Annotated in this window: 103 protein-coding genes, 2 tRNA genes, 1 other RNA gene and 1 pseudogene (1 of these 107 running past the window's edge); 70 read left to right on the top strand and 37 right to left on the bottom strand. The window is 70.7% G+C overall.

The genetic code is table 11. From position 1 onward, the window contains the following. The 14 genes from ACFQU3_RS14250 to ACFQU3_RS14185 form a co-directional block, all read left to right on the top strand. Positions 1-261: the 3' end of an SIS domain-containing protein gene (locus tag ACFQU3_RS14250; protein WP_385910842.1), read on the top strand. It extends 747 nt beyond the left edge of the window; the window shows 261 of its 1,008 coding nt (coding positions 748-1,008); the start codon falls outside the window, past its left edge; the stop codon is at positions 259-261. Between the two features lies 1 nt (position 262). Continuing rightward, on the top strand, positions 263-1,288 hold the full coding sequence (locus ACFQU3_RS14245; RefSeq protein WP_385910840.1) for an SIS domain-containing protein: 1,026 nt from the start codon (positions 263-265) through the stop codon (positions 1,286-1,288). Between the two features lie 11 nt (positions 1,289-1,299). Beyond that, positions 1,300-2,172, top strand: coding sequence for a PfkB family carbohydrate kinase (locus ACFQU3_RS14240; RefSeq protein WP_385910838.1), 873 nt, complete (start codon positions 1,300-1,302; stop codon positions 2,170-2,172). Further along, entirely contained in the window at positions 2,169-3,521 is a 1,353-nt protein-coding gene (locus ACFQU3_RS14235) for an ABC transporter substrate-binding protein (RefSeq protein ID WP_385910836.1), read from the top strand. The genes ACFQU3_RS14240 and ACFQU3_RS14235 overlap by 4 nt, the downstream gene beginning before the upstream one ends. Positions 3,522-3,642: 121 nt before the next feature. Further along, complete coding sequence (locus ACFQU3_RS14230; RefSeq protein ID WP_385910834.1) at positions 3,643-4,530, top strand: carbohydrate ABC transporter permease; 888 nt, start codon at positions 3,643-3,645, stop codon at positions 4,528-4,530. Next, positions 4,530-5,444, top strand: a complete 915-nt coding sequence (locus ACFQU3_RS14225; protein ID WP_385910832.1) for a carbohydrate ABC transporter permease — start codon at positions 4,530-4,532, stop codon at positions 5,442-5,444. The genes ACFQU3_RS14230 and ACFQU3_RS14225 overlap by 1 nt, the downstream gene beginning before the upstream one ends. A gap of 165 nt (positions 5,445-5,609) precedes the next feature. Then, positions 5,610-6,620 (top strand): LacI family DNA-binding transcriptional regulator, encoded by a 1,011-nt coding sequence (locus ACFQU3_RS14220; RefSeq protein ID WP_385910830.1) that lies wholly within the window; start codon positions 5,610-5,612, stop codon positions 6,618-6,620. Positions 6,621-6,767: 147 nt separating this feature from the next. Beyond that, positions 6,768-9,332 carry a GH32 C-terminal domain-containing protein gene (locus ACFQU3_RS14215; protein WP_385910828.1) on the top strand — a complete coding sequence of 855 codons (2,565 nt, stop codon included), beginning with the start codon at positions 6,768-6,770 and terminating at the stop codon, positions 9,330-9,332. Between the two features lie 227 nt (positions 9,333-9,559). Then, positions 9,560-12,370 carry an ATP-binding protein gene (locus ACFQU3_RS14210; protein WP_385910826.1) on the top strand — a complete coding sequence of 937 codons (2,811 nt, stop codon included), beginning with the start codon at positions 9,560-9,562 and terminating at the stop codon, positions 12,368-12,370. An 8-nt stretch (positions 12,371-12,378) separates the two neighbouring features. Further along, positions 12,379-12,744: a response regulator gene (locus tag ACFQU3_RS14205; RefSeq protein ID WP_385910824.1), complete on the top strand. Its 366-nt coding sequence runs from the start codon at positions 12,379-12,381 to the stop codon at positions 12,742-12,744. After that, positions 12,741-13,139, top strand: coding sequence for an Hpt domain-containing protein (locus ACFQU3_RS14200; RefSeq protein ID WP_385910822.1), 399 nt, complete (start codon positions 12,741-12,743; stop codon positions 13,137-13,139). The genes ACFQU3_RS14205 and ACFQU3_RS14200 overlap by 4 nt, the downstream gene beginning before the upstream one ends. 283 nt (positions 13,140-13,422) lie before the next feature. Continuing rightward, the gene (locus ACFQU3_RS14195) at positions 13,423-14,304 is read left to right on the top strand and encodes a C39 family peptidase (RefSeq protein ID WP_385910820.1); all 882 of its coding nucleotides are present in this window, start codon (positions 13,423-13,425) and stop codon (positions 14,302-14,304) included. A 58-nt stretch (positions 14,305-14,362) separates the two neighbouring features. Continuing rightward, complete coding sequence (locus ACFQU3_RS14190; RefSeq protein ID WP_385910818.1) at positions 14,363-15,205, top strand: C39 family peptidase; 843 nt, start codon at positions 14,363-14,365, stop codon at positions 15,203-15,205. A 175-nt stretch (positions 15,206-15,380) separates the two neighbouring features. Next, positions 15,381-16,421 carry a DUF5937 family protein gene (locus ACFQU3_RS14185; RefSeq protein WP_385910816.1) on the top strand — a complete coding sequence of 347 codons (1,041 nt, stop codon included), beginning with the start codon at positions 15,381-15,383 and terminating at the stop codon, positions 16,419-16,421. Here ACFQU3_RS14185 and ACFQU3_RS14180 read toward each other — a convergent pair. Then, a complete protein-coding gene (locus ACFQU3_RS14180; protein WP_385910814.1) occupies positions 16,364-16,798 on the bottom strand; it encodes a VOC family protein in 435 nt (144 codons plus the stop codon). The two genes, ACFQU3_RS14185 and ACFQU3_RS14180, sit on opposite strands and share 58 nt — an antisense overlap. Positions 16,799-16,910: 112 nt before the next feature. On the opposite strand from ACFQU3_RS14180, the gene ACFQU3_RS14175 reads away from it, so the two are divergent. Next, a complete protein-coding gene (locus tag ACFQU3_RS14175) occupies positions 16,911-17,858 on the top strand; it encodes a helix-turn-helix transcriptional regulator (RefSeq protein ID WP_385910812.1) in 948 nt (315 codons plus the stop codon). A 114-nt stretch (positions 17,859-17,972) separates the two neighbouring features. Further along, positions 17,973-18,809: a helix-turn-helix transcriptional regulator gene (locus ACFQU3_RS14170; protein ID WP_385910810.1), complete on the top strand. Its 837-nt coding sequence runs from the start codon at positions 17,973-17,975 to the stop codon at positions 18,807-18,809. 39 nt (positions 18,810-18,848) lie between these two features. Here the strand turns inward: ACFQU3_RS14170 and ACFQU3_RS14165 are convergent, their stop codons facing one another. Beyond that, positions 18,849-20,453, bottom strand: coding sequence for a helicase HerA-like domain-containing protein (locus tag ACFQU3_RS14165; RefSeq protein ID WP_385910808.1), 1,605 nt, complete (start codon positions 20,451-20,453; stop codon positions 18,849-18,851). Positions 20,454-20,480: 27 nt separating this feature from the next. On the opposite strand from ACFQU3_RS14165, the gene ACFQU3_RS14160 reads away from it, so the two are divergent. Both ACFQU3_RS14160 and ACFQU3_RS14155 read left to right on the top strand, forming a co-directional pair. Next, positions 20,481-20,777, top strand: coding sequence for a type II toxin-antitoxin system VapB family antitoxin (locus tag ACFQU3_RS14160; RefSeq protein WP_188031141.1), 297 nt, complete (start codon positions 20,481-20,483; stop codon positions 20,775-20,777). Positions 20,778-20,822: 45 nt separating this feature from the next. Continuing rightward, positions 20,823-21,359 carry a LytR C-terminal domain-containing protein gene (locus tag ACFQU3_RS14155; protein WP_385910805.1) on the top strand — a complete coding sequence of 179 codons (537 nt, stop codon included), beginning with the start codon at positions 20,823-20,825 and terminating at the stop codon, positions 21,357-21,359. 81 nt (positions 21,360-21,440) lie between these two features. Here the strand turns inward: ACFQU3_RS14155 and ACFQU3_RS14150 are convergent, their stop codons facing one another. The 3 genes from ACFQU3_RS14150 to ACFQU3_RS14140 form a co-directional block, all read right to left on the bottom strand. Then, complete coding sequence (locus ACFQU3_RS14150; RefSeq protein WP_385910803.1) at positions 21,441-22,499, bottom strand: ABC transporter substrate-binding protein; 1,059 nt, start codon at positions 22,497-22,499, stop codon at positions 21,441-21,443. Between the two features lie 110 nt (positions 22,500-22,609). Then, positions 22,610-23,512 (bottom strand): ABC transporter permease, encoded by a 903-nt coding sequence (locus ACFQU3_RS14145; RefSeq protein WP_385910801.1) that lies wholly within the window; start codon positions 23,510-23,512, stop codon positions 22,610-22,612. Then, positions 23,509-24,318, bottom strand: coding sequence for an ABC transporter ATP-binding protein (locus ACFQU3_RS14140; protein WP_385910799.1), 810 nt, complete (start codon positions 24,316-24,318; stop codon positions 23,509-23,511). The genes ACFQU3_RS14145 and ACFQU3_RS14140 overlap by 4 nt, the downstream gene beginning before the upstream one ends. Before the next feature lie 159 nt (positions 24,319-24,477). On the opposite strand from ACFQU3_RS14140, the gene ACFQU3_RS14135 reads away from it, so the two are divergent. Together ACFQU3_RS14135 and ACFQU3_RS14130 are read left to right on the top strand one after the other, a co-directional pair. Then, a complete protein-coding gene (locus tag ACFQU3_RS14135; RefSeq protein WP_385910797.1) occupies positions 24,478-26,085 on the top strand; it encodes an ATP-binding protein in 1,608 nt (535 codons plus the stop codon). Continuing rightward, positions 26,082-26,759 carry a response regulator gene (locus ACFQU3_RS14130; RefSeq protein WP_385910795.1) on the top strand — a complete coding sequence of 226 codons (678 nt, stop codon included), beginning with the start codon at positions 26,082-26,084 and terminating at the stop codon, positions 26,757-26,759. The genes ACFQU3_RS14135 and ACFQU3_RS14130 overlap by 4 nt, the downstream gene beginning before the upstream one ends. A gap of 88 nt (positions 26,760-26,847) precedes the next feature. On the opposite strand, the gene ACFQU3_RS14125 is transcribed toward ACFQU3_RS14130, so the two are convergent. Together ACFQU3_RS14125 and argF are read right to left on the bottom strand one after the other, a co-directional pair. After that, the gene (locus ACFQU3_RS14125; protein ID WP_385910793.1) at positions 26,848-27,951 is read right to left on the bottom strand and encodes a hypothetical protein; all 1,104 of its coding nucleotides are present in this window, start codon (positions 27,949-27,951) and stop codon (positions 26,848-26,850) included. Between the two features lie 60 nt (positions 27,952-28,011). After that, a complete protein-coding gene (argF, locus tag ACFQU3_RS14120) occupies positions 28,012-29,019 on the bottom strand; it encodes an ornithine carbamoyltransferase (RefSeq protein WP_385910791.1) in 1,008 nt (335 codons plus the stop codon). Between the two features lie 107 nt (positions 29,020-29,126). Here argF and ACFQU3_RS14115 point away from each other — a divergent pair. The 3 genes from ACFQU3_RS14115 to ffs all read left to right on the top strand — a co-directional run bounded on the left by ACFQU3_RS14115 (position 29,127) and on the right by ffs (position 30,805). Further along, a tRNA-Ser gene (locus ACFQU3_RS14115) sits at positions 29,127-29,211 on the top strand. A gap of 165 nt (positions 29,212-29,376) precedes the next feature. Beyond that, on the top strand, positions 29,377-30,684 hold the full coding sequence (locus ACFQU3_RS14110; RefSeq protein WP_385910789.1) for an MFS transporter: 1,308 nt from the start codon (positions 29,377-29,379) through the stop codon (positions 30,682-30,684). A 24-nt stretch (positions 30,685-30,708) separates the two neighbouring features. Beyond that, positions 30,709-30,805: signal recognition particle sRNA small type (ffs, locus tag ACFQU3_RS14105), an RNA gene on the top strand. Between the two features lie 29 nt (positions 30,806-30,834). On the opposite strand, the gene ACFQU3_RS14100 is transcribed toward ffs, so the two are convergent. Then, positions 30,835-31,908, bottom strand: coding sequence for a LacI family DNA-binding transcriptional regulator (locus tag ACFQU3_RS14100; protein ID WP_385910787.1), 1,074 nt, complete (start codon positions 31,906-31,908; stop codon positions 30,835-30,837). A 77-nt stretch (positions 31,909-31,985) separates the two neighbouring features. On the opposite strand from ACFQU3_RS14100, the gene ACFQU3_RS14095 reads away from it, so the two are divergent. Next, a complete protein-coding gene (locus ACFQU3_RS14095; RefSeq protein ID WP_385910785.1) occupies positions 31,986-33,203 on the top strand; it encodes an MFS transporter in 1,218 nt (405 codons plus the stop codon). A gap of 20 nt (positions 33,204-33,223) precedes the next feature. Here the strand turns inward: ACFQU3_RS14095 and eis are convergent, their stop codons facing one another. From eis to egtB, 6 genes are all read right to left on the bottom strand, one after another. Beyond that, entirely contained in the window at positions 33,224-34,486 is a 1,263-nt protein-coding gene (gene eis / locus ACFQU3_RS14090; RefSeq protein WP_385910783.1) for an enhanced intracellular survival protein Eis, read from the bottom strand. A 49-nt stretch (positions 34,487-34,535) separates the two neighbouring features. Beyond that, on the bottom strand, positions 34,536-35,978 hold the full coding sequence (locus ACFQU3_RS14085; RefSeq protein WP_385910781.1) for a hypothetical protein: 1,443 nt from the start codon (positions 35,976-35,978) through the stop codon (positions 34,536-34,538). 8 nt (positions 35,979-35,986) lie between these two features. Further along, complete coding sequence (locus ACFQU3_RS14080; protein WP_385910779.1) at positions 35,987-36,643, bottom strand: ATP-binding cassette domain-containing protein; 657 nt, start codon at positions 36,641-36,643, stop codon at positions 35,987-35,989. Positions 36,644-37,030: 387 nt separating this feature from the next. Beyond that, complete coding sequence (locus ACFQU3_RS14075; protein ID WP_385910777.1) at positions 37,031-37,492, bottom strand: DUF3817 domain-containing protein; 462 nt, start codon at positions 37,490-37,492, stop codon at positions 37,031-37,033. Between the two features lie 124 nt (positions 37,493-37,616). Next, the gene (egtD, locus tag ACFQU3_RS14070) at positions 37,617-38,597 is read right to left on the bottom strand and encodes an L-histidine N(alpha)-methyltransferase (RefSeq protein ID WP_385910775.1); all 981 of its coding nucleotides are present in this window, start codon (positions 38,595-38,597) and stop codon (positions 37,617-37,619) included. After that, on the bottom strand, positions 38,597-39,883 hold the full coding sequence (egtB, locus tag ACFQU3_RS14065) for an ergothioneine biosynthesis protein EgtB (RefSeq protein WP_385910773.1): 1,287 nt from the start codon (positions 39,881-39,883) through the stop codon (positions 38,597-38,599). Before egtB ends, egtD begins: the two co-directional genes overlap by 1 nt. A gap of 173 nt (positions 39,884-40,056) precedes the next feature. Here egtB and ACFQU3_RS14060 point away from each other — a divergent pair, with 173 nt between their 5' ends. After that, positions 40,057-42,756, top strand: coding sequence for a DNA polymerase III subunit gamma and tau (locus ACFQU3_RS14060; RefSeq protein WP_385910771.1), 2,700 nt, complete (start codon positions 40,057-40,059; stop codon positions 42,754-42,756). A 160-nt stretch (positions 42,757-42,916) separates the two neighbouring features. Here ACFQU3_RS14060 and ACFQU3_RS14055 read toward each other — a convergent pair whose 3' ends face one another. Next, the gene (locus tag ACFQU3_RS14055) at positions 42,917-43,807 is read right to left on the bottom strand and encodes a LysR family transcriptional regulator (protein ID WP_385910769.1); all 891 of its coding nucleotides are present in this window, start codon (positions 43,805-43,807) and stop codon (positions 42,917-42,919) included. Between the two features lie 73 nt (positions 43,808-43,880). Between ACFQU3_RS14055 and ACFQU3_RS14050 the strand changes: the two genes are divergently transcribed. The 5 genes from ACFQU3_RS14050 to ACFQU3_RS14030 all read left to right on the top strand — a co-directional run bounded on the left by ACFQU3_RS14050 (position 43,881) and on the right by ACFQU3_RS14030 (position 51,537). Beyond that, positions 43,881-45,155 (top strand): hypothetical protein, encoded by a 1,275-nt coding sequence (locus ACFQU3_RS14050; RefSeq protein ID WP_385910767.1) that lies wholly within the window; start codon positions 43,881-43,883, stop codon positions 45,153-45,155. 84 nt (positions 45,156-45,239) lie between these two features. After that, positions 45,240-45,998: a class I SAM-dependent methyltransferase gene (locus tag ACFQU3_RS14045; protein ID WP_385910765.1), complete on the top strand. Its 759-nt coding sequence runs from the start codon at positions 45,240-45,242 to the stop codon at positions 45,996-45,998. A gap of 194 nt (positions 45,999-46,192) precedes the next feature. Further along, a complete protein-coding gene (locus ACFQU3_RS14040; RefSeq protein WP_385910763.1) occupies positions 46,193-49,543 on the top strand; it encodes a S8 family serine peptidase in 3,351 nt (1,116 codons plus the stop codon). 139 nt (positions 49,544-49,682) lie between these two features. Beyond that, entirely contained in the window at positions 49,683-50,357 is a 675-nt protein-coding gene (locus ACFQU3_RS14035; protein ID WP_385910761.1) for a lysophospholipid acyltransferase family protein, read from the top strand. Positions 50,358-50,412: 55 nt separating this feature from the next. Then, positions 50,413-51,537 carry a HoxN/HupN/NixA family nickel/cobalt transporter gene (locus ACFQU3_RS14030; RefSeq protein WP_385910759.1) on the top strand — a complete coding sequence of 375 codons (1,125 nt, stop codon included), beginning with the start codon at positions 50,413-50,415 and terminating at the stop codon, positions 51,535-51,537. A gap of 46 nt (positions 51,538-51,583) precedes the next feature. On the opposite strand, the gene ACFQU3_RS14025 is transcribed toward ACFQU3_RS14030, so the two are convergent. Next, the gene (locus tag ACFQU3_RS14025; RefSeq protein WP_385910757.1) at positions 51,584-52,831 is read right to left on the bottom strand and encodes an aminotransferase class I/II-fold pyridoxal phosphate-dependent enzyme; all 1,248 of its coding nucleotides are present in this window, start codon (positions 52,829-52,831) and stop codon (positions 51,584-51,586) included. Between the two features lie 88 nt (positions 52,832-52,919). Between ACFQU3_RS14025 and recR the strand changes: the two genes are divergently transcribed. The 6 genes from recR (at position 52,920) to ACFQU3_RS13995 (ending at position 58,334) form a co-directional block, all read left to right on the top strand. Then, a complete protein-coding gene (gene recR / locus ACFQU3_RS14020) occupies positions 52,920-53,519 on the top strand; it encodes a recombination mediator RecR (RefSeq protein ID WP_385910755.1) in 600 nt (199 codons plus the stop codon). Between the two features lie 148 nt (positions 53,520-53,667). After that, on the top strand, positions 53,668-54,255 hold the full coding sequence (locus tag ACFQU3_RS14015; RefSeq protein WP_385910753.1) for a DUF5063 domain-containing protein: 588 nt from the start codon (positions 53,668-53,670) through the stop codon (positions 54,253-54,255). Positions 54,256-54,385: 130 nt separating this feature from the next. Beyond that, positions 54,386-55,657, top strand: coding sequence for an aspartate kinase (locus tag ACFQU3_RS14010; protein ID WP_385910751.1), 1,272 nt, complete (start codon positions 54,386-54,388; stop codon positions 55,655-55,657). Between the two features lie 107 nt (positions 55,658-55,764). Then, positions 55,765-56,844, top strand: coding sequence for a WD40/YVTN/BNR-like repeat-containing protein (locus ACFQU3_RS14005; protein ID WP_385910749.1), 1,080 nt, complete (start codon positions 55,765-55,767; stop codon positions 56,842-56,844). Positions 56,845-57,022: 178 nt separating this feature from the next. Further along, a complete protein-coding gene (locus ACFQU3_RS14000) occupies positions 57,023-57,220 on the top strand; it encodes a hypothetical protein (RefSeq protein WP_385910747.1) in 198 nt (65 codons plus the stop codon). A gap of 79 nt (positions 57,221-57,299) precedes the next feature. Further along, positions 57,300-58,334, top strand: coding sequence for a DNA topoisomerase IB (locus ACFQU3_RS13995; protein ID WP_385910745.1), 1,035 nt, complete (start codon positions 57,300-57,302; stop codon positions 58,332-58,334). A gap of 75 nt (positions 58,335-58,409) precedes the next feature. Here ACFQU3_RS13995 and ACFQU3_RS13990 read toward each other — a convergent pair whose 3' ends face one another. Next, on the bottom strand, positions 58,410-59,816 hold the full coding sequence (locus tag ACFQU3_RS13990; protein WP_385911066.1) for an MDR family MFS transporter: 1,407 nt from the start codon (positions 59,814-59,816) through the stop codon (positions 58,410-58,412). 330 nt (positions 59,817-60,146) lie between these two features. Here ACFQU3_RS13990 and ACFQU3_RS13985 point away from each other — a divergent pair, with 330 nt between their 5' ends. Next, on the top strand, positions 60,147-61,268 hold the full coding sequence (locus ACFQU3_RS13985) for a glutamate--cysteine ligase (protein ID WP_385910743.1): 1,122 nt from the start codon (positions 60,147-60,149) through the stop codon (positions 61,266-61,268). Positions 61,269-61,287: 19 nt separating this feature from the next. On the opposite strand, the gene ACFQU3_RS13980 is transcribed toward ACFQU3_RS13985, so the two are convergent. Then, positions 61,288-62,007, bottom strand: coding sequence for a hypothetical protein (locus ACFQU3_RS13980; RefSeq protein ID WP_385910742.1), 720 nt, complete (start codon positions 62,005-62,007; stop codon positions 61,288-61,290). Positions 62,008-62,153: 146 nt separating this feature from the next. Between ACFQU3_RS13980 and ACFQU3_RS13975 the strand changes: the two genes are divergently transcribed. The 6 genes and pseudogenes from ACFQU3_RS13975 to ACFQU3_RS13950 all read left to right on the top strand — a co-directional run bounded on the left by ACFQU3_RS13975 (position 62,154) and on the right by ACFQU3_RS13950 (position 65,487). After that, positions 62,154-62,441: a DUF1905 domain-containing protein gene (locus tag ACFQU3_RS13975; RefSeq protein ID WP_385910740.1), complete on the top strand. Its 288-nt coding sequence runs from the start codon at positions 62,154-62,156 to the stop codon at positions 62,439-62,441. A gap of 63 nt (positions 62,442-62,504) precedes the next feature. Next, a complete protein-coding gene (locus ACFQU3_RS13970) occupies positions 62,505-63,590 on the top strand; it encodes a DMT family transporter (protein ID WP_385910739.1) in 1,086 nt (361 codons plus the stop codon). A gap of 135 nt (positions 63,591-63,725) precedes the next feature. After that, positions 63,726-64,466, top strand: a complete 741-nt coding sequence (locus ACFQU3_RS13965; protein ID WP_385910737.1) for an SDR family oxidoreductase — start codon at positions 63,726-63,728, stop codon at positions 64,464-64,466. 62 nt (positions 64,467-64,528) lie between these two features. Continuing rightward, a pseudogene (locus ACFQU3_RS13960) lies at positions 64,529-64,681 on the top strand (hypothetical protein); the annotation flags it as partial. A 36-nt stretch (positions 64,682-64,717) separates the two neighbouring features. Further along, complete coding sequence (locus ACFQU3_RS13955; RefSeq protein WP_385911076.1) at positions 64,718-65,128, top strand: hypothetical protein; 411 nt, start codon at positions 64,718-64,720, stop codon at positions 65,126-65,128. Further along, a complete protein-coding gene (locus tag ACFQU3_RS13950) occupies positions 65,125-65,487 on the top strand; it encodes a hypothetical protein (RefSeq protein ID WP_385910735.1) in 363 nt (120 codons plus the stop codon). The genes ACFQU3_RS13955 and ACFQU3_RS13950 overlap by 4 nt, the downstream gene beginning before the upstream one ends. Before the next feature lie 77 nt (positions 65,488-65,564). Here ACFQU3_RS13950 and ACFQU3_RS13945 read toward each other — a convergent pair whose 3' ends face one another. Beyond that, entirely contained in the window at positions 65,565-65,999 is a 435-nt protein-coding gene (locus ACFQU3_RS13945) for a hypothetical protein (RefSeq protein ID WP_385910733.1), read from the bottom strand. Positions 66,000-66,215: 216 nt separating this feature from the next. On the opposite strand from ACFQU3_RS13945, the gene ACFQU3_RS13940 reads away from it, so the two are divergent. Continuing rightward, the gene (locus tag ACFQU3_RS13940) at positions 66,216-66,956 is read left to right on the top strand and encodes an ANTAR domain-containing protein (RefSeq protein WP_385910731.1); all 741 of its coding nucleotides are present in this window, start codon (positions 66,216-66,218) and stop codon (positions 66,954-66,956) included. A 334-nt stretch (positions 66,957-67,290) separates the two neighbouring features. Here ACFQU3_RS13940 and ACFQU3_RS13935 read toward each other — a convergent pair whose 3' ends face one another. Both ACFQU3_RS13935 and ACFQU3_RS13930 read right to left on the bottom strand, forming a co-directional pair. Further along, positions 67,291-67,773 carry a hypothetical protein gene (locus ACFQU3_RS13935; protein WP_385910729.1) on the bottom strand — a complete coding sequence of 161 codons (483 nt, stop codon included), beginning with the start codon at positions 67,771-67,773 and terminating at the stop codon, positions 67,291-67,293. A gap of 858 nt (positions 67,774-68,631) precedes the next feature. Further along, the gene (locus ACFQU3_RS13930; RefSeq protein ID WP_385910727.1) at positions 68,632-69,564 is read right to left on the bottom strand and encodes a hypothetical protein; all 933 of its coding nucleotides are present in this window, start codon (positions 69,562-69,564) and stop codon (positions 68,632-68,634) included. A 1,292-nt stretch (positions 69,565-70,856) separates the two neighbouring features. Here ACFQU3_RS13930 and ACFQU3_RS13925 point away from each other — a divergent pair. From ACFQU3_RS13925 to xerC, 10 genes are all read left to right on the top strand, one after another. Beyond that, complete coding sequence (locus tag ACFQU3_RS13925; RefSeq protein ID WP_385910725.1) at positions 70,857-71,192, top strand: hypothetical protein; 336 nt, start codon at positions 70,857-70,859, stop codon at positions 71,190-71,192. A gap of 471 nt (positions 71,193-71,663) precedes the next feature. Continuing rightward, the gene (locus tag ACFQU3_RS13920) at positions 71,664-72,890 is read left to right on the top strand and encodes a helix-turn-helix domain-containing protein (RefSeq protein ID WP_385910723.1); all 1,227 of its coding nucleotides are present in this window, start codon (positions 71,664-71,666) and stop codon (positions 72,888-72,890) included. After that, on the top strand, positions 72,887-73,426 hold the full coding sequence (locus ACFQU3_RS13915) for a flavoprotein (RefSeq protein WP_385910721.1): 540 nt from the start codon (positions 72,887-72,889) through the stop codon (positions 73,424-73,426). Before ACFQU3_RS13920 ends, ACFQU3_RS13915 begins: the two co-directional genes overlap by 4 nt. Before the next feature lie 123 nt (positions 73,427-73,549). After that, positions 73,550-73,963, top strand: coding sequence for a hypothetical protein (locus ACFQU3_RS13910; RefSeq protein WP_385910719.1), 414 nt, complete (start codon positions 73,550-73,552; stop codon positions 73,961-73,963). Further along, positions 73,963-75,624 carry an FtsK/SpoIIIE domain-containing protein gene (locus ACFQU3_RS13905; RefSeq protein WP_385910718.1) on the top strand — a complete coding sequence of 554 codons (1,662 nt, stop codon included), beginning with the start codon at positions 73,963-73,965 and terminating at the stop codon, positions 75,622-75,624. Before ACFQU3_RS13910 ends, ACFQU3_RS13905 begins: the two co-directional genes overlap by 1 nt. After that, complete coding sequence (locus tag ACFQU3_RS13900; RefSeq protein ID WP_385910716.1) at positions 75,621-76,052, top strand: WhiB family transcriptional regulator; 432 nt, start codon at positions 75,621-75,623, stop codon at positions 76,050-76,052. The genes ACFQU3_RS13905 and ACFQU3_RS13900 overlap by 4 nt, the downstream gene beginning before the upstream one ends. A gap of 89 nt (positions 76,053-76,141) precedes the next feature. Continuing rightward, a complete protein-coding gene (locus ACFQU3_RS13895; protein WP_385910714.1) occupies positions 76,142-76,441 on the top strand; it encodes a WhiB family transcriptional regulator in 300 nt (99 codons plus the stop codon). Further along, positions 76,438-78,063: a replication initiator gene (locus ACFQU3_RS13890; RefSeq protein WP_385910712.1), complete on the top strand. Its 1,626-nt coding sequence runs from the start codon at positions 76,438-76,440 to the stop codon at positions 78,061-78,063. Before ACFQU3_RS13895 ends, ACFQU3_RS13890 begins: the two co-directional genes overlap by 4 nt. Further along, a complete protein-coding gene (locus ACFQU3_RS13885; protein WP_385910710.1) occupies positions 78,060-78,269 on the top strand; it encodes an excisionase family DNA-binding protein in 210 nt (69 codons plus the stop codon). Before ACFQU3_RS13890 ends, ACFQU3_RS13885 begins: the two co-directional genes overlap by 4 nt. Beyond that, complete coding sequence (gene xerC, locus ACFQU3_RS13880) at positions 78,266-79,507, top strand: tyrosine recombinase XerC (protein WP_385910708.1); 1,242 nt, start codon at positions 78,266-78,268, stop codon at positions 79,505-79,507. The genes ACFQU3_RS13885 and xerC overlap by 4 nt, the downstream gene beginning before the upstream one ends. An 85-nt stretch (positions 79,508-79,592) precedes the next feature. Here xerC and ACFQU3_RS13875 read toward each other — a convergent pair. Both ACFQU3_RS13875 and ACFQU3_RS13870 read right to left on the bottom strand, forming a co-directional pair. Then, positions 79,593-79,669: transfer RNA gene (locus tag ACFQU3_RS13875), tRNA-Pro, on the bottom strand. A 169-nt stretch (positions 79,670-79,838) separates the two neighbouring features. Next, entirely contained in the window at positions 79,839-80,777 is a 939-nt protein-coding gene (locus ACFQU3_RS13870; RefSeq protein ID WP_385910706.1) for a metallophosphoesterase, read from the bottom strand. A 79-nt stretch (positions 80,778-80,856) separates the two neighbouring features. Here ACFQU3_RS13870 and ACFQU3_RS13865 point away from each other — a divergent pair, with 79 nt between their 5' ends. Next, entirely contained in the window at positions 80,857-81,312 is a 456-nt protein-coding gene (locus ACFQU3_RS13865) for a GatB/YqeY domain-containing protein (RefSeq protein WP_385910704.1), read from the top strand. A gap of 104 nt (positions 81,313-81,416) precedes the next feature. Here the strand turns inward: ACFQU3_RS13865 and ACFQU3_RS13860 are convergent, their stop codons facing one another. Next, on the bottom strand, positions 81,417-83,825 hold the full coding sequence (locus tag ACFQU3_RS13860; protein WP_385910702.1) for a penicillin-binding protein: 2,409 nt from the start codon (positions 83,823-83,825) through the stop codon (positions 81,417-81,419). Positions 83,826-84,096: 271 nt separating this feature from the next. Here ACFQU3_RS13860 and ACFQU3_RS13855 point away from each other — a divergent pair, with 271 nt between their 5' ends. Beyond that, positions 84,097-84,402 carry a WhiB family transcriptional regulator gene (locus ACFQU3_RS13855; protein ID WP_385910700.1) on the top strand — a complete coding sequence of 102 codons (306 nt, stop codon included), beginning with the start codon at positions 84,097-84,099 and terminating at the stop codon, positions 84,400-84,402. 43 nt (positions 84,403-84,445) lie between these two features. Here ACFQU3_RS13855 and ACFQU3_RS13850 read toward each other — a convergent pair whose 3' ends face one another. From ACFQU3_RS13850 to ACFQU3_RS13840, 3 genes are all read right to left on the bottom strand, one after another. Beyond that, on the bottom strand, positions 84,446-85,621 hold the full coding sequence (locus ACFQU3_RS13850; protein ID WP_385910698.1) for an ArsA family ATPase: 1,176 nt from the start codon (positions 85,619-85,621) through the stop codon (positions 84,446-84,448). Further along, the gene (locus ACFQU3_RS13845) at positions 85,618-86,655 is read right to left on the bottom strand and encodes an ArsA-related P-loop ATPase (protein WP_385910697.1); all 1,038 of its coding nucleotides are present in this window, start codon (positions 86,653-86,655) and stop codon (positions 85,618-85,620) included. Before ACFQU3_RS13845 ends, ACFQU3_RS13850 begins: the two co-directional genes overlap by 4 nt. Before the next feature lie 357 nt (positions 86,656-87,012). Then, entirely contained in the window at positions 87,013-87,795 is a 783-nt protein-coding gene (locus ACFQU3_RS13840; RefSeq protein WP_385910695.1) for an alpha/beta hydrolase, read from the bottom strand. 73 nt (positions 87,796-87,868) lie between these two features. On the opposite strand from ACFQU3_RS13840, the gene ACFQU3_RS13835 reads away from it, so the two are divergent. Genes ACFQU3_RS13835 through ACFQU3_RS13815 form a run of 5 tightly spaced genes read left to right on the top strand, consistent with a single transcriptional unit; the run spans position 87,869 to position 90,903 of the window. Next, on the top strand, positions 87,869-88,024 hold the full coding sequence (locus ACFQU3_RS13835; protein WP_142179199.1) for a DUF4177 domain-containing protein: 156 nt from the start codon (positions 87,869-87,871) through the stop codon (positions 88,022-88,024). Positions 88,025-88,035: 11 nt separating this feature from the next. Continuing rightward, a complete protein-coding gene (locus ACFQU3_RS13830; protein WP_385910692.1) occupies positions 88,036-88,500 on the top strand; it encodes a RidA family protein in 465 nt (154 codons plus the stop codon). Positions 88,501-88,507: 7 nt separating this feature from the next. Continuing rightward, the gene (locus ACFQU3_RS13825) at positions 88,508-89,338 is read left to right on the top strand and encodes an NUDIX hydrolase (RefSeq protein WP_385910690.1); all 831 of its coding nucleotides are present in this window, start codon (positions 88,508-88,510) and stop codon (positions 89,336-89,338) included. Between the two features lie 40 nt (positions 89,339-89,378). Further along, positions 89,379-90,176, top strand: coding sequence for an MBL fold metallo-hydrolase (locus ACFQU3_RS13820; protein ID WP_385910688.1), 798 nt, complete (start codon positions 89,379-89,381; stop codon positions 90,174-90,176). Between the two features lie 52 nt (positions 90,177-90,228). After that, complete coding sequence (locus ACFQU3_RS13815; RefSeq protein WP_385910686.1) at positions 90,229-90,903, top strand: nucleoside/nucleotide kinase family protein; 675 nt, start codon at positions 90,229-90,231, stop codon at positions 90,901-90,903. A gap of 103 nt (positions 90,904-91,006) precedes the next feature. On the opposite strand, the gene ACFQU3_RS13810 is transcribed toward ACFQU3_RS13815, so the two are convergent. Next, complete coding sequence (locus ACFQU3_RS13810; protein WP_188031080.1) at positions 91,007-91,684, bottom strand: Crp/Fnr family transcriptional regulator; 678 nt, start codon at positions 91,682-91,684, stop codon at positions 91,007-91,009. Between the two features lie 172 nt (positions 91,685-91,856). On the opposite strand from ACFQU3_RS13810, the gene nth reads away from it, so the two are divergent. The 4 genes from nth to ACFQU3_RS13790 all read left to right on the top strand — a co-directional run bounded on the left by nth (position 91,857) and on the right by ACFQU3_RS13790 (position 95,573). Beyond that, positions 91,857-92,516, top strand: coding sequence for an endonuclease III (nth, locus tag ACFQU3_RS13805; protein ID WP_385911064.1), 660 nt, complete (start codon positions 91,857-91,859; stop codon positions 92,514-92,516). Beyond that, positions 92,513-93,253, top strand: a complete 741-nt coding sequence (locus tag ACFQU3_RS13800) for an NUDIX hydrolase (RefSeq protein ID WP_385910684.1) — start codon at positions 92,513-92,515, stop codon at positions 93,251-93,253. The genes nth and ACFQU3_RS13800 overlap by 4 nt, the downstream gene beginning before the upstream one ends. Continuing rightward, a complete protein-coding gene (locus ACFQU3_RS13795; RefSeq protein WP_385910682.1) occupies positions 93,250-94,452 on the top strand; it encodes a MarP family serine protease in 1,203 nt (400 codons plus the stop codon). The genes ACFQU3_RS13800 and ACFQU3_RS13795 overlap by 4 nt, the downstream gene beginning before the upstream one ends. Before the next feature lie 137 nt (positions 94,453-94,589). Beyond that, positions 94,590-95,573: a CorA family divalent cation transporter gene (locus ACFQU3_RS13790; RefSeq protein WP_385910680.1), complete on the top strand. Its 984-nt coding sequence runs from the start codon at positions 94,590-94,592 to the stop codon at positions 95,571-95,573. A gap of 87 nt (positions 95,574-95,660) precedes the next feature. Here the strand turns inward: ACFQU3_RS13790 and ACFQU3_RS13785 are convergent, their stop codons facing one another. From ACFQU3_RS13785 to ACFQU3_RS13765, 5 genes are read right to left on the bottom strand one after another with little or no spacing between them, the layout of a single operon-like run. Continuing rightward, a complete protein-coding gene (locus tag ACFQU3_RS13785; protein WP_385910678.1) occupies positions 95,661-97,151 on the bottom strand; it encodes an aldehyde dehydrogenase family protein in 1,491 nt (496 codons plus the stop codon). Then, complete coding sequence (locus ACFQU3_RS13780; RefSeq protein ID WP_385910676.1) at positions 97,148-97,582, bottom strand: cupin domain-containing protein; 435 nt, start codon at positions 97,580-97,582, stop codon at positions 97,148-97,150. Before ACFQU3_RS13780 ends, ACFQU3_RS13785 begins: the two co-directional genes overlap by 4 nt. Next, complete coding sequence (locus ACFQU3_RS13775) at positions 97,575-98,726, bottom strand: isocitrate/isopropylmalate dehydrogenase family protein (protein ID WP_385910674.1); 1,152 nt, start codon at positions 98,724-98,726, stop codon at positions 97,575-97,577. The genes ACFQU3_RS13780 and ACFQU3_RS13775 overlap by 8 nt, the downstream gene beginning before the upstream one ends. Further along, positions 98,723-99,040: a putative quinol monooxygenase gene (locus ACFQU3_RS13770; RefSeq protein WP_385910672.1), complete on the bottom strand. Its 318-nt coding sequence runs from the start codon at positions 99,038-99,040 to the stop codon at positions 98,723-98,725. Before ACFQU3_RS13770 ends, ACFQU3_RS13775 begins: the two co-directional genes overlap by 4 nt. Further along, entirely contained in the window at positions 99,037-100,170 is a 1,134-nt protein-coding gene (locus ACFQU3_RS13765) for an Ldh family oxidoreductase (protein ID WP_385910670.1), read from the bottom strand. The genes ACFQU3_RS13770 and ACFQU3_RS13765 overlap by 4 nt, the downstream gene beginning before the upstream one ends. A gap of 88 nt (positions 100,171-100,258) precedes the next feature. Between ACFQU3_RS13765 and ACFQU3_RS13760 the strand changes: the two genes are divergently transcribed. Next, positions 100,259-100,918 carry a GntR family transcriptional regulator gene (locus ACFQU3_RS13760; protein WP_385910668.1) on the top strand — a complete coding sequence of 220 codons (660 nt, stop codon included), beginning with the start codon at positions 100,259-100,261 and terminating at the stop codon, positions 100,916-100,918. Positions 100,919-101,155: 237 nt separating this feature from the next. On the opposite strand, the gene ACFQU3_RS13755 is transcribed toward ACFQU3_RS13760, so the two are convergent. Both ACFQU3_RS13755 and ACFQU3_RS13750 read right to left on the bottom strand, forming a co-directional pair. Next, positions 101,156-101,845 carry a response regulator gene (locus ACFQU3_RS13755; RefSeq protein WP_385910666.1) on the bottom strand — a complete coding sequence of 230 codons (690 nt, stop codon included), beginning with the start codon at positions 101,843-101,845 and terminating at the stop codon, positions 101,156-101,158. Then, positions 101,842-103,491, bottom strand: coding sequence for a sensor histidine kinase (locus tag ACFQU3_RS13750; RefSeq protein ID WP_385910664.1), 1,650 nt, complete (start codon positions 103,489-103,491; stop codon positions 101,842-101,844). The genes ACFQU3_RS13755 and ACFQU3_RS13750 overlap by 4 nt, the downstream gene beginning before the upstream one ends. A gap of 164 nt (positions 103,492-103,655) precedes the next feature. Between ACFQU3_RS13750 and ACFQU3_RS13745 the strand changes: the two genes are divergently transcribed. Genes ACFQU3_RS13745 through ACFQU3_RS13730 form a run of 4 tightly spaced genes read left to right on the top strand, consistent with a single transcriptional unit; the run spans position 103,656 to position 107,191 of the window. Beyond that, on the top strand, positions 103,656-104,669 hold the full coding sequence (locus ACFQU3_RS13745; protein ID WP_385910662.1) for a Bug family tripartite tricarboxylate transporter substrate binding protein: 1,014 nt from the start codon (positions 103,656-103,658) through the stop codon (positions 104,667-104,669). Beyond that, entirely contained in the window at positions 104,666-105,235 is a 570-nt protein-coding gene (locus ACFQU3_RS13740; protein ID WP_385910660.1) for a tripartite tricarboxylate transporter TctB family protein, read from the top strand. Before ACFQU3_RS13745 ends, ACFQU3_RS13740 begins: the two co-directional genes overlap by 4 nt. Then, positions 105,235-106,791 (top strand): tripartite tricarboxylate transporter permease, encoded by a 1,557-nt coding sequence (locus tag ACFQU3_RS13735; RefSeq protein WP_385910658.1) that lies wholly within the window; start codon positions 105,235-105,237, stop codon positions 106,789-106,791. Before ACFQU3_RS13740 ends, ACFQU3_RS13735 begins: the two co-directional genes overlap by 1 nt. Before the next feature lies 1 nt (position 106,792). Continuing rightward, the gene (locus tag ACFQU3_RS13730) at positions 106,793-107,191 is read left to right on the top strand and encodes a universal stress protein (protein ID WP_385910656.1); all 399 of its coding nucleotides are present in this window, start codon (positions 106,793-106,795) and stop codon (positions 107,189-107,191) included. A 237-nt stretch (positions 107,192-107,428) separates the two neighbouring features. Here ACFQU3_RS13730 and ACFQU3_RS13725 read toward each other — a convergent pair whose 3' ends face one another. After that, on the bottom strand, positions 107,429-110,989 hold the full coding sequence (locus ACFQU3_RS13725) for a S8 family serine peptidase (RefSeq protein ID WP_385910654.1): 3,561 nt from the start codon (positions 110,987-110,989) through the stop codon (positions 107,429-107,431). A gap of 215 nt (positions 110,990-111,204) precedes the next feature. Further along, positions 111,205-112,457 (bottom strand): PxKF domain-containing protein (locus ACFQU3_RS13720; RefSeq protein ID WP_385910652.1); only part of this gene is annotated, 1,253 nt, incomplete at its 5' end.

Below are 112,457 nucleotides of genomic sequence, written 5' to 3'. Positions count from 1 at the left end.
ACGGCCGTGCTGTTGTGGCTGGGTGAGGACGCCTCGCGGCCGATGGGGGAGCGCGCCAAGGCGTTCCTGGACAGGCACTGCAAGAAGGCGCAGTACGTCGACGTGCGCGACCTCGAGCTGCCCGGCATCCCGACGTCGGTGCGTGAGCACGTCTCCCCCATCGTGGTGGGTGCGCTCGCGAACCGCCTCGCGCAGCACTACGAGTCGGTGCGCGGCCACGACCTCGAGCAGCGGCGCTACATGTTCAAGGTCGACTACTGACATGGCGAACCACATGCTCAACTTCGACGCGGACCGGTACCTGCGGATCCAGTCGGGCGCCGTGGGACTGGCCGACGAGATCGACGCCCTCGTGCGGGACGCCCTGGGATCCGGCGTGACGAACGTCGTCTTCGCCGGGGCCGGCGGAGCCGGGATCCTCATGCAGCCGGCGGCTTCGCTGCTGCGCGAGCGCTCGACCTTTCCCGCCCAGGTGACGATGCCGGCGGAGCTGGTCGTGACCGGCTCCGCGACACTGGGCCGCGACAGCCTCGTGGTGATCCCGTCTCTCTCGGGCACGACAGCCGAGAGCCTGGCGGCCCTCGACCACGCCAAGTCCGCCGGTGCCCAGGTGGTGGTGCTCACCGCCAACGGCGACAGCCCGCTGGCCCGGAAGGCCGACATCAGCCTCGTCAACTTCGCGGAGGACGACACCTCCTGCGAGTCGTTCTACGTGCAGTCCCTGCTCCTGGCGCTGTCCGTCCAGGCTGCCCGAGGCGAGCTGGAGGACCATCGAGCCGTCGTGGCCGAGCTCCGGCGGCTGCCGCAGCTGCTCCTGGCTGCGAAGTCGGCCTTCGAGCCGCGGGCGCGCCAGCTCGCCGAGGCCATCGCGGCCGACACCTGGCACATCGTCACGGGGGCGGGAAACGCCTGGCCCGAGGCCTTCTACTACGGCATGTGCATCCTCGAGGAGATGCAGTGGATCCGCACCAGACCGGTGCACGCCTCGGACTTCTTCCACGGCACCCTCGAGCTCGTCGAGCCGGACGTCAGCGTGCTCCTCCTCAAGGGAGAGGACGCCACTCGCCCGCTCGCCGAGCGCGTCGAGCGGTTCGTGTCGGGACTGACCGACCGGCTTCTCGTCGTCGACAGCGCTGACGTGGCGCTTCCCGGCATCTCCCCGTCCACACGGGGGCTGGTGTCGCCGGTGGTCCTGGCAGCCCTGCTCGAGCGGGTAAGTGCCCATGTCGAGGCGCTTCGCGACCATCCGCTGACGACCCGTCGCTACTACCGCCGCGTGGCGTACTGAAGGGCAAGCCGATGAACGTCACCCTGCTCGCCGTCGGCGACAACGTCGTCGACCGCTACCCCGACCTCGGGGTGTTCTACCCCGGTGGGAACGCGGTCAACGTCGCGGTGCACGGCCGCCGATGTGGCGCCTCCACGGCATACATCGGGGCCCTCGGCAGCGACCTCGCCGGCCGCACCGTCCTCGACGCCCTCGTCGCCGAGGGAGTGGACACCTCGATGCTGAAGATGGTCGAAGGCGCCAACGCGCACGCCGAGGTCCGGGTCGTCGACGGCAACCGGGTCTTCGAGCACGGCGACCCCGGCGTCTCGAGGTTCCGGCTCACGGCCGCGGACTACTCGGCCGTGGCCGCCGCGACGATCGTGCACACCGGTGAGTGCTCGATGGTGGAGGACCAGCTCGCCGAGCTCAGCGCGGCCGCACCGCGGCTCTCGTTCGACTTCTCGGAGCGTCCGCTCGACTACATCGCCGAGCACGCACCATTCGTGGACGTGGCCATCAGGTCGCTGCCGTCCGTGGCCGACCAGGCCGATGACGCCATCGCCGAGGCCATCGACCAGGCGAGGCTCATCCAGGCCCTGGGACCCCGACTGGTCGCCGTCACCATGGGCGCCGGAGGTGCCGTGGTGCTCGACGGCGAGCGTGTCGTCCACGCGCCGGCCCCGCCGACCGCCGTGGTGGACACCCTCGGTGCCGGCGACGCCTTCATCGCCCGGCTCCTCACCGGGCTCATCCGCGACGAGCCGCTCACCACGCTCGTCGGCGCCGCGACGGCATTCGCCTCGCACACCTGCACCACCTTCGGAGCCTTCGGCTACGAGACCTCCCTCGTGCACCTCACCGCACAGCTCAACCCCATCCACAAAGGAGTGGACCTGTCATGAAGCACACCACGCGCAGCGCATCCGTCGTCGTGCTCGGTGCCGTCGCCGCGGTGGCCCTGGCCGCCTGCGGTGCGCCCGGCACCTCCAAGACCGCCTCGGGTGCAGGTCCCCAGGACCTCACGGCACCGGCGGAGAAGTCCGGGACCCTCACCATGGTCACCAAGTTCGCCGACCCCAAGTACGCTCCCTACTTCGAGAGCGTGGCCAAGGCGTACGAGCAGGCGAACCCCAAGGTCACCGTCAAGCTCGAACAGGTCGGCGACCAGCCCTACAAGGACAAGATCCGCATCCTGTCGGCCTCCAAGCAGCTGCCCGACATCTACTTCTCGTGGGCCGGCGACTTCGCCAACAAGTTCGTCAGGGCGGGTCTCGCGGCCGACGTGACCTCGGTCATCGGCCCGGACACCGAGTGGGGCCAGACCTTCTCGCCAGCCGCGCTCAAGGCCTTCGAGACGAAGGGCAAGTACTTCGGCGTGCCGATCAACCTCGACGCGAAGTACCTGGCCTACAACAAGGCCGCCTTCGCGAAAGCCGGTGTGAATGCGGCCCCCTCGTCGCTCGAGGACCTGCTCGGTGCCTGTGACAAGCTGCGCGCCGCCGGCTACACCCCGATCGCCTTCGGCAACCAGTACGGGTGGCCGGCGATCCACTACATCACCCAGCTCAATGCGTACAACGTGCCGTCGGCGACGCTCGCCAAGGACTACGACCCCTCGTCGGGCGCGTTCACGGACGAGGGATACGCCAAGGCACTCGACCAGTTCAAGAGCATCATCAGCCGGTGCTCGAGCAAGGACGCCAACGGCGTCTCGCACGAGGCGGGACAGGCGAACTTCCTCAGCGGCAAGGCCGCCATGCACTATCTCGAGTCCGTCGAGTTCCAGGGCCTCACGGCGAAGGGAGGGGCGCCGAAGTCGCTCGCCGACAGCTGGAGCTTCGTTCGTCTGCCCGCCCCCCAGGGCGCGGCCGGTGACACCGGCGCGCTGACCGGCGCGCCCGACGGCTTCATGGTGAACGCGCAGAGCAAGCAGGCGGCGCTGGCCGTCGACTTCCTCAAGTTCATGACGAACCAGCAGAACGCCGCCAAGCTGACCGCCGACATCGGCTGGCTGAGCCCGGTGAAGGGCTCGGCCACGACGGCGAACTCGTTCCCCCAGCTCGAGGAGGCGCTGGCCGACATCAGCAAGGCCAACCAGTTCGCGATCTGGCTCGACACCGTGACCAACGCCGAGGTGGCCAACGCCTACCTCTCCGGCGTCGAGGGCATCATCGACGGCTCAAAGACGACGAAGGACGTCATCACGGGCGTGCAGGACGCGGCGGCCAAGGCAAGGAAGCAGGTCGGCTGACCTGCCACCCGGTGGGACGGGCGAGAGATCGCCCGTCCCACCCACCAAGGGCCCACGGGCCCCGACCTCGACACGGCCGGTCGTCGCGACCGGCCACGGCCCACCCGAGGAGGGCACAAACATGAGCACCACGTGGATGCGCTGGCGGTCGCTGGCCTGGGTCCTGCCCGCGCTGGTCCTGCTGCTGGTCTTCGTCTACTACCCGATCGTCGACAACCTCCGGCTGAGCCTGTTCTCCTGGAACGCGTTCTCGGTGCAGCCGACCTTCGTCGGGCTCGACAACTACCGCACGGCGTTCGACGACCCGATCTTCTGGCAGGCGCTGCGCAACAACACCGTCTTCGCCGTCGTGTCGTTGGTATGCCAGGTCGGGTTCTCGCTCGTGCTGGCCGCCCTGCTCGAGGAGTTCGTGCACCAGCGGCTGAGAGGCGTCCTGCGCACGATCTACTTCATCCCGGCGGTCATCTCGATCACCGTGGCCGGGATCCTCTTCTCGTTCCTCTACAACCCCCGGATCGGGCTGCTCAACCGGCTGCTCGACGCGGTCGGTCTCGACAGCTGGCAGCACTCGTGGCTCGGCGAGCCGGCGACCGCGATGGGCAGCATCATCGCGATGAGCCAGTGGCAGTCCATCGGCTACACCGCCATCCTCTTCGTCGTCGCGATCCAGCGCGTGCCGCGCGAGTTCTACGAGGCCGCCAAGGTGGACGGTGCCGGCCCGATCCGCGGCTTCTTCTCGATCACGGTGCCCATGGTCCGGGAGATGACGACGCTCATCACGATCCTCACCATCTCGGGTGCCTTCCTGGTGTTCAACGAGGTGATGGTCATGACGGCCGGGGGACCGTCGAACTCCAGCCAGGTGCTCGGCACGTGGCTCTACCGGAACGCCTTCCTCAATGACGACATGGGCTACGCCTCCGCGATCGCCACGGTGATCTTCGTGATCACCCTGGCCGTCGGCGCCGTCCAGGTCTACGTGAGCCGCCGACGGAGGATCCAATGGTGATGTCCACCTCAGCCCCGACCCACACGCGCCGCGCCGGCGCCGTCACCACCGTCGGAGAGCTGAGCCGACGTCGAGCACCCAGAGCGGGCCGCCGGCTGGGTCGTCGCACCGCCCGGATGGCCCTGTGGGTGGGGCTCGCCGCCCTCGTCGTCGCGGTGCTCTACCCGTTGCTGTGGATGGTGCTGAGCAGCTTCAAGGACAACCAGGAGGTCTTCGGCAACCCGTGGGGCCTGCCCGGTGAGCTCCGCTGGCACAACTTCGCCCAGGCCGGCAGCGCCGGCGTCGTGCGCTACTTCGTCAACAGCATCCTGGTCACGTCGGCCTCGATCCTCACCACGGTCTTGATCAGTGCCTGGGCGGCCTACGGCTTGGTGCGGCTGCGCATCCCGTTCGGTGGCGCGGTGCTCGGCCTGCTGCTCGGTGGGCTGATGCTGGCGCCGACCGTCGCGCTGATCCCGCTCTTCGGCCTGCTCCAGCAGCTGGGCATCTACGACAGCTACTGGGCGCTGATCGTGCTGTACACGGCCTTCCGGATCCCGTTCACGACGTTCCTGATCCGGGCCTACATGATCGACATCCCGCCGTCGGTCGACGAGGCGGCCACGCTCGACGGGTGTTCCCCCACCCAGACGTTCTGGCAGATCATCCTGCCCATGAGCCGCCCGATCCTGGTCTCGGCGGCCCTGCTGCAGGCGCTCTTCGCGTGGAACGAGTTCGTCTTCGCGTTGGTCTTCATCAGCACCGGCGACCTCAAGACGTTGCCGGTGGGGTTGATGGACATGCAGAGCCGGCTCCTGACCGACTGGCCGGTCCAGTTCGCCGGGCTCACCATGGCCGCCCTGCCCATGATCGTGCTCTTCCTGATCGGGCAGCGGCAGTTCCTCAGGGGGCTGACCGATGGCATCGGGAAGTAGGCGGGAGCCCCTGGGCGTGGAGGCAGTTGCTTGCGGGTCGGGGGGCCGGGGCTGGTAAATCGTTTGACCGGAGATCTTGACGTACACCCCAATCGGGCGTCACAGTCATTCCCAACCTCGTGATCAAACGATTGGGCAAGCATGGCAAGGACGCCGAAGACCTCGATGAGAGACGTAGCCGCCGCGGCGGGCGTCTCGGTCACGACGGTGTCCCACGTGCTCAATGACGCACCCGGCAAGCGCATCACCGCGGACACGCGGGACCGGGTCCGGGCAGCGGCCGAAGAGCTGGGCTACCGGCACAACCACCTGGCGCGGGGTCTTCGACTCGGTCGCACCCAGACCCTCGCCCTCGTGAGCGACGTGATCGCGACGACGCCGTTCGCCGGCCAGATGGTCCTGGGCGCGCAGGAGGCCGCCACCAAGGCCGGCTGGGTTCTCATGCTGGTCAACACCTCCCGTGACCCGGCCCTCGAGGAGCGCGAGATCCGGTCGCTGCTGGAGCGGCAGGTCGACGGCTTCCTCTACGCGACGATGTTCCACCGGATCGTGGAGGTCCCGCAGCTCCTCGCCGACAGCCCCACCGTCCTGCTCGATGCTCGTTCCGTGAGCGGCTCCGTGTCGTCGGTCGTGCCGGACGAGGTGTCCGGCGGCCGAACAGCGGTGGAGGAGCTGCTCCGCCACGGTCACCGTCGGGTCGGCTTCCTGACGAACATCGACGACATCCCGGCAACCACCGGGCGGCTCGAGGGATACCGGCAGGCCCTGGCAGCAGCAGGTATCGCCTTCGACGAAGAGCTGGTCGTGGCGGACACGTCCGACAGCCATGGCGGTGAGCGTGCGGCGCGCCGGCTCCTGACGGTCCCAGAGCGCCCCACGGGCATCTTCTGCTTCAGCGACCGCATGGCCATGGGTGCCTACCACGTCGCTGCCGAGCTCGGACTCCGGATCCCGCACGACCTCTCGATCGTCGGCTTCGACAACCAGGCCTTTGTCGCAGACGGCCTGCGTCCGGAGCTGACGACGCTTGCTCTGCCGCACTACGAGATGGGTGTCTGGGCGGTCGAGCAGCTGCTGCAGGAAATCGACATGGCGGCACCGGTCACCCCGAGCCACCAGTCGCTGCCGTGCCCCATCGTGCGGCGCAGCTCCGTCGGCCCACCAGGCCTCAGCTAGCCGACAGCGCGCTTCGGTCGGCCCGCTGTCTCGCGAACAGAGGGGCGCGCACACGCAGTTCCCATCGTCGTGTGGCGATGCCGCACGCCCAAAGGCCCACCTCGACCGCAACGCCGAATCCATCACCAGCACAAGGAAAGTGATCGTGTGAACCCCCTCCCACAACACCGCACCAGAAGCCACCGCAGAACTGCTGCCACGGCAGCCGCCACGGCCGTACTGGCCGCGATCGCCACCGTAGCCACTGGTCCAGCGGCATCGACGGCCGAACCGACGCCGTACACCGAGCAGTACCGGCCCCAGTTCCACTACAGCCCCGCGAAGAACTGGATGAACGACCCCAACGGGCTGGTGTTCTACCAGGGCGAGTACCACCTCTTCTACCAGCACAACCCGTCGGGCAACCAGTGGGGCAACATGTCCTGGGGCCACGCCGTGAGCCCCGACCTGGTGCACTGGACAGAGCTGCCGGTCGCGATCCCCCAGGACGACCAGGAGATGATCTTCTCCGGCAGCGCGGTCATCGACACCAACAACACCAGCGGGTTCGGCAGCAAGGACAACCCGGCAATGGTGGCGGTGTACACCCGCCTGGACAAGGCCACCGGCGTCCAGTCCCAGGCACTGGCCTACAGCACCGATCGCGGCCGCACGTTCACGAAGTACGCCGACAACCCGGTCATCGACATCGGGTCACGCGACTTCCGCGACCCGAAGGTGTTCTGGTACGAGCCGGGCCACGAGTGGATCATGAGCGTCGCCCTGAGCGCCGAGCGCAAGGTGGCCTTCTACCGGTCGAGCGACCTGAAGTCGTGGGAGCACCTCAGCGACTTCGGTCCGGCCGGCGCGACCGGTGGCGTCTGGGAGTGCCCGGACCTGTTCCCGCTCGCGGTGGACGGCGACAAGAAGAAGACCAGGTGGGTCCTGCTCGTCAACATCAACCCCGGCGGCATCGCCGGCGGTTCGGCCAACCAGTACTTCACCGGCACCTTCGACGGCAAGCGCTTCGTCTCCGACGACAAGCCGTACGTCGCCCCGACCGGCCGCGACGTCGGCAGCTTCGACGACGGCACGTACGGCGGCTGGGCGCCCGACGGCACCGCCTTCGGCACGGCACCCGCGACCGGCAACCTGCCCGGCCAGGGCGGCGTCTCCGACTGGGTCGGCGCCGGACTGGCCAACAGCTTCAACGACTTCGACGCGGGCACCGGCACGCTGACCTCGCCCGAGTTCACCCTCGACGCCGGCTACCTCAACTTCAAGGTCGGCGGTGGCAAGCACCCCTATGTGCCGGGATCCACGGTCGACCCGGCACCCCCGGCCGGCGACGTCTTCGCCGACTTCGAGGGAACCACCTACGGCACCGGGTGGGAGGCCACCGGTGACTTCGCCGGCACCGGCCCGTACCCGGGCACCATCGGAGACCAGCAGCAGGTCACCGGTTACCTCGGCGAGAAGCTGGTCAACACCTTCATCGACCACGACAGCTCGCAGGGCACCATCACGTCGCCGGCGTTCACCATCGCCAAGAACCACATCAACCTGCTCGTGGGCGGCGGCAACCACCCGTGGACCACGAGCGAGCCGACGTCCGTCGACCTCGTCGTCGACGGCAAGGTCGTCAGGTCCGCCACCGGCGCCAACAGCGAGGCCCTGAACTGGACGAGCTGGGACGTCTCGGCGTACGCCGGCAAGCAGGCGACGATCCAGATCGTCGACAAGAACTCCGGTGGTTGGGGGCACATCAACGTCGACCACATCATGTTCTCCGACGAGGCCGCGGCGCCTCGAGCCGTCGACACCTCTGTGCGCCTGGTCGTCGACGGCCAGGTCGTCAGGACCGCCACGGGCTCGGACAGCGAGACGCTCGACTGGAACGGCTGGGACGTGCGCGGCCTTCAGGGCAAGAGCGCCCGGATCGTCTTGGCAGACAACAACACCGGGGGCTGGGGCCACATCCTCGCCGACCAGTTCAGCCTGTCGGACACGCCGGCGCGGTCCAGCGTCCAGCGGGCGCACTGGGTCGACTACGGGAAGGACAACTACGCCGGTGTCACGTTCAACAACGCTCCCGCCGGCCGACGCGTGATGATCGGCTGGATGAACAACTGGGAGTACGCCGGCTCCATCCCCACCGACCCGTGGCGCAGTGCGATGACCGTGCCGCGCGAGCTTGGCCTGCGCAGCAGCGGTGCGGGCGTGCACCTGGTGCAGCAGCCCGTCGCGGAGCTCCAGGGCCTGCGTCAGACCGCAACGCTCAGCGCCAAGGACCTGCCCGTGCCGACCGGCTCCAGGGCGCTCCCGGCCAGGGGCACGGCATACGAGCTGACGGCGACGTTCGCCCCCGGGACCGCCAGCGAGTTCGGTGTGAAGGTGCGCACCGGCAACGGCCAGGAGACCCGGATCGGCTACGACCGGTCAGCCGGTGAGGTGTTCGTCGACCGGACCACGTCGGGCGACGTCGGCTTCAGCACCGACTTCCCCGGGGTGCAGCGGGCTCCGATGCCCGTTGGCCCCAAGGGCGAGGTGACCCTGCGCGTGCTGGTCGACTGGTCCTCGGTCGAGGTCTTCGGCCAGGACGGCTCGGTCGCCGTCACCGACCAGATCTTCCCCGACCCCGGCAGTGACGGCATCCAGGCCTTCGCCGGTGGCGGCAGCGCGGTTCTCAGGTCGGTGAAGGTGACGCCGCTGCGCTCGTCATGGGCTGACTAGCACACCCTGTGCCATCAGCGATGGAGCGTCGGATCCCCGGTCCGGCGCTCCATCGTCGCGCCACCTCCATGGCGTGTACCAGCGAAACGTCCGGTCAGGGCGCGCGATCCGTGCGAATATCGATTCGACACAGTTTGCGGCTTTTGTGACCAGACGCGGGGTGCATCTCTCGAGTGCGACGATCTGAGTGGAGGCTCTTCAGAGCAGCGGCGATCGGTTGCGCCGTTGTGGCGCTCGCGCTGGCCGGCTTCGTGATCAGCGGCATCGGTGGCCCGACGGCGACGCGGGCGACCACCGACGGCGCGTTCGTGGTCTTCTCCGCCTTGGCGGCGTCGGCCTGTTTCCGTGCTGCCCGGCACCGAAGACCGGGTAAGCGGCTGCCCTGGTGGTTGTTGGGTGGTGCGGCGAGCTGCTACGCCCTCGGCAACACGATCTGGTTCTACTACCAGGTGCTGGTGCCCGACCAGCAGACCTATCCCGGACCCGCGGACATCTTCTTTGTGGCCGTCGTGCCGTTCGCCGTTGCCGCGATGCTCACCCTGCCCAGCCGCGACCTCTCCGCGGCGGCACGGGCCCGAGCCATCGCCGACGGCCTGATCATCGGTGCGGCGCTGCTGTTCATCAGCTGGATGGTGCTCGTCGGACCGCTGTTCGAACAGCTTGGGGAGACGAGCTGGCTGTATCTCGCCGTCTACGTGTACTACCCGCTGACCGACATCGTCATCATCTCGATCGCCGGCGGGCTGGCCATCCGCGCTGCGGGGCGTGAGCGTGTTCCGATCCTGTTGGTCGCGGTGGGTTTCGTGTCGATCGCCTGTGCCGACACGGGAATCGGCTACCTCGCGCTCCAAGGCAAGGAGGCCGCGGGGAGCGGGTTCGACCTCGGCTGGACCGTCGGCTACATGCTCCTCGGCCTCGCCGCCCTGGCCCCTCGAGGCGAGGGCGACGTCTCGGACGACCGCGTCGACCCGCGAGCGCCCGCCCGGGAGCTGCTGCCCTACCTTCCGGTGGGGGTGATGCTGGCGGTCGTCGCGAGCTCCCCATCGCTGCTCTCCGACGACGTCCTCGTCCGTCTCCTCGTAGCGGTCGTGGCCCTGCTGGCGTTCCGGCACCTGCTCACGCTGGCGGACAACATCCGGCTCACCGGCGGGCTCGAGGACCTCGTGCGCCAGCGGACCCACGCGCTGGAGCAGCTCACCCACCGCCACAGCTCCATCCTGGACGGGGCCGGTGAGGGCATCGTCGGTCTCGACGAGCGGGGACGGCTGACGTTCGCCAACCCGGCGGCCGCCGCCTTGCTCGGGCGCTCTTCCGACGAGCTCACCGGCCGCTCGTTCCATGACGTCACGCAGCCACGCAACGGCTCCGGCGAGCCCGTACCACCGCTCCTCGACCCCGTCGCCCTGGCGCTGCTGGATGGGCGGGTCCGCTCCGTGGCGGACGGGACCTACCAGCGGGCGGACGGCACGGACTTCTCCGTCGAGCTCACCGTCGCCCCCATCCGCAGCGCCGGAGAGGTCACCGGCGCGGTGTTGATGTTCCGTGACGTGACCGAGCGCCGCGAGGTCGACCGGATGAAGGACGAGTTCGTGTCGGTGGTCAGCCACGAGCTGCGCACCCCGCTCACGTCGCTGCGTGGCGCGCTGGGCCTGCTGGAGGGCGGCTTGCTGCAGGACGTAGCGCCCAGGGCCCAGCGGATGGTGCAGATCGCCGTCGAGTCCACCGATCGCCTGATCCGGCTCATCAACGACATCCTCGACGTCGAGCGCCTCGCGGCCGGCAAGCTCGCGTTGCATCGACAGGCATGGTCGGCCGCAGACCTCGTGGCCCGCGCCGTGGGGGAGATGACCGGCCTGGCCTCCCAGGCGCGGGTGCGTCTGGAGGTCGGCGACGCCCAAGGGACGGTCGACGCCGACGCCGACCGGATCGTCCAGACCCTCACCAACCTGCTGTCCAACGCCGTGAAGTTCTCCCCGGCAGAGGGCACGGTCCGGGTGAGCGCGGTCGAGCAGGGCAACGAGGTGCTCGTCACCGTCAGCGACGAGGGAGACGGCATCCCGCCCGAGCACCTGGAGGCCGTCTTCGGACGGTTCGCCCAGGTGGACGCCTCCGACACCCGTGAGAAGGAGGGCTCGGGGCTCGGCCTGGCCATCTGCCGCGGCATCGTCGAGCAGCATGGTGGTCGGATCTGGGCCGAGAGCGAGCCGGGCGCGGGGGCGACCTTCTGCTTCACCCTCCCGATGGTCGACGCCTCCGCGGCCCTCGAGACGCCACCGGAGGGCGACGAGGCTGCGCGCCCCGTGCTCGTCTGCGAGGACGACCCGGCCACCCGAGCGGTCATCACCGAGCTGCTGCGCTCGCACGGGTACCGCGTCGTGGGTGCTGGCTCCGCCGAGGAGGCGATGACGCTGGCCTTCCAGCAGACCCCTGCCGCCGTGCTCATGGACCTGACTCTTCCGGGCCAGGACGGCTGGACCGCCATCGCCGCCCTTCGTGCCGATCCGCGAACGCGTGACGTGCCCGTCGTGATCATCAGCGGCACGGAACCCGGCCCCCCGCCGGAGGGCGTGGCGGCCTGGCTGACCAAACCTCTCGACGTCGCCTGGCTGCTGGCCGAGCTCAACGTCGCGATCGCCGACGGCGGCGGGAGGCCGTGCGTCCTGATCGTCGAGGACGACCCGGCGCTCACCGGCGTGATGGTGTCGCTCTTCGCCGAGCACGGCGTGACAGCGGTGCCGGCCCACACGGCCCGGGATGCGCGGCGGCTGAGCCACGACTCGGCACCGGACCTGTTGCTGCTGGACCTGCTGCTCCCCGACGGCGACGGGTTCGACCTGGTCGACTGGCTGAGGGCGGACCCGAGGCTCTGCCGTGTCCCGCTCGTGGTCTACAGCGCCTTGGACCTCGACGAGCAGGACAAGCAGCGGCTCCGGCTCGGGCCCACCGAGTTCTACACCAAGACGAGGACGAACCCTGCGGAGGTGGAGCGACAGGTGCTGAAACTTCTCGACACCGTCGTCACCGGAGCTGCGAAGTGAGCCGCCGCGTGCTGATCGTCGACGACGACGACGCCATCCGCGAGGTCGTCCAGGCCAGCCTCGAGATGGTTGCGGGTTGGACGGTCGCGGCCGCCTCGAGCGGTGTCGAAGCGTTGGAGCTGGCCACGGCAGATCCGCCGGATGCCATCATCCTCGACGTGATGATGCCCACGATGGACGGGCCCACGACGTTCGCGAGGCTGCAGGCCGATGACCGGACGCGCCACGTGCCGGTCGTCCTGCTCACGGCCAAGGTGCAGCCGGCCGAGCGGCGGCGATGGGAGGCGCTCGGCGTTGCCGGCGTCCTCGCCAAGCCGTTCAACCCGTTCGGACTGTCCGTGCAGGTCGCCGACATCCTCGGGTGGGACGCGTGACCTCGTCCGGCCCTTCGTCCGGTCCCCGTTCCGACGACGGGGTCGCCTCCGACGGGGCGTCGAGCGCCCGGGAACGGCTGCAGGCCATCTATGACCGGGCCCGGGCGTCCTTCACCGAGAACCTCGAGACCATCGAGACCGCCGTGAGCCGGCTGACGGCAGGTGCCCTCGACGAGACGGGGCGAGACGCTGCGGAGCGCGCGGCACACCGGCTCGCCGGAGCGGCGGGAACGGTCGGTCTGCCCGACGCCACCGCACCAGCCCGACAGCTCGAGCATGCGTTCGCCGAGCACCCGGGTCCCGACCGGGCCGAGGTGCTGCAGGAGCACGCCTCCCGCCTTCGCCGCATCCTCTCCGCCGGCAGCGCTCCCTCGGTCGACGAGGACGAGCTCTAGCCGGATCGCACGAGCCTGCGCCACCGGGCCGGCCCAAGGTGCGGCCCCACCCTGTCCGTCGAGTGGGCACTTTGCACCCGGTGCAAAGTGCCCACTCGACTGGGAGGGCGGCACCCCGAGCGTGCGAATGCCGCCGCGCCGGCCCGGCCGTCACCGACGTCGCCGCGCCGGTCGGGCGGTCACGGACGCCGTGGATCAAGGGATCGGCTTCATGGTTTGAGAGTGCGTGCACTCAGGCAGTGAACTTCGGCGGACACCCCGTCCGACCGCGCCGAGGAGCCTGATGCACCACCTGCCACCAACCCCCGTGACTCGTCACGGCATCCGCGTACGTCACCGTCTCACGGCAAGGGCCACCTCGGGGGCCGTGGTCGTCGCGGCCCTCGTGGCCGCGCTCGTCACCGTCCTGCTCGGCCCAGCACCCGCGCAAGCCGCCCAGCCGACGCAGGGCCGCGACACGGCATACGGGCTGAGCGCCCCTGCGACGTCAGGTCCCTCGTCACCTGCGGCCCAGCGTTGGATGAGCCCGATCCCGAAGGCTCCCTATGCAGGACCCACCGAACGCTCGGGTGTGGTCGCCGGCACGAACACCTCGCGGGCCCCGCGCGCCAGCACCCCGGAGGGCCTGAACGCAGTCGTCACAACCGCGGGTGAGCACTACCTGCCGACGCCGTACACGGCTCAGCCCAACGGCTACACGTGCGGCCCCACCTCGGTCCACATGGCGCTCGCGCTGCACAACGCCTCCCCGGGCATCTGGGCGCTCGCGCGCGAGCTCGGGACCACGACAGAGGGCACCGGCCCGACGCCCATCGTGACGCAGGCGCTCCGGAACCACACGGGCGCGCCGTACGAGACGGCGACGATCCCCTGGAACGGAGGCGCCATCGACCCGGCGGACACGCGACGCCTCTGGGACAACGTCGTCGAGGACGTCGACGGAGGCTACGCGATCGTCGCCTACGTCTACGCCCCGGCTCACGAGTACCCCTACCACGACGTCGCGTACCCCCTCGAGCACTACTTCGTCGTCGACGGCTACGACACGAGCTACGGGACCGTGCGCATCTCCGACCCGGCCAACTTCAGCGGGCGGTCACGGTTCTGGATCACCGTCGACCAGCTCGTGTACCTCATCGCCGGGACGCCGGGCTACGCCTGGTGACCCGGGGCAGCCCCGCTGCCGGCATCCCCACCACCACGTCATCAACGAGGAGACCACCATGCGACGACGTCTGTTCACGACCATGACCGCCGCGGCGATCGCCGGGCTCACGGTGGCCGGCATCCCGTCGGCTTCCGCGACTACCCACGACCTTGCCGCGCAGCACCGCGCCACCCAGCAGCAGGCCGTACCGCAGTACGCCACCACGCCGTATGCCGGCCAACGCCCAGCCGTCCAGGCCGACGGGAGCCGCCCGACGTCCACGACGGACAAGGCAGCACCGCGGCACCGGATCACCGCGATCCCCGATGCGGAGTACCGCGCGAGGCACCGGGGCGCCAAGACGCTCTCGGGGCCGAGCAGCACCACGTCGCTGCGCGCCGGCGAGTGGGTCCTGCCGACCCGGTACACCGGCCAACCCACCTCCTACACGTGCGGGCCGACGGCGACGCACATGGCGCTCGCGCTGCGCAACGCCTCGCCCGGTGTCTGGGCGCTCGCGTCGGAGCAGGGCACGAGCCCCGACTACGGGACGTCGGCCAGCGCCGTTCTCTCCTCGCTCCGGCGGCACTCAGGAGCACCCTACGAAGCCGCGTACCTCTACGGCGAGGGCGGCAACGCCTGGGAGAACAACCTCGTCTTCAACCGGGTCGCCGAGGACGTGGACGGTGGCTTCGCCGTCGTGGCCAACGTCTGGGCGCCGGCGGGCGCGTACCCGTACGGCCACAACACCTCGTTCGTCAAGCACTTCTTCGTCGTGGACGGCTACGACACGAACTACGGCACGGTGCGGATCTCTGACCCCGGCGCGTACTACCTGGGCACCCCGGCCCAGTACTGGATCACGAAGGCAGACCTCGCGTACCTCGTCAGCGGCACCCCGGGTGGCTACATGTGGTGACGTGACGGCGAGCGGTCCGTACGTCACGGCCGCCCACGGAGCGCACGCGACCCGCCATGGTTGCTGCGCTCCGTGGGCGGACGCGTGCCCGCTCGCCGAGCGCACGGGCCCGGCTCGTGCGAGTCTGCTCGTGAGTCTGCTCGTCAGACGGTGTCGATCCTGTGAGGGGACGGGGATGCTGACCTACGAGATCGTGCCCGAAGACCTACCTCGGATGCGCTTCGGGGTATCGCCGCTGACCGAGATGTGCCTGTCACTTCGAGCGCTGCGGGCCCCGACGGCCTACCGCCATCCGCTCGCCCGCGCGCACGCCGCCCTGCCCGGCGCCGGCACCGGGCACGTCGACGTCCTGACAGCCCTCGTCACCGACGACTTCACGACGCCCGACTTCCTGACCCCGAGGCCTGAGTCGCCCCAGCCGCGGATCCACGACGAGCTCTCCGGCGTCGTCCGGCTGCCCGCTGCCTCGGTGATGCACGTGCTCGACACGATGTGGGACAGCCACCCGCCACAGGTGCTGCGCGGCCCGTCGTGGTCGGTCCGCTCGCGGCTCGTCGAGGCGCTCGAGCGGTACTGGACGCACTCCTTCGCGCGGTTCTGGGCGGAGTACCGGTCCGTCCTCGCGGCGGACATCCGCTTCCGTGCCACGCAGGTGGTCGACCACGGGCTCGTGGCGGCACTCGCGACGCTCGCTCCGCATGTCCGTCTCGAGGGCGACCGGTTGCACGCCGTGAGCCGGGCGGGGCCGTCGTACCACGCGGCCCTCGCGGGCCGGGACCTCGTGTTCGTGCCCTCCTTCTTCACGCTCGGCGCGTCGTACCCCACCGACCCGACGAGCGCTCCGATGGTCATCTACCCCGCTCGCGGGCAGGGACTCTCCCCGACCGCGTCGGCCGCGGCCGGCGCCCATGTGCTCACACTGCTCGGGGCTGCTCGGGCCCGGCTGCTCGGCCTGCTCGAGACGCCCACCACCACCGCCGAGCTGGCGGCGTCGCTGGGCAAGACGTCGTCGGCCGTGAACCAGCAGCTGCACGCACTGCATGCGTGCGGTCTCGTGGAGGCCGGCCGGTCGGGAAAGTGCGTGCTGTACCGGCGCACCGAGCTCGGTGACCTGCTCGTGGGGCAGGTGAGGGCTGCGGGCTCGCCTGCCCCCGGCGTTCAGGCCGAGCGTGCCGCGAGCGCGCCGGCGAGCGCGTCGGCGAGCACGTCGAGGTAGTGCTGGTTGACCATGACGCCGAGGAGGTTGCCGAACGGGTCGACGACGGAGGCCGTGACGTAGCCGGGCCCGCGCTCGATGACGCCCTCGTGCGAGGTGGCACCGAGCGCGACCAGGCGGTCGTGCGCAGCGGCGACGTCGTCGACGTGCCAGTACGTGACGGGGCCGTGCGCGCCCGGGGTCCGGTCACCCGCGAAGCGGGCGTCGACGATGCCGAGCTCGTGCTGGTAGTCGCCGATGCGGAACTCGACGTATGCCGTGTGGCCGCCCACCTCGCGGACGAAGTAGGGCGCGGTCCCGAGCACCTCGGTGTACCACTCGACGGCAGCGGCGACGTCGTCGGCGAAGAAGGTGACGGTGGTGAGGCCTCGCAGCATGGCTGGTGGTCCTTTCGTGGTGGGCGGTCCCGCCCTGGTTCCTGCTGACATCTCCCATGCTTCCGGGAAAAGTGATCATCTTCTGATCACTTTGTTCGGCACAATCGAGAACATGCGCGCCGACCGCCTCGTCTCCGCCCTGCTCCTGCTCCAGCTTCGCGGCAGGATGACCGCTGCCGAGCTCGCGGAGGAGCTCGAGGTCTCCGTCGTGACGGCCCGCCGCGACCTCGAGGCGCTCTCCGCGGCGGGCATCCCCGTCTACCCACAGGCCGGCCGCGGCGGGGGATGGGCCCTCGTCGGCGGGGCACGCACCGACCTCACCGGCCTGTCCGGTCCCGAGGCGCAGGCGCTCTTCACGCTCGTCGGTCCGGCGGCGGCCGTCTCACCCGAGGCGAAGGCGGCTCTGCGAAAGCTCGTCCGAGCCCTGCCCCACACCTTCCGCGACCGGGCCGAGGCGGCAGCGAGCTCGACGGTCATCGACCCGACCCGCTGGGGCGACCGGGTGCGCACGCGGCCCGTGCTGGTCGACCGGCTCCAGTCGGCCGTCGTGGCGGGGCGTCGGGTGCGGCTGACCTACGCGAGGCGGGGTGAGGCCCCGACCGAGCGGCTCGTCGACCCGTGGGGGCTCGTCGACAAGGACGAGCTCTGGTACCTCGTCGCCGGCACCGACCGCGGCCGGCGCACCTTCCGGGTCGACCGCGTGGTCGCCGCCGAGGTGACGGCCGAGCCGGCCGAGCGGCCCGCCGACTTCTCCCTCGACGCGGCGTGGCGAGAGATCGTCGGCGAGATGGAGCAGCGGCGGTCGGCGACGTGGGCCACGGTCGTCATCGAGACCCGCTTCGTACCGGTGCTGAACGACCACTTCGGCCGTCATCTCGAGGTCCTGGACGAGCGCCCCGACGGCCGCTCCCGGGTCCGCGTCGGAGCCCCGACCGCGCGGGACATCGCGCGCACGCTCGCCGGCTGGGGTGCCCTCGTCGAGGCGCTCGACCCGCCGGAGGTCCGCGGTGAGCTCGCCCGGATCGCGGCCGAGCTGGCACGGACGTATGCCGGGTCGTGACGGGCGGCTGCCTCCCGTCACGTCCCGCCGCGCCCCACGTCACGTCCGGCGGCCGTGGGACGTGCAGCACGGCATACGGCGACCGGCGGGCCGGCCACTGGCAGGATGTGCGCCATGACGACGGACGTGCCGCTCAGCGTGCGAACCCCCTCACCCCTGGGCGAGTTCCTGCGCGCCCGGCGCAAGGAGCTCGCGCCCGAGGAGGTCGGCATCAGACGTGCCAAGGGCCGCCGTCGCGTCGGCCTGAGCCGCACCGAGGTGGCCGAGCTGGCGAACATCTCCGTCGCGTACTACGACATCATCGAGCGGGGGCGTGACCTGCGTCCGAGCCAGAGTGTCATCGACGGCCTGGCGCGAGCGCTCAAGCTCAACGCCGACGGCCGCGCCCACCTGCACGCCCTCGCGACCGGGACGACGCCGCGGCGGACCACCGAGCCGGAGCTGCTGAGCGAGGAGCTCGAGGAGCTGCTCGACTCGATCGACCCCAACGCGGCCTACGTCGTCGGTGCCCGGTGGGACGTCCTGGGCGCCAACCACACGGCGTGCCAGCTCTTCACCGACTGGGAGAGCAAGCGGAGCAAGCGCGAGCGCAACCTGCTGTGGTTCTACTGCTGCGACCCAGCGGCCCGCAGCCTCTTCGTCGACTGGGAGCAGGAGGCCGCCGACCAGCTCGCGCTCTTCCGTGAGGCGTACGCCCGGCATCCGGACGACCCGTCGTTCAAGCGCCTCCTCGACGAGATCTTCAAGTCAAACCCCGACACCGTCGAGTGGTGGGAGCGACACGACAGCGACCCGACTCGTGGGCGCACCAAGCGGATTCGCCTCGACACCGGCCACGTCATCAAGCTCCGGCAGCTCGTGCTCCAGGTCCTCGACGAGCCCGACATCCGCGTCATCAGCTACTTCGCCGACGCCGACGGCGACCTCGACGACGTGGAGCTCGACGCGTAGGCACCGCGACGGGTCGGTGGCGACCGTGGGCGGCGACTGTCAGCGGCGACGTGTGCCGAAGATGCTCCGGGTGATCTCGCGCCCGATGACCGTGCCGGCCGACCGGAGCATCGACCTGAACGCCGAGCTGCCGGTGACCTGCTCGATCAGGCTCGGCTCCTCCTTGGGCGCGGGCTGCTGCTTCGGTGCGGGGGCGGCGGGTGCGGACCGGGGGGCCGGGGTGGCGCGCTGCTCGGGAGCCGGCGCGGCCTGGAGCCGCTTGGCGAGCAGCTCGTAGGCGGACTCGCGGTCGACGACGTCGGCGTACTTCGTCCTCAGCGCCGAGCCGCCGGTGACGGCATCCATCGTCGCGGGCGATGACGGGTCCATGAGGGAGTTCGGTGCCTTCATCCGCGTCCACGCGACCGGCGTCGGGACGCCCCGGTCGGACAGCACGGTGACGACGGCCTCGCCGATGCCGAGGCTCGTCAGGAGCTTCTCCATGTCGTAGGCCGTGTGCGGATAGGTCGCGATGGCCTGCTTGAGCGCCTTGGCGTCGTCGGGTGTGAAGGCCCGCAGGGCGTGCTGGACGCGGTTGCCGAGCTGTGCGAGCACACCCGACGGCACGTCCTTGGGCGACTGGGTCACGAAGAAGACGCCGATACCCTTCGAACGGATCAGGCGCACCGTCTGCTCGATCGCGTCGAGGAAGGCCTTGCTCGCGTCGTCGAAGAGCAGGTGTGCCTCGTCGAAGAAGAAGACGAGCTTCGGCTTGTCGACGTCTCCCTCCTCCGGCAGGTCGTGGAACAGGTCGGCGAGCAGCCACATGAGGAACGTCGAGAAGAGCTGCGGCCGGTCCTGCACCTGTGGCAGCTCGAGGCAGGAGATGATCCCCTTGCCGTCGGCCGCAGTGCGCAGCAGGTCGCCCGTCTCGAACTCGGGCTCGCCGAAGAACGCGCCCGCACCCTGGTCCTCGAACGTGATGAGGTTGCGCAGGATGACGCCGGCCGTGGCGCTCGAGAGGCCACCGAGCGACTTGAGGTCCGCCTTGCCCTCGTCGGACGTCAGGTGGCTGATGACGGCGCGCAGGTCCTTGAGGTCGAGCAGCGCGAGGCCGTTCTTGTCGGCGTAGTGGAAGATCAGCCCGAGGCTGCTCTCCTGGGTGTCGTTGAGGCCGAGCACCTTGCTCAGCAGGGTCGGCCCGAAGCCGGTGATCGTCGCTCGGATGGCGATGCCGCTGCCCTTGCCGCCGAGCGTGTAGAACTCCGTCGGGTATGCCGCCGCCGTCCACGGCATACCGACGTCCGTCGCGCGCTCGGTGATCTTGGCGCCGCCCTCGCCGGGCGATGCGAGGCCCGAGAGGTCACCCTTCAGGTCGGCGAGGAACACCGGGACGCCCTGCTCGGAGAGCTGCTCGGCCATGAGCTGGAGCGTCTTGGTCTTGCCGGTGCCGGTCGCACCGGCGACGAGGCCGTGGCGGTTGAGCACGCTGAGCGGGATCTGGACCGGCGCGTCGGGATGGGCCTGCCCGTCCACGACGGCCGCGCCGAGCTTGAGGACGCCGCCGTCGAAGGCGTAACCGGCGCGGATCTCGTCGATCAGGCTCGTCTCCGCCGTGCCCTGGGCCGAGGTCTCAGTCACCCGTCGAACTCTAGTCGGCGCCATGTCACGTTCGATGTCTATGCTGACCCGGTGATTTTCAAGGCCGTCGGCGACTCGCGCCCGTACCCCGACCATGGACTCGAGACGACCAAGGACTGGTCGAACGTGCCACCTCGGGTGGTGCAGCTCGGCGAGCTCATCACGACGAAGAGCACGCTCGACCTGCGGGGGCTGCTCGCCGACGACTCGACGTTCTACGGGGACCTCTTCCCGCACTGCGTCGAGTGGGAGGGCCAGCTCTACCTCGAGGACGGCCTGCACCGTGCGTTACGCGCCGCGCTGCAGCAGAGACCTGTCCTTCACGCCCGAGTCCTCGTACTCTCCTGACACGAGGACGCCCGATCGCGGGGGACGCCGGACGAAGGAGCGTGGATGTCGGAAGTCGTTGACGAGGACGACCGCACCTACCGGGTGCGTCGCCAGCGCCGATCGACGATCGTCATCGCGGTCGTCCTCCTCTCGCTCGCAGGGGCGTTCTACTACGCCTCGACGTACTTCCGCGACACGACGCCGCGACCTGGCCCGTGCACGACCGAGGTGCCGGAGCAGCCACTCCGTCCCGCCGACGTGAGCCTCAACATCTACAACTCGACGGACCGCAGGGGCCTCGCCGCGGCCGTCGCCAGGAGCGCCACCACGCGCGGCTTCAAGGTCAAGGCCATCGGCAACGACCCCAAGGGCGTGACCATCAAGCAGGTGGCGCAGATCCGTTTCGGTCCCGAGGGCGCGGCATCGGCCCGCCTGCTCAAGACGCACGTGCCGCAGGCCGTCTACCTCAACGACAAGCGCAAGGGCGACACCATCGACCTCGTCGTCGGGCAGGCCTGGAAGAGCTTCGGGAAGGTGCCGGTGGTCGCGACGCCCACCCAGACGCTCCGCCAGTGCCCGACCGTCACCATCGAGGGCTGACTCGGCACTCGGGCGCCGACGACCCACCGGGAGGGGACTCACGGCGGGTCGTCGGTGTCTCGGCGCTGCCGGTGCGATGAGTCAGCCGACGGGCGTGGCCGCCTTGACGAACTCGTTCGTGTACGTCTTGGCGAGGTCGATGCTCTTGCCCTGGACCTTCGGGTTGAACTCCCCGAGCACCGCCAGGCACGTCTTCGGGCCGTCCTCCGGCATGAGGCCGGTCGGGTTGAAGATGCCCTTCTCACTGTCGAGCGCCTTGACGTAGGCCGCCTTGCCGACGCCCTTGTAGTACGCGGCGGGCATCGTGTCGGCGATCTGCGCCGCGGTGTGGCCCTGGATCCACGTCAGCGTCGCGACGTAGGCGTTGACGAGCTTCTGCACGGTGGTCTTGTTCTGGTCGACCCAGTCGGTCTGCATGTAGAGCGACGTCGCGGGGTAGGTGCCGCCGAGCGCGGCCTTGGAGCCGGCCGGCGTGCGCATGTCGAGCAGGGTGAACGCGGTGCCATCCGAAAGAGCCTGCGAGACGGTCGGTTCCGTGGTCATGCCGCAGTCGATCGCCTTCTGCTTCATGGCGGCGATGAACGTCTGGCCTGCGCCCACGCCTCGGCGGGTCTCCTGCGACGGGTCGACGCCGTTCTTCTTGCTGAGGTACTGCGTCAGGAAGTCGGTCGACGACCCGGTGTCGGTGATGCCGAGCGAGCGGCCCTTGAAGTCGGCCGGGCTCTTGACCGTGCCCTTGAGGTCGCTGCGGCACAGCTCCACCTCGCCGGGAATCTGCAGCATCGAGATGACGGCCTCAGACGACTTGCCCTGCGCCTGGAGGGCGATGGCGTGGTCGTAGAAGCCGCCCACCCCCTGGACCTGGCCCGCGAGCATGTTCTGCGTCGCGTCGCCTCCCGCGGGCTCGTCCACGAGGTTCACGTTGACGCCGATCTTGTCGTAGTAGCCGAGCTGCTTGGCGAGCATGAACGGCAGGTAGATCTGCTTGCTCAGGCCGCCGACCATGATCGTCACGGTCGGGGCGCTCGCGTCGATGCTGCCGGCGCTCGTCGTGGCGCCGGACGCGTTGTTGGCACAGGCCGCCATGGTCGTCGCGGCGAGGAGCGCAGCGCCTGCGGCGCCGATGCGCTTGGTGTTCATGGGACTCTCCTTTGAGATGGTGCGTGGGAAGGGTGCTCGCGGTTCGGGTGACGCCGTATGCCGGTCGGCGGCGTCGGGTTGGCCCGCTGGGTGGGCCAAGGTCGGTGGTGCTACTCGACGGCGGCACCTCCGTGGGTCTGCGGGGGCCGCCAGCGCAGGAGGCGGCGCTCGAGCCGGCTGATGAAGGCCTCGGCCGTCAGGGCGATGACGGCGACGAGCACCATGCCGGCGAGCACGCCGTTCATGTCGAAGTTGTTCTGCGACGAACGGATGAGCAGCCCGAGCCCCTGGTTGGCGCCGAGGATCTCGCCGACGAGGGCGCCGATGAGGGCGAAGCCGAAGCTGATGTGCAGGCTTGCCAGGATCCAGGTGAACGCGGAGGGCAGCACCACGTCCCGCGTGACCTGCCAACGGGAGGCGCCGAGCAGGCGAGCGTTCGCGATGAGGTTGCGGTCGACCTCGCGGGCGCCCTGGAAGGCGTTGAAGAAGACGCCGAAGAAGACGAGGACGACGGCGAGGATGACCTTGGACTGGATCCCGAAGCCGAAGGCGACGGTGAAGATCGAGCCGAGGATGATGCGCGGGATCGAGTTGGCCGCCTTGAGGAAGGGCGCGAACAGCTCGGACAGGATGCGCACCCGGCCGAGGGCGATGCCACAGACCACGCCGAGGACCGATCCGATCGCGAAGCCGAGCACCGCCTCCTCGAGCGTCACGAGGATCTGGTCACCGAGCGAGCCCTGGCTGGTGCCGACGGTGACCCAGTCGTAGAGGTCGGCCCAGACGCCCCGGGGCTCGCCCCAGAAGAACGGGTCGACGATCTTCGCGTCGACGCACAGCTGCCACGAGACGAGCAGCACGACCACGATCGCGAACCGCATCCCACCCAGGGTGAGGCGGCGGCGCCTCGCGCGGGCCCCGTGCGAGGCGCCGGCGTTCGGTGCCGTGCCGGTGGCGGTGGCCGCTGTCGGGCCTGTCGCCCGCGGCTCGTGGCGGGTCGGTGTGGCGGTCATGACGCCACCTCCGCCAGGCGCGTCGTGCGGGCGTAGGCCTCGGCGACCTCGGCGCGCAGCGCCTCCCAGATCTGCTCGTACAGACGCGTGAAGTGCGCGTCGAAGCGGATCTCCTGGACGACCCGCGGTCGGGGCAGGTCGATCTCGAACTCGGCCTTGACCGTGCCGGGGCCGGCGGTGATGACGACGACCTTGTCGGCGAGCGCGATGGCCTCCTCCAGGTCGTGCGTCACGAAGACCACGGCCGGCTTCGTCTGGTCCCAGAGGTGCAGCAGCTCGGTCGACATGATGGCCCGGGTCTGCACGTCGAGCGCGCTGAACGGCTCGTCCATGAGCAGGATCCGCGGCGTGTTGATGAGCGACTGCGCGAGCGCCACGCGCTTGCGCATGCCGCCCGAGAGCTGGTGCGGGTAGCGGTCCTCGAAGCCGCTGAGGCCGACGCGACGCAGCCAGTCGCGGGCGAGCTTCGAGGCCTCCGAGCGGCCCTCTCCGCGGTAGACGGGTCCGGCCGCGACGTTGTCGAGGACCGACCGCCACGGGAACACGGCATCCTGCTGGAAGACGAAGCCGGTGCCCGTGTCGATACCGCGGACGGGATCGCCGTGGACGAGAGCCTCTCCGCGCGACGGCCGCTCCAGGCCCGAGATGAGGGTGAGCGTCGTGGACTTGCCGCAGCCGGTGGGTCCGACGACGGCGCAGAACTGACCGTCCTCGACGGTCAGCGACAGGTCCTGGATCGCGGTGTAGGTACCGCCGTCCGCCGTGGCGAACTTCTTGGTGACGTTGCGTAGCTCGATGGCCGGCATGTGCCCCGTCCTTTCTCCTCGTTGAGTTGCGACAACGTAGGGCGGGGCCGTGCCCGGCCGGAACGCTTGTGATCGTTCGGTCCGATAGCCGCGATACAGATGGTTTTGTGCAATCTGCTCAGCCATGCTGGTGGCGACCCCGACGAGCGGAGGAGACGCATGCCGCCCCTGGGCAGGACGCTGGCCGCTCGGATCCTGCTCGCTGTCCTCGGCATCGTCGTGGTCACGCTCGCCGTGGGCTTTGCCCTGTTCGCCCGCCTGACCTCCCAGGTCGCTGACACGCGAGCCATCGAGCAGGCGACGGGCATCGCCGTGACGCTGGGCCGCGTCCCCCAGGTGGCGCAGGAGGTGCAGAGCGGCGATCCGGAGCACGTGCTGCCCGCCCTCGGCGCACGGGTGCGAGCCTCGACGGGCGCCTCCTACGTCGTCATCATCGACCGCACCGGTCGGCGCTACTCGCACCCGAACCCCGCGCTCATCGGCCAGCGCATCGAGGAACCTGTCGTCGCGCTCGACGGGCAGGTGCACACGGGCATCGACGAGGGAAGCCTCGGCCGTTCCGCGAACGCCCGGGCGCCGATCGTCGACGCGTCCGGACGCGCTGTCGGCGAGGTGTCCGTCGGCATCCTGGAGTCGGAGGTCGGCGTTCGGCTCCACGCCCAGGTCCTCGACATCGCGCTCTACGCCACCATCGCGCTCGCCCTCGGCGTCGCCGCCTCGCTCTTGCTGGCACGCGCGATCAAGCGGGTGACCTTCGGTCTCGAGCCGGCCGAGATCGTCGCGCTCATGCAGGAGCGCGAGGCGATGCTCCACGGCATCCGGGAGGGCGTGCTGGCCGTTGACGCCAAGGGATGCATCAACGTGCTCAACGAGGAGGCGCGCCGGCTGCTCGGCATCACGTCCGCCGGGCTCGGCCACCGTGTCGAGCACGTCGTGCCCGAGGGCCGGCTGCGACGCATCATCACGGGCGCGGTCGAGGGCCCAGACCTCGTCGCCGTCACCGACGAGCACCTGCTCGTGCTCAACCGGATGCCCGTGACGGTGGCCGGACGCAACGCCGGCTGGGTGGTCACGATCCGGGACCGCACCGAGCTCGAGGCCCTCGTGCGCCAGCTGGACTCGATGGAGAGCCTCTCGACAGCCCTGCGCGCGCAGGAGCACGAGTTCTCGAACCGCCTGCACGTGCTCTCGGTGCTCCTCGAGCTCGGTGAGATCGAGGAGGCCACGCGCTACAGCCAGGAGCTGCAGGCCGGGACCGTCCTGGCCAGCGAGGAGATCCGGGCGCGCATCGGCTCGCCCGTCGTCGCGGCCCTGCTGCTCGCCAAGAGCACCGTCGCGGCGGAGCGCGACGTCGTCGTGCGCCTCGACCCGAGCAGCCGTCTCGAGGCGGGACGCGACGACGACCTGCCCGTCGTGACGGTCCTCGGCAACCTCGTCGACAACGCCGTCGACGCCGTGGCCGACGACCCCGCGTCGGCCGGGGAGCATCCCCGCGGCGAGGTGGTCGTGCGGGTCGGCTGCACCGACGACGCGCTGGTGCTGACGGTGACCGACACCGGCCCCGGCATCGCCGACGAGCGCCTGCGCGACGTCTTCGTCGACGGCTTCTCGACGAAGCAGCCCCGGGGCACGATGCCTCGCGGTGTCGGCCTCGCCCTCGTGCACCGGCTCGTCACACGGGCCGGTGGGACGATCGAGGCGAGCTCACCCGACGGTGCCCGGTTCGAGGTCCGGCTGCCGCTGCGGGTCCCCGAAGGAGTGTCATGATCCGTGTCCTCGTCGTCGACGACGACTACCACGTCGCACAGGCACACGCCCTGAGCGTCGCCCGGGTGCCCGGCTTCGAGGTCGTGGGCGAGGCCCACACCGGCGCCGAGGCCCGCGAGCTCGTGACCTCGACGGCGCCGGACCTGCTGCTCCTCGACATGTACCTGCCCGACTTCAGCGGTCTCGACCTCGTCCGGCAGATCGCGGCGTCGGGGGAGCGCGTGCCGGACTTCCTCCTCGTCACCGCGGCGCGCGACATCGACTCGGTGCGCACGGCGATGCAGCTCGGGGCGCTGTACTACCTCGTGAAGCCCTTCACCTACGCTGCCCTGCGCGAGCAGCTCGAGGGGTACCGCACGTGGGCCGAGCGGATCGACCGCGCACCGGAGGCCGACCAGCACGTCGTCGACACGCTCTACGGCCTGCGGGGCGCGCCACCTCGCCGGGCCGCCGCGACCCGGACGCTGCAGCCGACGATGGCCCGCGTGCTCGAGATCGTGGCGGCCGCACCCGCGCCGATCGGGGCGGCCGAGGTCGCTGAGATCCTCGGCGCGAGCCGGCCGACGGCGCAGCGCTACCTCGCCGGCCTCGTCAAGAAGCAGCTGCTAGACCTCGACCTCACGTACGGCTCGACCGGGCGTCCCGAGCACCGCTACCTGCCTCGCCGGCGCTGACGTCCTGGCGGCCGGGGCACCGGCGTATGCCGTCGCGCGGACTCCGCCCGACGGCATACGCACTGGTCCCGGTGGCGCACTGTGGGGGTCAGGAGGCGTACGGGACGCGGTCCCACGAGAGCACGTGCGCGGCGCCCGGGCGGTTCACGGTGACCTTGAGGAAGTCGGTGTTCTGCTCCTCGCCGTCCACCGTGACGCGGGTCAGGTTGTCGGCCACGCCCTCGACGTCGTAGTAGCCCAGCCAGCGCGAGCCGGTCGCCAGCGGCTGGTCGACGTTGTAGTGGTGGCTGTCGCCGTCGAAGAGGTACACCTCGCCGTCGAATCTGCTCGCCTCGTCGACGAGCACCTGGACGAGGGGGTTGAACGACGACGTGCCGGCCGGGGTCGGCGCGAACGTCGGGTCGAACATGTCGGCCTGCTGGAAGAGGACGACGGCGCGGTCGTGGCGCAGCCTCGCCTGCGCGAAGGTCTCGCGGACGAGGTCGATCGTCGCGTCCATCCGGGCGCGCTCCTCGGCCACCTGCTCACGGGTCGGGGAGGTGAGGCCGAGGCCCGTCCACGGCGCGAGGTCGTTGTTGCTGCCCACGACGTGCAGGGTGGCCATCGACAGGCCCTGACGCCGCAACGACACGTTCTCGGGGAGACCTCGGGCCGCCTGCGAGTCCACCGTGATCGGATCGGCGCCCCGCGTGCGTCCCGGCTGCGCGAAGAACGTCTCGCGCACGGCGGCGAGCCGCTCGAGCGGGTCGTAGCCACCGGCGGCGACGCGGTGGCAGTCGGTCCACTCGTTGTCGCCCGGCGTGTACAGCAGCGGCGCCACGAACCGGTCGAACTGCGTCCGGATCATCGCGCTGTACTCGTCGGTGCACGGCGACGAGCCGTTCTTGATGTCGCCGACGTGTACCGCGAGCGCGAGCCCGGGCTCGGCGTTGATCCGGTCGACCATCGACGGGAACGCCGCGATCTGTGCCGCGCCGTAAGGCACGTCACCGATGACGGCGAAGCCGAAGTGGCCGGCCTTCTGCTGTGCGGAGAGGTCGTCCGCCTGGGCAGCCGAGGCAGACACGGTGGCTCCGGCGCCCAGCGCCGGGAGCAGGACCAGCGCGGCGAGCGCGGCGCGCAGCGGTCGAGTGCGGTGTGGGGTGCGGGGGGAGGTCCGGAGGGTGCGGTTTCGACTGGGAGAGATGCGCATGGATGCCGTTCTCCCGCACCCGCGTGAACGCCGCCCCCAGCCGAGGGTGAACGTCGGGCGTCAGAGCTGGGTCATCGTGGCGACCATGACTGCCTTGATCGTGTGCATCCGGTTCTCGGCCTGGTCGAAGACGATGGACGCCTGCGACTCGAACACGTCGTCGGTGACCTCGAGCTCCTTGAGCCCGAACTGCTCGTGGACGTCGAGGCCGACCTTCGTCTCCAGGTCGTGGAAGGCGGGCAGGCAGTGCATGAACTTGACCCGCGGATTGCCCGACAGGGCAAGGAGCTCCGCGTTGACCTGGTAGGGCCACAGCAGCTCGATGCGCTCGGCCCACACGGCCTTCGGCTCGCCCATCGACACCCAGACGTCGGTGTGCACGAAGTCGACACCCTTGACGCCCTCGGCCACGTCGTCGGTCACGGTGACCCGCGCACCGGTCTCCGCGGCATACCGGCGCGCGACGGCGACGACGGCGTCCGACGGCCACAGCGCGCGCGGAGCCACGATGCGCACGTCCATGCCGAGGATGGCGCCCGAGACGAGGAGCGAGTTGCCGACGTTGAAGCGGGCGTCGCCGACGTAGGCGTACGCGATCTGCTCGTCGGGCTTGCCCGCGTGCTCTCGCATCGTCAGCGCGTCGCACAGCGACTGCGTCGGGTGCCAGTCGTCGGTGAGGCCGTTCCAGACGGGCACGCCGGCGAACGCCCCGAGCGTCTCGATGACATCGTGGCCGGCGCCTCGGTACTCGATGCCGTCGTAGAAGCGGCCGAGCACGCGCGCGGTGTCCTTGACCGACTCCTTGTGACCGATCTGCGAGCCGTTCGGGTCGAGGTAGGTCGTGCTCGCGCCCTGGTCGGCGGCCGCGACCTCGAACGCGCAGCGGGTGCGGGTCGAGGTCTTCTCGAAGACGAGCGCGATGTTCTTGCCGGTGAGGCGTCGCTCCTCGCGGCCCTCGCGCTTCGCGGCCTTGAGCTCGGCGGCGAGGTCGAGCAGCGCCCGGAACTCCTCGGGCGTCAGGTCGGTCTCCTTGAGCAGGTTGCGGCGGTGGAGTGCGGCGAGCGACATGCGACCGATGCTTTCAGGGCGGGCTGACGCGCGGCAATCGGGTCTCACCTCGCTTCACCGACAACACGATTTCTTCTCGGCGGTGCGGCTCCGGTAACCTGCCCGACGGAGGATTCGCATAGTGGCCTAGTGCGCACGATTGGAAATCGTGTTGGGATAAAACCCTCGGGGGTTCAAATCCCCCATCCTCCGCCGAACACATCGACCCCGTCGCGCCCAGCGCGACGGGGTCGATCTGTTCCCCCATCCTCCGCGGCACGCGGCACGCGCCACACGGCCAACGGCATGCGAGCAGAAGGAGTCGGTCTACGCCGAAAACCTGACGACACTGTCGGTGGGGGACGGCAGACTCTTCCGGTGAGCTCGACCACGACCCGCCCCCCGCTGTCCTCCTTCTGGCAGGACCTGCCCCGCGACGGACGGCTGCTCATCTCGACCGTCGTGTTCCAGGCGATCGGCACGGGGCTCGTCCTGCCGTTCATGGTCGTCTACCTCCACGAGGTCCGCGGCATCGCGCTCGAGACGGTCGGCCTGCTCCTCGCGTTGCAGGCGGGGGTCGGCATCGTGCTGGTGACCCCGGCCGGAGCGCTCATCGACCGCATCGGCCCGCGCCGCGTCTACGCGAGCAGCCTCGTGGCTCTGCTGCTCGCCGACGTCCTGCTCGCCTACGCGACGACGACGGCGCAGGCCGCTTTCGCGCTCGTGCTCCTCGGCTACGGCTTCGGCATCGTGTGGCCGGCCTCGAGCGCACTCATCGGCAACCTCATCCCGTCCGGCCAGCGGCAGCGCTACTTCGGCATCAACTTCACCCTGCTCAACCTCGGCATCGGCATCGGCGGCATCGTCGGTGGCCGGTTCGTCGACGTGGCGCGTCCGGGCACGTTCACCACCGTCTACCTGCTCGACGCGCTCAGCTACGTCCCGGCCCTCGTCATCCTGCTGGGTCCGCTGCGCCACGCGCGCGACCGTGTCGAGAGGCCCGCCGACGACGACGGCGCCAAGGTGTCCTACCTTGCGCTGCTGCGTGACCCGAAGCTGCGGGCGCTGCTGCTCCTCGTCTCGATCGCCGCGCTCGTCAGCTACCCCCAGCTCAATGCCGGCATGCCCGCCTACGCACGTGCCGAGGGCCAGATCTCGACGGAGGGCCTCGGCTACGCCTTCGCCGCCAACACCATCGTCATCGTCGTGCTCCAGCTGTTCGTGATCCAGCGCATCGAGGGCCGGCGCCGCACCCGGGTCACGGTCGTCATGGCGCTGACGTGGATGGTCGCGTGGTCGCTGCTCGGCGCCACGTCGCTCGTGCCGGGCACGCTCGTCGCGACGCTGTTCCTCTGTGCGTGTGCCGGCGTCTTCGGCCTGGGCGAGACGATGCTCCAGCCCACGAGTGCGGCCATGGTCAACGACCTCGCGCCGGACCACCTGCGCGGCCGCTACAACGCGCTCAGTGCGCTCATGTTCTCGGTCGCGTTCGTCGTCGGACCCGTCGTCGCGAGCGTGCTCATCGGCCGCGGCCTGGGCCTCGTCTACATCGGCTTCCTCGTCGGCGCGTGCGCTCTGCTCGCCGTCATCGCGCTCGTCGTCGAGCGTCGGCTGCCGCCGCACGTCAACGGCATCCGGCTGGTCGAGTCGGTCCCGCAACCGGCGGACGGGCGGATTTCCGGCTGACGTCGGCGGCGGCATACACTGACCGTCGGCACCCCGCGTGGTGGTACCTCTCCGAACTCCCCCAGGGCAGGAATGCAGCAAGGGTAGGAGAGCTCTTCCAGGTACGCGGGGTGTCCCTTTTCCCCGGCGTCCCGGATCGCAGTGTGCCGGTCAGCGCGGTCGAGCGGTCGTCGTGCCCTCGCGCAGCGTGACGCGTGCGGTGACGTTGCGGGGGCGGGTGCCGTCCAGCCGGCGACGCACGAGCCGGCCGACGATCCGGCCGCGCTCGCGGCCCTGCTGGTCCATCGTGGTGAGGCGGTGCGGCAGCCACGGCAGGTCGACACCGTCGAAGCCGGTGACGCTGAGGTCGTCGGGGATGCGGAGGCCGAGCTCCTCGGCGGCGATGACGACCCCGGCCGCGATGACGTCGGACTGGGCGACGATCGCCGTCGGCCGCTCCGGTCCCGGGACGTCGAGCAGGGCCCGGCCCGCGATGATGCCGCCCTCGACGGACGAGCCGTCGCCGGTCTGGATGACGGGCGCGTCGGCGCCGAAGACGTCGCGGAAGCCGAGCACGCGGCCGACCGAGGGGATGTGCACGTTGGCGTCGGTCACGAGGTCGTCGCGGACCGGCCCGGGCTCGCCCATCGACCCGAGCGGCATGGCTACCTGCGCGACCTTCCGGTGGCCGAGGTCGCGCAGGTAGCGCGAGATCTCGGCGATGGAGCCCCGTTCGTCGATGCGGACCTGGGTCACGCGCCGGTCGCTCGGGACGCCGGTGCTGAACATCGGGATCCCGCGAGCGGCGAGGTGGTCGACCGCCGGGTGGTCGCCGGGGCCGCACAGCGAGAAGACGACGGCGTCGAGCGCGAGCCCCGCGAGCTGCGGCACGACGGACTCCACGTCGTCGGTGGGCTGGCCGAGCAGGAGCATCCCCGTCGGCACGCGTTCGAGCTCCTCGGCGAGTCCGTCGAGGACGGCGACCGCGAAGGGGTCACGGAACGCCATGCGGAGCCGGCCCTCCACGAGGACCCCGACAGCACCTGCCCGGCCCTGACGCAGCGACGAGGCGAGCGGGTTCGGGCCGGTGAACCCGAGCTCGGCCGCGGCGGCTCGCACGCGCTCACCGGTCGCCTCGGCGACGGGCCCCTTGCCGCTGAAGACGAGCGAGGCGGTCGAGAGTGACACCCCCGCGCGCTCGGCGACATCGCGGAGCGTGGCTCGGGCTTGACCTCGGGCAACCATGGGAGGCATGCTATCGAAACGATTCGAGTCGAATCGATTCGAAGCAGAGCACGGCCGATTCCTGAGAGGCTTCACACATGCCCGCCGCCGCCAGCGCCCCGCCGGCCGCCGTCGTCAGCACGGCTCGCACCGCCGTCTTCACGGCCTTCGCGATCAACGGTGCTGCCTTCGCGGCGTTCGCGTCGCGCGTGCCCGACCTCAAGCACGAGCTGGCACTCACCGCGGGTGAGCTCGGCGTCACGCTGCTCGCGGCCTCCGTCGGCTCGGTGCTCGGCCTGCCGATCTCCGGCTGGATCGTCCACCACCTCGGCGCCGCACGGACCCTCCTCGGCGCGGCCCTCGTGCAGAGCGTCGGCCTCGTCGCCGTCGGGGTCGGCGTGACCGGCCTGCACAACCGTCCGGTCGTGATGGCCGGGCTCTTCCTCGTCGGCATGGGAGTCGGGGTCTTCGACGTCGGGATGAACCTCGAGGGCGCCTCCGTCGAACGCTTCCTCGGGCGAGCGATCATGCCGCGCTTCCACGCCGCCTTCAGCGGAGGCACCGTCATCAGCGCCCTCATCGGCGCCGGGCTGTCCGCGATGCACGTGTCGATCGCGGTCCACCTCGTCGGTGTCGTCGTGATGCTGCTCGCCGTCACGCCGTGGTTCTTCAAGGCCTTCCTGCCGCGCGCGGTCGAGCTCGACGAGGACGGCAGCGAGGTCAAGCAGAAGGCGGGCATCGCGTCCGCCTGGCGTGAGCCGCGCACCCTGCTCATCGGCGTCGTCGTGCTCGCGGCGGCGTTCACGGAGGGCACCGCCAACGACTGGGTCGCCGTTGCGCTCTCCGACGGCTACGGCCTCGAGCGCTGGGTCGGCGTCGTCGGGTTCGCCGTCTTCCTCACCGCGATGACCGCCGGCCGGCTGCTCGGCACGCGCCTGCTCGACGAGCGCGGCCGCATCCCGGTCCTCCGCATCCTCTTCGTCTCGGCCGTCGTCGGCTGCCTCCTCGTCGTCTTCGGCGGCCCGGTGCTCGCCTTCGTCGGGGCGGCCGTCTGGGGCGTCGGCGCCAGCCTCGGCTTCCCCGTCGGTATGAGCGCCGCCGCCGACGACCCGGCGCGGGCCCCCGCCCGCATGAGCGTCGTCTCGACGATCGGCTACACCGCCTTCCTCGCCGGTCCGCCGCTGCTCGGCTTCCTCGGCGACCACGTCGGCGTGCTGCGCTCGCTGCTCGTCGTCGGAGCGATGGCCGTCATCGCGCTGCTCGCGCTTCCGTCGGTGCGCGAGCCCCAGCGCGTGGCCACCCGCACGTCCGCCTGAAACCACCGCGAGCCGAAGGCTCAGAAGTACTCGTTGATGTAGGGGGTCGACGCGAACACGGCGTCGAGGGCGGCGTCACCGTCGGCGTCACGGCCGGGGTCGCCACCGGTCGCGAGCCCTGCCTGGCGCAGCCGCGAGACGGACCAGCCGCACCAGAGGGCCGACAGCCCGCGTGCGTCGACGCGCAGCGGCTCGCCCCGGCCGGTCGAGGTGGGTGGGCCACCGACCTCGGTGCCGCGACCGTCTCGGGGTGTGGGGGCGTCGTCGATCCGGGTCGCGGTGCCGCGGCCTCCGGCGAGGGTGAGGGTCCAGCGCCCCGAGTTGGCGGGCATGTCGGAGTCGTCGACGACGAGCGACGCCTCGACCGACGTGTGGGGGGCGAAGCCGCGGCCGGCCACGGCCCCAACGAGGTCGACGACCCGGGCCATCCAGGGGACCTGCTGCACGTCCGTCGCGGCGAGCCCGCCGAGGGCAAGGGTCACCGGATCGCGCGGGTCGAGGTAGGTGTGCACGGTCGGGGCCGCCGACGACCCGGAACCGACGAGCCCCCACAGGGTCGCAGCCGACTCGGGCGTCGTCGCGACGAGGTGCTCGACCGTGACCGCGCCGTCGGACAGGCCGTAGACGACGAACCCGTCGCCGAGGACGTACGCGTTGAGCTCGTCGCGCTCGAGCATCCCGCGGAACGCCGCCACCGAGGGCACCATCGGTCCGCTCGCCGTGTGACGGGCGTGGGCCGCGCGCGCGAGGTCGTGCAGTCGCTGCGCATCATCGGGCCGGGCGGTACGCAGGCGCTCTGCGCCGTCGGCTCCTCCCCGCCCCGCACCGGCGGCGCCGAGGTCGCGGAGGAGGTGGGCGGCATACGTGGTCCTTGGCTGGGTGCCGCCGATCTCGTAGCCCGAGCGGCGGTAGAGGGTCGCCGTCGTCGGGAAGAGGCACGACACCACGTCGCCGAGCTCGCCCATGCGCGCCACGAGTGCGCGCGTCAGGGTCGTCGCGACGCCGGCGCCACGGGCGCTCGGCTCGACGTAGACCCCGGCGACACCGCCCATGGGCAGATGACGTCCGCCCCAGGCCTGCTCGTACGGCCGGATGCGACCGGCCCCCAGGACGACCCCGCCGTCGTCGACGACCGCGAGCATCCGGCCACCGAGCGTCTCTGCCGAGACCCGCCTCCACCAGTCCTCGCCGCCGACGCCGAGCGGGCCGAAGGACCGGTTGCGGATCGCGAGGATGGAGGGGAGGTCCGACTCGACGACGTCACGCGTGCGCAGCTCGCTCATGGCCCACGAACCTAACGAGTGGGTGCACCTGCTCGCGAGCGGGTTGCGGTCAGGCGCGATGCAGGTGCGTGAGCCGCTGCACCCGGGCGAACCCCCAGACGAGGACAGCCGCGACGACCCAGCACACGGCCGCGATCCAGCCCGCCCGGACGCCGGCCTTGGTGAGGAAGGGCACGAGCGAGCCCAGCACGACGACGATGATGCTGGGCCGGAGGTACCACGCGATCATGGCCTGCGGGCCGTAGCGCACGTCCGGCGCCCCGCGGAACGCCGCAAGCAGGTGACCGCCGCACAGCAGCGCCAGCACGACGGTGACGGCGACGACCGAGTCCGCGGTCACCGGGCTCCAGAGCGACGCGAGGGCGAGCCCGCCGCCGAGCGCGCCACCCGTGAGCAGGGTCGGGACGACGAGGTGGGCAGCGGCCTCAGGCAGCGCGTCCACCCCGATGAGCGACGGGGTGCCGATGTTGTCGGCCTGCAGGCGCAGCCCCTCCGCGAGCGCGCCGTAGCCGAGGTAGAGGGGCAGCAGCGCGAGCGTGACCGCGAACCCCGGCGCCGCCGCCTGCGTGACGCCCCAGAGGAGCACGGCCGTCCCGAGCGCGACGAGCCCGAGCCCATCGGCGAGCAGCGCCGGCTGGCGCCGCATCCCGAGGACGTCACGTCGCACGATGACAGGGATGGGGCGGCCCGGACGCAGGCGTACCGAGCGGGCGTGCCGCACCGGTGGTGCGAGGGCGAGCCGTGCGGTGCGCAGGTTGCCCGTCATGGCAGAGCCGGCGAGCGTCGACGTGTTGGCCGAGTGCGCCCGCATCGACTCCACGTGCAGCTCGCGCAGCGCGTCGTCGATGCGCCACAGCAGTCCGGGGCCGCGATCGGGCCCCGGCCAGGTGCGCGCCTGTCCCCACAGCCACAGTCGCGTCGTGACGAGGCCGGCGAGGAGGCCCGCCACCGTGACGACGGGGATCGCCACGACGCCCGTCACCTCGGAGTAGGCGAGGCCCCCGCCGAGCACGAGACCCAGGAGGCCGCCGACGAGCAGCCCACCCGCGACCGCGAACCGCCACCACCGGCGCAGGGCCAGGGCGCGATCGACCGGCGCCGACAGCACGAGGTCGATCCACGGCAGCGGCGGCACGACCGGGCCGCGAGTTCGCCCAGCCCAGAAGGCTGCTCCCATGAGGGCCCCGACCGCCGCCACGACGATGGCGAGCGCAGCCGGCGAGGTCACCTGGTCGCGCAGCCACACGCGGTCGGACGTGCGGAACACCGCCTGGACGAACGGGAACCCGTAGACGAGTGAGAAGAGGAGGAGCAGGTATGCCGCGTAGCGACCCTGCGCGCGCGCCTTGGCGGACGCCTCGCCGCCGATGACCCAGTCCGCCTGCCCGAGCCAGGCGTCGTCGTCGACCTCGAGGACAGGCCCGTCGGGAGGCCCGTCGGCAGGCCCGTCGCCGGACCCGTCGGAGCGCGTGCCGGTCGCCTCGTCAGCCATGGCGTCGCTCAGCGGGCCGGGATGACGTCGACGACACGCGTGGCGAGAGCCTCGGTGAGGTCCGGGTCGTGGCAGGCCATGACGACGGTCGCGCCGGCCTCGGTGCGCTCGCGGATGAGGCCGGCCACGACTTGACGCTTGGTCGTGTCGAGGCGTTGCTCGGGCTCGTCGAGCAGCAGCACCGTCGACGGCCGCGCGAACGTGAGGGCGAGCCGGAACAGCTGCTCCTGACCGGACGACAGCTCGTGCGGGAAGCGGTCGTCGAGGTGGTCCATCCCCAGTGAGGCGAGCAGAGCCGTGCCGCGCTCGTCCGAGGTGCTCGGGTCGCCGCCCCACGTCGAGTCGATGAGGACGAGGTGGTCGATGAGCGTGAGGTCGCGGTAGGTGGTCGGCGCACCGAGCAGGCCTGCGACGGCGGCGCGTACGGCCCGGTCGCGCTCGTCCGCCTCACGTCCGCCGATGGTCGCCGTGCCCGTCGAGGGCGGCAGGAGCCCGCCGATGATGCGCAGCAGCGTCGTCTTGCCGGAGCCGTTCGGGCCTCGCAGCACGACGCACTCGCCGGGGTCGGCCTGCACGTCGGTGGGCAGGAGCAGCGTGGTCGTGTCGATGGACTTGCCGACGGCGTCGGCCCGGACCTCGCCCGTCAGCACCGCGACCGATCCCATCAGCTCTCTCCCGTCGTCACGCCGTCCAGGACACCCTCCCACGGGTGCAAACTGCCCACTCGACCACGCCCCCCGCTGAGTCGAGTGGGCACTTTGCACCGAGTCCCGACCGCCCCCCCGCTGAGTCGAGTGGGCACTTTGCACCGACCCCGACCGCCCCCCGCTGAGTCGAGTGGGCACTTTGCACCGAGTCCCGACCGCCCCCCGCTGAGTCGAGTGGGCACTTTGCACCGAGTCCCGACCGCCCCCCCGCTGAGTCGAGTGGGCACTTTGCACCGACCCCACCGCCCCCCGCTGAGTCGAGTGGGCACTTTGCACCGACTCCCGACCGCCACCCTCAGAGTCGAGTGGGCACTTTGCACCGAGTCCCGACTCGGAGAGACATGCTCAGCCCGGGTTGCTGGCGGGTGGACCGACGAGGAGGGCGACGCCGGTCAGGGCGAGTACCGCGACGACCCCGATGCCGACCGCCACGGCGGGGCGGGCCAGAAGGGCGGCGACAACGCGTTCGGCAGGGTTGGCGGGCATGTCACCATCGCGCCCAAGGCGCCAGCCGGCGTCGAGGCGGCCGCGGCGCTCGAGCCGGCGCTCCCACCAGACCGTGAGGAACGGCGGCACGGCACTGAGCAGACCGAGCAGTCCCTCACGCACCGTCCACCGCTGGATGACCCAGAGCAGGACGGTCACGAGGCAGAAGGCGATGAACACGACGCCGTGCAGCAGACCGAAGGCCTTGACGCCGAGCTCGGTGGTGCGTGTGACGTACTTGAGGACCATCCCGAGCAGCAGCAGCGCCCACGTGACCACCTCCGCTAGGGCGATGCGGCGGTAAAGGGTGCGAGGCGTCATCCGGTCATCTCCTACGTCGTGTCGTAATCGCTGCCCAGTGTGCCAAACGCCGAAAGTCGATGTATCTGCGCGCCACCGGTGACGCGCAGATACATCGAACCGGGGGCGGGACGCCACGTGTCGGTCAGCCCGCGAGACGGGCCAGGGTGACGGCGAAGTCACCGCCCTCGTCCGTCCACGTGCGCTCGACCGAGAAGCCGGCGGCGGCGAGCTCGTCGCGGATGCGCTCCGGTCGGAACTTCGTCGAGATCTCGACCCGGATCTCCTCACCGTGCGCCAGGTCGAACTCGATCCCGGCCCCCGGGACGCGCACCCGCTGCGGCATGTCGGCGCGCAGCCGCAGGTCCATCCGCTCCATCCGCGGATCCCAGAACGGGACGTAGGAGAACGCCTCGACGTCGAAGTCGGCGTCGAGCTCGCGGTTGAGCACGTGGAGGCAGTTGGTGACGAAGGCGGCCGTGACACCGCGACTGTCGTCGTAGGCCGCGATGAGCCGGTCGCTGCTCTTGACGAGGTCGGTGCCGAGGAGGAACCAGTCGCCCGGCTCGAGGCTGTCGGCGAGGGCACCGAGGAACGCCGCCCGCTCCTCCAGGTAGAAGTTGCCGATGGTGCCGCCGAGGAAGGCGACGAGACGCCGGTCGCCGCGCGGCAGGTGCCCGAGGTGGAGAGTGAAGTCGCCGACAAGGGCCTCGACCGTGATCGACGGGTAGCGCGCCGAGAGCTCGGCCGCGGCCTGCCGGAGCGTCGCATCGGACACGTCGACAGGGACGAACCGCCGCAGGCGTCCGGTCGCCGTGAAGGCGTCGAGCAGCGTGCGGGTCTTGTCGCTCGTGCCGCTGCCGAGCTCGACGACCGTCGTCGCGTCACACGCCGCGACGATGTCGTCGGCGTGGTCACGCAGGATGGCCCGCTCGCACTCCGTCGGGTAGTACTCCGGCAGCCGGGTGATCGCATCGAAGAGCTCGGAGCCGACGTCGTCGTAGAGCCACTTCGGCGGCAGGGTGCGGGGCTGGGAGCCCAGCCCGCGGCGTACGTCCTCGACGAGTGCGCCCGAGGCCCAGTCGGGGTCGAGCGCGACGGTGACGACCGGCTCGCGTGCCGCCATCAGCGGGCCCCTCCGTCGGCGAGGCGCACACCCGACAGGGCCCAGCGCGATCCCGGCGGGAAGAAGTTGCGGTACGTCGCCCTCGCGTGACCGGGCGGGGTCAGTGCGCAGCCACCACGGAGCACCATCTGGCCCGACATGAACTTGCCGTTGTACTCACCGATGGCGCCGGCCGGCGGGTGGTAGCCGGGATATGCGAGGTACGCCGACGACGTCCACTCCCAGCAGTCTCCGTAGACCTGGCGCAGGTGCCCGGTGCTCGGCCCGGCCGCGCGGGGGTGGAAGGTCTGCAGGTCGGAGAGGTTGCCGCCGGATGCCGTCGCGTCAGCCTGGCCGTCGGCGACGACCGCGTGCTCCCACTCGGCCTCGGTCGGCAGCCGCTTGCCGGCCCAGGTGGCGTAGGCGTCGGCCTCGTAGTGGCTGACGTGGCTCACCGGGAGTCCCGGGTCGACCGGACGCGTGCCGCTCAGCGTGTGCTCGAACCAGACGCCGTCGACCTCGGTCCAGTAGAACGGAGCGCGCCAGCCCTCGGCTCGCACTCGCCCCCAGCCGTCGGAGAGCCAGAGCTCGTGCCGGTCGTAGCCGCGGTCGGCCATGAACTCGAGCCACTCGCCGTTGGTCACGAGCCGGTCGGCGAGACGGTAGGGCTCGAGCCACTGCTGGTGCAGGGGCAGCTCGTTGTCGAAGCTGAAGCCGTCGCCCCGGTGACCGACCTCGACGAGCCCGCCCTCGACGTCGACCCAGCCCAACGCGTCGGGCTCGGACGACGCGAGGGGCGTGCCGGCATACGCCGGGTTGAGCGGGTTGACCGACAGGACGTGCTTGATGTCCATGAGGAGCAGCTCCTGGTGCTGCTGCTCGTGGTGGAAGCCGAGCTCGATGGTCGAGGTCAGCTTCTCCAGCGCGCCGCCGTCGAGGGTCGTCACGAGGTCGCGCATGCGCGCGTCGACGTCGTCGCGGTAGAGGCCGACGTCGTGGGCGCCCGGGCGCGTGATGTGGCCGCGCTCGGCGCGTGCGTAGCGGGGCCCGACGCCCTCGTAGTAGCTGTTGAAGAGGAACCAGTACTGGTCCTGGTACGGCCGGAACGACGGCTCGTTGTCGGCCAGCACGAACGTCTCGAAGAACCACGTCACGTGCGCTCGGTGCCACTTCGTGGGAGAGACGTCCGGCATGGACTGGACCGTCTGGTCCTCGGGTGACAACGGCGCGGCGAGCGACTCGGTGTGGGCTCGGACCTCGTCGTAGCGGGCCACCAAGGTGTCGGCGTCCCAGCTGGGGTCGGGCATCGTGACCTCCTCCTCACGGCCGCTGACAGCGCGGGATGCGCCCGGACCGGCGTGCCTAAGACAGTAGGTGGGGCCCCTGACAGCCGCCCGCCGGAAGCGATGGATGTGGGCGATCCGTAAGGAGCTGTTCACCGCGGAGTCGGGCGTCGGTCCGGACGGTTAGTGTTTCCGGCATGGCCACCGCCCTGTACCGCCGCTACCGGCCCGAGAGCTTCGCCGACGTCATCGGCCAGGAGCACGTGACGGAGCCGCTCATGCAGGCGCTGCGCACGGGGCGCGTCAACCACGCCTACCTCTTCAGCGGCCCCCGCGGCTGCGGCAAGACGACGAGCGCCCGCATCCTCGCGCGCTGCCTGAACTGCGAGCAGGGCCCGACGCCGATCCCGTGCGGCACGTGCGACTCGTGCGTGGCGCTCGCACGCGGCGGCTCCGGCTCGGTCGACGTCATCGAGATCGACGCGGCCAGCCACGGTGGTGTCGACGACGCCCGCGACCTGCGCGAGCGGGCCAGCTACGGCCCGGCGCAGAGCCGCTTCAAGATCTACATCATCGACGAGGCGCACATGGTGACGCCGCAGGGCTTCAACGCGCTCCTCAAGATCGTCGAGGAGCCGCCGGAGCACGTGAAGTTCGTCTTCGCGACGACCGAGCCCGAGAAGGTCATCGGCACGATCCGCTCACGCACGCACCACTATCCGTTCCGACTCGTGCCGCCGGCCAAGCTGAGCGCCTACATGGAGCGGCTGCTCGAGGCCGAGTCGGTGGCGGTGCAGCCTGGGGTGCTCAGCTTCGTCACGCGCGCGGGTGGGGGGTCGGTGCGTGACTCGCTCTCCGTCCTCGACCAGCTCATCGCCGGCTCGGGCCCCGAGGGCCTGACCTACGACGGGGCGGTCTCGCTGCTCGGCTTCACCGACGGCGAGCTGCTCGACAGCACCGTCGACGCGCTGGCGGCGGGCGACGGCGCGGCGACGTTCCGGCAGATCGACAAGGTCATCGAGTCGGGCCACGACCCGCGTCGCTTCATCGAGGACCTCCTCGAGCGGCTGCGTGACCTCATCATCGTGGCGGCCATCCCCGAGGGCGTCTCCCAAGTGCTGCGCGGCGTCCCCGAGGACCAGCTCGAGCGCATGCGCGTGCAGCAGGCGGCGTTCGGTCCCGGCGCCCTGTCGCGCGCCGCCGACATCGTCAACACCGGCCTCACCGAGATGACGGGCGCCACCGCGCCGCGACTGCAGCTGGAGCTGATCTGCGCCCGCATCCTCCTCCCGGCGGCGTCGGGGGAGCAGGGGTATGCCGCTCGCCTCGACCGCTTGGAGCGTCGCCTCGACGTGGGCGGCGTCCCGAGCGCCTCGGGCGGCGGTGCACCGCTCAGCTCGTCCCCGCGGGCGCCCTCGGCTCAGGTGTCACCGCCGACAGGTCCGCCGGCCTCCGGCGTCGCGGCGCCACCGCGAACGGTCTCCGACTACACGCCCCCGGCGAGTGGGGCGGCGTCCGGTGCGTCGCACTCGGCCGGCGGCATGGGCGGCGGTGGCCGATCGGGCCTCCAGCAGGCCGTCGGCCGCCAGACGGGCCCGGGCGACGAGGGCAGGGTCGACGCGGTGCGTGCCGAGGTCGGGGCTCCGCCGGTCATGGCGCCCGACGAGTCAGTAGGTGGGCCGTCGGTGGCTGAGGCCTCGCACAGGGCCGACCACCACCTCTCGGGCGCCTCGACCGACGAGCGTGCCGGGGGTGCAGGGGCTGGCGCCGGCTCGGCCGAGGCGGGTGCGAGCCACGTGGGTCGCGCACCGGAGACCGCCAGCTCCGCTCCGGCTGCTGCGCCGGCGGGCGGCATGGACACCGATGCGATCCGCCGCGCATGGCCCAACGTCCTCGGCCGCATCTTCACGATGCGCCGCATCACGTGGACCTTCGTCTCGCAGAACGCCCAGGTCACGGCGTTCGACGGCAAGACGCTGACCCTCGGCATCGCGACCGCGGGTCTCACGCAGACCTTCCGGGCCGGCAACCACGCCGACATCGTGCGCCAGGCCCTCATCGACGAGCTCGGCGTCGACGCGGTCGTCGACGGCGTCCACGTCGACGCCGTGTCGCAGCAGGCGCCCGTCGCGCCGCCGCCGGGCGCCGTACCGCAGGGTCCGCCGGACGGTCCGGGCGACGTCGGTGGCGGGGGTGGCCCGGGCGGTTCGGGGGGAGCACCCGGTGGCGGCACCGCTGAAGCCCGATCGGAGGCTTCGGGGTCCTTCGCAGCCGGTGGGCCCGACCGCCCCTCGTGGGGTGATGCCGGCGCAGGTCATGGGTCCGCCCGCGCGACGGGCGGTGGCGCTGACGACTCCTCGTCGGCCGGCGGGTCCGGTGCCGGGCACGGGTCCCGTGGAGTGTCCCAAGCCGCAGCGGCTCCGTCGTTGCGCGGCGTTTCGGCCCTCGCCGACGCGGGGCTGAGCCCGGTGTCCGGTCGGTCGCTCGAGGACAATGCCGGGTGGGGCTCGGCCACTGGCCCGGCCCCCGACTGGGCCACCGGCCCGGACTCCGGCACCGGGTCCGCCTCCGCGGCCGCGCCGCCGGCGAGTGATCCCCAGGGCGCATCAGGGGCCGGCTCCCCGCTGGGCAGCGGTTCGGGCAGGGGGGACGACAGCGCCCCGCCACCCACGGCCTCGGCGCTGCGCGGCGCCAGTGCCGTCCGTCAGTCCTTCGCCGAGGCGCGGTCGCGGTCCTCCGCGTCCCGGACCGGCGACGAAGACCAGCCACCCCCGCCGGTCACCGACGACTCGGCCGTGAGCCACGACGACGAGGACATCGAGCAGTCCGGCGACGTCGGTCGTGCCGTCATCGAGAAGGTCCTCGGAGGGCGGGTCGTGCAGGAGCTCGACGACTGAGCCGCGCACACCGCTGATCCTGCTGGGGTCGTGAAGCCGGGCGCACACGGGTCGGCGGGTCGAGGAGCTCGAGCATGCCGCGCGGGTGAAAGTGCCCACTCGACTCTTGGGGCGGGGGCGGGTGAAAGTGCCCACTCGACTCGTGGGAGGGGGGCGGGGGTCAGGTGGGGGTGGAGCGGCGGCGGAGGCCGAGGGCCCGGGCCAGCGCCGGCAGGGCCGCGGCCAGGACCGGGTCGAGCTCGCCGCGGGCGATGACGGAGAGTCGCACGGGAAGGTCGACGCGTGAGGTCACGACGCGGTCGCCGGGTCGACCCGACATCCGCGCGGCGCTCGACGGGACGATGGCGATCCCCTCCCTGCGTCGCGAGATCTCGAGCGCGACCGGCGCCGTCGCCGCGTGGCGAGCCGTTCCCCCGAGGGCTGCGATGCGCTCGGCGATGACGGGTCCGGAGTTGTCGTACGGCGCGTACGTGACGACCCGGTCGAGGAACGGGCGCGGTCCCCGTCGCGGTGGGTCGACGCCCGCCGCGACGAAGGCGACGAGCTCGTCGGTGCCGAGTCGGTGCGCGACGACGTGCGGAGGCAGCTGCACCTGTTCGGCGATGCCGATGAGGGCCGCATCCATCGACCCCTCGGCGACGAGCTCGATCATCTCGTTGCCGTGGTACACCACGGTCGAGAGCCGCACGTCGTCACCGACGAGCTCGTCGAGGGCCGGGAACACGTAGCCGGAGATGCCGGCGAACGTGCCAACTCGAAGCGTTCGCGCCGAAGCCGACGCCCGGACGGCCGCATAGACGCCACCGAGGTGGTCGAGGATGTGCTCGGCCTGACGAACCATCTCGAGACCAGCCGGCGTCGCGGTCGTGCCCAAGGGGCTGCGGGTGAACAGCACTGTGCCGCAGCGTCTCTCGAGCCGGGCCAGTCGCTGCGAGGCGGCCGGCTGGCTCACGAGTAGCTCTCGCGCCGCCGAGCCGAGTGACTGCGTGCGGTGGAGGGTGAGCACGAGCTTGAGGTCCTCGACGTCGGGCACCTGGTGCAATGCATCCATAAGACGATCTTATGAGCACCGCCGAGGTTGCGCCGTCTACCGCCCGAACGGGAGTAGCCCGAGGCTGGATGTCGTGACACCGAGCCGCGCGATACGCATCGTCCTGACCTCGAACGCCATCGAGCACCTCGCGTTCCGTTTCACCCAGCTGGCCCTCCCGCTCGTCGTCCTGAGCCAGTTCGACTCGGCTGCAGCGGCCGGCCTCGTCGGAGGGCTCGCCGGCCTGCCGGTCATCACGTCGCCGTGGTGGGCCAGGCGGCTGAGGCAACGCCTTTCGGACGGTCGTGGACTGGCGCTCGTCTCGCTGTGGCAGGCCGCCGCGGTCCTCGTCGTCCCGACCGCGATGCTCGTCGGCGCTCTCCACCTCGTCGTCCTCGCCGTCGCCGGCCTTGCCGTCGGGGTCTCCGATGCCCTGGCGTCGCCGGGCCGCACCGCCCTGCTCGGTGACCTCGGCGACCGCATCGGCGAGGGCATGGCCACCCGTGTCATCACCTGGGACGACGCGCTGCGTCGAGCGGCGATGGTCGTCGGGCCGGGCCTGGCCGGCGTCGGGGTGCACCTCGGCTTGACGCACGTCCTGCTGTGGGTCGAGGGGGCGTCGCTCGTCGTGTCGGCCCTGGTCGTGCGCCGCGTCGTCCTGTCGCCGACGGCAGCGACGGCATCAGCCACAGCATCCGTGGTCCACAGCGGGAGCACGTCGGCGTCCGACCCGCTGAAGCCCGCGGCCCAGCACGCGCCGGGCATCCTCGCCTCGGTGCGGCCTCACCCGGACATCCTCCGCGGTTGGGTCATGCGGGGAACGAGCTGCCTGCTGTGGTTTACCTTCGCGCTCGGCCTCGCCGTGCAGGGCGAACGGACCGGGCAGGCGGGGACGCTCTACGCGACGGCCCTCACGGCATACGGCCTCGGGTCGCTGGCGATGACTCTCGTCGTGGGCGCGCGCCCACCCGCGTCACGGCCGCTGCGGGTGGCCACGCTCTCGTGGGTCGGCCAAGGTCTCACGTTCAGCGCGATGGCGCTGTGGACCACGCCCGTGCCCGTCGCGATCTGGTCGGCGGCCGCCGGCGGCGTCACGGTCATCGGGATCCGAGCCATGACCCAGCTGCTGGTCGTGCAGACGAGGGGCCCGGCCCGTCGGGCCGCGCTCGCCGGTCAGTCGATCCTCGTCGACGTCATGGTCTCGTTGGGCATGCTCACGGGCGGTCTCGTCATCGACCACGTCGGCGTCCGGGCCGCGCTCGGCGGGGCGGGCCTGCTCATCGCGGCCGTCGCACTCGTCGCCGGACTCTCCACGGGTGAACGAGCTCAGGTGCGGCGCCTCCCTGCTGCGGCTACGGTCCGCGGATGAGCCCGCAGATCGCCGTGTGCCGCAGGGGCGCGGAACATCTGCATTCCGGGGCGGTCGGCCGGCTGACGGCGGTAGCGTCGGCAGGTGACCTTCGAGGTTGCGGCAGATGCGTACAACCGTTTCATGGGGCGCTACTCGGGACCGCTCGCTACACGGTTCGCCGACTGGGCCGGGGTCACCCCACCCGGTCGGGCGCTCGACGTGGGCTGCGGCACGGGCGCGCTGACCCGCGAGCTCGTCGAGCGCCTCGGGGTCGACGGTGTGTCTGCTGTCGACCCGTCGCAGCCGTTCCTGGCCGCTCTGCGGCAGTCGTTCCCGACGCTCGACGTACAGGCCGGAGTAGCGGAGCAGCTGCCCTACCCAGACGACCTGTTCGACCACGCCCTGGCCCAGCTCGTCGTCCACTTCATGGCCGACCCCGTGGGTGGCTTTCGCGAGATGGGACGCGTCACCCGACCCGGTGGCACGGTGGCAGCGTGCGTCTGGGACCTCGGTGGCGGAGGCGGACCCCTGACGGCCTTCTGGCAGGCTGCACGGGACCTCGACCCTGACGTGAACGACGAGTCCGGGCTGCCCGGCGTCCACGAGGGTGAGCTGTCGCGCCTCTGCGACGAGGCCGGGCTCAGCCAGATCGAGGACGGCGTCCTCACGGTCACCGTGCGGCACGCGACCTTCGACGAGTGGTGGGAGCCGTACACGCTCGGGGTCGGCCCTGCGGGCGCACACGTGCAGAACCTCGACGAGGCCGGCCGAGTCGCCCTGCGAGACCGGTGCCGCGAGCTCCTGCCCGAGCCGCCGTTCTACATCTTGGCCTCGGCATGGGCCGTGCGGGCCCGAGCCTGACCTACGCGCCCAGAGTTACGCCTCGTCTGAATGTGCCTGTATGACAAGGCCGTTCGCAATATGTCATGACTTGTCGCCCTACTTTCGTCGTGGAGGCCTCGGCATTCGCGAAAGCCGGGACAGGCCTTGGACTGACTCCTAGCGTGTGGTGGTTCGGATTTTTCGGGGTCCCCGCTTGTTGTCGAGGAGTCGCCATGTCTCGTCCGTACCGTGCATTCGCCGCCGTCGCCTCCGGCGCGGCCGTCGTCCTCGCCACGCTGACTGCCGGTGGTCCCGCCGCAGCCGGCGACGGGAAGCCCGACCCGTCGCGCTTCACCGCCCATGCGCTCGCTCCGAGCGCCAAGGTCTCGACGGTGTCGTCCGACCTCGACAAGGTGGTCGCGGCCAGCCCGCGCACCCGGTCGGGCCTCGTGTCCGTGCTGGTGAAGCTCGATGACCAGCCTGTGGTCAGCTACGACGGACACCTCAAGGGCTTCCCGCCCACGAGCGCCAGAGCCACAGGCCGGCCCTTCGACCCCACGTCGAGGGCAAGCCGCGCGTACCTCGCCCACGTCAAGCAGAAGCAGGCCGCCTTCGAGAAGGCGGCCAAGGCGAAGGCACCGAGCGCCAAGGTCGTCGGAAGGTACGACCTCGTCTTCGGCGGCGTCTCGATGCTCGTACGACCCGAGGAGATGGCCGGCCTCGTCGGCACCGCTGGCGTCGCGGCCGTGCTGCCCGACCGTGTCGAGCAGCCGCAGACCGATGTGTCCCCCGGCTTCATCGGCGCACCCGTGCTGTGGCAGAGCCTGGGCGGGCAGTCGAAGGCGGGCGAGGGCGTCATCGTCGGCGTCCTCGACACCGGCGTCTGGCCCGAGCACCCCTCCTTCTCCGACCCCGATCCGGCAGGCAAGGCGTACGCCGCCCCGAAGGCGACGCTGTCGGGCACCCGAGCCTGCGAGTTCAGCGGCGGGGCCAGCCCGGGTCCCGCCTTCGCGTGCAACAACAAGCTCATCGGCGCCGACCGCTTCATGGCGACCTACGACGCCGTCGTCGGTCTCCTGCCGACCGAGTTCACGACGGCGCGCGACGACAACGGCCACGGCTCGCACACTGCAAGCACCTCGGCGGGCAACCGCACCGTCGCGGCCAGCATCCTCGGTCTCGTGCGCGGCATCGTGAGCGGCATCGCCCCGCGTTCGCACGTCATGGCGTACAAGGTGTGCGGCGACCAGGGCTGCTTCCAGAGCGACTCCGTCGCAGCGGTCCAGAAGGCGATCACCGACAACGTCGACGTCATCAACTTCTCGATCAGCGGCGGCTCGAACCCGTACGCCGATGCCGTCGAGCTCGCCTTCCTCGACGCGTACAACGCGGGCGTCTTCGTGTCCGCATCGGCAGGCAACTCCGGCCCCGGGCCCGACACCGTCGACCACCGCGGCCCGTGGGTGACCACGGTGGGTGCGAGCACGACGAACCGGCACTTCCAGTCGACCGTGCAGCTCACGTCGACGGACGGCGCGACCCTGAGCCTCGTCGGCTCGTCGGTCACGCCGGGCATCGGTACGGCGACACCCGTCGTGCTGGCCACCGCCGTCGGGTCGGACGCCCTCTGCACCACGCCGATCACCGCCGGTGCGGCCACCGGCAAGATCGTCGTCTGCCAGCGCGGGCCCGGCCGCGTGCTCAAGAGCAAGGTCGTCGCCGATGGTGGCGGCGCGGGCATGCTGCTCTACAACGCGGCGCGCCTCAACGAGTTCACCGACAACCACTGGGTGCCGACCGTGCACCTCGAGAACACCGCCGGCAGCGCCCTGCTCGCGTTCCTCGAGGCACACCCGGGCGTCACCGCACAGTGGGCCAACCCGACGTCGCGCACGGTCCAGGGTGACGAGATGACGGCGTTCAGCTCACGCGGTGGGGCCGGTCAGAGCCTTGGAGTCAGCAAGCCCGACGTGACCGCGCCCGGCCTGCAGATCCTCGCGGCCGCAACACCAGCGCCCGCCACGGACGTAGGCGGACCCCCCGGACAGACCTTCCAGAGCATTGCCGGGACCTCGATGTCGAGCCCGCACGTGACCGGCAGCGGAGCGTTGCTGGCCGCCCTGCACCCTGACTGGACGCCCGGCCAGATCAAGTCGGCCCTCATGACGTCCTCGACGACCGACGTGCGAAACAACGACGGCGTCTCCCCGACGACTCCCTTCGACCGCGGCTCGGGCCGGATCCGCCTCAACAAGGCGGGTGACCCGGGCGCAACCTTCGACGAGAGCGGTGCCGACTACGTCGCCCTCGAAGACAGTCTGTGGAACGCGAACTATCCGAGCCTCTACGTCCCCTCACTGGCCGGACGGCTCACGGTCCAGCGCACGCTCCACAACGAGACGAACAGGTCGGCCAAGTGGAAGCTCAGCGTCTCGGCGCCCAGTGACCTCAAGGTCACCGTCCCGTCCTCGCTGACACTGCCTGCGAACGGCAACGGTGCGTTCACGATCGCTCTCGACGGAGTCGGCCTCGCCGACGGCGCCGTGCGCCACGCGCAGGTCACCCTGTCCGACGCGCCCGGTCACCGCATCGTCTTCCCGATCACGGTCGTCCGCGGCCAGGCGTCGATCACGCTGGACAAGACCTGTACCCCGCAGACCCTCGCCGTCGGCGCGAACACCTCGTGCACGATCACGGCGACGAACCCGGCGTTCGTCGACGCGACGGTCAGCATCGTCGACCAGGTGCCCTCGCGGCTCGACGTCGTCGACGCCTCGGTGACGGGAGGGACGCTCGCCGGCAACACCGTGACGTTCAACGGCACCGTGCCGGCCACCGACCCGCCCACCGTGACCGTCGCTCCGGGATCGTCCCCGGGCGGTGGGTACCTGCCGTTGTCGGCCTTCGGGATCGCGCCGACCGATGGCGTGGGTGACGACACCATCACGAACTTCGACGGACCCGGCTTCACCTTCGGAGGACAGACGTACACGCGGCTCGGTGTGTCGAGCAACGGTTACGTCGTCGTCGGCGGCGGGGCGGGGGAGGACAACTCCATCAACAACCAGAGCTTCCCGAACCCGAACCGGCCGAACAACGTCCTCGCGCCGTTCTGGACCGACCTCAACCCCGCCGCTGCCGGAGCGCTGCGCGTCAGCACCCTGACCGACGGCCAAGACACGTGGATCGTCGTCGACTGGGAGGGTGTCCGGGAGTTCAGCCAGCCGCGCCTCGCGTCGTTCCAGACCTGGATCGGCATCAACGGCGATGCCCACCCCGGCACCGACGTCTCGTACGCCTTCGGGACGATCCAGGGCAACGGTGACGGCGGGTTCCTCACCGTCGGCGCGGAGAACAGCTCCGGGTCGAGGGGGCAGAACACCTACTACAACGGCACCGGTACCCCGCCCGCCAACGGCACCCAGCTCGTCGTCGGAAGCGTGCCGGGGACCGCCGGCTCGCACACGGTCAGCTTCGACGCCAAGGGCGTCAGCGCAGGGCCGTGGACGAACTGCGCCGCGATGACGAGCCCCGCGTTCGACGGCACGAGCGTGCGGTGCGCGAGCGGGACGGTGACCCCGTGACGGAGCGGCCGGCTCCACCCGGCCCGGATGGGCGGCACACCAAGGCGTGAGTGCCGGGTGAGCGCCGAGTGAGCGACGGCCGGGGTGGTGGCGTGACACGCCATCCCGGCCGTGCGTCGAGCACCCTAGGCTGTGGCCCATGTTCTACAGCCTCGGGCGCAACGTCCTGTACCCGCTGTCGCACGCGCTGTACCGCCCCACGATCGAGGGCAAGGAGAACATCCCCCGCGAGGGCGGCGTCATCGTGGCGAGCAACCACCTGTCGTTCATCGACTCCTTCGCGATCCCGCTCGCGTCGCCGCGCCAGGTGCGGTTCCTGGCCAAGGAGGAGTACTGGACCGGCAAGGGCGTCGGCGGTCTGCTGCGCAAGGGGTTCTTCACCGCGGTCGGGATGGTGCCCGTGGACCGGCACTCGCCCACGGCGGCGCAGGAGAGCCTCGACACGGCGCTCGAGGTGCTCAAGGCCGGCGATGCCTTCGGCATCTACCCGGAGGGCACGCGCTCACGCGACGGCCGGCTCTACCGGGGCCGCACGGGCGTCGCGTGGCTGGCGCTCACCGCCCAGGTCCCGATCGTCCCGGTCGGGCTCATCGGCACCGAGGACATCCAGCCGGTCGGGGCGAGCTTTCCCAGGCTCGCCAAGGTGACCGTGCGCTTCGGCAAGCCGATCGGCGTCGAGGAGTATGCGGGTGTACCTGCGGGGAAGGCTCGCCGGCAGCTGACCGACCGGGTCATGGAGGCGATCGCTGAGCTGTCCGGCCAGGAACGCGTCGACGCGTACAACGAGGTGCCGGGCGGTGAGCCGTCCGCCTGAGCGGAACTGCGGGGTTTCCGTGCAGATGCGACCCAGTCGCATCTAGTCTTCAGGTGTGACCGCACCGTCGACGACCGCCGCGACCCGCACGCCTCGCCCGCCGCTGCTCACGCGCCTCGGCCGCGAGGAGCGCCGCAGCCTCGTCGCGATGGCCGGCTTCATCGCGCTGCTCCACGTCGTCGGCTGGGGACTGCTCGTCCTCGTCGTCGTGCCGGAGGAGTACCGCGTCGCCGGCCAGCTCTTCGGCGTCGGGCTCGGCGTCACGGCCTACACGCTGGGGATGCGACACGCCTTCGACGCCGACCACATCGCGGCCATCGACAACACGACGCGCAAGCTCATGACCGAGGGCCGGCGCCCACTGAGCGTCGGCTTCTGGTTCAGCCTCGGCCACTCGTCCGTCGTCTTCATCATGGTCATGCTCCTGGCGTTCGGCATCCGCGCCCTCGCCGGTGCCCTCGAGGACGACGGCTCGACCCTCCAGCAGGTGACCGCTGTCTGGGGCACGACGGTCTCGGGTGTCTTCCTCCTGCTCATCGGCCTGGTCAACCTCACGGCGCTCGTCGGCATCCTCAAGGTCTTCCGCCGGATGCGTGCCGGCCACTACGACGAGGCGGAGCTCGAGCGGCAGCTCGACAAGCGTGGTCTGCTCAACCGCGTCCTCGGCCGGGTCACGCGCGCGGTCACGGAGCCGTGGCACATGTACCCCGTCGGGCTGCTCTTCGGGCTGGGCTTCGACACCGTGACCGAGGTGGGGCTGCTCGTCATCGCCGGTGGCGCCGCCGCCGCCGACCTGCCCTGGTATGCCGTGCTGACCCTTCCGGTGCTCTTCGCCGCGGGCATGTCGCTCCTCGACAGCATCGACGGCACGTTCATGAACGTCGCCTACGGCTGGGCCTTCAGCCGGCCGGTGCGCAAGATCTACTACAACATCGCCATCACGTCGCTGTCGGTCGCGGTCGCGCTCGTCATCGGCGTCATCGAGCTCGGGGGGCTTCTTGCGGAGAGGCTCGGCGTCACGGCCGGGTTGCTTGCGTGGGTCGGTGGCATCGAGCTCGCGGACGTCGGCTTCTGGATCGTCGGGCTCTTCGTCGTGACGTGGCTCGTCGCGCTGGCGATCTGGCGGTTCGGCCGCATCGAGCAGCGCTGGGAGGGCGCGCTCGCCGACGGCGGCGCCTGACTCGAGACTCTCCGTGTTGGGCTCGGGCGGGGGCGGGCCGCACCGGTCAGCTTCGGACGGCCTGACCCGCGGTCGCGTGCACGTAGGCCTCGCGGAGCCGCGGGATCGCGGCCTCGATCGTCTCGGCGGTCGCCGTGAGGCAGATCCGGAACCACCCCGGGGTCTCGAACAGCGTGCCCGGCATGACGAGGACGCCGCGCCGGGCCAGGTCGTCGACGAAGGACACGTCGTCGGGGACCGGTGACTCGGGCCAGAGGTAGAAGGTGCCTTCGGGGACGTTGACCCGGTAGCCGATCTCACGCAGCGCGTCGACGAGCCGGTCCCGCTTGCGCTGGAGGGCGGGCACGTCGATCGACAGCTCCTCGAGGCGCGGCACCGCATACTGCATGACGGCGTTCGGGAAGAGCCAGCCGCCGGCGATCTGAAGGGTGCCCACCGCCTCCATGAGCTCGTCCGCCTCGGCCAGCCCGGGCGGGATGGCCAGGTAGCCGACGCGCTGGCCGGGCGCGAGCAGCGTCTTGCCGTAGCTGTAGCAGAGCATGGTCCACGGGTAGAACTCCGCGGGGCTGTGGAAGTCGACGCCCTCGAAGACGATGCGGTTGTAGGGCTCGTCGGAGATCAGCCAGATGCGCCGGCCGTGGCGGGCCGAGGCCTGCTCGAGCAGGCTGCTGAGCGCGGTCAGCGTCGCGGGCGGGTAGACGCGGCCGCTGGGGTTGTTCGGGGTGTTGACGACGACGATCCGCGTCCGCGGCGTGATGGCGGCGGCGATGGCCTCGAGGTCGAGGTCGAAGCTCGGCTGGCGCGCCGGCACCTTGACCGGGACAAGACCCGCCTCGAGCGCGATCCCCTCGTAGAGGAACCACGGCGGCAGCGTGTAGACGACCTCGTCGCCCGGGTCCGCCACGGCCTTCATGCCGACGGTGATGGCGCCGAAGCCGCCGGTCGTCATCCGGACGTCGTCCGCCGTCCAGTCGAGGGGGACGACCCGGCGCAGTGCCGTCGCGGCGGCCTGCTGCGCGGTCAGCTCGCTCTGCTTGTAGGCGAACCACAGCTCGTCCTGCGGCACGGCGGCCTCGCGGAGGGCGTCGACGTACGCCGGCATCTGCAGCTCGTGCGGGTCGCCGAAGGTCAGGTCGCAGACGCCCGGTTCGTGCCGCCGCTCCTGGTAGCCCGACGTGTTGAGGAAGTCGAAGAGCATCCGGAAGGGCGCCGCGGCCCGGATCCGCTCGCTGCGCCGGGAAACGGCCCGGTCACGCACGTGGTCCCGCACGTGGTCCTGCACGTGGTCCTGCACGGTGCCACCTCGATCCGACGACGTCTCTCGCCACGCTAGACCGGTGCGGCGGTCCGCAGGTGGGCTTTGCGAGGCATAGGGTTGCGGTGTGTACGAAGGCGCGGTGCAGGACCTCATCGACGAGCTCGGACGACTGCCCGGCGTGGGTCCCAAGAGCGCGCAGCGCATCGCCTTCCACCTGCTCCAGGCCGACGCCGACGAGGTCGCGCGCCTCGTCACCGCGCTCACCGAGGTCAAGGCGAAGGTCCGTTTCTGCGAGGACTGCGGCAACGTCGCGCAGGCCGAGAAGTGCCGCATCTGCGCCGACCCGCGCCGCGACCACACCGCGATCTGTGTCGTCGAGGAGCCCAAGGACGTCGTCGCGGTCGAGCGCACGCGCGAGTTCCGCGGCACCTACCACGTGCTCGGTGGCGCGATCAGCCCCATCGACGGCATCGGTCCCGACGACCTGCGCGTCCGTGAGCTGATGACGCGTCTCGCCTCGGGTGAGGTGGAGGAGGTCATCATCGCGACCGACCCGAACCTCGAGGGCGAGGCGACCGCGACCTACCTCTCGCGACTGCTGCGCGACGTCGGTGTCACCGTGACCCGGCTCGCGTCGGGCCTTCCCGTCGGTGGCGACCTCGAGTACGCCGACGAGGTGACCCTGGGCCGTGCCTTCGAGGGCCGGCGCCGCGTCGACGCCTGAGCCGCCCGTCTAGGGCAGCTCGAGGGCAGCCACCCAGGGAAGACGCGGGGGCTGGGTCGACGCGGCTCACAGCCAGACGGCAGACTGGGCGCACCGCAACGAAGCCGGCCCCACCGCATACGCAGGGGCCAGACCAGGGAGTGACGCGATGTCCAGCCCAGCCACCGACGCCAGCGACGCGAACGCCGTCGACGACCTCGGCGGCCTCGCCGTCCTCACGGCCGCGGAGGCGAGCGCCTTCCTCACCTCGGTCACCGAGGTCGCCTCGGGCAGCTCACCCGAGACGGCCCTGCCGGTGCTGACGCTCGCGCTCTCGCAGGTGCTCGTCGCCGGCGCGCGGCTCGGGGCCATCCAGGATGTCGTGCCCGAGGACCGCTTCGAGCCTGACGCCGCCGACGACGACGCCGACCCGCTGCGCACCGGCCTCGCCAACGTCTTCGCCGGCATCGACGACTACGTCTACGTCGTCGACCCCATCACGTCGTCCGAGCGTGCCGACGGCTCGATCACCAACGACCTCGTCGACATCGCGGTCGCCCTGAGCCACGGCCTCAAGCACTACGCAGCGGGCCGCACGACCGAGGCGCTGTGGTGGTGGCAGTTCAGCTACCTGTCCGAGTGGGGCGACCGGGCCCTGATGGCGCTGCGCGCCCTCCTGTCGATCCTGTCCCACCTGCGTCTCGACGTGGACGAGGAGACGGCCGGCGAGGCGGAGTTCGACGCGCTGCACCCGTAGCCTGCGCAAGAACGTACGGTCTCGGGGACGAATCCGCGCACATCTCACCATCGCGACGCCCGGATGGACGCTGCGTGCGCGAGCCTAGACTCGATGGCACCGCAGACCACCGAGCAGATCCGGAGCCAGTGTGAGCATCGTCGTCCAGAAGTACGGCGGTTCGTCCGTGTCCGACGCCGAGGCCATCAAGCGCGTCGCCCGCCGCATCGTCGAGACGCAGCGCGCCGGTCACTCCGTCTGCGTCGTGGTCTCGGCGATGGGAGACACGACCGACGAGCTGATGGACCTCGCCGAGCAGGTGACCCCGGCCCCGCCCGCCCGTGAGCTCGACATGCTCCTCACGTCCGGCGAGCGCATCTCGATGGCCCTCGTCGCCATGGCCATCGCTCATCTCGGCGCCGAGGCGCGGTCCTTCACCGGCAGCCAGGCCGGCGTCATCACCGACGACGCCCACGGCGCGGCCCGCATCATCGACGTGACGCCCGGCCGCATCCAGAGCGCGCTCGACGCTGGCCACATCGCGATCGTCGCCGGCTTCCAGGGCGTCAGCCAGACGACGAAGGACATCACGACGCTCGGCCGCGGCGGCTCCGACACGACCGCCGTCGCGCTCGCGGCCGCCCTCGAGGCCGACGTCTGCGAGATCTACACCGACGTCGACGGCGTCTTCACCGCCGACCCCCGCATCCTGCCCAGCGCCCGCAAGCTCGACGTCCTGTCGATGGAGGAGATGCTCGACCTCGCCGCCAACGGCAGCAAGATCCTGCACCTGCGCTGCGTCGAGTACGCCCGCCGCTACGGCATCCCGATCCACGTGCGCTCGTCCTGGTCGCAGAAGGCCGGCACGTGGATCAAGGACAACCCCTACGAAGGAGAAGGCGCTGTGGAAGCTCCGATCATCGCCGGCATCGCCCACGACCGCAGCGAAGCCAAGATCACCATCGTCGGGGTGCCCGACCGGGTCGGCGTCGCGGCCAAGATCTTCGGCGCGATCGCCGAGTCCGGCATCAACATCGACATGATCGTGCAGAACGTGTCGGCCGCCGAGACGGCGAAGACCGACATCTCCTTCACGCTCCCGCAGGCCGACGGCGCCCGCGGCATGCAGGTGCTCCAGTCGATCAAGCACGACGTCGCCTACGAGGACCTGCGCCTCGACGACAAGATCGGCAAGATCGCCCTCGTCGGCGCCGGCATGAAGAGCCACCCGGGCGTCTCCGCGAAGTTCTTCGGCGCTCTCGCCGAGGCCGGCATCAACATCGAGATGATCTCGACCTCCGAGATCCGCGTCTCAGCGGTGACACGCGCCGAGCAGCTCGACGAGGCCGTTCGTGCCGTGCACACGGCGTTCGGGCTCGACTCGGCCGACGAGGCGATCGTCTACGGCGGCACCGGCCGCTGACCGACCCCACCGTTCTTCCGCAGCCCCTGCCGCCGACGGCGGCAGGGGCTGCGTCGGTAGCGGGCCCGCCGCGCGCGGTCGGGCCGCCGGGTCTAGGTTCGGCGGGTATGACCACTGTGACCCGAATCGTCCTCGTCGCTGCGACGGCAGCGGCGCTCATGACCACCTCGTCCGCGGCCGGAGCCCGGGAGGTCTCGTCGCACGACACGGCGGCATACAGCTGGAAGGCCACTCCCACCGGCACGACGGAGCGCTTCCGCGGGCTCGCGCCGGTCTCCCAGGACGTCGCGTGGGTCAGCGGCACCAACGGGACCGTGCTGCGCACGACCGACGGCGGCGCGACGTGGACCGACGTGCGTCCGCACGGTCTCGACACCGAGGCGCTGCAGTTCCGCGACATCGAGGCCTTCGACGCGCAGCGCGCCGTCATCCTGTCGATCGGCGAGGGTGATGACTCGCGCATCCTCGTGACCGACGACGGTGGCGCGACGTGGGCCGAGTCGTTCCGCAACATGGAGCCGACCGCCTTCTACGACTGCATCGCGTTCAGCTCGCCCCAGCGCGGGCTCGCGATGAGCGACCCGGTCGACGGGCGGTTCCGACTGGCCGAGACCTCGGACGGCGGCCACTCCTGGTCGCTCGTCGACCCGTCCGGTATGCCCGACGCGCTGCCGGGCGAGTTCGGCTTCGCCGCGTCCGGCACGTGCCTGTCGACCGGGGTCGGCGGCCGCACCTACCTCGCGAGCGGCGGAGTCGACCCGGGTCGTCTCTTCACGTCGACCGACCACGGCCGTACGTGGACCGTCGCCGACAGCCCCGTCGCAGGCGGCCCGTCGGCCGGCATCTTCTCGGTGAGCTTCCGTGACGCCCGTCGCGGTGTCATGGTCGGTGGCGACTTCGCCACGCCCACCGGCTCGGTCGACAACGCCGCGTGGACCGACGACGGCGGCGTGACGTGGTCGAGGTCGACGACGAACCCGTCGGGCTACCGTTCCGGCTCGGCGTGGGTGTCCGGCACGGCGCGCACGGTGCTGGCCGTCGGGCCGTCGGGCTCGGACGTCTCGGCCGACGGTGGGCGCTCATGGTCGACGTTCGACGGCGGGAGCTTCGACTCCGTCGAGTGCACGGACGACGGGGCCTGTTGGGCCTCCGGCGAGCAGGGACGCGTCGCCCTACTCACCCGGTGAGCCCGACCGGGCCGGGTGCAAAGTGCCCACTCGACGGATGGTCATGTCGGGTGGCACGTCGGCCCCCAGGGCGTCGGGCGCACAGGTTCGGCCCCGAGAGGCGTGGGTATGGGTGAAGGCACAGAAACAACCAGCTCGGGGCGATAGGTAGAGCGACGTGACCCCTCACGAATCACACTTGCAGAGCGACGGATCGGTCTTCCCACCCGTCACGCCGGACCCTCCGCCGCCTCCCGGCGAGCCGGAGATCGAGGTGCCGGACATCGTTCCGGTCGCGGCTCCGGAGGGGCCGGACAAGGCCGTCGACACGCGTGAGTCGTCCGATGCGACCTCCGAGACGGCCGGCAGCCGGCCGGAGAGCCCCGAGACCGACTGATGGGGGCGTCCGGCCCGCCTGACGGGAGCCCCCCGGCGATCGGGGTTGGCCCGACGCGGACAGCGGGTATCACCCCGGCGTGAGACTGCGTCGGAGCAACCTGGACCAACCCGGCATCCGGCGCGTCCGGCGCGGCAGTGGCTTCGGCTACGTCGACGCCGACGGTCGGGCCGTCGACCCCGAGACCCGCGAACGGGTCAAGGCCCTCGTCATCCCACCGGCCTGGCAGGACGTGTGGATCTGCCCGTACCCCAACGGCCACATCCAGGCCGTCGGCACCGACGACGCCGGCCGGCGGCAGTACCTCTACCACGCGGCCTGGCACGAGGAGCGGGCCCGTGAGAAGCACGACCGGGTCCTGGTCCTCGCGCGCAAGCTGCCCGCCGTGCGCAAGCAGATCTCGGCGGACCTGCGTACCAACGGCCTGACACGGCGACGCGTCACCGCCGCGGGGCTGCGGATGCTCGACGCCGGGCTCTTCCGCAGCGGCGGCGAGGAGTACGAGGCCGAGCACGGGTCGCACGGCGTGGCGACGCTGCTGCGGTCGCACGTGTCGGTGAGCGGCGAGGACGTCACGTTCGAGTTCCCGGCCAAGTCGGGCGTGACTCGTGAAGCCGTCATGACCGACCAGCCGCTCGCGCGGATCATCTTGTCCCTCAAGCGAAGCGGCTATCCGGGCGAGCGTCTGCTCGCGTACCGCGACACGAGCGGCTGGCACGAGCTGCGTTCCGGCGACCTCAACGTCGCCTTCAAGGAGCTCGTGGGGGAGGAGTACACCGTCAAGGACCTGCGCACATGGGCCGCGACCGTGATCGCCGCTGTCGCGCTGGCACAGACGGGACGGGTGGCGAGCGAGCACGAGCTCAAGCGCGCCGAGAAGGACGCGATGACCGTCGTCGCCGAGCATCTCGGCAACACCCCAGCCGTGGCGCGCCGGTCGTACGTCGACCCGCGCGTCCTCGACGAGTACTCCGTCGGCCGCACCATCGCCCGTGGGCTGTCACGGTTGACGAAGGCCGACCGTGCCCGGCTCGAGCGCGGCGAGCTCGTGCGGGTGCGCGACCGGGACACGCTCGAGCGTGCGGTCCTGCGCCTGGTCAACAGCAGCGACTAGCCACAAGCCACCGGCCGTATGCCGCCGGGTCGCCTTGCGGGACAAGGCCCCCGCCGCGGGCGGCGGGGTCGTCGGTCAGGTGCCGGAGGACTCGGGCTCGACCTCGGGCTGCGTCCCGGGCGTGGGGGAGCCCGGCCCGACGTCCTCGGCGCGCGTGTGCGGCATGAGCAGCCCGGCGACGAGGCTGACGGCTGCCGCCACGAGCGTCGCGAGGAAGACCGCCGCCGACCCGTCGCGGATAGCGGCGCTCGACGCGTCGCCGCCGCGGGAGGCGATGACGGCGTTCGCGATCGCACCGAAGATCGCGACCCCGACGGCGCTGCCCACCGACCGCATGAACATGTTCGAGCCGGTGACGACCGCGCGCTCGTTCCACGCCACAGACGCCTGGGCCGCGATGAGCGTCGGCGTCGCGACGAGGCCCAGCCCGAGGCCGACGACGAAGCACGACAGGGCGGTCGACCACACGTTCGGGCTGCTCGACGTGAGCCACAGTGCCAGGGACCCGATGCCCGCCACGACGAGACCGATGAGCGCGGTCGGGCGGAAGCCGATGCGCAGGTAGAGACGCCCGGACTGCGACGCGGACACCGGCCAGCCGAGGGTCAGGGCCGCGACCGCGAGGCCCGCGACGAGCGGCGTCGCACCGGTCGTCCGCTCGAGGAAGGTCGGCACGTAGGACGTGAGCCCGACGAGCACCGCACCGATCCCGATCGAGATGAGCGACGTCGCGACGATGAGGCGCCGCGAGAAGATCTCGAGGGGCAGCACCGGCTCGGTGGCCCGCCGCTCGGTGGCGACGAACGCGGCGAGCAGCACGGCGCCGACCGCGAACGAGCCGATGCTCTGCCACGACGTCCACGCCCACGCCTGGCCGCCCTCGAGGACGGCGAGGATCAGCAGGGTCAGCGCGATCGTCAGCACGGCCGCCCCCGCGTAGTCGATGCGGTGCCGACGACGCTCGACCGACTCGTCGTAGCTGCGCCACAGCATCGCCGCCGCGAGCAGACAGAGCGGGATGTTGACGAAGAAGATCCAGCGCCACGAGAGGAACTGCGCGAAGGCACCACCGAGGGACGGGCCGACCACGGACGACGCGGCCCACACCGAGGCGATGTAGCCCTGCGTCTTGGCCCGCTCGGCAACCGTGTAGATGTCGCCGGCGATCGTGATCGTCAACGGCAGCACCGCGCCCGCCCCGAGGCCCTGCACGGCGCGCAGGACGATGAGCGAGGTCATGTCCCAGGCGATGCCGCAGAGGATGGAGCCGAGCAGGAAGAGGCCGATCCCCACGAGCACGACCGGCTTTCGCCCGAGCGTGTCCGCCAGCTTGGAGTAGACGGGCACCGACACCGCCTGCGCTAGCAGGTAGACGGAGAAGAGCCACGGGAACTGGGTCAGCCCGCCGAGGTCGTCGACGATCGAGGGGACGGCCGTCGCGAGGATCGTCGCGTCGATCGCGATGAGCGAGGTCGACAGCATCAGGGCGATGAGGATGGGCCCGCGGTCAGAGCGGAACCCGACGGTGGACGACGTTGACGAGGTGGACGTGGACGAGGTGGACACGGTCCTCCAGAGGCTCAGGGCGACATCTGGTGACAACGTCGACGTCCGGCATTCATTCCCTGCGGCGTCCGGCATGCGGGCCGGGCCACTGGCTCGCCCGGCTGACGCGCGCCACCGCGAGGTGGGTACGTGAAAGGTCGAGACCCTCGAGTGCCGCAGGCGGGCGTCGCGGCCGCCATGCTGTGTGTACGGGCGCCGCTCGGCCCGGCGGCATACTGCCTTCGTGGCGTCACGGAAGGAACGGTGATGGTGCGGACCCTCGGCGTCGAGGAGGAGATGCTCCTCGTCGACATCCGCAACGGGCGTCCACGCTCCGTGTCGGGCCGGTTGCTCGTGCGCGCCGCGCACCACCCCCCGGAGGTCGCCGGCGTCGGGGTGCACGGCGCCGTCGAGGGCGAGTTCCAGCAGCAGCAGATCGAGACGCACACCGCACCCGCGGCCGACCTCAGCACGTTGCGCTGCGAGCTTCGGCACTGGCGTGGGGAGGCCGTCGCGGCTGCTCGTGCGGCGGGCTCGAACGTGGCTGCGCTCGGCACCTCGCCGTTGCCGGTCAACCCCATCGTGGCGAAGTCGACGAGGTACGCGTGGATCGAGGACCGCTACCAGCTGACCTCCCGCGAGCACCTCGTCTGCGGGTGCCACGTGCACGTGTCGGTCGAGAGCGACGAGGAGGGCGTCGGTGTCATCGACCGGATCCGCGTGTGGATGCCGGTGCTGCTCGCCCTCAGCGCGAACTCGCCCTTCTGGCGGGGCCAGGACTCGGGCTACGCGAGCTATCGGTCGCAGGTGCTCTCCCGTTGGCCGTCCTGGGGGCCGACGGACTACTTCGGCTCGGCCGAGGCCTACCACCGGCGCGTGCGGGAGATGGTGCTGACCTCCGTGATCCTCGACGAGGGCATGGTCTACTTCGACGCCCGGTTGGCTGCGCACTACCCGACGGTCGAGCTTCGGGCCGCCGACGTGTGTTTCACGGTCGAGGAGGCCATCGTCATGGCGGCGCTCTCACGTGCCCTCGTCGAGACAGCCGCCGCGGAGTGGGCCAGCGGGGTCGCGGCACCCCAGGTGTCGACCCTTCTGCTCCGGATGGCGACGTGGCAGGCGGGGCGCGAGGGCATCGAGGGCAACCTCGTCGACTGGCGCAGCGGGCGGCCCCGCCCCTGCTGGTCGGTCGTCGACTCCCTCGTCGAGCATGTCGGCCCCGCGCTCGCGGACGCCGGCGACCTCGAGGTCGTGCAGGACGGGCTCGCGCGGCTGCGCGAGGAGGGGAACGGGGCGATGCGGCAGCGAGCCATGCTCGAGAAGACCGGCCAGCTCGTCGACGTCGTCGCCGAGGCCGTCCGCGAGACCGCGGACCGGCCCGACAGGTGATGCGGCGTATCGGCGGCCGTCAGTCCGGACGCGGGAACCGGACGTCGAGGTTGGGCGCCGCGAAGACCCGGCGACCGATCTCCATGTGTCCCAGGGCATGGGCCAGGCCGACCACGACCCCCGTGACGACGACGGCCGTCGTGCTCGCCCCGACGGCGCTCGCGATGAGAGCACCCAGCGTCCCTGCGACGATGGTGTTGACGACCATGAGGAAGAACGACGTGCTCCCGACGATGTGCAGCACGAGGTTGCGGCGCTGGCCGAGCGCATACGTGTGCATGAGGCCGCGCTCGTCGTCGTGGACCGAGGCCGTGAGGTACGGCGCGAGCTCGGGGGCCAGCTCGACGTAGGCGTGACGCAGCCGGTTCATCGCGCGCACGAGGTCCGCGTCCTCGCGGCTGGCCAGGTTGACCCGGATCGCCGTCAGCGTGCCCATGACGAGCGCGGCCGAGGCGAGGCCGATCGCCATGGTCCGGAACGCGGTGCCGAAGCCCGTCACCTGCGCCGTCAGGGCCAGCACCAGCAGGAACGCCGACACGACCGTCAGGTGGATGTTGATGCGGCTCATGACCTCGGACCACGTCATCGAGCGCGTGCCGAGCAGGCTCCAGTGCTCCGTCGACAGGAACACCGGCAGGCCGGGCGCCGTCGCGTCGCGCAGCCCCGGTGGTCCGTCGGGCGTCGCCGCTGCGACGGTGGACGTCGAGGTCGGCGGCGTCCGGCTGGGATCGGCGGCCATGGTCCCTCCCCTTCTCTGGTGCTCGGTGCTCTGGCCCTCCCAGTGTCGTCCGGCACGGGCAGCCGCGGGCGCGGTCCGCGGATTCGGCAGTGACGTCGCGGCGGCATACGGCTTCGAGAGCCGCCCGGCGCTCCTATCCTGACCGGATGGAGTTCGAGTTCGACGGCGAGGTGATCTGGTGGAAGGGCCCGTCGCCCTTCCACTTCGTGCCGGTGCCCGACGAGGAGTCGGCACACATCGAGGCCGCGAAGTCGCTCGTGACGTACGGGTGGGGCGTCATCCCCGTGTCCGCGTCGATCGGAGACACCGACTTCACGACATCGCTCTTTCCCAAGGACGGTCGCTTCCTCGTGCCGGTCAAGGATGCGGTGCGGCGGGCCGAGGGCCTCGAGCTGGGTGACGTCGTCACCGTCCGCCTCGCCGTCGACTTCTGAGTCGACGTCCGAGTATTCGTGGAGCCCGGACGCGTCGTCGTAGGTGGGGGCTAGCGTGTGCGCGTGCCCGAAACCGTGATCCCCGGCCCAGCCGACGCCGGGCCGCCCGCGGCGCCCGCCGTGGCGCAGGCGCCTGCGCCCGCCGCCCGCGCGTCCGACGAGGTCCTCGGTGCGGAGGCGCGGACGGGCCCCGGCATCGAGCGGCAGCGCCTGCCGTGGCAGGCGAAGTTCGCCGCGCTCGCGCTCATCTGGGGGTCGAGCTTCCTGCTCATGAAGCTCGGGCTGCGCTGGTTCTCACCCATCCAGATCGCGACGGCTCGCATCGTGCTCGGGGCGCTCACCGTGGTCGTCCTGCTGCACCTCGTGGGTGGTCGGCTGCCTCGGTCGTGGCACGTGTGGCGCCACCTCCTCGTCGTCGCGGTCTTCCTCACGTCGCTGCCCTTCGTCCTCTTCCCGCTCGGGGAGGAGCGTGTCAGCTCAGCGCTCGCCGGCATCGGCAACGCGACGACCCCGATCGCCACGGTGGTCGCGACGATGGCACTGCTCCCCGCAGACCGGTTGCCGGTGCGCAAGCTCGCCGCCATCGGCGTCGGCTTCCTCGGCGTCGTCGTCATCGCCCAGCCCTGGCAGGCCGACGGACAGCCCGACGTGCTCGGCTTCGGCCTGACCCTCGTCGCGGGCGCGTCCTACGGCATCGGGTGGACGTGGGTGCGCAAGTACCTCGCGAAGGCCGACCTCGGTGGGCTGCAGCTGCCCGCGGCCCTTCTCGTCGTCGCCTCGGGGCAGATGCTCGTCGTGCTGCTCGTGTGGTGGAGCCTTCATCGCTCCAGCCACCCGCTGCCCTGGTCGCCCGCTGTCGAGGCGACCGGCGACTGGGCAGCGCCGGTGCTCTCGCTCCTCGCGCTCGGCGTCCTCGGCACGGGCCTGGCCTACCTGCTCCAGTTCGACGTCGTGCGGGCCGTGGGTCAGCAGGTCGGCTCGCTCGTCACCTACCTCATCCCCGTCGTGTCCGTCGTGCTCGGCTACGTCCTGCTGCACGAGCGGTTGGGCATGTGGCAGGGCGTCGGTGCGGTGCTCGTGCTCGCGGCGGCGGTCTTCGTCACCCGCCCCGACCGGTCTCCTGATGCGGGCGTCGGACGGACCCGGTGAGTCGGCTTCCGTGCAGTGCCCAGCTGTCCGGTGCCCGCCCGGCCAGGTCCCGCCCGGCAGTCACAAACCGAGGGGCTGTCCTGTCTTGACTGGCAGGGGTGCCGCTGGGGCGCCCGTCTGCAGGAGAGGACTCTCATGAAGATCGTGGTCATCGGCGGCACCGGGCTGATCGGGTCGAAGCTCGTCAGGCGCTTCGAGGCGCACGGGCACGAGGCAGTCGCCGCATCGCCCAACACCGGCGTGAACACGCTGACCGGAGAAGGGCTGGCCGATGCCGTGACGGGCGCGGCCGTGGTCGTCGACGTGTCGAACTCCCCGTCGTTCGAGCCCGCCGCCGTGCTGGAGTTCTTCGAGACCTCCACGGGCAACCTGCTGGCCGCAGAGGAGGCGGCGGGCGTCGGCCACCACGTGGCCCTGTCGATCGTCGGCACCGAACGGTTCGCCGAGAACGGCTACTTCCGTGCCAAGATCGCCCAGGAGCGGCTCATCGAGAAGTCCGGGATCCCGTACTCGCTCGTGCACGCCACGCAGTTCTACGAGTTCGTCCCGGCCATCGCCGACGCGTCGGCCGACGGGTCGACGGTGCGCATGGCCGCCGCTGACTTCCAGCCGATCGCGGGAGACGACGTGGCCGATGCGGTCGCTCGAACCGCCGTCGGTGAGCCGCTCAACGGCCGCGTCGAGATCGCCGGGCCCGACCGGTACCGGATGGACGAGTTCTTCCGCCAGGCCCTCGCCGCCCGGAAGGACCCCCGGACCGTGGTGACGGACCCACATGCGCGGTACTTCGGCTCGGAGCTGGGCGTCGACAGCTTGGTTCCGCTCGCTGCTGCGACGCTCGGACGGATCCACTTCACCGACTGGCACCAGTTATGAGCCGTGCGGAGCGGCGCAGGCTGTGACGGCGACGGGTGGCGGATCCGTGGACGACCTCGAGGATGCGACCGAGGCGTTCGCGCAGCTGCGGCCGCGGTTGTTCGGGATCGCCTACCGGATGTTGGGGAGCGTGGCCGAGGCGGAGGACCGCCAACGAACGCGCCGCCTACGTCCTGCGTGAGGCATTCGACTACCCGTACACGCAGATCGCGGACATCCTCCAGCTCACGGAGCCGGCAGTCCGCCAGCTCGTGAGCCGGGCCCGCCGTCGGGTGACCGGTGAGCGCAAGGTACCCGTCGGCACGGTCGAGCAGCGTCGCCTGCTTGACGCCTTCGTCAGCGCGGCGAGGTCGGGTGACCTCGCCGCGCTCGAGGAGCTGTTCGCCGCGGACGTGACGAGCTGCTCCGACGGCGGAGGGGTCGTCCGCGCGTCGCGCTTCGCGGTGCACGGTGCGACCCGAGTGGCGAGGTACGTCCGGGCCTTCAAGGATCGGTTCTGGGTGGGCATCGAGGTGGAGGCCGGCGCCGTCAACGGGCAGCCGGCGGCCTTGCTGCGTCGCCAAGGCGCGCTGGAGGTGGTGGTGGTGATCAACGCGTCCGACGACGGCATCGAGCGGATCCACTGGCTGATGAACCCGCACAAGCTGGCCGCGCTGTCGTGACCGTGGACGAGCTCGCCCGAGCGGTCGCGGCGTGTGACGCGGCGGCGGTGGCTCGGCTGCTTGCTTCCGACGTGGTGCTGGTCAGCGACGGCGGCGGTCGGGTCGTCACGCCGCTGCGCCCGGTCCGTGGGGTGACGGTCGCCGCCAGGTTGGTGACGGCGCTCGGCACCTCGGGCGCCGTGCCGACCGTCGAGCAGGTCAATGGTCGGCCGGGTGTCGTGCTCCGCCGCGACGGGCGGGCCGAAGCCGTCATCGCGGTTGCCCTCGCTGACGCGCAGGTCATCCGGATCTGGCTCGTGCTCAACCCGGACAAGCTCACGCGCTGGCACGTCGTCACCCCGGGGCAGTCCTCCGGCTGAAGGTGGCGCACCGTGACGTCCGGCGGTTTCTGCACGCCGGCCGTCCACCAGGCCGGCGTGCGGCGAGACTTCACAGGTCAGTGCGCATGCGGGGCGGGCTGATGGTCGGCGAGGATCTCGAGGCGAAGTCCCGCGAGGCCGAGGGCTACGAGCAGCGCCGACGGCAGGAGGAGGGGAGAGCGCCACGGCTCGAAGGCGCCGTAGCCCTGCACGGCGACAACCAAGCCCGCGACCATGGCAACCCCGACGACGAGTTCGACGATGCCGAGGCTCAGCGACAGACCGTGGCGGTCCTCAGGTGCACGTCGCAGAACCATGATCGCCGTGTACGTGAAGACCGCTGCGGCCAGCGCGACCAACAGTCCCAGCGGGAGCAGCACACCGCCCAGCTCGGCGCGCCGGTCTGAACCAGCGACGATCAGCACGCCGGCGACGACGAGTGCCGCCGCACCGACGAGCAGGTGGCCGAGGCTGATGATGCTTCGTGCGGCGCCACCGGGCCGCGTTTCCATGGGGCATGGAAGCACACGACGCAGGTGGCCCGCCTGAGCACCGGTACCTGCCGAGGGGACATCGGTCTCCTGGACCGTCGGGATCCCATGCTCTTCGTCGGGGGTTGGGCAGCCAGGGGCAAGCATGCGCGCCTCGTCGCCGCCCCTTCGCGCGTCGTGAGCGCATACTTGAGACATCCCGCTTGACTCGTGAACAACCGAACAGATCGGTCGGCCATGGCAGAAGCCGTACAGGCCCAACAGGTCGTTGATCAGCTCGGTGTCGTTGCGGATGCGTTCACCGAGATCGGTGACCGGGTGAACGAAGCGACCGTCGGGTCGACGTACCAGGCGATCGTCGATGTGGCTCTACACCGTGTCCCTGGGGCAGCCGCTTCCAGCATCACGCGAGTGAACCACGCCACGTTCCAGACGGTGGCCGCGAGCAGCGAGATCGCGCTACAGGCCGACCAGATCCAGTACGAGCTGGGCACCGGGCCGTGCATCGACGCGATCGTGGACCGGACGACCTACCGTCCGCGAGACCTCACGACCGACCGGCGCTGGCCGGAGTACGGCCGTCGAGTCGCCGCTCTGGGCGTGCGCAGCATGTTGTCGTACCGGATGGACATCGGTCCCGGCCTCCTCGGGGGACTCAACGTCTACTCCGACCGGGTCGACGCCTTCGATGACGCCGCGGCCGCCATCGGGCTGCTCCTTGCCACGCACGGCGCGATCGCCGCCTCAGCCGTCGCCCACCGGACCCACGCAGAGCAGCTCGAGCACGCCCTTGCCTCGAACCGGAAGATCGGCATGGCGATAGGCATCCTCATGGCGACGCACAAGGTCACGGACAAGCAGGCGTTCGACCTGCTCCGCATCGCGAGCCAGAACACCAACCGCAAGCTCCGCCACGTTGCCGCCGACGTGATCGAGGTAGGCACCCTCGACGTGGTGTCCCCGCTTCGAGACACCTAGACCGCGGGCCAGTCTGCGGAATCGCCCGAGTTAGCGCGGGTCTCCCCATCCCGGGGGGCCGCGCTTCTTCGCGCCGGAGGCACGCTCGAAGCCAGTAGAAAGTCCTCACCCCACAACGGTGAACCCAGGTGTCCTGTCTCGGGTGATGATGACAGTCGTCTGTCAGCCGACTGACGTGACCGAGCCGTGTCGTTGGTTCGCGCGTCCAAGGCCGTATGCCGCAGACCCGGGGGAGGGACCGTGCGACATACGGCTGCTGGGGTGTGTTGCGGTCACGGCCCGGGACGCCAGCCCGACGAACAGCCGCTCGCCGGACGGACGCCGACCGTGGTGCTCAGACGTCGAAGAAAGTCCGCGAGATGCCGCTCACAGAGACCGAGGTCCCGTTCGTGGTGTCGGTCAGGACGATGTTGGAGTAGGAGACCGACGCGAGGACGAGCCGCTGCCCGCCCGGGCACGAGAAGTCGCCGGCCGAGATCGGGCCGGCCGAAAGGCTGGCCTGGACGCGACCGTTCTTCGCCTCGAAGCTGCCCGTGGCGCTGACGTCGCCGTTGACGGTCTCCTTGTTCGCGGCCTGCGGGTGGTTGCCGCCGCCGTTGATGCACGCATACACGGCAGTGGAGTCGGCCGTGAGGGTGTAGTCGATGTCTCCTTCACCGAGTCCACGCTCGTCGAAGGCAACGACAAGGGCGCCCGAGTTGGCCACGGACGCGCTGACCGAGTGGAACTTGGCTGCGACGGCGGACGCCGGGCTGGCCATGACTAGTGCCGCGACGAAGGCGATGATCGCGACGAGGACGGACTTCGTTATCTTCATGGTGGTGCTTCTTTCCCTGGTGGAGGTGCCCGAGTCCGACTCGGGCCTGACGCGATCGCGGTCAGGGTTGGCCGTGTCGCGCGTGAGAGGGCCGGAAGGCGTGTGTTGGAGGACCCGCATCACTACGGTGCGGAGGGACCCACCGACCGGTGGTCCGGTGCGTGCCGCCTCGACCCCCGAGTACTTCACGAGGCAGCCCGGCTCTGGCTCATCGGACCTGCTGATGGCTACCCAACTGACGACGCTAGAGCCGCTCGGCCCCCGCCGCTGAGGAACGCAGGAAGTCGTCCGTTATACGCCACAACTGGCTGCTGGAGTCCTGAAACGCCTTGTAAGATAAGCCAATTCCCAAAATATGAGGATGTGTGGGCTCAATCCCGCCTCTGCAGGATCCGCGCACAGGACTTCGTGGCGAGCGCGGCACCTCCCCGCGGGTCGCCACCGGTCGGTCCGAGCGGGAGGACACCAGAACGCGAAGGTCGCGCCGGACCTTGGCACTGCTATCCCGGCGGGCGAGGCGCTTCGCCGTCGACGGGCGATGGACAACGACAGCCACTCAGTCAGTCAATCAGCGACGGCAAAGGCCCCCTGCCTGTGACTGGCAGGGGGCCTTTGACCTGCGAAAACGCTGGTCGGGGTGACAGGATTTGAACCTGCGACCTCTTCGTCCCGAACTCCACGACCAGCCCGCGCCTGCTGTCGGCGCGTGCTCGCTGGGCCCGTCGAAGACCGATTCGTCCTGCCAATGCTCGCCGTCGTTGCTGTACTTCTTGGCTGTACAACACCTGATCCGTAAGGCCGTTCTCTGTGTCCAGAAGCGTCGTTGTCGGCTCATCCAAGCATGACCGCCTGAGGTGGCTATGAGTCGAGCTTCAGGTTGTTCCGCCTGCTGAGGAAGTACTCACGTCGCTTGATCTGGACCAAGCCGTCTATGGCGGAGTGTCCAGATAGATCAGATCTGGGTCCGTCCGATAGCCGCCACAGTCCGTCTTGTTGCGGGACGGGTGTCAACGGCGTGCCTCCTATCAGGACATCCCATCTATCCATCACGGCCTCGTCGTCGTCCTCCACATAGGTGACGCTCGCCGCCGTCTCGGGACCTGGATCTCCCGCGCGACGGCCCTCAGCGATCATGACCCACTCAGCAACGGTTCGCGTGGCCAACGCGAAGAAGTCCTCACTCGCATTGGGTGACACTTCCGCGGCGGCCGGCGGAGCCTTCTGCTCGTTCCAACCGGCCGGCACGATCCCCTCCAAGAGGAGCGTGACGGGCCAGCTCGCGTGATTCGTGATGGACAGGTGCAGGCGCGCCTGAATCCGGGAGGAACCATCCCGAGGCAGGTGGTACTCGTGGCCGGGCGGCAGCGGTTGGGCTTCTCCAAAGTCGGACGGTTCATAGGGCGGCCAAAGGATGTCTTGCGCTCGCGTCACGGTGATGTGGGGAGCACGAGCGTCAAGCCGAGCCTTCACGGCCTCCCCCATCATGCGCTTGCTCACGATTGTGGCCGCTGCGGTTTCCTCTACAGCTCGCCGCGTGAAGTAGGTCTGGGCTGCTACGACAATGGCTGCGGCGCAGCTGCCGATGGCCGAGAGTGCCGTGGCAACGGCCATGAAGAGCTCGACGTCGCTGCGGGCCGCCCAGGCGAGCACGATGATGTAGGAGACCAGGAAGACCCCAGCTGCGATCACTAGACTTCGTCGCCCGTTGCTCATGGCGGCAGGGTAGATGCTGTGGCAGTGGCGACCGGTCATCTGGCGCGATTCCCGCGCCTGGATGTCGCGCGTCGTCATCCAAGTTCAACGTCCTTTGCCCCCCGGGCTGGTGGAAAGGCGGTCAGGGAGAGCCATCGACCCGATAGCGGAGCACAAGAGCCTGACGGAGTGGCCGGGTCAACGGTGGCCGGAGGCCATCACGTAGTGACGCGTGGCGCCGTTGACGCGGTCCGGAGTCGGGCGGATGCTCAAGCGTCGGGTCGGCGGCTCGGAGGTCAGTCGGCTGAGGGAGTGATGGGCAGTGTGCCCCCCGAGTGTCCGGCTGGCGTGGCCGGGGAGCGGCGGGGGTGCGCGAAGGCGCGCCAGCGCCGGAGCGCGGGGGTCCCTGCCGTGACCCGGCCATGTGCCAGCCGGCTGGCGCGGCGGAGCCGCGCCCTTGATCTCATAGAGCCCCATCCGGCAATGCAGCACGTGCCTGTGCCGTCCTGCGCCTAGGCTCGTGACGAGGAGGAGCTCTTCGCCGGGTCGCGCTCGATCAGTTCTCACGAATTGCCAGACCTGCCGACGTAGTCGCGGACGATGTGATTGGGTCGCGCGCAGAGACACTCCCCTTCCGTCTGAGCGAGCCCCAAACCAGGCTCCCGGCATGCCCCCCTACTTTGCTGGGAGCAGCGACGCTGCGCCTGGGGGGCGGGGCAGCGCTCGCCCGCCGGGCACGCGTGACCCTTCAGAGGTCGCCGTCGTTGTCTGGGTGAAGACGTTCACGGAACTCTCCTGCTCCGCTGAGCATTGCTCGCCCTGTTCGCGGGCTCGCCACCGTCCGGTTCCGTCCCCACCGGATCGGGCGGTGGCGCTGCCGGCGCACCCTCCGCGCCGGCAGCACCAATTCCCGCACCCGAACGGGAAACCCCGAACCGACCCCCCGATTCCCCCCGGTTAAGGCAACTCCCACGATGGCACGCGCTCACACGGTTTGGTATGGAATCGGTAAAATTTCTGGATCGAGCACAAGTGGGGTCTCGGGCGCTGGCTGACACCCGAGACCCCGGGATGCCGGTACCGCGGGGGAACGAACCGACATCATGCTGATGGTCGCATCGAGCGTCCGTCGTGTCCGGGTTTCGGCCTTTCGATTGTGCGTGTCCTCGTGGTGTGCGATTCTGCGCAGGCGTGTCCGCCGGATCCCCCTGATCTTGCGGGCACGCCCGCGTGACGGCCTCCCCCGACCGCTCCGCGAGGCGCCGGCCCGCCCCACCCCCCACCGGGGCGGGCCGGCGCCAGATCCGGCGCCCGCGACGACGTAGTCCACGAACGGGACCAAATGCTCGGTTCAGTCCCAAACGGACAGATCCGATGGGACAGTTCCACTCATGAAGTACCTGCTCTACTTCGTCGTCCTGGCCACGCCATCATGGGCCTCGTTCGACGACAAGGCCACCGTCTCAGTGGCAGCCGCCGTCACGGGCATCTACCTTGCGCTCGGCCTCTTCTTCGGACGCTCGGCGCCGGTCGCGGTCACCGGCCTCGCGTGGGCAGCCCTCTTTGCCGGTCTCGTCGGCCTCGTCGTCAGCACCGTTGTCGGGTTCACTCGAGGCGAGTGGGTCGGGATGGCGTACTCGACCGTGTCGATCCTGGCTGGCGTGCTCGTCCTCACCGCGCTGCGCCTGTTCCTCAACCCCGGCCGGAGCTTGATCGAACCCCGGTGACGCATCGGCCCCCGCTCTACTCCCATTCGAGGGGAGGAGCGGGGGTCAACACTTCCCCACGGGGGTTGTTGCCACTTCCCTCCGGGGGCTCCACGCACTCTCCCCGTACCCGACTCCTGGGCGACTAGACAGCCCCCGGTCCCTCCGGTCCAACCCCCACCGCGCGGGCCGCACGCCGTTTCCGGCCATGGTCTTCCCTTCCTGCGAACGCGTTAGAAGCGACGAGGACGGGGGAATGTGCAGAGTGGGTCACTCGCAGCGCAGCAGCGACCCCACCGCACCCCACACCTCGATTGCGCTCACAACCAATCGTGCGGGAGCGGCGAAAACCGAATAGCACTCCGTCGGCGGAGCAGCACCTCAGGACTGCCACGCCGACGCGAGGCCCGACCTTTCCTTTCCAGGGGTTCAGGTCGGGCCTCGTGCTACAGGCTCCCGGCCTTAGTCGTGGCTCTGCCATATCGTGGGGGCATGCGAGGAGCCGGTGACACGTTGACGGTAGGAGAGCGGATTGCCTTCTACCGTCGTCGGCGTGGGCTCACGCAGGCTGTGCTCGCCGGTTTGGTTGGCCGCTCTGAAGATTGGCTGAGCAAGATCGAACGCGGTGAGCGACCGCTGCGCCGCTTGGACGTCCTCGCGGACCTGGCCAAGTCGCTCCGAGTCACCGTCGGTGATCTTCTGGGCCAGCCGGTCCTGCTGGAGGACGAGGCGCAGCGGGATGATGACGTCCCCGCAGTCCGTGATGCGCTGATGGCTCCACGCCGACTGTCCCGGGTGCTGTACGCGGCCGAGCCGGCCACATCTGTGGATGCCGCCGGCACCGCCAAGATGGCTGAACATTGCTGGACCGACTTTCAGACTGGCCGGATCGGGCGAGTAGTCAGTGCCTTGCCGTCGATGATCACCGCCGCACAGGCGCTGGAGGACTCGGCGACGAGTTCGGCCCGGGACGGCTGGGCCGTGTCGGCCAGGGTGCACCACCTGGCCGCGTCGACGATGTCCAAGATCGGTGAGGCTGACCTCGCATGGATCGCTGCGGAGCGGGCAATGCACGCCGCTGATCAGTCCGACGATCCGCTCGTGCTGGCGTCCGCGGCGCGGTCGGGCACGCATGCGCTCCTATCGGTCGGGAGGTACGACGACGCGATGCAGCTCGGTCAGACTGCTGCTGCCTGGCTGGCGGGGCAGGTTAAGGCCGGGGACGAGGACGCGTTGAGCCTGCTTGGCATGCTCTTCCTCCGGTCGGCCACGGCTGCAGCTCGCCACCAGGACCGTGCTGAGACGCGGGACCTTCTCGTCCAGGCGGGCGCGGCCGCGGATCGGCTTGGGAGAGATGACAACCGCTGGCAGACGGGGTTCGGGCCCACTAACGTGCGGTTGCACAAGCTCTCGACCGCGCTCGACCTTGGCGACGTCTCTGAGGTGGTCGAGCGCGGCCAGTCGATTTCAGTTGAGGAGCTGCCGGTCGAGCGGGCTACTGCCTATCAGATCGACCGAGCCCGGGCGCTGAGTTACGTTGCTCGCGACGAGGAGGCGATGACCACGCTGCTCGACGCGGAGAAGCGGGCCCCGCAGCTCGTACGGCACAGCGCGGCGGTGCGGGAGACGGTGCGCACCATGTACCGCAGGACCCCGGCAACGTCGCAGCGGGCCGAGCCTATGCGGTCACTGGCGACTCGTTGCCGGGCTGTCGAGTGAGCAGCATTGCGCTGGTCGCGGGTGCCGCCGGCGGCGTTGAAGCGATCGGCCCCGAACTGGTCAAGCCACTCGTCGAGCGCGGCCACGTCGTTGGCGTAACGCTGACGCCGAGCGCGGCCACATGGCTGGAAGCGTCCGGACTCATCGAGGAACTCGAGAGGCTAACGGGTCTCCCGGTGAGGTCGGCTCCGCGGCTCCCCTCGGAGGCGAGCCCGCACCCCAAGCCGGACGTCTACGTCGGGGCCCCGCTGTCGGCCAGCAGCGTCGCCAAACTCGCCCTCGGCATCGCCGACAACCAGGCGCTCACGTCACTCTGTGAGAACGTCGCGACCACCCCGATGGTGGTCTTCCCCCGCGTCAACGCCGCGCACTCGCGCCAGCCGGCGTGGTCAGCCCACATCGCTGCGTTGCGTTCTGTAGGAGTGCGCCTGGTGTATGGCGAGGACGTGTGGCCGCTCGCCGAACCGCGCGTCGCCGCACCGAATCGAGCCCTGCCCTGGGCGGCGATCATCGAGGCGACTGAGGCCGCCCTGTAGTCGCGCAAGCGCCGCCTTGAAGCAACCCGGACAGTTTGTCCGGGTTGTTCTCTATGCGCGCCCTTCTGATGGTTCTAGACCCCCGACACGCGGGTTCACTGAAACCGGAAGAAGGAAGATCAGATGTCGTTCTACGCGGTGGACAGCAAGCGCCAGAAGATGGTCACGACGAGCATCGTCAACGAGGTCAAGGAGTGGGAGGAGCGGGACGGTCGGCGTCGCCCGAGCGAGACGCAGGCTCGGGATGAGGCGACCGGGATGCCGCTGTGGCAGATCGAGGTCGTCTACCGGCAGACGTCGTTCGGTCGCGAGTCGATGGTCACGGGCGTGGTCGAGGTCGGCTGCCCGCACCGTCCGGTGGTGGCGGAGTTCGCGCCGGTCGAGTTTGTCGATCTGACGGTCGAGGCTCGGGTAAATAGGGCGGGGGCGTTGACGGAGATGTGGCGTGCGGACCGGCTGCTCGATGAGGGCAAGCCCGCGGCTGCGCCGTCGGGTCAGTCGGCTGGCGGGTCGGCTGCGTCGAAGGGGGCGGCCTGATGAACCGGGTGCCCGCTCACGTGTGGGCGGTGGTCTGGGGTGTCGTTCGGTGGACCTGGCGGCACCTGCGCTGGACCGTCCTCGTCGCCGCCGTGGCGTTCGGGATCCGGCTGCTTCCGGATGGTCAGCCTGCCGCGATCCGCCTGCTGGTCCTCGGCTGGTGGGTCCCGGCGGTGGTCGCGTCGGTGTGGGCACACCTGTCGCCTGGCACCTATGAGCGGCTCGTGGCTGGTCCGGCGGCTCGGGCGTCGTGGCTGTGGTGGGCGCGCCGCCGCTGGCCGCACCTGGCGCGGGAGTGTGGCCTGTCGGTCCACCGGGACCAGCGGCCCTCCGTGGTGGACCAGGTCGTCGCGGAGGTCGCCAAGAAGCCGGCACCGCCGGCGCGGAAGGTGTGGGTGCACCCGCGGCTCTGCTCGGCCACCGCGAAGGGCGTGACGCTCACGGTCACGGTCCAGGCCCGGACGGGGCAGACGGTCGACGACCTCGAGCACGCCGCCCCGGCCCTCGCCGCCGCCGCATCCGCCCGCTCCTTCCGGTTCCGGGCCCTGTCGCCCTCGACGGGAGAGTACGTGCTCGTCATGGCCGACCGGCTCGGCGCCACCCGCGACGCCACCGCCCCCACCGCGAGCAGTGGCCACGTGCAGGCCGACGTGTGGGTCGACGCGGTCCCAGTGGGTCGACGCCAGGACGGCACCCCGTGGCTGCTGCCGGTCACCGGGCGGCACACCCTCGTCGTCGGCTGCTCCGGCTCCGGCAAGGGGTCGATCTTCTGGGGCGTCTGCGGCGGCCTCGCCCCTGCCGTCACCGCCGGGCTGGTCCGGCTCTGGGGCGTTGACCTCAAACGCGGCGTCGAGGTCGGCATGGGCCGTGGCCTGTTCTCCGAGGTCGCCACCACGCCGGGGCAGGCGGTCGAGGTTCTGACCCGGCTGCTGACGGTGGTGGACGAGCGCGGCCGCCGGATGGCCGGCACCTCCCGCCTGCACCAGCCCACCACCGCGGACCCGCTGCACGTGCTCGCCATCGACGAGCTCGCCGTCCTAACCGCGTATTCGGACCCCGAGACCCGCAAGGACGCGTCCCGGCTGCTCGCCGAGGTCCTCACCCAAGGCCGGGCCCTCGGCGTGGTCGTGCTGGCGTGTGTGCAGGACCCGCGCAAGGAAGTCATCGGCCTACGGGGCCTGTTCACCCAGACCATCGCCCTGCGGCTGCGCTCGGCCGACGAGACCCGGATGGTCCTGGGCGACGGGACCGCCGCCACCGCCCCCGCCCACCGCATCTCCCCGGCCGCGCCCGGCACAGCGTGGGTCATCGAGGAAGACGGCAGCGCCGACCGGGTCCGCGCCGACTTCTGGCCCGACACCCTCGTCCGCGACGTCGCCACCCGGCACCGCGCACGCCACATGACCGCCGCGCCGGCTGACGCAACCGAGCCGGTCGACCTCGGCCACGTCAACGCGATCCCGTACGTCCCCTCGACCGCCGAGGACTCGGGCGACTTTGTCGAACCGGACCAGCCCGGCGGTGACGGCCGGGGCCATCGTCAGCGGACACCGCGCAAACCGAGGCAGCCGCGCGCCAGGACGTCCGTGTCCGCGTCGTCGTCCTCGTCGGCGGCGACGTCGAGTGGTGGCTCGTCCGAGGTGGGCGGTGATACGGCATGAACCGCGACACTCCCAGCTCTGAGCAGCCGTGGGGTCGTCCCCGCCCGTGGGTCGACCGCACCGGAGGGCCCACCCTGCCCGAGCTGGACATGGACCGGTGGCACGACGAAGGGCTGTGCCGCACCGGGCCGGTGGACTGGTGGCTCTCCGACGAGCCCGCCGACACTGTCCCCGGTGTCGAGGTGTGCCAGGAGTGCCCGGTCCGGCGGCTCTGCCTCGCCTCCGCGCTCGTTTTCGGCGACCAGTGGACCGTCTACGGCGGCACCACCCCGCCTCAGCGCCGCGCCCTGACCCGGCGGCTGCGCCGCGGTGAGACCCTCGGCACCGTCCTCGCTGACACCCTCGGCTACACCAACACTAACGCCGACACCGGTGATGCCACCCTCCGCCGCTCGCAGGCGCGCACGGATGTCGGTGAGGTCGCATGAGCGCCCTGTCGCGATCGGCTCGGTGGGCCGCACTGGAAGCCGTGTGGTGTGAGGCCGCGCAGGCTGCAGCTCGAGGTCCGCTCTGTGGCGTGCCGTGGCAGTCGCTCGGGTCGTGCGGCGCCAGGACCGATCTGCCGTGGATCGGCGAGCCGGAGGAGGTCGGCCCGTGGGATGCCGAGTCGATGCGCTCGGTCTGCCGGGCCTGCCCCGTCCTCGCCGAGTGCGCCGCCTACGTCGATGACGCGAACGTGTGCGCGGGCTGGTGGGCTGGCACCCACCGCGATCCCGCCTACGTCGCGCCCGTTCGCCCGGGCTGGGTCAGGGCCCCTGGCGCCAGCGAGGCCGCGCCAGCGTGGCAGGGCGTCTTGCCGCTTGGTGGTGTCGCATGACACGCGAGCGGCGCCTGCCCAGCCGGAGCCATCAGGGCGTCACCACGGACATGGCTGTCGCTGCCGCCCAAGGCACGGGTGTCTGCATCCGGCCGCTGTTGCGCAAGGTCACAGACCGGGCCACCGGATCCGTATACACGGTGCCGCTGCCGTGCGGATCCACCCGGGAGACGGTCTGCCAGCCCTGCGCGGAGAAGGCCCGCCGGCTGCGGATGCACCAGTGCCGCGAGGGCTGGCACCTCACCGAGGACCCACCCCGCCCCGATCCCGCCCCAGACGAGGAGCAAGACGAGGACGAGGACGAGCAGCTCGACGACGATGCCGACCCTGAGGCCGAGGAGACCGGGTCCCGGCGGGTGCGCTCGACCCGGCACCTGCCCGGCTTCCCCGACCTGCCCACGGTCCCGGTCGAGGACCGCACCATCGGAACCGCGTTCACCGACGAGAAGACCGGCCGCACCTACCGGCCCTCGATGTTCCTCACCTTCACGCTGCCCTCGTACGGCAAGGTCATCCCCGGCACCGGCGTCCCCCGCAACCCGTCCAGCTACGACTACCGGCGCGCTGCCCTGGACGCGCTGCTCTTCCCGCGGCTGGTCGACCGGCTCTGGCAGAACCTGCGCCGCGCGGCCGGATACAAGGTGCAGTACTTCGCCGCCGTCGAACCCCAGCGCCGGCTCGCCCCGCATCTGCACGCCGCGGTCCGTGGCGCGATCCCGCGATCGACGATCAAGGCTGTCACCCGCGCGACCTACGCGGTGATCTGGTGGCCGCCCATCGACGAGGTTGTCTACGAGGGCGAACGCCTGCCCGGCTGGCATCCCGATCTCGGCGGCTACCTCGATCCTGACACCGGAGCGGCCCTGCCGACGTGGGATGAAGCCCTCGACCGGCTCGACCGCGACGGCGAGACCACGGAGCCGATGCACGTCATGCGGTTCGGCAGCCAGGTCGACATCAAAGGCCTGCTCGGCGGCACCCCGGACAGCGACCGCGCGGTCCGGTACCTGTGCAAATACCTGACCAAGTCCGTCTCCGAGACCTACGGCACACGCTCCGATGAGCCGGACCCCGCCGAGCCCGATCCGACAGCCCTCGCCTATGAGCGGCACATCGACCGGCTGCACAGCGAGGTCCGCTGGCTGCCGTGCTCCCCGGCGTGCGCGAACTGGATCCGCTACGGCATCCAGCCCAAGGACGCCGGCCCGGGACTCATCCCTGGCCAGTGCCCCTCCAAAGCGCACGACCGCGAGCACCTGGGCCTCGGCGGCCGCCGCGTCCTGGTCTCCCGGCAGTGGTCCCGCAAGACCCTCAGCCAACACCGCACCGACCGCGCCGCCGTCGTCCGCGAAGTCCTCAACGAGGCCGGCATCGACGCGCCCGAGGCGGCTGACCGGCTCGCGGCCGACGCGCTCCACGACGACGGACTGCCCCGCTTCGTCTGGGAAGACGTCCCAGTCCTCGAACGCGACTACACCACCGTTATCGCGCAATCACTCCGGCAAGCGCGGCGGTGGCGCGAACAGTACGAGCACGCCAAAACGATTACCGCACAGCGCGGCTCACCACCCGGAGGTCTTGTGGATAGTCATTCGGCAACGACAGGGAAGGGCATGACATGAGTACGACGACGAAGTTGGCTCGCAAGTGGCACACCGTGTCGGAGGTGGCACAGATGCTCGGATACGGCGAGACAAAGGTGCGGATGCTGATCATCCAGGGTGACCTCAAGTCGCTCAAGGACGGGCGTTCGCGTCGGGTGTTGCCGGAGTGGGTGGACGAGTATGTGGCGATGCGCGCGGCTCAAGCCCTGCAGGACGCCGCATGAGCGGCAAGAGGGTTCGCCAGAACGGTGAAGGCTCGATCTTCCCGTACCGCAACGGCTTCGGCGCGTACGTCTGGATCACGACCCCGGCTGGTCGACGGCAGCGAAAGTACGTGTACGGGAAGACACGTGAGGTCGTTCACGCCAAATGGGTCGCCCTCACCCAACAGGCGGCGCGAGGTCCGGTCCTGACCAAAGTGCCGACCGTCGGCCAGTACCTGCACCGTTGGCTGACCGAGACCGTGGCGCCCAACCTCGCGCCGCTCACGCACGCCACCTACGAGAGCCACGTGCGCAACTACATCGAACCCGGCCTGGGCAAGATCCGCATCGACCGTCTGCGGGTCAGCGATGTGCAGAGCTGGCTCAACGTTCTGCCCAGCCAATGCCAGTGCTGCACTCAGGGCAAGGACGCCCGTAGGGCTGAGCGCGCCCCGGCCACCGCTCGCTGCTGTGCCAAGGGTCAGTGCTGCCGCTCGTTCCCGTCCGCCCGCTCGATCAAGGATGTGCGAACCGTGCTCCGGTCGGCTCTGTCGAGCGCGATGCGCGACGAGTTGGTCGAGCGCAACGTCGCGGCCCTGGTCAAAACGCCACGGCAGCGCAGACGGAAGGTGGTGCCCTGGTCGAGTGACGAGGCACGGCGATTCCTCGAGTCGGCCCGCTCGGACGGCGATCCGCTCTATGCCGCGTACATCCTCGTTCTCGTCCTCGGGCTACGCAAGGGTGAGGTCCTCGGGCTCGCGTGGGATGCCGTCGACCTCGACGCCGGCGTCGTGATCGTCGACCACCAGCTACAACGAGTGCGGCGCGAGCTCCTCCGTCGCGAGACCAAGACCGAAGCCTCGGACGCCGACCTCCCGCTACCTCGTCTCGTCTCGACCGCGCTCCAGCTGCGGCGCGATGCCCAGGAAAAGGACCGGATGGAGGCGGGGGAGGCGTGGCGCGCCCTACCCGAGGGGCCACATCTGGTCTTCACTGGCCGGTTCGGGACGCCCGTCGACCCGCGCACGCTCAACCGCAAGTTCACCGAGCGATGCACCCTCGCGAGCGTTCGCCACCTCACCGTCCACGACGCGCGCCGCACCTGCGCGACGCTCCTCGTCGACCTTGACGTGCACCCGCGGGTCATCATGCGCATCCTGAGGCACGCCGACTTGTCGGTCACGATGGAGGTCTATGCCAAGGCGAGTTCGGCGGCCACCACGGAAGCGCTGCGACGGCTCGGGGACAGCCTGGAATGAGCCCTACTGCTGTACTTCGCTGCTGTACTGGCAGGTCAAAGGCCCTCGCCAATTCTGGCAGAGGGCCTTTGACCTGCGGAAACACTGGTCGGGGTGACAGGATTTGAACCTGCGACCTCTTCGTCCCGAACGAAGCGCGCTACCAAGCTGCGCCACACCCCGGTGCTGCATCTGCCCCTGGTCCGTGGACCGGTGGCAGCAAGGAGAGACTTTAGCGCAGCCCCCCGCGCATCTCCGAATCGGGCCCGCCGGGGTGCCGCCACCGCCGATCGAGGTATGCCGTCGCGCCGGTCCGCGACCCTTCACCCCGACCCGAGAGGCGGCCAACGGCTCAGCCCTGGGAGCGGTGGACGAGCGTCAGGAGCGTGGCCTCGGGACGGCAGGCAAGGCGTACCGGAGCGGTCGGGGCCGTGCCCAGCCCCGCCGACACCTCGAGCCACGCAGCGCCGTCCGGGGCCTGCGACGACGGCGTCGAGCCGGCGCCCGGCCACCATCGCGAGAGGCCCTTGACGCGTCCCGTGTCGAGGTCGCAGTTCGTCACGAGCGCGCCGTAGCCGGGCACGCAGACCTGCCCGCCATGCGTGTGTCCCGCGACGATGAGGTCCGCGCCATCGGCGGCGTACGCGTCGAGCACCCGCTGGTAGGGCGCATGTGTCACGCCCAGCGTGAGGTCCGCGTCGGGGGAGGCGGGCCCGCGGACGAGGTCGAGCCGGTCGTAGCCGAGGTGCGGGTCGTCGACGCCGACGACATCGACCCGCAGGCCGCGGACGGTGAGGGTGTCGCGGCGGTTCGTCAGGTCGACCCAACCGCCGGAGCGGAGGCCGCGCACGAGCTCCGACGTGGGGAGCCGCTGCGTCGTGCCGACCTCCTTGGCGTGGTGCTTCGTGAGGTAGCGGAGCGGGTTCTTCAGCTTCGGCGCGAAGTAGTCGTTGGAGCCGAGCACGAAGGCACCGGGCAACCCGAGGAGCAGCTCGTACGCGTCGAGCAGCGCCGGCACGGCGTCGTGTGCCGCGAGGTTGTCACCGGTCGTGATGACGAGATCGGGGTCCAGGGACGCGAGGCTGTGCACCCAGGCGCGCTTCGCGCGCTGTCGTGGCAGCAGGTGCAGGTCCGAGAGGTGCAGCACCCGCATCGGCTCGGCGTCTTCGGGGAGCACCGGCACGTCGAATCGCCGCAGCACGAAGGCGTTCCGCTCGACGAGCGAGGCCCAGCCGAGCACGCTGGCGCCGGCGACCCCGAGGCCCAGGACGGTCTTGGTCACGGCACGCATGGGCCCCATCCTCGCATCCCGTCCCGGAGAGCCGACCGCGCCGGAAAGGGGCGTGTCGACGACCTGAGAGACTGACCCCATGAGCACCCTCAAGCAGCAGCTGCAGGCCGACCTCACCTCCGCGATGCGCGAGCGCGACCAGGTCCGCGCCGGGTCGCTGCGGATGGCCCTCACCGCTGTCACCACCGAGGAGGTTGCGGGCAAGGAGCACCGCGAGCTCACCGACGACGACGTGCTCAAGGTCCTCACCAAGGAGGCCAAGAAGCGACGCGAGGCCGCCGAGGCGTATACCGGCGCCGGTCGCGACGAGCTCGCCGCCAAGGAGGAGGCCGAGCTGGCCGTCCTCGAGACCTACCTGCCGAAGCAGCTCGGCGACGACGAGCTCGAGGCCATCGTCCGCGAGGCCGTCACCGCCTCCGGCGCCACCGGTATGCCGCAGATGGGCCTCGCGATGAAGGCCGCCAACACGGCCGTCGCCGGACGCGCCGAGGGCGGCCGCGTGGCCGCGATCGTGCGCCGCGTGCTCGCAGGCTGAGCCACCCGCCCTGGCTGATGAACCACGGGCCCGGCCACACGGCATACGCCCGGGAACGGCCGGAGGGCCGACGCTCGCGCGTCGGCCCTCCGCCGTCTGCTGGGTCAGCCGCGCCCTGGCGGCTTGGTCGGCTTGCCGTTGGGTTTGGTGTCACCGCTCCCATTGCCACCGCCCTGGGTCGTCTGCGGCGCCGGCAGCTGGCGGCCACCACCGCCGCGTGAGGTGTAGATCGTGATGAAGCTGCCGCTGGCGGCACGGCCGTAGGGCGACGTGGCCGCCACGAGGCCGTTCGGCACGGACGAGCTCATCGTGCCGCCGACACCGGCGGAGAACCCGGCCGCCTGCAGGGTCGCCATGGCGTCGGAGACCGACATGCCCGTGACGCTCGGGACGTCGACCTCATCGCCCTTGAGCAGCTTGTCGGACGGCTCCTTGAACTTGATCTCGGGCTCGCCGTCGAGGGCTTTGTTCATGATGCCCTTCCAGATCGGCGCGGCGATCTTCGCGCCGTGCATGACGTCGACGAAACGGTCGCCGATGCGGAGGTCCTTCATGACGCGCTTGTTGCCGTCGTCCGGCGTGCCCACCCAGACGGCGGTCGCGAGCTGCGGCACATAGCCGACGAACCACGACTCGTTGTTGGCGTTGGCCGTACCGGTCTTGCCGGCCGACTCGCGCTCGCCGTCGTCGAGCTGGTTGAGGATGCCCGAGCCGTGCGTCATGTTGTACTCGAGGAACTTGTCGGTGGCGCGGACGGCGTCGGGTTCGACGACCTGCTCGCACTTCGTGGCCGGCAGCGCGATGTTCCTGCTGCCCTGCGTGATCTTCGTGACGGCGACGACCGGGCACTTCTTGCCGTCGGCCGCGAGGGTCGCGTACGCCTGGGCGACGCCCTGCGGCGAGACCTCGGTGGCGCCGAGGATGTACGCGGGGGCGTAGGGCGGGATCTCGCCGCCGTCGGCGCGGTGCAGACCGAGGCGCATGACGGTGTCACGGACCTTGCAGCCGCCGAGCTGCTCGGCGAGGGCGATGAACGCGGTGTTGGTCGACTTGGCCGTCGCCTGCATCAGCGAGATCTTGCCGCCGCCGAACGGGCTGTCGTTGTAGACCTTCCACGTGCCACCGGGACCGCAGCCCTTCTTGATGCCGCCGGGCCACTCGTCGGGCGTGTAGGTCGCCTGGGAGTTGCCGCCCGCGGCCTTGGCCGTGACGCTCGACTTGGTGTTCATGCCCGACTCCATGGCGGTCACGAGCGAGAAGGCCTTGGCCGTGGAGCCGAACTGGAAGCCGCTCGAGCCGCCGTACTTCTTGTCGAGGGCCCAGTTGACGCCGGTCTTGCCGAGCGACTGCTTGCCCACGGTGTACTCGGTGTTCTGGGCGAACGCCAGGACCTTGCCCGTGCCCGGCTCAGTGACGTATGCCGCCGCACCGACCTCGGACTTGTCGCCGATCGGGACGTTCTTGGTCACCTCGCGCTGCGCGATCTTCTGGATGCGAGGGTCGAGCGTCGTCGTGATCGTGATGCCGCCGCGGTAGAGCTTGCGCCGGCGCTCCTCGACGGTCTTGCCGAGCTGGGGCATCGTCATCGCGTAGTTGATGATGAAGTCGCACCAGTAGGGGTAGGGCGAGGCGAGGCACGTGCTCTTGGGCTGCTGGACGCGCATGTCCTGCTTGAGGGTGCGCTTCTTGGCGGCCTGCCACTGCTTGTCGGTGATCCTACCGAGGCCGTGCATGCGGTCGAGCACGACGTTGCGCCGCACGAGTGCCTTCTGCGGGAAGTTGACCGGGTCGGTCGTGCCGGGGTTCTGCGTCAGGCCGGCGAGCAGCGCGGCCTGCGAGAGGCTCAGCTTGTCGGCGTGGACGCTGAAGTAGTGCTGCGCCGCAGCCTCGACGCCGTAGGCGCGGTCGCCGTAGTACACGAGGTTGAGGTAGCCCTCGAGGATCTGGTCCTTCGTCAGCTTCTTCTCGAGCGTGATCGCGTACTTCAGCTCCTTGAGCTTGCGCATGTAGTCCTTCTTGATCGCCTCGGCGGCGGCCTCCTTGTCGCCGGCGCTCAGAGCGGAGTACTGCAGCGAGATCTTCACGTACTGCTGGGTGAGCGAAGAGGCGCCGACCGACGAGCCGTTGCGCAGGTTGGAGATGATCGCGCGCATCGTTCCCTGGATGTCGATGCCGCCGTGGTCGTAGAAGCGGTGGTCCTCGATCGCGATCTGGGCCTCACGCATGATCGGGGCGATCTTGTTGAGCGGGACGATCGTGCGGTTCTGCTCCTGCGGCGTCGCGATGACGCTGCCGTCGGAGGCGAGGATCCGCGAGGTCTGGGCCAGCGGGTCGGTCGTGAACTCGCTCGGGAGCTCGTTGAAGACGTCGACACCGCTGCGGGCGAGGGCACCGGTGGCTCCCACGGCGGGCATCACGAGGCCGGCTGCGAGCAGCCCGAGCACGAGCGCGGACGCGAGAAACGCGCCGAGCAGGCTGATGACGCCACCGATCGACGTAGTGCGTGAAGACATGCGGCAAGGGTAACCGTTGACCCTATGGTCACCGGCTCTGCGCACGCAGCCGGCCCCGCGCGCCGTGCAGCGGCTCCGATGACCATGACAACGGTGACGAAGTGACTAGTCACTGGTTCAACGAAATGGTCCATAGAGGCTATGTCGGACCGGCGCTGACGCTCGTAATGTCTCGTTTGGGCCTTAGGGGGGCCCACTTGATCTGGACCGGTGGGACGGTCCGTGGTCGGTCCGGATGTCATGGGAGGCGCCGGGCGGGGAGGGGTAGGTAATGAGTGCTGTCGCGATTGTGGACCCGTGGGTGGATGAGTGGGCCAGCATGGCTCGCTGTTCCGGCCAGGACCCGGACGCACTGTTTGTCAGGGGTAAGGCTCAACACGACGCGAAGGCCGTCTGCAAGACGTGTCCTGTTCTCGCGCAGTGTCTGGCCGAGGCCCTCGACAACAGGACGGAGTTCGGTGTCTGGGGTGGCATGACCGAGCGTGAGCGCCGGGCTCTGCTGCGCAAGCGGCCCGACATCACGTCGTGGAAGTCGGCCTTGAAGGCCGGCATGGCTTCACAGGCCAAGAACGACTGATTGGTCGCACACGCAAACGGGGCCGTGACCACCTGAGGGTGCGTCACGACCCCGCAAGCGCGCTCCCGACCTGGCGGAGTCCGTCGAGGTCGTGCACGTCGCGTCCGAGCACCGGAACCTGCACCACGGGTATGCCGGGATGTGACCTGGAGAAGCGTTCGGCGAGCTCGCGCTGTCGTTCCGCCGTGCGGACGAGCGCCGCATGCAGCCGCAGAAGTCCGGCCGCATTGGTCGCGGACTTCGGGCCGCCGCCGTCCTCGAGCGACTCGGCCGCGGCAAGAGCACGCGACGGGGTGATGCCCGTTGCCGACACACGTCCGATGCGGTTGACGACGAGCCCGGCGAGCGGCATGCCGTCGGCCTCGAGGCGCTCGACGAAGTAGGACGCCTCACGGAGGGCGTCACGTTCGGGTGCCGCGACGACGAGGAAGGCTGTGCCCTTCTCGGAGAGCAGCCGGTAGGTCTCGTCGGCGCGCTCCCGGAACCCGCCGAACATCGTGTCGAGCGCGTTGACGAACGTCTGGACGTCGGTGAGCATCTGCCCGCCGAGGATCTTCGTCATCGTCGACGTCATGAGGTGCACGCCGACCCCGAAGACCTTGAGGCCGGCGCGGCTGCCCGCCTTGGCGGGAGCGGCGAGGAGCCGGATGAAGCGTCCGTCGAGGAAGCTGCCGAGCCGGTTCGGGGCGTCGAGGAAGTCGAGCGCCGACCGCGACGGCGGGGTGTCGACGACGATCAGGTCCCATGGGGCGTCCGGGGTGCCGGCCGTGGTCTTGAGCTGCCCGAGCTTCTCCATCGCCATGTACTCCTGGGTGCCGGCGAAGGAGCTGCTGACCGCCTGGTAGAAGGGGTTCGCGAGGATCTGGTCTGCCTTGTCGGGCTCGGCGTGGGCGATGACGACCTCGTCGAAGGTCCGCTTCATGTCGAGCATCATCGCGTGGAGGCTGCCGCCCCTCGAGGTGTCGATGTCGGCGACCGGTCGGGGCGTGTTGTCCAGCTCGGTGAGGCCGAGCGACTGGGCGAGGCGGCGGGCCGGGTCGATGGTCAGCACGACGACCTTGCGGCCCGACTCGGCGGCGCGCAGCCCGAGCGCGGCGGCTGTCGTCGTTTTGCCGACGCCGCCCGAGCCGCAGCACACGACGATCTCGGTCGCGGGGTCGTCGATGAGCGCGTCGACGTCGAGCGCCGGAGCCTGGCGCGCGACCGGACCGGCGCTCACGCGTCGACCCGATCGGTCGCCTCGGGTGCGAAGAGGGGAAGGAGCAGGTCGGCGAGCTCTCGGACCGAGCCCGAGTCGACGCCGCCGGGCAGTGCCGGGAGCTGGACGATGGGCAGGCCGGTGGCCTCGAGCAGGGCGAGCTGCTCACGTTCGAGGTCGACGCGCTGGGCGTGGTCGCGGGCCTCGTCGAGCAGACCGGCCACCAGCTCGGGGGTCGCCTTGACGCCGACCTCGGCGAGCTGGGTGCGCAGCGACGGCTTGTGCAGCCTGCCGTTGCGCGCCTGGTCGAGGGCCGCGTCGTCGAGCAGCGGCTCACGCACCATGTTGACGACGATGGCACCCGGGTGAAGGCCCTTGGCGTGCAGCTCGTCAATGGACTCGAGCGTCTCCTGCACCGGCATGTCCTCGAGGAGGGTCACGAGGTGCACCACGGTCTGGCCGGACTTCAGCAGCCGGGTGATCGCCTCCGCCTGCGAGTGGATCGGTCCAACTCGGGCGAGGTCCGCGACCTCGGCGTTGACCGAGAGGAACCGGCCGATCCGGCCGGTCGGTGGCGCGTCGAGGACGAGCGCGTCGTACACCGGGGCGGCGTCACCCTTGTGCCGGCCGTCCCGGCGACGGCGGTTGGCTTCGTAGATCTTGCCGATGAGCAGGACGTCCCGGACGCCGGGGGCGATGGTCGTCGCGAAGTCGATGGCCCCGAACTTCTCGAGCAGCCGCCCGGCACGGCCCAGCTTGTAGAAGAGCTGGAGGTACTCGAGCAGCGCGGCCTTGGGCTCGACGGACAGACCGGCGACCTCACCGCCCCCGGGCAGACGGACGATGCGCGTCTCCTCGGTGCCGAGCGGCGGCACGTCGAACGTCTGGCTGATGCCCTGCCGGCCCTCGACCTCGCTGAGGAGCACGTGGGCCGGCGCCGACGCCAGCGCGAGCGCGAGCGCCGAGGCGACGGTGGTCTTGCCCGTGCCGCCCTTACCGGTGACGACGTGCAGCCGCGCTCGCGCCCACGTCGGGTCGGTGCGGCCTGTCGTCACGCTGACCACCCTATTGCGCCTCGTGCGCGTCGGTGGGTCGGCCACGGGTGTGGGGTCGGGGCGGCTACGTCACTGCTCCGCCTGGTGCAGCAGTGACGGAGCGGCTGGGTGTGGTCACCCGGCGCGCGGTGGGGTCGGGACGGCTACGTCACTGCTCCGCCTGGTGCAGCAGTGACGGAGCGGCTGGGTGTGGTCACCCGGCGCGCGGTGGGGTCCGCGGAGCTACGTCACTGCTCCGCCTGGTGCAACAGTGACGGAGCGGCTGGGTGTGGTCACCCGGCGCGCGGTGGGGTCGGGACGGCTACGTCACTGCTCCGCCTGGTGCAACAGTGACGTGGCGTCCGCCGGGGCAGGTGGTCAAGGTGACGTACGAGTGAGGGAGCGCACGGCGTCGAGGACGTGGTCGAAGGCCTTCGAGCCCGGGTCGATGACGGCGAAGTGGTCGGCGCCCTCGACGACCTCCTCCGTGACGTCGCCTCCGGCGGCCGTCGCTCTCGCGACGTAGTCGTCGGCGACACCGAGCGGCACGGTGTCGTCGTCGGCGCCGTTGACGAGCCGCACCGGCACGGTCGGCGGCAGGCTGCTCATCGGGTCGGCGGACGTCCAGGCCGGCGTGCCCGGTCCCGACCCGACGAAGTCTCGCGTCGCGTCGTCGCCGAGGTGCAGGCGGTCGGCGGCCCCGAGGTCGATGACCCCGGCGAGCGACACGACGCCGACGACACCCCGGTCCCGCGCCCAGGGCTGGCCGGCCACCCACGTGACGAGGTGCCCGCCGGCAGAGTGGCCGACGAGGACGAGCGGCTTCGGCAGGTCGCCCTGGGCCGACACCGACACGAGGAGGTCGCGCACGTCGTCGAGGGTGCCGGGGACGCCGCCACCCGGCATACCGACGCGGCGGTACTCGACGAGCACGACGTGGAAGCCTTTGTCCGCGAAGGCCTGCGCCTCGGGCAGCGCGTGCTGGCGGTCGTACGCCGCCCGCCAGAAGCCGCCGTGCACGACGACCACCGTGCCGGACGCGGCCGGAGCCCCAGCCGCGGGCGCAAGGACGTCGTAGACCTGGGCCGGGTCGGACCCGTAGGACCGTGTGCCCGCGCTCGGCACCGACTGCGGTGTGCTCTGGCCGGTGCCGCTGGTCATGGGCGTCATCGTGTCACCAGCGCCACCCCCGCACGCCGCGAGGGCCGCCGACGCACTGAGTAGGGTGATGGCCATGACCCAGTGGGAATACCTCACCGCACCGCTTCTGATCCACAACACCAAGCAGATCCTCGACAACTTCGGGGCGGACGGGTGGGAGCTCGTCCAGATCGTCAACGGTCCGGACGGCACGAGCCTCGTCGCCTACTTTAAGCGCCCCAAGTCCTGAGGAGCCTGCCGATGTCTGCTGTCGAAGACCGCCTGTCCGAGCTCGGCCTCACGGTGCCCGAGGTCGTCCCGCCCGTCGCCGCCTACGTCCCGGTCGTCCGCGAGGGCGACCTGGTCTTCACCTCCGGCCAGCTGCCGATGGTCGCCGGTGCGCTCGCTGCGTCCGGCAAGGTCGGCGCCGAGGTCGACGCCGACACCGCCAAGGCGCTCGCCGCGACGTGCGCGCTCAACGCGATCGCCGCCATCAAGTCCGAGGTCGGCGACCTCGACAGGGTCTCGCGCGTCGTCAAGGTCGTCGGGTTCGTCGCGTCGGACCCCTCGTTCACCGGACAGCCCGGAGTCATCAACGGTGCGAGCGAGCTGCTCGCAAAGGCCTTTGGGGACAAGGGGACCCACGCCCGCTCGGCCGTGGGCGTCGCCGTCCTGCCGCTCGACGCGCCGGTCGAGGTCGAGGTCATCGTCTCCGTCGCCGGGTGATCGGGTCGTGGGTCGCCAGTTCCCCCTGACCACCACGCCCGGCATCTCCGACGCGGCGACCCGCTGGCTCGCGGGCGAGCGCTGGGATGAGGCCGAGCCACGCCGGGCGAGCACCGTCATGCTCGTGCGCGATGGCGCGACCGGCCCCGAGGTCTTCATGCTGCGGCGCGTCTCCGAGATGGCGTTCGCGCCGAGCATGATGGTCTTCCCGGGCGGTGGCGTCGACGACCGCGACGGCGAGGTCGGTCTGCCGTGGGCCGGGCCGTCGCCGTTCGAGTGGGCAGAGCGGCTCGACTGCTCGCCCGCCGAGGCACAGATGTACGTCGCCGCAGCGATCCGCGAGCTCCTCGAGGAATGCGGGGTGCTGCTCGCCGGCCCATCCGCCAGCGGCCCGCTCGCCCGGGTCGACGACCCCGAGTGGATCGACATCCGGCGTGCGCTCGTCGAGCGCAGGGTCGCCCTCGCTGACGTGCTCCGCGACAAGGGCCTCGTGCTGCGCTCGGATCTCATCGTCGCGAAGGCGCACTGGGTGACACCGGTCTTCGAGCCCCGCCGCTACGACACGTGGTTCTTCGCCGCACTGATGCCGCCGTTCCAGGTCGCCGACGGCGAGACCACCGAGGCCGACCAGGCCACCTGGGTCGTCCCGTCCGAGCTGCTCAAGGCGTATGCCGCCGGCACCGCCCTGATGCTCCCGCCGACCGTCATCTGCGTGGAGGAGATCCGCGACGCGCCTTCTGCCGCAGATGTCGTCGTCCACACCAAGGTGCTGCCGCTCGTCATGCCGGAGGTTGTCGACGGCCCCACCGGCGCGGCCATGGAGATCGTCGAGCGATGACGGGCGTGGCGTCGTCGGGCGCGGTCCGGGACGGGCGGGCGTGAACGGCGCCGCGGCCGACCCGGGCTGGACCGGGGGCGTTGCGAGCGAGCGCGCCGAATGCGTGCTCTGCCCCAACCCCTCGCCGATGACGCTCGACGGGACGAACACCTGGCTGCTCGCCGAACCCGGCTCCGACGAGGTCGTCGTCGTCGACCCGGGACCACTCGACGAAGGGCACCTGCAGCACGTGCTCGACCGCGTCGCCGCGACCGGCCGACGCGTCGCGCTCACGCTCCTCACCCACGGCCACGACGACCACGCCGAGAGCGCCGACCGCTTCCACGAGCTGACCGGCGCGCCGGTGCGGGCGTTCGGACGCGGCCACGACGACCTCTGGGCCGGCGAGACGATCGTCGTCGGCGGCCTCGAGGTCCTCGCCGTCGAGACGCCGGGCCACACGAGCGACTCCTTCTCGTTCGTGCTGCCTGCGGACAACACCCTGCTGACGGGCGACACGATCCTCGGCCGCGGCACCACTGTGGTCGCCTGGCCCGACGGCAGCCTCGAGGCCTACCTCGCCTCCCTCGACCGCATCGAGGCGCTGACGCGGGCCGGCACCGTGACGAGCCTGCTCCCCGGGCACGGGCCCTTCGTCGCCGACGCCGCCGCCACCGTGACCTTCTACCTCGAGCACCGGGCAGAGCGGCTCGACCAGGTCCGGCAGGCGCTCGCCCGAGGTGCGCAGACGGCATACGACGTGGTCGAGACGGTCTACGCCGACGTGCCGCGGAGCGTGTGGCCTGCGGCCGAGCTGTCGGTGCAGGCGCAGCTGGAGTACCTCCGCACGCATCCCTGACGCGCCGCTTCGAGATGCGGGGCCACCGGTGGCGGGCAGGGACAATGTCAGGGTGCCTCTCGACGCGTACGCCCTGAACATCGAGCAGCTCGTCGCGGCGGCCGTCGACCTCGTCGGCGACCGCCGCCGGGCGGTGCTCGGCATCGCCGGCGTGCCGGGTGCCGGCAAGTCGACCCTCGCGGACGCGGTCGTGGCCGGGGCCGCGGCTGCCCACGGCGAGGACTGGGTGGCGCACGTCCCGATGGACGGCTTCCACCTCGCCGACGTGCAGCTCGACCGGCTCGGGTTGCGCGGCCGCAAGGGTGCACCGGACACGTTCGACGCCGACGGCTACGCACACCTGCTGCGCCGGCTCGTCGAGGAGCCCGACACGTGGGTCTACGCGCCCGGCTTCGAGCGGACGCTCGAGCAGCCGATCGCCGCGGCGATGGTGGTGCCTCCGAGCGCGCGCCTCGTCGTCACCGAGGGCAACTACCTCCTGCTGCCCGACCCCCGGTGGCAGGCAGCGCGCGCCCAGCTCGACGAGGTCTGGTACGTCACCGGCGACGACGACCTGCGCAGGGCTCGCCTCGTGGAGCGGCACGTCACGTTCGGCAAGGAGCCGACCGCGGCCGCGGCGTGGGTCGAGCAGACCGACGAGGTCAACGCCGCGCTCGTGGCGTCGGCCGCGTCGGCCGCCGACCGCATCGTCGTCAACGGCGCGGACGGCTGGTCGTTCAGCCACTGAGGGTCCCGGCCGGACCGGTCGGGGCGAAAAGGACTGCGGCCCAGTCGATCTCGACTAAGCCGGCATTGCGCCAGGGGTGCGTCAGGGTGCGGCTGCGGGTGGGTCAGCGCGCTCGGCGCTTGAGCCGCTCGACGTCCTGGAGCAGGACGGCGCGGGCCTCGAGCCTCAGCCAACCCCGCGTCGCGAAGTCGGCGAGTGCCTTGTTGACCGTCTCGCGGGAGGCGCCGACGAGCTGCGCGAGCTCCTCCTGGGTGAGGTCGTGGCTGACCATGATGCCGCCCTCGACGGGACGGCCGAAGCGCTCGGACAGGTCGAGCAGGGCCTTGGCGACGCGGCCGGGCACGTCGGTGAAGACGAGGTCGGCGAGGTGCGCGTTGGTGCGGCGCAGCCGCTGGGCCAGTGCCGCGAGGAGGGCCTTTGAGACCTCCGGGCGGCCGGACAGCAGGCCGGTCAGCGACTCGTTGCCGAGGCCGAGCAGCTGGGTCTCGGCGACGGCCGTGGCCGTCATGGTGCGCGGGCCGGGGTCGAAGAGGCTGAGCTCGCCGAACATCTCGCCCGGGCCGAGGATGGCGACGAGGTTCTCGCGGCCGTCGGGGCTGGTGCGCCCGAGCTTGATCTTGCCCTCCGCGATGACGTAGAGCGTGTCGCCCCGGTCGCCCTCGTGGAAGAGCACGTCGCCGCGCTCCATGTGCGATCGGCTCATCTCCGACTGCAGCGCCGAGGCCGCCTCGTCGTCGAGTGCCTTGAACAGGGGCGCGCGCCTCACCACGTCGAGATCCACGGGGTCAGTGTGCCACGTCCGGTATGCCGTCGCCCTGCCACGGGACGCAACGTCCGTCACGTCCCGGTGGGGCGACCGCCGAGGCCGGCGGCATACAGTGTCGTGCGTGTCCCCTCGAGCCCTCGTGACCGACGACGAGACGCCGATCTCGCGCACGCGCCGCGCCCGCAAGATGTACCGCGCCCTCCACGAGCGCTACCCGTACGCCCACTGCGAGCTCGACTTCACCAACCCGCTCGAGCTGCTCGTCGCGACCATCCTGTCGGCGCAGACGACCGACGTCGGGGTCAACAAGGTGACGCCGATCGTCTTCGCGAAGTACCGCACGGCCGCCGACTACGCGAACGCCGACCGCGCCGAGCTGGAGACGATCATCCAGCCGACCGGCTTCTACCGCGCCAAGACCGACGCGCTCATCAAGCTCGGGATGGCCCTCGTCGAGAACTTCGACGGCGAGGTGCCGCCGCGGCTCAAGGACCTCGTGACACTTCCCGGCGTCGGGCGCAAGACCGCGAACGTCGTGCTCGGCAACGCCTTCGACATCCCCGGCATCACGGTCGACACGCACTTCGGGCGGCTCGTGCGCCGCTTCGGCTGGACCGAGGAGGAGGACCCGGTCAAGGTCGAGCACGAGATCGGCCGGCTCTTCATGCGCAAGGACTGGACGATGCTCAGCCACGTCGTCATCTTCCACGGGCGGCGCACCTGCCACGCGAAGAAGCCGGCCTGTGGTGCGTGTCCGGTCGCGCGCTGGTGCCCCAGCTACGGCGTCGGCGAGACCGACCCCGCGAAGGCGGCGAAGCTCCTGAAGTACGAGCTGGCCCCGAAGTGACGAAGGTGGTCAGCGGCATCGCGTATGCCGGCACATCGGGTGCCATCGAGCCGTCCCCGTCGCTCGGGGCGGCCCCCGCGCCGCGCCCGGCGTGGGTCGGCGAGCTCGCGGAACGGCTCGGGCGGGTCGAGCCCGAGTGGTTCTCGCGCTTCCTGCCACCCGAGGAGGGCGGTCGCGAGTCCGCGGTCCTCATCCTCTTCGGTCCACCGCCCGCTGGTGCGGAGGACGGTGGCGAGCACGTCGTGCTCATCGAGCGCTCGCACACGATGCGCACGCAGCCCGCGCAGATCGCCTTCCCCGGCGGCGCGCGCGACCCCGAGGACGTCGACCTCGTCGCGACGGCCCTGCGCGAGGCGCACGAGGAGACCGGGCTCGACCCCGCCGGAGTCGAGGTCATCGCCCAGCTGCCGTCGCTCTTCCTGCCGCCGTCGCAGTTCGTCGTCGCGCCCGTGCTCGGCTGGTGGGCGCACCCGTCGCCGCTCGTGGTCCGCGACCCGGCCGAGGTGCACGACGTGCTCTCGGTCCCCGTGTCACACCTCGTCGCGCCGACGACGCGCTTCTCCGTGACGCACCCGTCCGGCTACGTCGGGCCGGGCTTCGACCTCGACCACCTGCTCCTGTGGGGCTTCACCGCCGGGCTCATCAGCAGCGTGCTCGAGCTCGGTGGCCTGTCCCAGCCGTGGGACGCCGACGTGATGCGGCCGCTTCCCGACCGCTACCTCGGGGGCAGGCGATGAGCGGCAGCGTCCTGCTCGACATCGCCCTGGTCCTGCTGCTCCTGACCTACGGGTTCTCGGGCTACCGCCAGGGCCTCATCCAGAGCGTCTTCTCGCTCGTCGGGTTCTTCGCGTTCGCGATGTTCGCCGTGTGGCAGCTGCCCCAGATGCTCGCGCGCTGGCCCGCCGTCACCGACAACGACCGCACCCGCATCCTCGTGCTCATCGTCGGGGTCGTCGGCTTCGGCTGGCTCGGACAGTTCCTCGGCAGCCTCCTCGGCGCGCAGATCCGCCGGCGCGTCGGTCAGACGCCGCTCAGGCAAGCCGACTCGGTGCTCGGCGCGGTCGTCGTGGCGCTCGCGGCGAGCCTGATCATCTGGTTCATCGGGGGAGCCCTCCGCACGGCCGGCAACCCGGCGCTCTCGCGGGCGATGGCCGAGTCGAAGATCATGCAGATCGTCAACACCGTCGTCCCGGAGGAGACGGGGCAGGTCTTCGCGAGCTTCCGCGGGTTCCTGTCGAGCCAGGGGTTCCCGCAGGTCTTCGGCGGGCTGGCTCCCGAGCCGATCACGCCGGTGCAGGACCCCGACCCGGCCGTCGCGCGGTCGCAGGCGATCCGGGCGGCCGGCCGCTCGGTCGTCAAGGTGACGACGCAGTCGGAGTCGTGCCAGCGCGGGCAGGAGGGCACCGGCTGGGTGCTGACGCCCGGGCGGATCATCACGAACGCCCACGTCGTCGCCGGCGCCGACGAGGTGCGCGTCGAGGGCAGCGACCAGACCCTGCGCGCCCGCGTGGTCATCTTCGACCCCCGGCGCGACCTCGCCGTGCTCGACGTCCCGGGCCTGCTCGCACCGGCCCTGCAGCTCGGCGGCGACGTCACGCGCGGTGACTCGGCGGCCGTTCCGGGCTTCCCGCTCGACGGGCCCTACCGGGTGGTGTCGGCCCGGGTGCGCGCCGAGCTCGACGCGCGCGGACTCGACATCTACGGCCGTGAGCGTGTCGTCCGCGAGATCTACTCGCTCGCCACGGTCGTGCAGCCCGGCAACTCCGGTGGGCCGTTGCTCGACACCGACGGCCGCGTCGTCGGCGTCATCTTCGCCAAGTCGCTCGAGGACGACATGACCGGCTACGCGTTGACGCTCAGCGAGGTCAAGCCCGTCCTCGACGCGGCTTCCTCGGCCGGCGCCGCGGTCGACACCGGCGCCTGCGTCGCCGGTTGACGGTGGCTGGCGCCCGCCGACGCCAGCTGATGTCTCCCGACGCCCGCTGACGCCGCTGACGCCCGCTGACGTCTCCCGACGCCCGGCCCCGGCGCGGGTTGCGGGCCTGCGCGGGCCCGTGGTGCCAGAGTGGGGCCATGCAGGTGTCGTTCGTCACCGCCGACGGGATCACCGACCACCCGGCCGACGCCCTCGACGGGTTGCTCGCGCGCACGGACGGCTACGTGTGGATCGACGTGCCCGACTACGACGCGGAGGCCGACGCCGTGCTCGCGGACCGGCTCCACGCCCACGCGCTCGTCCGGCAGCACTGCGCCGAGCGCAACTTCGTGCCGACGGTGCACGCCTACGAGCAGCACCTCTTCGTCATCCTCCACGCGCCACTCACGGGTCTGGGCGGCCACGTCCACGTGCTCGAGCTCGACGAGCTCGTCGGCGACCGATACCTCGTCACCGTCCACGGTCCGCGCAACCCGATCGTCACGCGCGAGCAGGCGACCGAGGAGACGCGTGCCGTCCGTGCGCGCATCGTGGCCGGGCGGCTGCGGCCCGCGAGCCCGCACGACCTCGCGTACGCCATCGGCTCGGCGGTCGCGCGCCGCCAGAGCGCGGCGGTGCGCGAGGTCGCGAGCCGCCTGCCCGCCATGGAGGCCCAGGTCATGGCGGCCGACTTCCACAAGCCGGAGGAGCTGCTCGAGCAGCTCTTCCTCATGCGACACGAGCTCATGACGGCGCGGACCATGGCCGCGCAGGGGCACGACATCCAGGCCCGGATCACCTCGCTCGAGGGACATGTCCCAGAGGAGGCCCGCCGTCGCGCGGCCGACCTGGCCGACCAGTTCGAGCGCGTCCGCAGCCTCGGCGACGGCGAGGTGCAGTTCCTCGTCGGAGTCATCGACCTCTACCAGACACGCGTCACGACGAAGATGACCGTGGCGATGGAGCGGCTGGCCGTCATCGCCGCCATCACGCTGCCCGTCACCGCCATCGCGTCCGTCTACGGGATGAACCTCATCGTGAACGACGAGACGCACGTGCCGCAGCTGCTCCTCGTCCTCGGCGTGATGCTCGGCATCAGCCTCACCCTGCTGCGCTGGGCCAAGCGGCAGGGCTGGTGGTGAGCGCGCAGCGCACAACCCCGTCGAGTGGGCGCTTTCCACCGCCACGGACGGGTGGAAGTGCCCACTCGACGTGGGGACGTGTGGGGGTCAGTCGGCGGAGGCGACCCAGTAGGTGCGCTGGTTCGTGAAAGCGAGCAGCCCCGCGTCGGCGAGCTCGCGGCCGTAGCCGCTGCGTTTCGTGCCGCCGAACGGCAGACGCGGGTCGGAGGCCACGACGGCGTTGACGAATGCCGCCCCGGACGTGATCCGGCGGGCGACGCCGACGGCGCGCTCGGTCGACCGGCTCCACACGCTCAGGCCGAGGCCGTATGCCGTGTGGTCGGCGAGCGCGACCGCGTGGTCCTCGTCGCGGGCGACGGCGACGGCGGCCACCGGCCCGAAGGTCTCCTCGTCGAACACGGGCATGCCCGGGCCCGTGCCGGTCAGGACCGTCGGCTCGTAGAACCAGCCGGACCCGGAGTCCTGGTCAGTGCTGTCGCTGCTGTGGGCTCGGCCACTGCGGCCGCCGGCGGCGACGATGGCGCCGAGGGCGACGGACTCGTCGACCTGGCGCTGCAGCGCGTCGCGCAGGTCGGCGCGGGCGAGCGGGCCGAGATCGGTGGCCGGGTCGGTGGGGTCGCCGGAGCGCAGGGCTCGCACGCCGTCGACGAAGAGCCGGATGAACTCGTCTGCGACGGGCTCCTCAACGACGAAGCGCTTGGCGCAGACGCAGCTCTGGCCGGAGTTGGTGAACCGGGCGCGCACGGCAGCGGCGGCCGCGGCCTCGACGTCGGCGTCGGCCAGCACGACGAACGCGTCGGATCCGCCGAGCTCGAGCACCGACGGTTTGGAGGCTCGGCCGGCCGCAGCGCCGACCATCTCGCCGGCGCGGTTGCTGCCGGTGAGGGTGACGGCGGCGATGCGGTCGTCGGCCACGAGGCCCTCGACCACGGCGGGCACGTCGGTCTCGGCGACGACGAGCGCCGTGACCAGGTGCTCGGGCAGGCCTGCGGCCGTGAAGAGCTCGGCGATGGCGAGGGCCGATCCGGTGACGTTGGGGGAGTGCTTGAGCAGCAGGCCGTTGCCGGCCGCGACGGTCGGGATCGCGGCCCGCATGACCTGCCAGACCGGGAAGTTCCACGGCATGACGGCAAGGACGAGACCCATCGGCTCGTGCGCGACCCACGCCTGCACGCCGGCCGGGTTGTCGATGTCGACGGGCCGGTCGGCGAGGATGTGGGCGCCGTGCGTCGCGTAGTGGTCCGCGGTCAGGGCCGACTTGGCGACCTCGCCGCGGGCCTCGGCGATCGGCTTGCCCATCTCGCGGGTGACGAGCACAGCGAACTCCTCGGAGCGCTCGCGCAGGACCTCGGCGAGGCGGGACACGGCGATGAGGCGCCGGGCCACGGGGGTGTGCCCCCACGCCGCGGCGGCTGCCGCGCCCTGCGCGACGGATGCCTCGATGTCGGCGGCCGTCATCACCGGGTAGGCCTGCAGCACAAGGCCGGTCGTCGGGTCGACGGTCTCGATGACCGTCGGCGTCGTGGAGATGGAGGTGGAGATCGACGTGGAGGTCGACGTGGAGGTCGGGGCGGTCATGGGGTGCTCAGGCCTCCCCGGTCGCTCTCGGACAGGTGCTCGAACGTCTCGCCCGTGGCGGTGATGGTGCGCGTGACGTCGCGGCCGCCGTAGACCCAGTAGATCCGCATCGTGCCGGCGCCGCGGTTGTAGAAGCGGTGCTGGATGCCGGCCGGCACCCACGTCGCCTCGCCAGCGACGAGGTCGAAGGTCTCGTCGCCGATCTCGGCGACGGCCTCGCCCTCGAGGATGAGCACCGACTCCTCGACGTTGTGGCTGTGCAGCGGCAGGCCGGTGCCCTCGGCGAACTGGGTCTGGCCGGTCGTGATGCGGTTCGTCTCGCAGTTCCACCTGCCGACGTAGGGGATGGTGACGACGCCGTTGCCACGGTCGAACGCCGCCACCGTGTCGGGACGGATGAGCAGGTTGGGGGCGGTCGGCTGGTCAGGCATGGCTGTCCTCTCGGGCGGTCGGCGTGCTCGCCGTCGGCGCGCTTGCCGTGGGAGCGGTGGTCGCGGGTTCGGTGGTCGCGGGTTGGCGGCATACGGCTTCGGCGACGGCGGTGGCGAGCTCGTCGGTCGTGAGGGTGCCGCCGAGGTCCGGCGTGCGGGTGGCCGGGTTGCCGACGACCTCGCCCACGGCGTCGTCGACGGCGCGCGCAGCGGCGACGAGCTCGCCACGCCTACAGCGCTGTCCGTGCCAGTCGAGCAGCATGGCGGCCGACCGGATGAGCGACACGGGGTTGGCGATGCCGCGGCCGGCGATGTCGGGGGCGGAGCCGTGCTGCGCCTGGGCGACGCAGACGTCGTCGCCGGCGTTGATGGCGCCGCCGAGCCCCAGGCTGCCGCACAGCTCGGAGGCCTCGTCGCTGAGGATGTCGCCGAACATGTTCGTCGTCACGAGCACGTCGAAGCTGCCGGGGTCGCGGATCAGCCGAGCCGCGGCCGCGTCGACGATGAGCTCGCGCAGCTCGACATCCGGGTAGTCCTCGCCGACCTTGCGGACCTCGCGCAGGAAGAGGCCGTCGGAGAGCTTGAGGACGTTGGCCTTGTGCACGGCCGTGACGTGCTTGCGGCGGGTGCGGGCGATCTCGAAGGCGGCCCGGGCCACGCGCGCCGACGCGTCGGCCGTGATCTTGCGGATGGAGAAGGCCGAGTCCTCGTCGGGCATGAACTCGCCGGTGCCGGCGTACATGCTCCGGTCGGAGTAGAAGCCCTCGGTGTTCTCGCGGACGATGACGAGGTCCATCGGCGTGCGCAGCACGCTGAGGTCGGCGACCGACCGACACGGGCGGATGTTGGCGTGCAGCTTGAATCGGGTGCGCAGCTCCGCGGACGGGTTGATGCCGCCGTCGGCGCGTGGCGGGTAGTCGTAGTGAGACACCGGGCCGAGCACGGTCCCGTCGACCTCGGTGACGAGGTCGAGCACGTCGCCGGGGAGCGTCGTGCCCTGCTCGGCGAGGGACGCGAGCCCGATCTCGCGCACGTCGGTCTGCAGTCCGAGGCCGAAGCGCTCGTCGACCGCCTCGAGGACGCGGAGCGTCGCGGCGGTGATCTCGGGGCCGATGCCGTCACCCGGCAGGACGAGGATCCTCATGCCGGCACCCCAGTGGGGTGGTGGACGCGTACGGCAGCCAGCGTGTTGACCTGGCTGCCGGGCACGACACAGCGGTCGGCCGCCTCCCGCCACTGCGCGAAGTGCGGAGCCGCCCGGTGGGCCGCGACGGCATCCTCGTCCTCGTAGAGCTCGTAGAAGACGAAGTGGTGCGGGTCGCCGAGATCCTGCGTCACGTCGAAGTGCAGGCAGCCGGGCTCGTCGGTGAACGTGCGCTCGGCGTTCGTGGTGATGGCGGCGGTGAAGTCGTCGAGGCGCTCGGGGATGACGTCGAGCGAGACGATGAGGGCGATCACGAGTTGACCTCCTGGTCGGTGGGGTGGTGGGGTTCGTCGGTGCTGCGTGTCGTGCGGGTCACGGTGGGTGGGAGGGGGACGCCGCTCTCGTCGGCCAGCTCGCGGAGCGCGGCCCACGTCGCGGGCGCCAGGCGTATGCCGTCGCGTTCCTTCGCGGCGCGGCTGCGGTCCTCGAGCTCGCCCGGGACGAGGATCGCGCCGGCCCACGCCGCGGGCTCGCCGGCGTGGGTCTGGTCGACGAGCTGCTCCATGCGAGAGGCGAACTCGGCCGGGTCACCGGTGGCGGCGACGTCGATGACGATGAGCAGGTGGCCGGCTCCGCTGCGTCGCTGGGGGTCGTAGGGGCCGACGACCGCGTCACCGAAGGAGCTGCCGGTCAGGACCCCCGCGAGGACGTCCATCATGAACGAGATGACGTAGCCCTTCGCGCCGGCCATCGGCTGGATCAGGCCCTCGATCGCGGCCGCGGGGTCGGTCGTCGGCGTGCCGTCGGCGGCTGATGCCCAGCTGTCGGGGATCGGCTCACCGCGCTCGGCGGCCAGGTAGACCTTGCCGCGCGCGACGGCCGTGTTGGCGAGGTCCATGACGACGACGCCATGACGCCCGGCCGGGGCCGCGATCGACCACGGATTGGTGCCGATGCTCTTGCTCCGGCCGCCCCACGGCGCCATGGCGGGGCTCGCGTTGGTGACGAGGATGGCGACGCACCCGGCCTCGGCAGCGGCGCGCGTGAAGTAGGCGGCCGTGCCGAAGTGGCCCGAGCTGCGCACCGCGACGCCGGCTATGCCGTGCCGGCGGGCACGTTCGATGCCGAGGTCGACGGCCCGCTGCGTCACGACCTGCCCGATGCCGTCGTGGCCGTCGAGGACGACGAGCGCGCCGTGGTCGGTGACGGGTTCGACGTGCGTCACCGCGGACATCGCGCCCGACCGCAGGCGGGCGGCATACCAGGGCAGTCGGAGCACGCCGTGGGAGGCGTGGCCCCACAGCTCGGCGGTGACGAGCGTGTCGGCGAGCAGGGCGGCGTCGGCGTCGGGGACGCCGCGGCGGACGAGGACCGCGGTGACGCAGTCCGTGAGCGCGGCGGGCGTCAGGACGACGGGGGCCGACTCGGCGGACGTCTCAGTCATGCCTGCTGCTCCTTCGGTGCGTCGGTTCATGGAAAACTGGGAGCATGGAAGCATACTTGTATACATGTGTGCAAAGAGAGGTCGAGACATGGAACGGATGAGGCGTGCCTCGGGTGGCCAGCTCGTCTATGCCGAGCTGCGTCGCCGCATCCTCAGCCTCGAGCTCGAACCGGGCCAGCGGCTCTACGAGCCCGAGCTCGCGGCGACCCTGCAGGTCAGCCGCACCCCGCTGCGCGAGGCCCTGCGCCTGCTCCTCGCCGAGGACCTCGTCGACCAGCTGCCGACCGGTGGCATGGTCGTGCGGCCCATCACGGCGTCGGACATCGAGGAGCTCTACGGCGTGCGTGCCGCACTCGAGGGACTCATGACGGCGGAGGCGGCGCGGCGGCTGACCGACGACGACCTGGCCGTCCTCCAGGGCCTCGTCGAGCGCAACGCTCGGATGGTCGGTGACGCCGACGACGCGATGCGTGCCGGCCACGACCTCCACCTGCGGATCGCCGAGGTGGCCGGCCACGGCTGGGCGCGCCGGCTGCACGCGCAGGTCGACGGGCACATGTCGCGCTACCGGCCGTTCACCAACGAGAGCCAGGAGCGGCGTACGGCTGCGCTGAGCGAGCACCGTGCGATCGTCGAGGCCCTCGCGGCCCGCGATGCGGACGGGGCGCGGCGGCTGGCGGAGTCGCACGTGCTCGCCGCGCGCGACGTCGCCCTCGAGGCGATCGGCACCCGGCTCGCCGCCCGCTAGCCGATCCCCTACCCGTCGAAAGGCCACTAATCGCGGGAGCCCACCCGTCGAAAGGCCACTATCCGTGCGGTCTAACCCATCGAAAGGCCAATGTCCGTCGATGGGTCCGCTGCGACGATTTGACCTCTCGACGTGCGCTGGCCAGCAGATGGTGGCCTCTCGACGTGCGCCGGCCAGCAGATAGTGGCCTCTCGACGTGCGCGGGCCAGCAAGAACTGGCCTTTCGACGGTTGGGGGTCAGCGGGGGCGGCTGCGGTAGCGCCGTTCGGGGCGACCCGCGGCGCCGTACCGCGGCGGCAGCAGCTCGGCCGCGCCGGTCTCGACGAGGTGGTCGAGGTAGCGGCGGGTGCTGCTGCGCGAGAGGCCCGTCGCGTCGGCGCACTCCATGGCCGACATGCCGTCGTCGTCGACGCCCTCCAGAGCCCGCACGACGACGTCGATCGTCTCGGGGCTGATGCTCTTGGGCAGCCGTCTCGTCTGCCCGCTCGACTGTGCGCGGAAGGCGCGGTCGACGTCGTCCTGGCGCATCTCCGTGCTCTCGTCGAGGTCGCCCAGCTCGGCGCGGTGGTCGGCGAACTCGACCAGCCGCTGCCGCAGGGTGTCGACCTCGAACGGCTTCACCAGATAGTGGAACACGCCGCCGTGCAAGGCTTTTCGCACGGACTCGAGGTCGCGGGCAGCGCTGATGACGATGACGTCAGTGCCCGAAGCGCGCTCGCGCAGGCGCCGGAGCACGTCCAATCCGCTCATGTCGGGCAGGTAGACGTCGAGTAGGACGAGGTCCGGGCGCAGGGTCCGCACTGCCTCGAGCGCCGCCCCGGCAGAGTGCACGACGCCGACGACCTGGAAGCCGGCCTGGCGCGAGACGACGCTCGAGTGCAGCTTGGCCACCATGAAGTCGTCATCGACGACGAGGACCCGGATCACGGCGCCACCGCCGTCCGGTCGAGGGGCAGCGTCGCGACGAACACGGCGCCGTTGTCGTGCCTCACCGTGACGTCGCCGCCGCGCTTGCGGCAGATGACCCGGACGAGCGCGAGGCCCACGCCGCGTCGTCCGTCGGGCCCGCCCTCCTTGGTCGACACACCCGGCCGGAAGACGCGGTCGCCGAGGTCGGTGTCGACGCCGGGACCCGTGTCGCGCACGGTGATCCGCACGTCGTGCTCGGTCTGCAACACCTCGACCGTGACGACCGGCTCGGTCCCGGAGGCGCCGTTCGCGTCCGTCTGGCCCGAGGCGTCGAGGGCGTTGTCGATGAGGTTGCCGAGCACGGTGTTGACGTCGGCCGCGAGCCGCTCGTCGAGTCGTCCGACATGCGTCGTGTCCTCGAGGACAAGGTCCACATCGCGCTCGTCGGCCTGGCTCGACTTCGCGATGAGCAGCGCGGCGACCGCGGGGTCGGCCACGTGCGAGGTGATGCTCGTCGTGAGACGGGTCTGGCTCTCGGTGATGTGACGGACGTAGCCGCGGGCCTCGTCATACTCACCGAGCTCGATGAGCCCACTGACGACGTGCATCCTGTTGCTGAACTCGTGGGCCTGGGCCCGCAGCGCGTCCGTCGTGTCACGGGTGAGGTCGAGCTCGCGCTGCAGCTCGAGCAGCTCGGTGCGGTCACGCAGGGTGACCACCCAGCCGATGTGTCGTCCGCGGCTCAGGACGGGCATGCGGTTGAGCGTCAGCACCCTTCCGCGGTAAGGGATCACGCGGTCGGTGGTGGAGTCGGGGCCCGCGAAGATGTCGGCGAGGCGACCGGTCGGATCGACCTCGGCGACGTGGCGACCCGTGGACGTCTGGGAGATGCCGAGCAGGTGCGCGGCCTCATCGTTGACCATCGTGATCCGACGGTCGAGCCCGACGGCGAGCATGCCCTCCTTGATGCCGTGCAGGATCGCCTCGCGCTGCTCGACCAGGCCGGTGATCTCCCGCGGCTCGAGGCCGAGGGTCTGGCGCTTGACGCGTCGGGAGAGCAGGAACGACCCGACGACGCCGAGGGCGGTGGCGATGCCGAGGTAGGTCAGCAGGTTGGGCATGGCGGCAGCAAGGTTCTCGGCGACCGTGGGATAGGCGCGCGTCACGACGACGACGCCATCGGTGGCGAGGGTGGCCTCGTTGATGACCGGAGCCGTCGCCATGGCGTCACCGGTCTCCTCCTCCGTACCCACCCAGGCGCGGCCCAGGTATTCCGGCTGGGCCTGCATCCGGACGATGCGGTTCGTCGGCAGGGGATCCGTCGAGGCGACGACGCGACGGTCGGCCCGGACGACCATGACCTTGGTGGAGTCGGAGAAGGACCGCCCGAACTCCGCGGTGCCCTGGGCCTGCCGGATGAAGCCCGGGGTCTCTGGCGACGGTGGGGCGACGGCTTTCTGGACGCCCGAGGAGTCGGCGAGGTTCTCCGCGATGGCGAGAGCGCGACGGCCCTCGGTGTCCTTGGAGCGCGCGTCGGACTGCGCGATCGAGACGAGGGCGACCCCGACGAGGACCACGCACATGATCGCCAGCTGCATGGCGAGCATCCGGCCGGCCAGGGTCCACCTGGGCCACCGCAGCCGGGACCGCCACGCCGCGCTCATGAGGCCATTGTGTCGAGCGGTGCGGCTGAGTCCAGCGCCGGCCTGAGCAGAATGAACAAAATGGAGTTTGCGCTCCTAACGGTGACAGGGGGTGCGTGGCCTCGGGAGGCTGGGCCCTACAACCGGGACCTGTGTTCCCGACCTGTCAGACAAAGGAGTCTCCAGTGCGCTTCAGCACCCAGCTCAAGGTCACGTCGGCCATCCTGGCCGCCGGCCTCGCCCTGTCCGCGTGTGGGGTGAGCGCCGAAGAGGGTGGCGGATCGGGCGGCACCGCGCCGGCCGCCGGACCCGTCGAGGGCCTGCGCATCCTCGTTCCGAACTCGCCGGGAAGCGGCTACGACACGACGGCCCGCCTCGCCGCCAAGGCGATGCAGGACGCCGGCCTCGCCAAGACGATCGAGGTCTTCAACTCGGCCGGTGCCGGTGGCACCGTCGGCCTCCAGCGGCTCGTCAACGAGCAGGGCAAGGACGACATCCTCATGCAGATGGGGCTCGGCGTCGTCGGTGCCGTCTACACGAACAAGTCGAAGGCCACGCTCAACGAGACCGTGCCGATCGCCAGACTCATCGAGGAGTCCGAGGCCATCGTGGTCCCGGCCGGCTCGCCCTACCAGACGCTCGACCAGCTCGTCGCCGCGTGGAAGGCCAACCCGGGCAAGGTTCCCGTCGGTGGCGCCTCGAACGCCGGTGGTCCCGACCACCTGACGCCGATGCTGCTCGCCAAGGCCGTCGGCGTCACCCCGAAGGACGTCAACTACGTCGCGTACGACGGAGGTGGCGAGCTGCTCACCGGCATCCTCGGCAAGAAGGTCGCCTTCGCCGCGACCGGCATCGGTGAGGTCGCCGAGCAGGCCAAGAGCGGCGACGTGAAGATCCTCGCCGTGACGAGCGCGAAGAAGGTCGAGGGCGTCGACGCACCGACCCTCAAGGAGCTCGGCATCGACATGGAGTTCACGAACTGGCGCGGCATCGTCGGTCCTCCCGGCCTCTCCCCCGAGAAGACGAAGCAGTACATCGACCTGCTGACGAAGATGCACGCCTCGGAGCAGTGGAAGAAGACGCTGGCCGACCAGGGCTGGACGGACGCCTTCCAGACCGGTGACGAGTTCAAGTCCTTCCTGACCGCCCAGAACGAGAAGGTCGCGGGCGTCCTGAAGGACCTCGGCCTGACGTCATGACTCCCGACGCCAGCTCGACCGGTCCGGCGGCACCAGTGGTGCCGCCGGGCCGGGACCCGAACCCGGACCGGGATGCATCCGCGAGGAAGGGCTACTCCGAGTACGGCGTGGCGGCCCTCCTTCTCGCGCTGGGCATCTGGGCCATCGTCGACGCGATGGGCCTCACCGATACGGCAACGGCACGCGGCCCCGTCGGGCCCAAGACGGTGCCCATCGCTGTGGGTGTCCTGCTCATCGTCATGGCCGTCCTGCTCGCGATCGACGTCGCCCGCGGCGGTCGTGGCGAGCAGGAGGGCGGCGAGGACGTCGACCTCTCGCACGGCAGTGACTGGCGCACCATCGGTCTGCTCGTCGCCTCGTTCGTCGCGAACGCGTTGCTCATCGACCGGGTCGGTTGGCCGATCTCTGGCGCGATCCTGTTCTTCGGGACGACGTACGCCCTCGGCAGCCGCCACTACGTGCGCAACGTGATCATCTCGATCGTCCTGTCGGTGGGCAGCTGGTACCTCTTCTACGCCGGCCTCGACATCAAGCTGCCGGCCGGCCTGCTGAAGGGAATCCTCTGATGGACGGAATCAACTCCCTCATCGAGGGTTTCGGCACCGCGCTGACCCCGATCAACCTGCTGTACGCCTTCCTCGGCGTCCTGCTCGGAACCGCGATCGGCGTCCTCCCCGGCATCGGCCCGGCAATGACCATCGCGCTGCTGCTGCCGCTGACGTTCACGCTGGAGCCGACCCAGGCGTTCATCATGTTCGCCGGCATCTACTACGGCGGCATGTACGGCGGCTCGACGACCTCGATCCTGCTCAACACGCCAGGGGAGAGCGCGTCGGTCGTGACAGCGATCGAGGGCAACCTCATGGCGAAGAAGGGCAGAGGCGCGGCCGCGCTCGCCACGGCGGCCATCGGCTCGTTCATCGCCGGGACGATCGGCACGCTCGGCCTCGCGCTGCTCGCACCGGTCATCGTCAGGCTCGCCGTGCAGATGGGTGCGCCCGACTACTTCGCCGTCATGGTGCTCGCCTTCATCGCCGTCACCACGGTGCTCGGCTCGTCGAAGGTGCGCGGGCTCGCCTCGCTCGGCATCGGTCTGCTCGTCGGCACCATCGGCATCGACCCGACGTCGGGCCAGCAGCGCCTGACGTTCGGCATCCCGGAGCTCGCCGACGGCATCGACGTCGTCGTGCTCGCCGTGGGACTCTTCGCCGTCGGCGAGGCCCTGTGGATCGCGGCGCACCTGCGTCGGGCTCCGCTCGACATCGTCCGTGTCAACGCTGCCACGATGACGCGCGAGGACTGGCGCCGGTCGTGGAAGCCGTGGCTGCGGGGCACCGCGATCGGGTTCCCCTTCGGGGCAGTCCCCGCCGGTGGTGCGGAGATCCCGACGTTCCTGTCGTACGCCACCGAGAAGAAGCTGTCCAAGCACCCGGAGGAGTTCGGCAAGGGCGCCATCGAGGGCGTGGCCGGTCCTGAGGCGACGAACAACGCCTCTGCCGCCGGCGGCCTCGTGCCGCTGCTGACTCTCGGCATCCCGACGACGGCGACGGCGGCAGTCATGCTCGGCGCGTTCCAGAGCTACGGTATACAGCCGGGTCCACGGCTCCTCCAGGACCAGGCGCCGCTCGTCTGGGGTCTCATCGCCAGCCTCTTCATCGGCAACACGATCCTGCTCGCGCTGAACCTGCCGCTGGCGAGCATCTGGGCCAAGCTCCTCCTCATCCCACGGCCCTACCTCTACGCCGGCATCCTGTTCTTCGCGAGCATCGGGGCGTACGCCGCGAACACCTCGACGTTCGACCTGTGGCTGCTGATCATCATCGGCGCGCTCGGCTTCTTCATGCGCCGCTATGGTCTGCCGGTCGTGCCCGCCATCATTGGCATCATCCTCGGCCCGGCGGCCGAGGAGCAGCTGCGGCGGGCGCTGCAGATCAGCGACGGCGAGCTGAGCGGCCTTGTCAACACGGCGTTCTCGCAGATCGTCTACGTCATCATCCTGCTCCTGCTCGTCGTGCCGCCCATCGTGAGCGCGATCCGCAACCGCCGTGGCGGTGACGGGCCGGACGCCAGGCACGACGCACCCGCGGGCACGCACGCCCACGCCAACGTGGAAGGACAGTGACATGCCCATCGTCGTCGGGTACATCCCGTCACCTGCGGGCCACTCGGCCCTGACCTCGGCCATCGAGGAGGCGCGACTGCGCGGCTCCCGGCTCGTCGTCATCAACGCCAGCCGCGGCGACGCCCTCGTCGACCGACGCCACTCGTCGGCCGAGGACTGGCAGGACGTCCAGCAGCAGCTGTCCGACTCCGGAGTCGACCACGAGGTGCTCCAGCAGGTCGAGGCCAAGGACCCCGCCGAGCAGATCCTCGACGTCGCGCGGCAGACGAACGCCGAGCTCATCGTCGTGGGGCTGAGGCGCCGGTCCCCGGTCGGCAAGCTCATCATGGGCAGCCAGGCGCAGCAGATCCTCCTCGAGGCGGACTGCCCGGTGCTGGCCGTCAAGGCGCACGCGTCCTGAGGCCAAGCCTCCTCGGCCCACTCCGTGGGTGCAAAGTGCCCACTCGACCTTCCCGTCTGGTCGAGTGGGCACTTTGCTGCGTGAACCCGGCGCTGCGAAGTGCCCACTCGACCTTCCCGTCTGGTCGAGTGGGCACTTTGCTGCGTTGACCCGGCGATGCGAAGTGCCCACTCGACCTTCCCGTCTGGTCGAGTGGGCACTTTGCATCGGGCCGGTCAGGTCACCGTGACGACGCGGTCACTGCACGACGCTGACGCGCCGCAGTGCGCTGCTCGAGCCGACGTATGCCGTCGAGCCGCGGTAGACCCACATGTAGTCGACCGATGCGGTCGGCTTGTGCGCGAAGGACACGGTGCCGGTCGAGCTCGACGTGCGGGTGGCGGTGAGGTTCCACGTCGTGGAGCCCACCCTGCGCCAGTAGAGCTGGACAGGCGCGCCGGAGATGGCGGCGCCGGAGTCCTTGCGGATCAGCTTGCTGCTCAAGGTGACCGAGCCGCCGTACCGGAGGGACGTGACGCTGGAGGACATCGTCTCTGCAGTGCCCACGAGGCGCACCGACGGTGCCGCGCTGTAGCGGCCCGAGCGGTCCTTGACCCAGATGCGGAAGGTGTACGTCGTGCCCTGGGCCAGGTTGACCTTGGCGCTCGTGCCCGTGCCGGAGTAGACGCCCGTGCCCGCCGCGACGCTCGACGGAGGCGTGGATCCCACTGCCATCCTGACGATGTAGCGGTCGAGGTCGTTGACGTGCGGCGCCGTCCAGGTGAGCGTCGCGGCCCGCAGGGCGCCGGTGGCCTTGAACGAGCCGACCGCCGGCGGTGCGAGGTCGGCGGTGCGGAACGTCGACGTGTATGCCGTGCCCATCGTCGCGCCGGACGTGTCCTTCACGCTCGAGACGAGCAGGCGGTAGGGCGCGTAGTCGTAGAGCGGCGTGGTCGGCTTGATCGTCGCCGTGCGCTTCGCAGAGTCGTACGTGACGGTGGCGGGGACCACGGATCCGGTGCGGCCGTTGAGCAGGCGCACGGTCGAGGTGGTCACGGTAGACGGCACGACGTCGCGAGCGAAGGTGACGGTCGGCCTGTAGGTGAGCGTCATCCCCGATCCGAAGTCGCTCGGTGTGGTGCTCCGGACCCAGTTCGGCGTCGTGCCCTGGGTGGCGCCCTCGGCGCTGCGAAGGATGTCGAGTCCGGGTGCGGCAGCCACGACGGCGTCGACGCGCCCGTCGCCGGCGAGGTCGGTGACGACGAGACCGTTGGGGTCGTAGTGGCCTCCGGTCGTCGTGGCGCTCGGGCTCGGCCCGGCGAGCGTGCCGTCGGTGCGTTGCTTCATGACGCTCACGGTGCTCCACCCGCCGTGCCCGATGACGAGGTCCTGACGTCCATCGGCATCGACGTCCGCAGCCTCAATGGTCTGCGGGAGGTCGATCGTCGTCGACTGCGTCGGGGCGGCGAAGCCACCGGACGCCGTGCCGCGCCAGACGACCAGCTTCGAGTCGGGCTGGTTGCCGCCGCCGACAGCGGCGATGTCGAGCAGTTGGTCGTCGTTGACATCGGCGACGTCCATGGCCTCGACGCGGTAGACCATCGGGTTGGGCAGGCTCTGCGTCGCCCAACCCGCATCGGTGTAGCGCATCACGTGGATGGCGTCGCTGGCGTTCGTGATGACGTCGACGCGCCCGTCGCCGTCGACGTCGGTGACCTCGATCTGCAGTGACGGGACCGAGTCGAGCACGGTGCGGGTGAAGGTGCCGTCGGACTGGCGGGTGAGCAGGCCGATCTCGGTCATGGTGGACAGGACGAGGTCGCGGCGTCCGTCACCCGTGACGTCGGCCACCGCCACCTGGACCGCGTCGGTGGTGCCGGGGACCAGTTCCGGCGGCGCGAGGGCGTGCGACTGGGTCTGGCGGAACACCTGGACGCCGACCTCAGTGGCCGTGACGAGGTCGTCCAGCCCGTCACCGTCGTAGTCGATGACGACGAAGTTCCGCGGCACCGAGGCCTCGACCGTCTCGAGCGTCACCGGTGCGCCCAGGCTGCCGTCCGGCTGCTGGTGGAAGGCGTGCACGACGACCGGGCCGGAGCCGAAGTTCGTGCCGGCGAGGACGTCGTCGCGGCCGTCGCCGTTGATGTCGCCGACACCGACCGGGCCGTACGAGCCGTCCGTTGCCACGTGCGTTGCATCGGCGAGCATGCCGCCGCCGCTCTCCATCGAAAGCGTCAGGGAGTAGCTGCGGTCACCGACCCGGGAACCGTTGTAGTTGCGAACGCTGACGTAGTACGAGCCGCCGCCCAGACGGACGGACGCGGTCTCCGCCTCGCCCTCGGCCAGCTGGTCGACCTCGGCGACGAGCTTCAGGTTCTGGTCGTAGACCGCGATCACGGGGTCGACGTTCTGGGGGAGACTCGTGTCGAACCACGGAGGCGTGACGGTGAAGGACACCTGACGCTGGCTGGGGGAGTCGTAGCGGTACCAGTCGACGTCGCCCTCGACACCGAGCTGGCCGTAAGCGGTCCCGTCGAAGCCGATGGCTCGGGCGGGGACGTCGTTCGGTTCGTTCGGCCCCGCCGAGGGCAGTGGGAAGTCTGCTGCCCAGCCACCTCCGAGGGCGTTCGTCGCGTCGACGACGCCGGCGCCGTAGAAGGGGTCGACGCCGCGCGGACCAGCGTCACGTGCGGTCGAGCGCAGGCGCGAGGCGACCTGGGCCGGCGTGAAGGACTGGTTCTGGGTCCGGACGAGGACCGCGATGCCCGCGACGATCGGCGCGGCGAACGACGTCCCGTCGCCCGAGTAGTAGATGTAGCCGTCGGCATCCGGGCGGCCTGTGGACAGGATGCCCCAGCCCGGCGCGGCCAGGTCGACCCACGAGCCGTGGGTGCTGAAGTCGGTGATGCGGCCGGCGTTGTCGGTGGCGCCGACGGCGATGGCCTCGCTGTAGGCGGCGGGGTACATGGGTCGGTCTGCTCCGCTGTTTCCAGCGGCCACGATGACGACGGCGCCCTTGGCCGCGGCGTACTTCACGGCGTCGTGCAGGGCGGGGCTGTCGGTGGGGCCGCCGAGGGACAGGTTCAGGATCTTGGCGCCGTGGTCGGCGGCCCACTTGATGCCCTGGACGATGTCGGAGTCGGTGCCTCTGCCCAGCGAGTTCAGCACCTTGACCGGCATGACCTTTGCGTTCCAAGCGACTCCGGCGATTCCTTCGGAGTTGTTGGTCCCGGCGGCCACGATGCCGGCCACCATCGAGCCGTGGCCGAAGTCGTCGCTCGCGGCGCCGGCTGCGATCCCCACGTTGGTGAGGGCGTTGAAACCTGCGACGGTCCGTCCGGCGAGGTCGGGATGCTTGCCGTTGACGCCCGAGTCGATGACCGCGACCACCTGTGACAGTGAGCCCTTCGAGCGGTCCCAGGCACCCGGCATACGGACCGTCTTGAGGTACTCCTGGTCGTGCGTCACCGAGTAGAAGTAGTCGTTCGGGGTCGCGCTGGACTCCCGGATGTAGTCGAGGGTGACCTCCGCGACGGCAGGGTCGGCGCTGAGGCGGCTCGCGAGCTCGTCGGCGCGCCCGTTCGTGCGGACCTTGACGAAGCCGGTGCCGGCGACCTGCTCGGTCGCGCGACCGCCGCGGCTCTGCAGGGCCCGGTCACGCGTCGCCGAGGACGACGACTTCCTGAACTTCACGAGCACGGTGTGTGGGTCGTGGGCGCGGTCGGACAGGGCGCCGCGCGTGGGACGCGGGAGGTCCTTCGCGACGATCTTCTTCGCCGACGGGGTCGGCGCCGCGGACGCGGTGGTGGTGGTGGTCATGGCCGTGACGGGCGCGATGAGCGCAAGCGTCAGGACCGCCGCGGAGGGACGGCGATTGAGCATGTGGGGAGCCCCTGTGAGAAGTGATGTGCGAGCGCATCATGACAGAGAGACAGCCCCGGACTGACGAGTACGCCAGAACTGCACACTTGCGTGCAGAACGGGCGCACCACGTCGTCGTGGTGCGCCCGTCCCGCTCCTCCCCGGTGTGTGGACTACTTCAGCTTGAAGTACGCCACGAGGCTGCTGTTGTCCTGGGCCGTCATGGTCACCTGGATGCACGAGCCGACCGTCTTGGGCGTCTGCCAGTTCTGGATGAACTGGCCACCCGTCGAGTCGTAGCGCAGGCTCGTGCCTCCGGTGGTCGTCAGCTCGATGTCGTCGAGAACGGCGCTCGTCGAGCAGCTGATCCCCTTGGCGGTGAAGGACTTCACGGCAGAGGTGTTGGTGAGCTCTGTATCCCCGCTGAAGATCTCGAACTTGAGCGGCACGGTCGAGCCACCCTTGACCGAGTTGAGCACCAGGCTCGTCATGCTCATGTCGACCGGCTGGTAGAAGCCCTTGAGCCCCCACGTGCCGATGGTGAACGTGGCCGATGCCGAGCCCGCGAGGTGGTTGCCGTCCCCAGCCCACGACGCGGACGCTGTGGCGGTGCCGGGGTAGGTGTTGTTGGCGTAGCTCGGCGTGAGCGAGAGGTCGCTCATGGCCACACCGGACGCCTTGGCCGTGCATGGCGTGAACTGCGTGCCGGTGTAGACGAACGGGCCAGCCGTGCAGGTGACCGTCACGGTCGAGGGAGCCTTGGCGATCGTGAAGGCGCCGCCGCCCGTGGATCCCTCGTGGTTGGCGTCGCCGCCGTAGGTGGCGGAGGCCGTGGCCGTGCCGGCGTTGGTGTTGCTCCCGTAGGTGACGGGCGAGACGGGGACGTTGAGTCCACCGGCACCCGTGGCCGTGGCCGAGCACGGTGTGAATGCCGTGCCGGTGTAGACGAACGGGCCAGCTGTGCAGGTCACCGTGACGAGGCTGGTGGCCTTGGTGATCTCGAACGTCTTGCTGTCTGCCGAGCCGGTGTGGTTGGCGTCGCCGTCCCAGGCCGCGGCGGCGGTGGCGGTGCCCGCGTTGGTGTTGTTGGTGTGGTTGGCGGTCAGGCTGGTCGCCTGCAGGCCGGCGCCGGTGAGCAGAGCGGAGCAGGGCGTGAGCGCCGAGCCCGTGTAGACCTGCGAGGTCGGGCAGGACACCGTGACGGTGCTGCTGGCCTTGGTGATCGCGAAGGTCTTGCTGTTCGTCGAGCCGGTGTGGTTGGCGTCGCCGGCATACGTTGCCGATGCGTTGGCGGTGCCGACGTTGGTGTTGTCGGTGTAGGTCACGGTGACGGGGGCGTTGAGGCCGCCGGCTCCGGTGACGGTGGCGGTGCAGGCCTCGATGGCGCTGCCCGTGTACACCTTCGACTCCGGGCAGGTGATGGTGG

The sequence above is a fragment of the Terrabacter sp. GCM10028922 genome, assembly GCF_042666095.1.
Lineage (GTDB): Bacteria > Actinomycetota > Actinomycetes > Actinomycetales > Dermatophilaceae > Terrabacter.
The sequence above is the reverse complement of the archived record's forward strand: the minus strand, read 5'-3'. Positions and strand labels throughout refer to the sequence as shown.

Excerpts from the sequence above, each read along its gene's own strand:
- ACFQU3_RS13980 (WP_385910742.1), bottom strand. The coding sequence starts at position 62,007 with ATGGCCGCCGATCCCAGCCGGACGCCGCCGACCTCGACGTCCACCGTC.
- xerC (WP_385910708.1), top strand. The coding sequence starts at position 78,266 with ATGAGCGGCAAGAGGGTTCGCCAGAACGGTGAAGGCTCGATCTTCCCG.
- ACFQU3_RS13865 (WP_385910704.1), top strand. The coding sequence starts at position 80,857 with ATGAGCACCCTCAAGCAGCAGCTGCAGGCCGACCTCACCTCCGCGATG.
- ACFQU3_RS14165 (WP_385910808.1), bottom strand. The coding sequence starts at position 20,453 with ATGGCGCCGACTAGAGTTCGACGGGTGACTGAGACCTCGGCCCAGGGC.
- ACFQU3_RS13730 (WP_385910656.1), top strand. The coding sequence starts at position 106,793 with ATGCCCATCGTCGTCGGGTACATCCCGTCACCTGCGGGCCACTCGGCC.
- ACFQU3_RS14015 (WP_385910753.1), top strand. The coding sequence starts at position 53,668 with ATGTCCAGCCCAGCCACCGACGCCAGCGACGCGAACGCCGTCGACGAC.
- ACFQU3_RS14125 (WP_385910793.1), bottom strand. The coding sequence starts at position 27,951 with ATGCGCATCTCTCCCAGTCGAAACCGCACCCTCCGGACCTCCCCCCGC.
- ACFQU3_RS13990 (WP_385911066.1), bottom strand. The coding sequence starts at position 59,816 with ATGCTGTCGACCTCGCTCATCGCGATCGACGCGACGATCCTCGCGACG.
- ACFQU3_RS14195 (WP_385910820.1), top strand. The coding sequence starts at position 13,423 with ATGCACCACCTGCCACCAACCCCCGTGACTCGTCACGGCATCCGCGTA.
- ACFQU3_RS13785 (WP_385910678.1), bottom strand. The coding sequence starts at position 97,151 with ATGACCGCCCCGACCTCCACGTCGACCTCCACGTCGATCTCCACCTCC.
- argF (WP_385910791.1), bottom strand. The coding sequence starts at position 29,019 with ATGTCGCTCGCCGCACTCCACCGCCGCAACCTGCTCAAGGAGACCGAC.
- ACFQU3_RS14150 (WP_385910803.1), bottom strand. The coding sequence starts at position 22,499 with ATGAACACCAAGCGCATCGGCGCCGCAGGCGCTGCGCTCCTCGCCGCG.
- ACFQU3_RS14085 (WP_385910781.1), bottom strand. The coding sequence starts at position 35,978 with ATGGCTGACGAGGCGACCGGCACGCGCTCCGACGGGTCCGGCGACGGG.
- ACFQU3_RS14035 (WP_385910761.1), top strand. The coding sequence starts at position 49,683 with ATGTTCTACAGCCTCGGGCGCAACGTCCTGTACCCGCTGTCGCACGCG.
- ACFQU3_RS13765 (WP_385910670.1), bottom strand. The coding sequence starts at position 100,170 with ATGACTGAGACGTCCGCCGAGTCGGCCCCCGTCGTCCTGACGCCCGCC.
- ACFQU3_RS14140 (WP_385910799.1), bottom strand. The coding sequence starts at position 24,318 with ATGCCGGCCATCGAGCTACGCAACGTCACCAAGAAGTTCGCCACGGCG.
- ACFQU3_RS13795 (WP_385910682.1), top strand. The coding sequence starts at position 93,250 with ATGAGCGGCAGCGTCCTGCTCGACATCGCCCTGGTCCTGCTGCTCCTG.
- ACFQU3_RS13830 (WP_385910692.1), top strand. The coding sequence starts at position 88,036 with ATGTCTGCTGTCGAAGACCGCCTGTCCGAGCTCGGCCTCACGGTGCCC.
- ACFQU3_RS13945 (WP_385910733.1), bottom strand. The coding sequence starts at position 65,999 with ATGGAAACGCGGCCCGGTGGCGCCGCACGAAGCATCATCAGCCTCGGC.
- ACFQU3_RS14130 (WP_385910795.1), top strand. The coding sequence starts at position 26,082 with ATGATCCGTGTCCTCGTCGTCGACGACGACTACCACGTCGCACAGGCA.
- ACFQU3_RS14145 (WP_385910801.1), bottom strand. The coding sequence starts at position 23,512 with ATGACCGCCACACCGACCCGCCACGAGCCGCGGGCGACAGGCCCGACA.
- ACFQU3_RS13725 (WP_385910654.1), bottom strand. The coding sequence starts at position 110,989 with ATGACCACCACCACCACCGCGTCCGCGGCGCCGACCCCGTCGGCGAAG.
- ACFQU3_RS14135 (WP_385910797.1), top strand. The coding sequence starts at position 24,478 with ATGCCGCCCCTGGGCAGGACGCTGGCCGCTCGGATCCTGCTCGCTGTC.
- ACFQU3_RS14185 (WP_385910816.1), top strand. The coding sequence starts at position 15,381 with ATGCTGACCTACGAGATCGTGCCCGAAGACCTACCTCGGATGCGCTTC.
- ACFQU3_RS14055 (WP_385910769.1), bottom strand. The coding sequence starts at position 43,807 with ATGGATGCATTGCACCAGGTGCCCGACGTCGAGGACCTCAAGCTCGTG.
- ACFQU3_RS14080 (WP_385910779.1), bottom strand. The coding sequence starts at position 36,643 with ATGGGATCGGTCGCGGTGCTGACGGGCGAGGTCCGGGCCGACGCCGTC.
- ACFQU3_RS14190 (WP_385910818.1), top strand. The coding sequence starts at position 14,363 with ATGCGACGACGTCTGTTCACGACCATGACCGCCGCGGCGATCGCCGGG.
- ACFQU3_RS14235 (WP_385910836.1), top strand. The coding sequence starts at position 2,169 with ATGAAGCACACCACGCGCAGCGCATCCGTCGTCGTGCTCGGTGCCGTC.
- ACFQU3_RS13740 (WP_385910660.1), top strand. The coding sequence starts at position 104,666 with ATGACTCCCGACGCCAGCTCGACCGGTCCGGCGGCACCAGTGGTGCCG.
- ACFQU3_RS14180 (WP_385910814.1), bottom strand. The coding sequence starts at position 16,798 with ATGCTGCGAGGCCTCACCACCGTCACCTTCTTCGCCGACGACGTCGCC.
- ACFQU3_RS13975 (WP_385910740.1), top strand. The coding sequence starts at position 62,154 with ATGGAGTTCGAGTTCGACGGCGAGGTGATCTGGTGGAAGGGCCCGTCG.
- ACFQU3_RS14095 (WP_385910785.1), top strand. The coding sequence starts at position 31,986 with ATGCCCGCCGCCGCCAGCGCCCCGCCGGCCGCCGTCGTCAGCACGGCT.
- ACFQU3_RS13735 (WP_385910658.1), top strand. The coding sequence starts at position 105,235 with ATGGACGGAATCAACTCCCTCATCGAGGGTTTCGGCACCGCGCTGACC.
- ACFQU3_RS13775 (WP_385910674.1), bottom strand. The coding sequence starts at position 98,726 with ATGAGGATCCTCGTCCTGCCGGGTGACGGCATCGGCCCCGAGATCACC.
- ACFQU3_RS13900 (WP_385910716.1), top strand. The coding sequence starts at position 75,621 with ATGAACCGCGACACTCCCAGCTCTGAGCAGCCGTGGGGTCGTCCCCGC.
- ACFQU3_RS14230 (WP_385910834.1), top strand. The coding sequence starts at position 3,643 with ATGAGCACCACGTGGATGCGCTGGCGGTCGCTGGCCTGGGTCCTGCCC.
- eis (WP_385910783.1), bottom strand. The coding sequence starts at position 34,486 with ATGAGCGAGCTGCGCACGCGTGACGTCGTCGAGTCGGACCTCCCCTCC.
- ACFQU3_RS14075 (WP_385910777.1), bottom strand. The coding sequence starts at position 37,492 with ATGACGCCTCGCACCCTTTACCGCCGCATCGCCCTAGCGGAGGTGGTC.
- nth (WP_385911064.1), top strand. The coding sequence starts at position 91,857 with ATGTACCGCGCCCTCCACGAGCGCTACCCGTACGCCCACTGCGAGCTC.
- egtD (WP_385910775.1), bottom strand. The coding sequence starts at position 38,597 with ATGGCGGCACGCGAGCCGGTCGTCACCGTCGCGCTCGACCCCGACTGG.
- ACFQU3_RS14245 (WP_385910840.1), top strand. The coding sequence starts at position 263 with ATGGCGAACCACATGCTCAACTTCGACGCGGACCGGTACCTGCGGATC.
- ACFQU3_RS13790 (WP_385910680.1), top strand. The coding sequence starts at position 94,590 with ATGCAGGTGTCGTTCGTCACCGCCGACGGGATCACCGACCACCCGGCC.
- ACFQU3_RS13885 (WP_385910710.1), top strand. The coding sequence starts at position 78,060 with ATGAGTACGACGACGAAGTTGGCTCGCAAGTGGCACACCGTGTCGGAG.
- ACFQU3_RS13965 (WP_385910737.1), top strand. The coding sequence starts at position 63,726 with ATGAAGATCGTGGTCATCGGCGGCACCGGGCTGATCGGGTCGAAGCTC.
- ACFQU3_RS14040 (WP_385910763.1), top strand. The coding sequence starts at position 46,193 with ATGTCTCGTCCGTACCGTGCATTCGCCGCCGTCGCCTCCGGCGCGGCC.
- ACFQU3_RS13840 (WP_385910695.1), bottom strand. The coding sequence starts at position 87,795 with ATGACCAGCGGCACCGGCCAGAGCACACCGCAGTCGGTGCCGAGCGCG.
- ACFQU3_RS14060 (WP_385910771.1), top strand. The coding sequence starts at position 40,057 with ATGGCCACCGCCCTGTACCGCCGCTACCGGCCCGAGAGCTTCGCCGAC.
- ACFQU3_RS13935 (WP_385910729.1), bottom strand. The coding sequence starts at position 67,773 with ATGAAGATAACGAAGTCCGTCCTCGTCGCGATCATCGCCTTCGTCGCG.
- ACFQU3_RS14170 (WP_385910810.1), top strand. The coding sequence starts at position 17,973 with ATGACGACGGACGTGCCGCTCAGCGTGCGAACCCCCTCACCCCTGGGC.
- ACFQU3_RS13860 (WP_385910702.1), bottom strand. The coding sequence starts at position 83,825 with ATGTCTTCACGCACTACGTCGATCGGTGGCGTCATCAGCCTGCTCGGC.
- ACFQU3_RS14225 (WP_385910832.1), top strand. The coding sequence starts at position 4,530 with ATGTCCACCTCAGCCCCGACCCACACGCGCCGCGCCGGCGCCGTCACC.
- ACFQU3_RS13835 (WP_142179199.1), top strand. The coding sequence starts at position 87,869 with ATGACCCAGTGGGAATACCTCACCGCACCGCTTCTGATCCACAACACC.
- ACFQU3_RS14240 (WP_385910838.1), top strand. The coding sequence starts at position 1,300 with ATGAACGTCACCCTGCTCGCCGTCGGCGACAACGTCGTCGACCGCTAC.
- ACFQU3_RS13940 (WP_385910731.1), top strand. The coding sequence starts at position 66,216 with ATGGCAGAAGCCGTACAGGCCCAACAGGTCGTTGATCAGCTCGGTGTC.
- egtB (WP_385910773.1), bottom strand. The coding sequence starts at position 39,883 with ATGCCCGACCCCAGCTGGGACGCCGACACCTTGGTGGCCCGCTACGAC.
- ACFQU3_RS13905 (WP_385910718.1), top strand. The coding sequence starts at position 73,963 with ATGAACCGGGTGCCCGCTCACGTGTGGGCGGTGGTCTGGGGTGTCGTT.
- ACFQU3_RS13930 (WP_385910727.1), bottom strand. The coding sequence starts at position 69,564 with ATGACGACGCGCGACATCCAGGCGCGGGAATCGCGCCAGATGACCGGT.
- ACFQU3_RS13985 (WP_385910743.1), top strand. The coding sequence starts at position 60,147 with ATGGTGCGGACCCTCGGCGTCGAGGAGGAGATGCTCCTCGTCGACATC.
- ACFQU3_RS14175 (WP_385910812.1), top strand. The coding sequence starts at position 16,911 with ATGCGCGCCGACCGCCTCGTCTCCGCCCTGCTCCTGCTCCAGCTTCGC.
- ACFQU3_RS13760 (WP_385910668.1), top strand. The coding sequence starts at position 100,259 with ATGGAACGGATGAGGCGTGCCTCGGGTGGCCAGCTCGTCTATGCCGAG.
- ACFQU3_RS14005 (WP_385910749.1), top strand. The coding sequence starts at position 55,765 with ATGACCACTGTGACCCGAATCGTCCTCGTCGCTGCGACGGCAGCGGCG.
- ACFQU3_RS13920 (WP_385910723.1), top strand. The coding sequence starts at position 71,664 with ATGCGAGGAGCCGGTGACACGTTGACGGTAGGAGAGCGGATTGCCTTC.
- ACFQU3_RS14100 (WP_385910787.1), bottom strand. The coding sequence starts at position 31,908 with ATGGTTGCCCGAGGTCAAGCCCGAGCCACGCTCCGCGATGTCGCCGAG.
- ACFQU3_RS14155 (WP_385910805.1), top strand. The coding sequence starts at position 20,823 with ATGTCGGAAGTCGTTGACGAGGACGACCGCACCTACCGGGTGCGTCGC.
- ACFQU3_RS13780 (WP_385910676.1), bottom strand. The coding sequence starts at position 97,582 with ATGCCTGACCAGCCGACCGCCCCCAACCTGCTCATCCGTCCCGACACG.
- ACFQU3_RS14220 (WP_385910830.1), top strand. The coding sequence starts at position 5,610 with ATGAGAGACGTAGCCGCCGCGGCGGGCGTCTCGGTCACGACGGTGTCC.
- ACFQU3_RS13925 (WP_385910725.1), top strand. The coding sequence starts at position 70,857 with ATGAAGTACCTGCTCTACTTCGTCGTCCTGGCCACGCCATCATGGGCC.
- ACFQU3_RS13870 (WP_385910706.1), bottom strand. The coding sequence starts at position 80,777 with ATGCGTGCCGTGACCAAGACCGTCCTGGGCCTCGGGGTCGCCGGCGCC.
- ACFQU3_RS13910 (WP_385910719.1), top strand. The coding sequence starts at position 73,550 with ATGTCGTTCTACGCGGTGGACAGCAAGCGCCAGAAGATGGTCACGACG.
- ACFQU3_RS13890 (WP_385910712.1), top strand. The coding sequence starts at position 76,438 with ATGACACGCGAGCGGCGCCTGCCCAGCCGGAGCCATCAGGGCGTCACC.
- ACFQU3_RS13750 (WP_385910664.1), bottom strand. The coding sequence starts at position 103,491 with ATGAGCGCGGCGTGGCGGTCCCGGCTGCGGTGGCCCAGGTGGACCCTG.
- ACFQU3_RS13855 (WP_385910700.1), top strand. The coding sequence starts at position 84,097 with ATGAGTGCTGTCGCGATTGTGGACCCGTGGGTGGATGAGTGGGCCAGC.